The following is a 115343-nucleotide window of genomic DNA, read 5'->3' on the forward strand; positions in this document are numbered from 1 at the left end:
CGCCGAAATACTCGGTTGATCTGACACTGTCTCAGAAAATGCTCGACGACAGGCTGACGCTTGGCGGGCGCGTTTCCTATATCGGCCCGCGCGCAATCGGCCATGGCGATGTGACCGCAACCGGCGCAAGCGAGTTCATCTCGCAGACGCGCTGGAAGCCTTATACGCTGGTGGATGTATTCGCCGAGTACAAGGTCACCGACAGCCTGACGGCGACGGCGCGAATCGAAAATCTGACCGATCAATATTATGTCGATCCGCTGGGGCTGGTGAACCAGCCGGGACCGGGGCGCACCTTCTATGCGGGTCTGACAAGCACGTTTGGCGGCGATCAGAAACTGCCGCAACTGTCACCATTCTCCCGTTCGCAAGGCGGTTCGCCGGGGATCGACTGGACAGGGTTCTATGCCGGTGTCCATACCGGCATGTCATCGGGGCGGACATGGGGCACAACCACCGCTCTCGATGGCACTGTGGACCCCATATCTTCATCTGAATCGGCAGATCGCGGCTTCGGCGCTGCGCCGCTCTATGGTGTGCAGGCCGGTTACAACTACCAGCTTGGCAACCGTGTTGTGCTTGGCATTGAGGCCGATGTGAGCAAGACGCGGATGCGTGGTTCGCAGACCGCCATGATGCAGGAAGACTGGCTTCAGCCGGTCAATGACACAATGGGTATTCAGTCCGTGACCCATTACAACGTCGACTGGACAGGATCGGTCCGAGGTCGCCTCGGCTATGCGCTCGATAATCGCTGGCTGGTCTATGGCACGGCGGGCGTTGCATTCCTTCATGAGAGGCAGACGCGCGATCAGTATCGCTACTCAATGGATATTATGGGCAAGGAAAGCACGACCATGTTTGCCGTTGACCAGTCTTCGGGGATGCGCGCCGGACTGACCATCGGTGGTGGTGTGGAATATGCGATCAACGATCGCTGGTCGGTGAAGGCCGACTACAATTACAGCCGGTTCGGAAACCGTAACTTCGCGTTTGAAAACGGACGGAGTGGCACCAGCACCAACTATACCACATCAGAACAGGTTGGGACGGAGATCGTACCGCCGGAGCCGATTATCTGCGAAATTCTGGGCGGAGAGTTCTGCGAACCAAGCGAGCGCCCGATCTACGAGACTGTCGAACATCAGGGAAGCTCCAGTGTCGTGAATGGGCGCAAGGCTTCGAACTCGCTTGATACGCATACGGTGAAGCTCGGCCTCAACTTCCACTTCTAGGCTGAGGTCCAGAACGGCTCGCATCGTCGTCCAGACGGGCGCGCCGTTCCTTCATATCCACGCTCTTGTGAAGGAGATGTTCCAATGAATGCCATCGAACTATCAACCTGCAATGTGGATGCCCCATCCAGTGAAACAATCCGCTATCCCGATGAAAGGCAGCGCGCTGGTTACCTGTCGCTTGGCTTCATGCTCAGCGCGGCTTCCTTGGTTGGCCTGCAGGTCCGGCTGATGCCGTCAACGCTGTTTGCCTTCTGCGCGCTTCTCTGCCTTATCCAGCTGTCATCGCGCGCGTTGCGCTGGTTCGAGACGAACGGCGTTGCGCGCCATACGCTTTCGCTCTGGCGGCGGCTCGGCGCGTTTCCACGTCTTTTCCGGTTGGCGATTTTCGTCTTGGTAACGGTGCTTTGTACGGTCGTGCTGGTGCTCGGTCCGCGCCCTTTGTGGCATTTCGAAATGACGATCAACGCGTTGCTTTTCGCAGGCCTGCTGCTCTTTGTCGGGCCGCAGCGGCGGGCAAGACCGTGCTCCTGACGTGGCACAGGATACAGGCCAGCGCAACGTGAACCATATGGAAGACAACCGGGGACTTGAGACCAGTTTTGCAGAGTTTGTCCTATGGGCTGCGGCAGGGTTCGTGGTTCTGTCGGTTCATGTCGGGGTGGCGCTTTGGCTCCTGCGTGAGCCTGCAATGGCGGCTGCCGACAACACACCGCCTGCCGCGATCATGATCGAGCTTGCGGAAACGCCCGAAGCCCAGATGACGGAAGAAAACGAAATCTCTCCCGATCAGGAAACCGCCGATGCAAGCGCGCCTGCGGAAAAGCTGGAGGAGCCGATTGAAAAGCCGGAACAGCCAGAGGAAGTAGTGGAGCAGGAGCCTGAGCCGGTTGAAGACGAACCGGCGGAAGAACTGGTGCAGCTCGACAAGGTCGAGGTTCCGCTGCCGCTCTTAAGACCCAAGCCGCAGGAAACGGAAAAGCAGATCGTCCGGAAAGAACAGCCGAAGAAAAAACCGGTTAAACAGCGCCAACAAGAGCAGGCCGCATCGCGGCAGGCCGATCAGGCGCAGGCGCAGGTAACACAATCCAACCGCAATGCGGCCCGCCAGTCGGCATCCGGCATGTTTGCCTCTTCAGTCAGTCCGGCCCGCTGGCAGTCACGACTGATGGCACATCTGGAGCGGCGCAAGCGTTACCCGGCGGGCGCGAAGTCTCGCCACGAGGAGGGTGTCGTCTATGTTCGCTTTCGCATCGATGAAACAGGCAAGGTATTATCAGCTTCTCTGGCACGTTCGTCGGGTTTCCCGGAACTCGACGATGAAGTCCTGTCGCTGGTGCAGCGCGCTTCGCCGGTTCCCGCACCACCGCCTGACGTCAACAGGACGGTTACGGCTCCCGTAAAGTTTTCGCGGCGCTGATAGTTGCCGGACAATTCGTGGCCGAAAAGGCGGATAGTGACAGTGCGTCTGGTCGTGCTATCACTTGTCGCGTGAGGAACCTGATGCCCGGGAGGAGCAATGGCGACGAATACTGTAAAGGGCCCCGCGTCCTATTTTCCGTCTATAGAGGCCAAATATGGGCGTCCGATCGCTGAATGGAAAGAGCTGATCCGCAGCCAGGGCGGAAAGAAGCACATGGAGCTGGTCGCATGGCTCAAGCAGGAACATGGCATGGGCCATGGTCATGCCAATGCCCTTGTCGCTGACACATTGCGCGAGTCATTGCTCGCCAACCTTGGTTCAGCAGATCTTGCATTCGTGTAGATAGCGTCAATCCAACGAATTGGATTGACGCTTTTCGCGGCTATTAGAGGTGATCGCGCGGAATGGTCTGGTTCCAATCGCGGGTTGTCACCGCTTCACCATTTTCCTTTGCCGTCAGCACGCCGGAAATATAGAAATTCGTGGCGTCCGAATGCATCTTGGTGGTGCTTTCGATATCGATCATCCAGCCCTCGCGGCCCATCTGATAGGCCTGTGTCAGCACATAAGACGCGGATAACGGGTCATTGTCATTGATGCGCAGTTCACGCTTGAGGCTGTGGCTCAATTGCGTGCCGAGATCGTCAAAGCGCAAAATGCCTTCACCGAAGAGACCACCAATGCCTTCCGTCACATAGAGCGTTTCGCCGGTAACGTGATCCTGTTCGGTCCAGCGGCGCACGCTGCCCGGGTCAAGCTGGGTCATTGGCGTTGCCGGGCCATGCGCAGGCTTCTGGAAGGAAACCTTAGCATCGTCGGCAGACGGCTGACGCACAGGCAGATCGAGAACCGAGGTGGCGGTGTCGAGCGTCAGCGTCACGCGCTTAGGCGACGGCCAGACCATCGGCCAGTAGCCGGTCGCAACCGAAAGACGGATGCGGTGGCCCTTCTTGAAGCTGTAGCCGCTATCGTTGAGCTTGATCGCGATTTCATAGGTCTTGCCCGGCACAAGCATTTCCGGCTTGTCATGGCCGTTGATGTGGTTGAGGTTGAAGACCTGATAGCTGACGCGGGTGATACGGCCATCGGGCAGAATATCGCTCAGACGCAGCGAAACCTGTGCAACCGGCTGATCGACGGTGAATGTCAGGCGTGCAACCGGCGCGCCCAGAATTTCGAGGTCTTCGGCGAGAACAACGGTATCGAAGTTGAGCGAGCCGCCATCGTCAAGACGCTGATCGGTCGGGTGTTCGCCGGGGCAGCCCGTCGCCATCCATTCGCCGCCCGCCTTGCCATGGCTGTTTGGTGAGGAGATTGAGAGTACACTCTTGGCTGCATCGGCCTTGCCCAACGTGAAGTCGGCGCCAAGCGCGAAAGGCTTGGGCGTGATTTCGGTCGAAGGCCAGTTCTGTTCGCCAACCCAGCGACCATTGGTAAAGTCGCGCGAGCCGGTTGGCTCGATGGTGTCGCAGATATAGGCGCGCAGCTTTGGCTCGTCCATGATGCCGGTCTCTTTGCCCTTGAGCCACTGGTCCCACCAGCGCACCGCTTCCTGCAGGAAGCCGATTGCCGGGCCCGGCAGGCCGTCCTGCGGATAGACATGGCCCCATGGGCCGATAATGCCACGCGCAGGGACTTGCAGGTTTTCAAGAAGGCGTGGAACGGCATTGGTGTAGCTGTCGGCCCATGCGCCAATGGTGAGAACCGGGCACTGGATTGCAGACCAGTCTTCGCAGACCGAACCATGCTTCCAATATTCGTCGTAATGCTGATGTTCAAGCCATAGGGCAGGGAAGAACGGTAGACGCTCCAGACGTTCAATCCATGCATCGCGCCAGCCAGCACCCACAATCGCCGGGTCAAGCGGACGCGACTGATAGGCGAGCATGATCGTGCCCCACCACAGATTATCATTGAGCAGCAGACCGCCCATGTAGTGGATGTCGTCGCGGAAACGGTCGTCAGTCGAATAGGCGGTGATGATCGCCTTCAACGCGGGCGGACGGCAGGCTGCAACCTGGAGACCGTTGAAACCGCCCCAGCTCTTGCCCATCATGCCGACATTGCCGCTGCACCATGGCTGCTCCGCGATCCAGGCGATAACTTCCAGCGCATCATCCTGCTCCTGCTGGATATATTCATCGGCCATATGGCCATCGGACTCGCCCGTGCCGCGCATATCAACGCGGATTGCGGCATAGCCGTTCTGCGCGAAATAGCCGTGCATCGGCTCGTCGCGGCCTCGCGTGCCGTCGCGTTTGCGGTATGGAATATATTCGAGCACGGCAGGAACGGGATTTTCCTCGGCGCCTTCAGGCAGCCACAGGCGCGCACCAAGACGGGTGCCATCCTTGAGAGTGATCCACAGATGCTCGGTGACGTTTACGGTCATGATCGGTTCCAATTTCAATAAAGAGAAGCCGTTGCGGCATTAGCGCCGCATCGGTAGTTTAACTGGCGGCACGTGCTTTCAGGATATCGTCCAGCCAGTCACGGCGCAGCTCCGGAACGGATGTGATGAGCTGCTCCGTATAGGGCTCGTAAGGCGGTTCGAAAATTGCCTTCGTGGTGCCGGTTTCGACCACCTTGCCCTTCTGCATCACCATGGTGCGGTCGGCGAGCCGACGGACGACGCCAAGGTCGTGGGTGATGAAGAGATATGACACGTGCAATTCGTCCTGCAACTTGCGCAGAAGTCTGAGAATTTCCTCTGCGACAAGCGGGTCGAGTGCTGAAGTTACTTCATCGCAGATGATGAGATCAGGCTTGGCAGCCAGCGCACGGGCGATACACACACGCTGCTTCTGTCCGCCCGAAAGCGCGCCCGGCAGGCGGTCTGCAAAGTCGGCAGGCAGGCCAATGAGTTCAAGCAGACGTTTGACCTCAATCTCGCGCTGGTCCTCATTCATGCCGAAATAGAACTTCATCGGGCGACCGATGATTTCACCAACGGTCTGGCGCGGGTTCAATGCCACGTCAGGCAGCTGGTAAACGAGCTGGATGCGGCGCAGTTCTTCGCGGCTACGCTTTTTGTAGTTCGCTTCCAGCCGTTGCCCGGCAAGCGTGATGATGCCGCTCGAGTGCGGCGGCAGGCCTGCGATAATGCGCGCAAGCGTTGACTTGCCCGAGCCGGATTCACCCACCACGGCAAGCGTTTCACCGCGACGGATATAGCAACCCACATCGGTCAGAACGAGTTTCTTGCCGTAATAGGCGGTTGCATTTTTCACTTCGAGCAGGATTTCGCCGGTCTTGTGCTCGGCCTGTTCGCCCGAAATGCTGGCTTCACGTTCAGACACCAGGCGCTGGGTATAGTCCTGCTTTGGCGCTTCGAGAATGTCTTCCGCAGAGCCAAGCTCGACCATCTTGCCATGACGCAGAACCATGATGCGGTCGGCGATTTGCGCCACCACTGCAAGGTCATGCGTGATGTAAAGAGCAGCGGTGTTGTAACGCTGGATCAGGCTGCGCAAGAGTGCTAGTACCTCGATCTGGGTCGTCACATCAAGTGCGGTGGTCGGCTCGTCCAGCACCAGAATATCCGGGCGGCAGGACATGGCCATGGCGACCATGGCGCGCTGCAACTGGCCACCGGAAACCTGATGCGGATAGCGATCACCAAAAGTGTCGGCATCGGGAAGCTGCAATGTATGCAGCAGTTCCAGCATCCAAGCTTTAGCTTCTGCCTTGGTCATGAGGCCGTGATAAAGCGGGCCTTCCATGATCTGATCGCCAATGCGGTGCGCCGGATTAAACGATGCCGCCGCACTTTGCGCCACATAGGCGATGCGTGCGCCGCGCGCCTTTTCACGGGTCTCTCGGGTGCCGTCCATCAGCGAAATATCGTCAACGACAACGGTGCCCTCAGTGATTCTGCAACCACCACGGCCATAGCCCATTGCGGCCAGACCAATGGTGGATTTGCCTGCGCCGGACTCTCCAATGAGGCCCAGCACTTCACCGCGCTTTAGCGCCACATCGACATGATCGACAAGCGTTGCGCCATTGGGTGCTTTGACGACGAGGTCGGACATTGAAAGAACGATATCCTTGCTCATCGATCAGCTCCCTGCGTGGTCGTGCGCCCGGCCAGAAGCCAGTCGACGACGAGGTTGACGCCAACAGTGAGAATGGCGATTGCAGCCGCCGGGAAAAGCGGTGCGTAGAGGCCGTAGAGAATGGCCTGCTGGTTGTCCTTCACCATGCCGCCCCAGTCTGCAAACGGTGGCTGGATGCCGAGGCCAAGGAACGACAGACCGGCCACGAACAGGAAGGTGAAGCAGAAACGCAGGCCGAATTCTGCGATCAGCGGCGGCAATGTGTTCGGCAGGATTTCACGCCAGATCAGCCAGCCGAGACCTTCGCCACGCAGACGGGCGGTTTCGGCATATTCCAGCACATTGACGCCCTGCGCCACAATACGCGCCAGACGGAACACGCGGGTGGAATCGAGCAATGCGATGGTGATGATCAGCACCGGGAGAGAAGAGCCGAGCGCCTGAAGGATGACGAGCGCCGAAATGAGCACCGGAATGCACATGACGGTATCGACGATGCGCGACAGGATCGTATCGACCCAGCTGCCGAAAATGGCGGCAAGGAAACCGAGAGGCACGCCGACGCTGAACGACAACAGCGATGCAGCCAGCGAAACGCCAATCGACATTTGCGCACCAAAGAGCAGGCGCGAGAGCATGTCACGGCCATTCTGATCGAGACCGAACCAGAACTGCGCCGATGGCGGATCAAATGGCGCGCCGACAATATCTTCCTGACCATAAGGCGCGATCATTGGGCCAAACAGGAACATCAGGAGGCAGAGGGTGACGATGGCCAGACCGACCCACGCCGTCAGGGGAATAGATTTCTTCATTGTCTTCACCGTGGATGCCTCAGGCGCGGATTGAGCGCGATGGCAGCGACATCGGCGATGATGTTGAGAATGACATAGGCCGCGCCGAAGACGAGGGCCGCAGCCTGCACGAGCGGAAGGTCGCGCTTGGAAACGGCGTCAACCATGAAGCGGCCAAGGCCGTTATAGTTGAAGACGGCTTCGACAAGCACCACGCCGGTGATGAGGTAAGCGATGTTGAACGCCACCACATTGACGATCGGCGCTGCCGCATTGGGCAAAGCGTGCTTGGTCACAACGCGCTTGGTGCGCAGGCCCTTGAGGTATGCCGTTTCAACATAAGCCTGATCCATAACAGACAAAACGGCGGTGCGGGTCATGCGCATCATCTGCGCAACGGTCACCAGAACCAGCGTCAGTGCGGGCAGGGCAGTGGCCTGAATCCATTCAAGGAACGTCATGCCTTCATACGTATCGGCAAGGCTCGGCAGCAGATTGAAGCGGATCGACAGGAACAGGATCAGTAGCAGGCCGAGGAAATACTCTGGCAGTGAAACAAAGGCGAGCGCCACAATATTTACGATGCGGTCGAAAATGCCGCCGCGCTTCACCGCAGTGATAAGGCCAAGGAGAATAGCGATAGGAACGCTGATGACCGCTGCAAAGGCTGCAAGCGCCATCGTATTCCAGAAACGCGGCCACAGGAGATCGGCTACCGGCTGCTGGTTGGCAAGCGAGGTGCCGAGATCGCCAGTCACGAAACCTGCCAGCCATGCGAAATAGCGTGCGAGGACCGGTTGATTGAGGCCAAGGCTTTCGCGCAACGTCGCAAGCGCTTCCGGCGTGGCATTCTGACCGAGAATGGCGGACGCCACGTCACCCGGCAGGATCTGCGTGCCGGCGAAAATCAACGCCGACACGAGGAACAGCGTGAGGAGCCCGAGCCCCACACGCTTGATGATTAGAACGAACATTTATGCTTCCAGCCAGACTTTTTCGGCAAGGCGCGCACCCATCAGATTGAACATCGGATGCGTGGTCACGCCCTTGAGCTTCTTGGAGGTGGCGTCGAGATAGTCGCCGAACATTGGAATAAGCGCGCCGCCATCATTGCTGATCATGGCCTGCAATTCGGCGTAGATTTCCTTGCGCTTGGCCTGATCGAGCATCGCACGAGCTTCGAGCAGCTTGGCGTCGAAATCGGCGCTCTTCCAATGCGTATCGTTCTGCGATGCGTTGGATGCGTAGGCAACCGACAGGGCCTGATCGGCAGTCGGGCGACCACCACGATAAGACATGCAGAACGGCGCCTTCATCCAGACATTGTCCCAATATCCGTCTGCCGGTTCACGCTTGATGTCGATCTCGATGCCCGACTTGGCGGCGGCGGTGCGGAAAATCGCTGCGGCATCGACAGCGCCCGTGAAGGCGGCATCGGATGCGGACAGCTGGATTTTCAGCGAATCCATACCTGCCTGCTTGAGATAGAACTTGGCCTTTTCCGGATCATAGGCGCGCTGCGGCAGTGCTGCGTCGAAGAACGGGTCGGTGCTCGGGATAGGGTTGTCGTTGCCCAGACGTCCATAGCCGCGCAAGGCGGTCTTCAGCATCTGTTCGCGGTCGATGGCGTGCTTGACGGCGAGACGGACATTGTTGTCGGTGAACGGCGCCTGCGTGCAATCCATCAGGAAGGAGAAATGCTGGCCGCCGGACGACTGGACGATGTTGAGGTTCGGATTGCGCTTCAACAGATCGACGGTCTTAAAGTCGAGCTGGTTGATAGCATGTACCTGACCGGACATCATGGCGTTGGTGCGGGCAGACACATCGTTGATGACGATGACTTCAACTGCATCGACCCATGCCGTGTTCGGCTTCCAATAGCTCTCATTGCGCGTGAAACGCGAACGCACGCCCGGCTGGAAACGCTCGAAAACGAAAGGTCCGGTGCCGACCGGCTTGTTGAAATCGGTCCAGTCTTTCGGAACGACGAGGAAGTGATAATCAGACAGGATATAAGGCAGATCAGCATTGCCGCTATTCAGCGTGATCTTGACCGTGCCAGCGTCAACCTTGACGACATCAGTGAATTCAGATGCGAGCGAACGCGCGCCGGATGTAGTTTCGCCGCGATGCAGGTTGATCGAATAGATGACGTCGTCGGCGTCAAGCGTCTTGCCATTATGGAAGGTCACGCCCTGACGAACCTTGAAGGTCCATTCCTTGGCGTCGGCTGAGGGTTCCCAGCTTTCGAACAGCTCAGGCACAGCCTTGTTGTCGGCGTCGATTTCGACAAGGCCGTTCATCAGCATGTAGGCCTGATTGACCGGAACCCAATCTTTCAGAAGGCGCGGATCAAAATTATCGGTCGTGCTGCCGCCGCCGATGCCGAGCTTGAGCACTCCGCCTTTCTTTGGCGTGCCATCGCCTGCCGCAGCAGCGGGCGAGGTGATCAGGCCGCTCATGCCGGTGATGCCCACCAGACCGAGGCCGGCTGCGCCCGCCATGAAAGAACGACGTGTCAATTGAAACTGGCTTTTTTGCTCAGGCATTCTGTACCCCTGTGTTTAAGTCATAGCTTATCGGCTTTTGCGGGTGGGGTAGCTTACTGCAGCCCTTATTTTCAAGGGTTGATGTCCGATTTCTGGGTATGACTTTTAAGCATACCCCCATGCGAAATGTGTGTCTTGGCATTTGCGCGAACAGGAATAAAGGAGCGTCCAACAGTACCGGCAGGGGCGCTTTTCCGTAACGGAAGCCGCTCCTGCTTTTTCAGATTTGGATGATCCTGGAGATCGAAAATGGGTTTGCCGGATGTTATCGGCTTGGTGGGCGCTTTCTTTTACCTGCTTGGCTATGCGCTGATTCAATTGCGTATTTTTACCGTCGATGATCCGGTCATTCCGCTGCTGAATGTTCTGGGCGGCGTTGCCCTGATCTATTCGCTTGCCTGGAATTTCAACCTCGGCTCATTCATTTCGCAGGTTGCCTGGCTGGTCATCACCGTTTTCGGATATATCCGCTTCCGCATGGTGTCGCGTCGCCGCGCCGCACTCGCGCAGGAATGATGCGTTTCGCCGATCCGATCATCTTTACGTGATCGGATCGGTTCCATTGCTTGCAATCAGCCAGTCGGCCACTTCCCGCACGATTTTGCGCTGGTGACGGTCCGCTGGCCGCATCAGATAGAAATAGGCGTCCGACCGCATCATGTGGCGGTGCACGGGAACCAGTGTCCCACTCGCAAGCTGTTCCTTGATCAGCCATGTCCAGCCGAGCGTGATGCCGATGCCTTGCGTTGCCGCCGCAACGCAAAGGCCGTAATCGCCAAGCCGCCATTCCAGCGCGCCGGGCGGCGGCGACAGTCTGGCATCGTGCCACCATTCCGGCCATCCCTGCCATTCGCGCATCGTATCTTCGATAGCAAGCAGCACCGGCGCTTCCTGCTCCATGATATTGGGCACGCCCGGTGCTGATACCGGCACAACTTCCTCTCGACCCAGCACTGTGAGATTGACGCCGATGGGGCGTTCTTTGCGATAGAACAATGCAAGGTCGAACTCATCGAGGCGCAGGTGGGCGACGTCATCCGTCACGCGCAGCCGGATTTCAATGCCCGAAATTTCAGCTTTCAACTTGCCTATGCGCGAAAGAAACCACTGGTCGGCAATGCCGCGCGAACAGGCGATGGTGATCTGCCGGGGCCCGATCCAAGCCCGAAGGCCGTCTGTGACAGCGCTCAGATCGCCCAAGAGCCGACTGACTTCCGAGGCATAGCTCTCGCCGATTGCGGTCAGTTGCACGCCGACGGGCAGACGATTGAAGAGTTTGGAGCCGATGAACGCTTCCAGCTTGCCGATCTGGCGGCTGACGGCGCTTTGGGTCAGGCCCAGTTCCAGACCTGCGCGGGAGAAACTGCCAAGTCTGGCCGCGCTGTCGAAAACCACCAGCGCATTAAGCGGCGGCATGGATTGACGACCGACTGCCACAGTTGATTACTCCCGTTTGCCAGAAGGCATGAATTGCAATTTTGGTTTGGTTTCCTGTATCCGAACCTTGTTCGTCAAGTCCCTTTGAGGGAATACCCAATAGCTTGGGGGAGCGGAGATGAACCTAAGACCCAGTCGGGACGGCTATGTCTTCCAGCAGAGATGAAGCGTTTGCAGACAAAGGACAGCTTTTTCAGTGAGATATCGTGATGGCATTGGCAGGGCGGTCGTAAGCGCATCCAGCAGTAAATCTGATCGCTATTTTCCCTTCCAGACGGGATCGCGCTTTTCGGCGAAGGCTTTGGCGCCTTCCAGATTATCGTCCGATCCATAGAGAATATCGACCGTTGCCAGCTTGCGACGCATGACAAGGTTCATCATGGTCTGGAAATCTTCGCTTTCGGCGCGGCGCACGGTTTCCTTGATTGCTGCGTAAACCAGCGGTGGACCGGATGCCAGCAAACGCGCAATCTCCCATACGCGCTCTTCCAGTTTATCTTGAGGCAGGACCTCATTGACGAGGCCCCAGCGATGCGCTTCCTGAGCGTCGATCCAGCGGCCGGTCAACAACAGTTCCATCGCGATGTGATAGGGAATGCGTTTCGGAAGCCGGATGCTTGCTGCATCTGCAATGGTTCCCGAGCGGATTTCCGGCAATGAAAAAGAAGAGTGGTCCGCTGCATAGATCAGGTCGCAGGACAGGGCCAGTTCGAAGCCACCCCCTGCGGCCATGCCGCTGACACACGCGATGACAGGCTTGTTCAGGTCGCGCAGTTCCTGAATGCCGCCAAAGCCGCCAATCCCATAGTCACCGTCGATGGGAGCGCCTTCGGCCGCTGCTTTCAAATCCCAACCGGCAGAGAAGAAGCGTTCACCGGCGGTCTTGAGAATGGCGACGCGCAGTTCGGGGTCGTCGCGAAAGGCCGCGAAGGTTTGCCCCATGATCCGCGACGTTGGAAGATCAATCGCGTTGGCCTTGGGCCGGTCCAACGTAACTTCCAGAATAGCGCCTTCACGGCGGGTTGTTATGGCAGCTTCGGCCTGCGTGCTCATTTCATCTGCCTTTCCAAACGGGATCGCGTTTCTCCACAGCTGCGCGTGGGCCCTCCAGCGCGTCTTCGCTTTCGATCAGCGCTTTGAACAGTGGAAACGTACCGGCGCGCATGGCGGCATAGCTCTCGGCTAGGCTCATATGCTCCGCCATGCGTGTCGTCTGTTTTGCGGCGGCAACCGAAAGCGGCGCAGAACGCAGGATGCGTGCGGCGAGTGCCCTGGCCGCATTCATCAGCTCGGCCTGCGGCACGACATCATTGACCAGCCCCCACCGCAGACAGTCCTGTGCATTGAAACGTCGACCGCCGTAAAGAACTTCGTTTGCAATGACCTTGGGCAGAAGTTTGGGTAGAACGAACGAACCGATATCCGGCAGAACACCCAGCGACGTCTCGGGTAGCCAGAATTGTGCATGATCAGCGGCGATAATGAAGTCGGCGGTCAGGAGTATTTCGAAGCCAGCGCCAATGGCATAGCCGTTGACCGCGCAGATGACCGGCTTTTCCAGTCCGGGCAGTTCTGAAAAGCCATAGATGCCGCCTTGACCATAGTCGGCGATATAGCCATCTCCGCCAGTGGCGGCAGCTTCGTTCAGATCCCACCCAGCGGAGAAGAACTTCTCACCTCCGCCTGTGAAAATCGCAACGCGCAGGTCCGGGTCATCGCGAAAAATGGCGAAGGCGTCGCCGAGCTTTCGACTGGTCGGCTGGTCTATCGCATTGGCCTTGGGCCGGTCGAGCGTTATCTCCAATATCTGGCCGTTGCGAACAATTTTCACCTCTTCAGACATCATGCTCTCCTGTTGCGTATTAGGGCATCGACGGCGATGGCATTATCAGCGGTGACGATGAGCGGATTGATGTCGAGTTCCTCAATCAAGTCTGTCTGAGCGAGCGCATGGTTGCCAACTCGCCACGCCGCTTCCACGGCGGCTTCGATGTCCGCTTTCCGTCGGCCACGGAACCCGGTCAGAAGCGGGGCTGAGCGCAACGAGAGAAGCGCTGTTCGAATATCATTGCGACTGGCAGGTAAAAGAAGCGCGCGCGTATCATTCCAGAGTTCGACCATCACGCCGCCTGCGCCGATGGTGAGATAAAGCCCGAATTGCGGATCGCGTGCGATGCCGACGATCAGTTCGGTAACCCCTCCCTGAACCATTTTCTCGACCAGAAAATCGCATTCAAGATGGGCAAGCGAAACTGCGGCTGTGCGCACAGCCTCGGCATCCGCCAGATTGAGGTGGACCGCCGCCATTTCGGTCTTGTGGAGAAGGTTGTCTCCAACGCCCTTCAGGACGACGGGGTAGCCCAGCTTTTCAGCAAGCGCGACAGCATCATCGACGGTGGATGCAATGCCGCCCTCTGGGGTGACGATACCGATTTCATGCAGGACAGCTTTGGACGACCATTCGTCCATTGCAATCGCGTCCGATGCAAGGGCTGGCGCTTGGGCTGTCAGCATTGGAGGTTGCGGGCGTGACCAGCTTTCACCAATCCAGGCGGCATTGGCAGCAGCCGTCAGTGCTGTGGCAAGCCCCATCATTGGCGCGATACCGGCGGCGATCAGCCGTTCGGCATGGGTTTCTGTGAGGTTTTCCGGCAGACTGGCGACGAGTGCGAAGCGCCCACCGCTTGCCTTGTGCGCTTCTATCGCCGCTTCTAGCGATGTTTCGCAACCATTGTCGACGCAGCGGTCGCCGCGAGGAAAGTCGAGCACCAATATGGTCAGGCCGAAATTTCCGTCGAGCATGGCGCGATAGGTTGCCGTGAGTGCTGGTCCATTTCCCCATGTGAAGGTGTGATAGTCAAGGGGGTTCGAGATCGTGACCATTTCGGGCAAGGTGGCGCGTAGTTTCTCGGCCTCGTCAGGTGCAAGCGGTCGGAGGTCAAGACCGGCAGCGCTTGCAAGATCGCCAACGAGCGATGCTTCGCCGCCGGAACAGCTCATCGAGCCGAGACTGTTATCCGGCGAGGGACCGAGCACATGCAGCAGCTTCAGGGTTTCGACGAATTCGTCGAGCGTCCGGGCACGAATGACGCCGCATCGTGCGAAAAAGGCATCGGCCAGCGTGTCGGCTCCGGCCAGTGAAGCGGTATGTGAAAGGGTCATCGCCTGTGCCGCGGCGGAGGTCCCGACCTTGATCGCCACGACCGGCTTCCTCATTGCGCGCGCTTTGGCGAATACACGTTCCAGCCGTACAATATTGTCAAAGCCTTCAATGTGCAGGCCAAGAACGGTAACACGCGGATCGTCCAGGGCTGCTTCGGCAAGTTCAGAAAGACCCGTTTGGGCCTGATTTCCGGCGGTCAGCACATAGGCAATCGGCAGGCCGCGACGCTGCATAGTGAGATTGATGGCGATATTGGACGACTGCACGACAAGGGCGGCACCGCTTTCCACTCTCTTGCCGCCATGCTGGTCTGGCCAGAGCAGCGCGCCGTCAAGATAATTGACGAAGCCATAGCAATTGGGGCCGAGGATCGGCATATCGCCTGCTGCTTCCAGCAAAGCCCGGTTGCGCTCGGCGCCATCGGAAACCTCATTGAAGCCGGATGCAAAGCACACCGCGCCGCCACTGCCGCGGGCAGCCAGTTCTCGAACGATGTTGATCGTTCCGTCGCGATTGACGCCGATGAAGCTGACATCCGGCGCGCCGGGCAGGTCTGCGACAGATCTATAGCACTGGATATCGTCGATCGTATCGCGCGTGGGGTGGACTGGCCAAAGGTCGCCTTCAAAACCCATTTTACGGCATTGCCTCAGCACTGCCATAGACCACCCGCCGCCAAAGATCGCAATCGAACGCGGACGTAGAACACGAGACAGGTTCTTTTTGCTCACGATCAGGCTCCGAGTGGTCGGAGAAGGTCGCGGGCAATGATGTGGCGTTGGATTTCGCTGGTGCCATCCCAAATTCGCTCCACACGGGCGTCGCGCCAGAAGCGTTCCAACGGCAGGTCGTCCATCAATCCCATGCCGCCATGCACCTGAATGGCGCGGTCGGTAATGCGGGCCAACATCTCGGACGCATAGACCTTCGCGGACGCTATCTCACGGTTTGCGGGCAAGCCCTGATCGAGACGCCAGGCGGCTGCCAGCGTCAGCCAGTCGGCGGCATCGATTTCGGTAACGGAATCGGCAAGCTGGAAACCGACGCCCTGAAAGCGTCCGATGGGCTGACCAAATTGCTTACGCTGCGCGGCATAGTCCACCATCATGTCGAACACACGGCGCGCTCGCCCAACCGCCATTGTCGCCACGGTGATGCGGGTGGCATAAAGCCATTCATTCATGACGGCAAAGCCCCCATCGACATCGCCGAGAACCTGAGTATCCGGAATGCGGCAATCGTCAAATTCAAGAATCATATTCTTGTAGCCGCGATGGCTGACGGATTTATATCCCTCGCGGATCGTGAAGCCCGGCGTGCCGCGGTCCACCAGAAAGGTCGTGATTTTCTTCTTTGGTCCGGCAGAAGATTGTTCTTCACCGGTCGCCATGAAGACAATGACAAAATCGGCGTGCTCCGCGCCTGAAATGAAATGCTTGGTACCGTTCAGCACCCAGTCGCCGCCATCGCGGCGCGCATTGGCTTTCATACCGCGAATGTCGGAGCCTGCATCGGGCTCGGTCATGGCGAGCGCATCCATCCTTTCTCCGCGCACGGCAGGCAGGAGATATCGCTCGATCTGTTCACCCTGACAGGCCATCAGAATATTTTGCGGGCGTCCGAAGAAATGTGTGAGCGCCATCGATCCGCGACCGAGTTCGCGCTCAACCAGCGCGAATTCGAGATGGGAGAGACCCGGGCCGCCGGCAGATTCCGGGAAATTGCTGGCGTAGAAGCCAAGTTCGATCGTCTTGCGCTTGATTTCCTCGCCGATCTCGTGTGGCACATGGCCGAGACGCTCGACGGTCGTTTCATGCGGATAAATCTCGTTCTCGACAAAGCTTCGAACTGTCGAGACGATCATTTCCTGTTCTTCAGTCAGTCCGAAATGCATTGCGTTCCTCCCATTACGCCTTGCTAGACCCTCTGGCCTATGGCGTTGTTATTTCTATAAGTGCAGGTCCCTCAACCGCCCGGGCGTTTCGCAGCGCTGTGGCAAGCTGCGCAAGATCAAGTGCGCCCGGACGAAGTGCGTCCTGATGGTCGCCATTTGTCAGCCGGATATGTTCGCCCGCTATGCCATAGGCCTGTGCGAGCTTGACGAAATCGGGCGCTGTCGGGCGCACTCCAACCGGTTCTATCTCCCGGGACAGCATGTAATCTTCGATTTCCTGATAACCGTGATTGTTCCAGACCACGAAAATCACCGGTGCTTTCTCATCCACAGCAGTGCCGAGCGTGCCCAGACAAAACTGGAAGCCGCCATCGCCCACAAGGCAGACAACAGGCGCGCCGCTCTGCGCAAGGCTTGCGCCGACTGCGGCAGGAGGACCAAACCCGAGCGCACCATAGCCGGTTGAAGCATTGAACCAGCTTCGCGGGTCGTCGGCTTCGAAGAACAGATTGCCTGCATAGGCAAGCTGGGTGGAATCCCCGACGATAATGCTCCCGGGCAACGTGTCCCGAATGGTATCCAGAACTTCGATCAATGCCTGCATTTTGGATGAAAGAGAGCGGTAGGCTGCCTCCGTTGCGACAGAAGCGCGTTCCTTTCCGCCGTCGCGCTCTGCGTGAGACAAATCACGGAGGGACGACGCGAGCGCTTCCACTATCAGGGCTGCGTCGCCTGTGAGCGCGAGCGCGGCCGGATAGCTGGTAGCAGCTGCATCGGGATCGACATCAATGCGGATCATTCTGGCGGGCGGTTCAAAACCGCCGTCCACATACATGTCGTAATCGGTCGGCCCAAACTGGGTTCCGATGGCGATGACGAGATCGGCCTCTGCGATCAGTTGGCGGATCGGCGGCAGGCTTGGGCTTGCCTGCACCATAAGGGGATGGCGACCAAGCAAACCACGGGCGTTTGTTGTGGTGATCACCGGTGCGTCAAGCATTTGTGCAAGGGTGGAAATGGCATCACACGCGCGGTTGGCGCCCCCGCCAGCGAGGATCAAAGGACGCCGCGCTTCCGCACACAATGTTGCGGCGTCGATGATTTTATCGGTGTCGAAAGCGACGGCAGCCTTTTCCAACGGCTTCAGTGGTGCGCCTTCAAATGGAGCTTCCATGAGGTCGGTTGGAATTTCAATATGGACGGGACCGGGACGTCCCGATTTCATCCGGGCAAAGGCGCGGCCAACCAGTGATACCAGATCGCCGGGTTGTTCCAGCCGTTCCGATGACAAGGCGATTGTTCGCATCGTTGCGGACTGATCGGGCAGTTCGTGCAGATGCCCCCGGTAATGTCCGAGCGTATGGCGGGCATTGACCCCGGAGATGACCAGCATCGGGATGGAATCCGCGCGCGCCTGCGCCATGGGGGTGATGGCGTTGGTCAACCCCGGGCCGGTAATCAGCAGGCAAACGCCCGGCTTGCCGGAAACCCGCGCATAGCCATCCGCCATAAAACCTGCATCCTGCTCGTCGCGCGGGGTGACGTGCCGAATGCCCGACCCGGCCAGACCGCGATAAAGCTCTGCCGTATGCACGCCTGGAATGCCAAACACGGTATCGACGTCGTGCGCTTCCAGAAGCTCAATCAACGCCTGCCCGACCGTTGTTTTGCTGCTCATGACACCAGACTTTCCGCATTGTGGTTAAGGCCGCGGGCAAAACGGGCAATACGGTCGCAAGCCTCGATAATCCGGTCTTCGGGAACGGTGACGCTCATGCGCACCAGATCCTTCGCAACCTGGCCAAAAGACGTGCCGGGCATCATCGAGACATAGTGTTCTTCAAGCAGGCGGCTGGCGAATTCTTCGCCATTCAGTCCGGTGCCGCCAATATCCAGCAGTACGAACATGCCAGCTTCCGGCATCAACGGCTTGATGCCCGCGACACCGCGCAATTGTTTGACCACGAGTTCCGACCGGGCCTTGTATTGGGCGCGCATGACGGAAGATGTCGTCAGGTCGTGGGTCAGCGCATAAGCCACCATGTCGGCGATGAAAGGCTGTCCGCCGAAGAGCATGGATTCGGAAAACGGCAGCAATCTTTGGCAGAACTCTTCCGATCCAATAGCCCAACCCGCGCGAAAACCGGGTGCTGCATGCGACTTGGATATGGAAGAGACCACGATTGCGCGATCAGCCATTTCTGGAATGTCGAGCGGCGAAGCAAATGCTGCGCCGAAGGTAAGCTCTTCATACACCTCATCGCAGATGATCCAGAGATTGTGCTTACGGCACACTTCGGCGATGGCGGCAATTTCGGGCTTTGTCAGCACCGAGCCGGTGGGGTTGTGCGGATTGTTGAGGAGCAACGCGCGGCAGTCGGGCGTAATGGCGGCTTCCAGTATGTCCGCGCGAAGATGAAAGCCGTCTTCGGCCCGCAATGGCACTGGAACGATATCAGCTCCCGGCGCGCGCACAACGCCTTCATAGGTCGCATAATAGGGGTCTGGAACGAGAACCTTGTCACCTGCCTCGACCAGTCCGGTCAGGACTGCATAGAGTGCTGTCTGGGTGCCCGGAAAATAGAGGATGTTGTCTGTGGTGATGGTGCGGCCAGTGCGCTTTGAGTATTTTGCGGCCAGTGCCGCCAGCACTGCCGGTTCGCCGCGACCGTTCGAATAGCGGGTGCGACCGGCGCGCATGGCATTGTTGCACACCTCCAGCAGCATGGGGTCTGGCGCGACGTCGGGTTCGCCAATCGTGAACTCGATAACCGGATGGCCGAGCGCGCGCAGTTCCCTGCCACGCGCATGGACACGCCATTTGTCCGACCCCAGTCCTGATAGTCTTTCGGTGATGGAAGCGTAATGCATGTCAATGTCTCGGAAGTGGTGGCACGGCGGGAAGCTCGATGCCGAGAAGGGCGCCGATGGAGCTTAGTCCGATGCCGATTTGCATGGTGTCGTCGATTTCGTCCGCGCTGAGACAGCCTTCGATCCACAGGCCGTCGATCAGTGCGTTGACCGCGATGGCGAGGCGTCGGCACGCCTGCGGGGTTGGCTCGCGGCCTTCCGCCGACAAGACCTCCGCAATCAGGGTTTCAGTCGCCCGGCGAAAAGCGAGATAGCCTTCACGATGCTCGCGTTCCAGATCCGGATCGAGATGAACCTGACTGACGAAAGTCGCCCAGAGCGAAAGCATGCGCGGGTCTGCCACTGCTCCACCAAGGCTGGCAGCGACGAAACGCGTCAGCCGGTCATGGGGCGTGCCGCCGTCCGATTCCAGAATACTCAACGCCGGCACGGTCATCATTTCGATCATACGCCGGTAGGCGGCGGCGATGAGATTGGCCTTTGATGTGAAGTGATGCCTGATGAGGCCATTGCTGACCCCGGCACGCGCGGCGACGGCGCGCACCGTCGTCGCCTGTATCCCCAGATCGGCAATGCAATCGAGCGTAGCCTCTATCATGTCTGTGCGACGGTCGAAGTCTGGCGCACGTCGAAACGATGCGGTCATCTTCTCCTCCCTTGATGCGTGACTATGCACTTGCATAACACTTATTCAAGTGTATAGTCAGCGTCAAGGGAACCGTTGGCTGCTTGTTGAGAAGTCGAACAAGAACTTCGAAGTGGCTGATAGACAAGTAATATCCAGGTGGCTTTCGGCGAACCGATTGGGTGGCCGGGCCAAGGGAGGTTCGTGCCGCATGAGCCAGGGCGAAGAGGCGATCTCTGTCGTCGACCTTCACAAGCGTTTCGGTGATCTCGAGGTGCTTAAGGGCGTTTCACTCAAGGCGCGCGAGGGCGATGTTATCGCAATTATCGGCGGATCGGGCTCCGGCAAATCGACATTTCTTCGCTGCATCAACATGCTGGAACTGCCGACTTCGGGGGCGGTTACCATCCATGGTGAGACTATCGCCATGAAGAACGGTGGTAATGGCAGCCAGATTCCCACGGACAGAAAGCAGATCGAGCGCATTCGCACACGGCTTGGAATGGTCTTCCAGAGCTTTAATCTCTGGCAGCACATGACTGTTCTTGAGAACGTGATCGAAGCGCCCGTTCATGTGCTGGGGGTGCCGAAAGCCGAGGCGATAGATCGCGCCGAAACGCTGCTGAAGCGCGTTGGGCTCTATGAAAAGCGGGATGTGTATCCAGCTTTCATGTCCGGCGGCCAGCAGCAGCGCGCCGCGATTGCGCGTGCGCTCGCGATAGAACCGCTGGTCATGCTTTTCGATGAACCGACCTCTGCGCTGGACCCTGAGCTTGTTGGCGAGGTGCTCTCCGTTATCGGAGATCTGGCCAAGGAAAAGCGCACGATGATTCTCGTTACGCACGAGATGAAATTTGCGCGCAAGGTCGCGAACCACATTGTCTTTTTACATGATGGCAGGATCGAGGAAGAGGGGTCCCCCGAAGACGTATTCGGGAACCCCAAATCCGAACGACTGAAAAAATTCATCAGTTCAACGCACTGAAACGGGAATGGGAGAAGTACTAATGAAGCGTCTTTTTACAAGTCTGTGTATCGGTGTAACATTTGCTGTCGCGGGCGTCGCGGTTGCGAATGCCGAACAGGTAAAGGTCGGTATCGCAGCCGAACCCTATCCGCCCTTTACCTCGCCCGATGCGTCGGGAAAGTGGCAGGGATGGGAAATTGATTTTGCCGATGCCGTCTGTAAAGAGGCCAAGCTTGATTGTGTGATCACGCCTGTCGCCTGGGATGGCATCATTCCAGCGCTGACCACCAGCAAGATCGACATGATTGTCGGCTCCATGTCGATGACGCCCGAACGTCTCAAGACGATCGATTTCTCGGACAAGTATTACAATACGCCGACGATCGTCATCGGTACCAAGGATCTCAAATTCGATGCGACACCGGAGGGGCTGAAGGACAAGACCATTGGCGTTCAGGTCTCGACCATCCATCAGGCTTACGCGATGAAGCACTTCGCGCCCGCCGGTGCCACGATCAAGGAATATCAGACGCAGGACGAAGCCAATAACGACCTGACAGCCGGGCGTATCGACGCTGTACAGGCGGATTCGCTGGCGCTTCGCACCTTTCTTGCCACGGACAGCGGCAAGGCATGCTGCGAGGAAAAGGGCACGGTCGCGCAGGACGTTGAGGTTCTGGGACCAGGCGTGGGTATCGGATTGCGCAAGGGCGATACGGAACTCAAGGACAAGTTGAACGCTGCAATCAAGGCGATCCGTTCCAACGGCACCTACGACACTTTCACGAAAAAATATTTCGACTTCGACATTTACGGCCAGTGAACGTCATGGCCAGCCGGCATCCAGTCGGCTGGCCTATTCTGATTTCAGCATGAACGGGACTGGCCATGGATGCACCATTGATCAACTGGAGCCTGCTTGCTCTCAATCCACCGGGGTGGGGAGGCGTGCTTCTGCAGGGCTTCTGGCACACGCTGCAAATTGCCGTCGGCGGTTATTCGCTCGGTCTGTTGATCGGCATGTTTGGTGCGCTGGGCAAGCTCTATGGCGGCCCTATCATTCGTGATCTGCTGGAAGTCTACACGACCGTGGTGCGCGCCGTGCCGGAGCTGGTGCTGATCCTCATCCTGTATTATGCAGGCACAGATTTGCTGAACCAGATGCTCGCTGTGTTCGGCTATGGCAAAGTCGATATCAGCGGGCTCGCTGCTGGCATCTTTGTCATCGGGGTGGTGCAGGGCGCCTATTCAACGGAAGTCCTGCGCGGTGCGATCAAAGCGATTGCACCCGGCCAGATCGAGGCGGCGCGCGCGTTCGGCATGCCGCCGTCGAAGATGCTCCGACGCATTACGATACCGGCCATGCTGCCCTTTGCCATACCGGGCCTTGCCAATCTGTGGCTTATCTCGACCAAGGACACGGCTCTTCTGGCTGTCGTCGGTTTCAGCGAATTGACGCTGGTAACACGACAGGCGGCAGGCACGACCAAGCACTATCTGCTGTTCTTCTTGACCGCTGGCGTGCTTTACCTCGGGCTCACCCTGATTTCGAATGCCTTCATCGGCATGATTGAGCGGCGCTCGCGCCGTGGTTTTGCGCGGATTGACTGAGATGAGCACATCTTCAGCCATATACGAAAACCGAACCTCTGCCAGAATCTGGCTTGAACCGCACCGCGTCGTGCTGATTGTCATCGCAATCGCACTGTTTGCCTCGGCGGTGATATTTGGCCGCTGGGACTGGCTGCCGCAATATCTGCCTCGTCTGGGGTCCGGCATTCTGGTCACCCTGTTCATGTTGTTTGGGTCGGCCATTCTAGGGTTCATGCTGGCGCTCCCGCTTGGGCTGCTTCAGGTGACTGGGCCCTGGTGGTTGAGCTGGCCAGCCAAGGCGTTCTGCACCGTCATCCGGGGCACGCCTCTGCTGTTGCAGCTCTGGCTGCTCTATTACGGCCTTGGTTCTCTGTTCCCGTCCATTCCCGGCATTCGCAGTTCATTTATCTGGCCTTATCTGCGTGAAGCATGGCCCTATGGACTTGCCGCGCTGACGATCTCATTTGCGGCCTATGAGGGCGAGGTCATGCGCGGCGCTTTCGCTGGCGTGCCGTCTGGCGAATTGCAAGCCGGGCGTGCTTTTGGCATGTCGCCCTGGAAAGTGTTTCGCCGCATCTGGCTGCCACGTGCCATCCATCGCGCGTTGCCCACGCTGAACGGTGAAACGGTTCTGCAGCTGAAGTCGACACCGCTGGTCGCAACAATCACCGTGGTCGATGTTTACGGCGTCGTCTCCCGTGTGCGACAGGACACTTACCTGACCTATGAGCCGCTTCTTCTGCTGGCATTGATCTACATGATACTGACCGCAGGTCTGGTCTGGGTCTTCCGCCGTCTTGAGAACCGAATTCCGACAAGAGGTGCTTGAATGCGCGATTTTTCGACTGCTATTCGCAATAACCTGCCCGAACTGACGGCATTGCGACGTGACCTCCATGCTCATCCCGAACTTGGTCTTGAGGAAAAACGGACCTCGGAGATTGTTGCGCGGGAGCTTGAGGCTTTAGGGTACAAAGTCACACGCGGGCTTGCAAAAACCGGGGTGATTGGCACTTTGACGAACGGGTCGAGCCGGAAGTCGGTCGGCATTCGCGCTGATATCGATGCGCTGCCGATTCACGAGCAGACAGGTCTTTCCTATTCCAGCAAGTCGCCGGGGCTGATGCATGCATGCGGGCATGATGGCCATACGACCATGTTGCTTGGCGCCGCCAAGGCCCTGGCCGAGCGGCGCAATTTCGACGGCACCATTCATCTGATCTTTCAACCGGCGGAAGAGAATTTCGGCGGGGCCAAGATCATGATCGAAGAAGGATTGTTTGATCGCTTTCCCTGCGACGCTGTTTTTGCCCTTCACAATGATCCCGGCATTCCGCTTGGCAAGTTTGCCTTTCGCGATGGACCGATCATGGCTGCGGTTGATGAGGCGATGATCAAAGTGAAAGGCTATGGTGGTCATGGATCGGAGCCGGAAAAGACCGCCGATCCCATAATGGCTGGCGCTTCCATCGTGATGGCGTTGCAGACTATCAAGTCGCGCAATGTGCCGGCGCTGGACCCGGCGGTTGTGACCGTTGCAGCTTTTCATGGCGGCTCGGCAAGCAACATCATTCCATCGTCGGCGGAAATTGTCGTCGGTATCCGCACCTTTTCGCCGGTCATTCGCGATCAGATTGAAGAGCGGATCAAACGTGTTGCGGCCTATCAGGCAGAGAGCTTTGGACTGACTGCAGAAGTCGATTATCTGCGCAGTTACGACGCAACGATCAATCATACCGCTGAAACGGATTTCGCGCGCAATCTGGCGCTGCAATCGTTTGGTGCGACGAATGTGATTGAGCTGGAGCGCCCGTTCATGGGCAGCGAGGACTTCGCCTATATGCTTGTCGAGCGACCCGGCACCTATTTCTTTTTGGGTGGGGGCAAGGGAGAGAATGACTTCCAGCTCCACCATCCATCTTATGATTTCAATGATGATCTGATCCCCATCGGCGCGGCCTTCTGGACCGAGCTTGCTGAAGCCTATCTTAAACCCGAGTGAGCCCATGACCGCCGTTTATGAATTCAATTCTGCCATCGTCCGGACGCCGGGACGATCCGTCATCAATGGTTTGCGCGCCGATGACCGGGGCAACCCGACCTATGAGGGGGTCAAGGAAGAACACGAAGCCTATGTGCAGGCCCTGCGGCAGGCAGGTGTAGAAGTAACCGCGCTTCCCCCAATGGCGGAATTTCCGGATTCGATCTTTGTCGAAGACCCGGCTTTGGTGTTCCACGAAGGCGCTGTTCTGCTGCGTCCCGGTGCACCCACGCGTGTGGGTGAAACGGCGGAAATCGAGCCGGTTCTGCGCTCTCTTTTTGAGAGGGTCGTGCCGCTTGCATCGCCGGGCTTTGCGGACGGTGGGGACGTTCTTGTCACACCGTCGGCGGTGATGATTGGCCTGTCAGCGCGCACAGACAAAAGCGGCGCCGAGGGGCTTCGTGCAGCCCTTGCAACCCTCGGTCATGCTGCGGAGATTGTCGAAACACCGAAGGGCGTGTTGCATTTCAAGACCGACTGCTCGCTGCTTGATGAGGAGACCGTGCTTGCCACGCACAGGCTGGCGGGTTCGGGTTTCTTCAGAGGCTTGCGTGAAATCGTGACGCCCGAAGGTGAGGAGGCCGCCGCCAATGCGCTGAGGGTCAACGATGTCGTCTTTGTTGGGGCTGATTTTCCTCGTACGATCGATCTGCTCGATACAAAGGGCTACAAGGTTGTAGCTCTGAAGACGGGGCAGATTGGGCGGATCGATGCGGGCCTGTCGTGCATGTCGCTGCGGTGGTGGCGATAGTCAGGATGCATTCCAGACGATAGATCGGCGCTGGTATCCAGCGCCGATTTTTATCGGATGATCTATGGCCCGCCTCAATGATTGGGATCTATCGATAGACATCCATATTGTCTGCGTCTGGTGTCCCAAAACTGCGCGCATAGGAATGGCCGCTATAAACCGCAGCGGCGATGATCGATGGTGCATAACAGTCACCAATTGAGGTAACGGATTTTATGCCCGCTTCCTGCCATTCATTCCGGCGAGCTTCCAGTGCAACCGCCAGGCTTTTGTCGGGATGACGGCTGGTGACTGGCACCAGTGTGGCGCATGGAATTTCGGTTTCCCTGCCGGAATAGACACATGCGACAGACAGGCTATCGGTGGTTTGTCTGGCGAGCCTGTGCAGCGGGATTATCCTGACACCCAGCTCTATCAATCTCGTTTGAATCTTCGACTGTTCGAGCGTGTGTTCGCTCCAGGGGGCCACGATTGCAGCTGGTGTTACCAATGTCGTATCAATGCCGCGACTGACCGCAAGCTCGGCGAGAACCGAGCCGAGATAGTAACGATCATCATCGAATATCACCAAAGGTCCGCGACAATCATCAAGGGATGTTTTGTCTTTGAGAATGGTGTCGACACTCAACGTGTGACCATCCAGTGTTCCCAGAGGTTGTCTGTGGGAACGCCCGACGGCATCGGTGCGCCAGCGCGCGCCGGTTGCCAGCACCACGTTGGGAATTCCGTAAGTCAAAATCTCATCGGCATCCAGATGGCTGTCGAGATACATCTCCACATTGGTCGCACGCTGCAATTGCGTCATCCGCCAATCGCGAACACGCGCCCAGCTTGCAAGACCGGGGAGGGCCGCTTCCTCGGTCACACGCCCACCCCACTGCGTGCTTCTATCAGCAATGATGACTTCTGCGCCGCGCTCGGCCATGGCGCGGGCAGCTTCCAGACCAGCGGGGCCACCACCGACCACCAGAACTTTCTCGGTGGTCTGCAGCTTGCCGATTTTTTCCGGGTGCCAACCCTTGCGCGCTTCTTCGCCAATTGTCGGGTTTTGGGTACAGCGCAATGGTGCAACGATGTTGTCGCTGGCGGTGCATATATTGCAACCGATGCATTCGCGAATGTCATCGACGCGACCGCTCTGGATTTTCTCTGGCAGAAATGGGTCGGCAATTGACGGGCGCGCCGCGCCGATAAGATCGAGAACGCCGGATTTGATTGCCTGTACCATCGTGTCCGGCGATGTATAACGGCCGACACCAACGACTGGTTTGGTGGTGAGTGATTTTACAAAAGAAATATAAGGCTCCTGAAAGCCTTCCTGCGAAAAGCGGGATGTCTGGCTGTCGTTGGACCAGCCGGACAGGTTCACATCCCAAAGATCAGGCTCATCGGCGAGAGCGGCAATGACGTCCCGTCCTTCACCATTGTGCTGGATGCCCTGATCACCCAGAAACTCCTCAACCGCAAAGCGCACCGCAATCGCACATTTGTCACCGACAGCGTCGCGCGTATCCGCCAGCACTTCACGAAACAAACGCAGTCGGTTCTCGAACGACCCGCCATATTCGTCCGTGCGGCTATTATAACGTTGCAGCAGAAAATGCTGCAGCAAAGTCATGTCGTGGCCTGCGTAAACATAGACGATATCGAAACCGGCTCGTTTGGCGCGCAGCGCTGCATCGCGATGCCATTTGCGAAACCGTGCAATGTCGGTCTTGTCCATGGCTTTTGCCTGAACCGGATCTTCCACATCGACAATCATGTCCATGGGCCCAAGAGGCGCCAGTCTGGTCAGACGGTTGGAGACATGGATGCCGTTATGCACAAGCTGGATTGCCGCGAGACTGCCATGCTGGTGAACCGCGTCAGTCAGCTTCTGGAGACGGTCGGCGTCCCTGTCGTCCCATATGCGACCCTGATTGGAAGGCGTAATATCCGATGTGGGATGGATTTCGGTTTCCTGCGTGGAAACCACACCCCAACCGCCCTCTGCCTTCATCTCACGCAGGCGAAGATCATGCTCGGGATAGCGATGGCCCATGCCGCTACAATGTGGAACCTGATAGAAACGGTTCTTCGTCGTGACGGGGCCAATCTTGATTGGCTCGAACAGAATTTCGTGACGCTTGTCCATGGTCGCTCTGCTTATCATTTGGAAGAAGGCCACCCCTCTTTGGGGGTGACACAATCTGACGTGAATCTCTGCCGCGTTTAACGCGCCAGAGATCGTTTGAAGCGGGCTTCGAGTTTGGCCTGACCATATTCCAGAACGATGGATAGGGCCCAGTAGATCATCGATGCGGTAATGAGCATTTCGATATGCCGGAACTCGGTTTGCCCCTGTGTGCGGGCGAGATACATGAGTTCCCATACGCCAATGACCGAGACCAGTGACGAGTCCTTGAGCATTGCGATGAACTGGTTACCGGTCGGCGGAATGATGATGCGCATTGCCTGCGGAAGAATGACCAGCCACATGGTCTGTGAAGGGCCGAGGCCGAGCGCGAAAGCGCCTTCCTGCTGTCCACGCGGAATGCTCTCGATGCCTGCGCGGAAAATCTCGGTCATATAAGCGCCATAGCATAGCGACAGCGCCAGAATACCCGCTGGAATAGGCCCGATGACATAGCCCACCTGCGGTAGTCCAAGGTAGATGATATAGATCTGCATCAGCAATGGCAGGCCGCGGAAGAGCGATGTGTAGAACGTCGCCAGCCCGTAGACCAGACCGTTCTTTGATAGCTTGGCCACAGCGCCAACCAACGCCAGAATGGTGGCGAAAAAGATGGAGGCTGCGGAAATGTAAAGCGTTGTGACGACACCCTGACTGATCAGAAATCCGATCTTGCGGGCTATGAATTCAAACGAAAGATTGAATGAATAGAAGAAGACCATCAAGAGCAGGAACAGTTCCAGCCATATTCCGGATATCTGTGCCCAACGCGGAAAAAGTCTCAGAAAACTCCAATTGGCGAATATGATAACGCTAAGCAGTATAGAGGAGATCAGTGTCGCTTTGGTGAAACCCGCTTTCGCGACTTTGGGGTCGATACCAAGCCAGTTTGTTATGCCGGAGAACCGGATATTCATGAAACAGAAGAGTGCCGTCAGGATAACAAAGAACGCTATCTGAACAGTACGCTTGGCGGCCTCCGGCCGCATCAGAAAAAACCTCCCGAGCATGTTCTCTCCTCTGTTAGCTTGCCTTTCGCTCAGCAAGCCAATCCTGCATCTGCAATTTCCAATAGGTGAGCTGTGCGGCTGCGAGGCCAGCGGCTCCGCCAGCCCAGACCAATCCGAATTTTTCGAACAGCTTGTAGCGGTCACTCTGTCCGCAGATAGCTTCCGCCACGACCTTGCCGCCAATGGCGGTGGTGTTGAGTCCATGGCCACCAAAAGCGGTGCAATACCAGGTGCTGCGATCCAGTTGGCCAATCTGGGGCATCAAATGTCTGGCGTAGGACATCAAGCCCGACCACGCCAGTTCCGTCTTGAGTGACGCAAGCTGGGGATAGGTTCCCACCATCTCGTTGCGCAACTCGCGCACCACGCCGGGCGTATTGGCTGCTCTTGTGGTGATGCGTCCGCCCCACAAAAGTCTGCGACCACCATCAATCACACGATAGTAGTCACCAGCGCGGCGGTTATCACCAATCGCGGCTGTTGTGCGGATTGCCGATGCAATCAGTTCAGGCGCTTCTTCACTCACCATCACATAGGTTGCAATTGGCAGGTAGGCCCGCCTGATCTGGCCCACCAGACCGTCAGTATAACCACCAGTGGTGATCAGCACTGCGCCTGCCTTGACCTGTCCCTGAGCTGTTTTGACAAGCTTCCCGTCCTTGTGGTCGAGCAACTGCACCACACGACTATGCTCGAATATCCGCCCACCAAGCCGCTCTATCTCGCGCGCCAGCGCCCGGAGATAATTCAATGGATGGATATGGAATGCATTGGGGTCGTAGACCGATTGAAAGTAGCGCTGCGAATTCAGGATGCCGCGCGTTTCAGTGGTTGGGTGGAAGTCAATCTTGTAGCCATAATCGCGTTGCAGCGCGTCGGCGTAGTGTTTCAGGCTGTCACCATCGTCATAACGGCGGACATGCAAAATGCCGGGAATGGACTGGGCTTCATCGATCTTCAGCGTGTCGATGTTTTGTCGAACGAATTCGACACCTTCAATCGATAATTGATGCAGTGTCTTGGCAACAGACTTGCCAGCCCGGGCAGCAATTTCATCGCCACCAGAGGCAAAGCCGGGGCTGACAAAACCGCCATTGCGCCCGGAGGCGCCGAAGCCGATGCTCTCGGCTTCCAGAACAACAACTCGCTTGCCTGCGCGCGACATCTGCAAAGCGGCTGACAAACCAGCCAGCCCTCCGCCGATCACGGCAACATCTGCTGTTATCTCGCGTTCGAGTGTCGGACGCACCAATGTGTCCGCCGTCGTCTGGCTGTAATATGTGGCCGGATAAGTCATCGCAATACCAGGAAAAGCATATCGGATGAGCCACCGTCACGATGGCTCATTTCGATATTGATCTAAGGGGAATGTCAGTCGGCGCTGTAGTCTTTGCCGTACCACTTTGCAGTGAGTGTCGCCAAAGTGCCGTCAGACTTCATCTGCTTGATGATCTCGCCAATCTTGGCGGTCCATTCCGGATCGTTCTTCTCCGCGATGACCACGAGCGGCTCACGGAAGGCATATTCGCCCTCAAGAATTTTCACCGGATAACCGTTCTTGATGGCGTTCTGCGCCGTCTGTTCCGGAGCGATGATCGCATCAATGCGAACGCCGTCACCCAGTCTCAGATCGTCGAACGGCAGCATGGAATCCGCAAAGGTGCGAATTTCGCCCGGTTCCAGCTTGTATTCGATTGGGGGAAGGCCCGGTGCGTCAATTTCCAGCTGGTGACGCGCGAAATCTTCCGACGTGGTCGCCGTTTCTACGCCGATGACTTTGCCCTTGAGATCAGCAACGGATTTCGCCTCGCTGTCCTTGTGCACGACATAGACATAGGGGCTGTAATAATAAACACCGGCGAAATCGATGACATTGGCGCGCGCCTTGGTCGGTGTTACCGATCCGACACCCACGTCATAGCGCCCCTGCCAGCGTCCGCCGGTCAGCGTTGCCCAATCCGGCGTTTCGAAAGAGACGCTGACGCCAAGGCGCTTGCCGATCTCGTTGGCCACGTCCACGTCGAAGCCTACGAGTTTGTTGGAATCATCCAGAAAGCTCTGGGGTGGCCAACCCGCATTGGTTGCGACAACCATGGCCTTTTTTTCCATGACGCGATCCAGCGTCTCTCCTGCATAAGCAGAAAATCCGGTAGCCAGAATAGCGCCTGCGATACCCATTATTGTTATGATTTTTTTCATTTTATCGAACCCCTCCTCTGGTTTGATGCATCAGCATTGCATAAACCCGGAAGCAACGGCTAGGCGGCCCGGATAAGTAGGTTATGAAATTAGCGTATGATGATATGCCGTTCTTGCAGGATGTAGGGTCGGGCCTGTTTGTGTTCGGGGCCGCTCAAGCGAATGGCCCCGCCATCACAAGCGAATTCGTCTGATCGCCGGTGCTGCCGACTATTGGTTGCGCACTGCCATTGCGGTGACTTCAACCCGCATTTCCGGGGTGGCGAGACCTGAAACACCCACCGCGCAACGAACCGGAAACGGCTTCTTGAAAAAGCGCAGATACACTTCATTGAACGCCGGGCGCTCATTGATGTCGGTCAGATAAATCGTCAGGTGAATAACATTCGCCAGACTGCTGCCAGCCTTTTCAAGCGATGCTTTGAGGCTGTTCAGCGTGCATTCGCTTTGGGCCGTTATATCACCGGTTTCCATGGAGCCATCGGCCCGGATGGGAACATGGGTGGTCACCAGGAAATTGCCGATGCCTGCAACATCGGAAGAGATTTCGCTTTCGTCTGTATCCTCAAGGAAATAGGGCGTTGTGCTGTTCGTCATGGTCTTCTCCGGTCGTTGGCGAGTATCCGAAATCTGCGACGCGGTTTTGGGATAAGTTGCGCGTTAAAACAAGCAGCCAGAGCATTGTTATTGCTCAAACTGGATACGAATTGCTCTTTCTTGCCTCGAACCGGCTCTGCGTGAGGTAGCAACAATGTGTAGTCACGCGGCGGGTAAACTATTGCGATGGTCGTTAGGCGGGTCTAGAAACAGGTCAGAAGCACGAGGCTTCCCTCAACGACGGCCAATTCTGGTCTGAAAGCAATCCATGACTGAAAAACACTCTCATCGCGGGCTTGTTGTCGCCGCGATTATGGCAAGCATGGCCATGATCGCCGTCGAGGCAACAATTGTGTCGACCGCGATGCCGCAGATCGCAGCGCAACTTGGCCAGCTCAATCTTTATTCCTGGGTGTTCTCGTCATTCCTTTTGACCCAGACGGCAACGACAGTCGTGTTTGGCAAACTGGCCGATATCTATGGACGCAAGCCGGTGCTCGTCTTTGGCATAGCTCTGTTTCTGGTTGCCTCTGTGCTGGCCGGTTTTGCATGGTCTATGCCGTCGATGATTGCTTTTCGATTGTTGCAGGGCATTGGGGCAGGGGCGATCCAGCCCGCGGCCATGACCGTCGTAGCCGATCTTTTTCCTGGAGCGCAGCGCAGCAAGGTTCAGGGATATCTTGCCAGTGTCTGGGCATTGTCTGCCGTTGTCGGTCCTTTGCTTGGTAGTCTCATCATTCACAATTTGAGCTGGGCATGGGTGTTCTGGATCAACGTGCCTGTCGGTATTCTGGCCGCATCCGGCTTTCTCCTTTTCCTGCATGAAGAGAAGCGCTCCACGCGCGTATCGGTCGATGTGCTTGGCGCGGCTCTTTTCGCCGTCTCCATCTCCTCGCTGATGATTGCGCTCACGCTTATGGAGAGCGCGGTTTCGCTGGAGGGAATTCTGGCACTAGCGCTGTTCGGTCTTTCGCTGGTTGCCTTCATCTGGCAGGAGCGCCGCGCGAAAGAGCCGATGGTTGCGCCCGATTTGTGGCTAAAGCGTCCCATAGCATTTTCCAATCTGGCGGTTTTTCTGGCCAGTATGTCGATCATGGGGCTGACGACATTCCTGCCCATGTATGTGCAGACGGTCCTCAACCGGTCTCCCGTGGTCGCGGGCTTTGCGCTCACCATGTTGCTGCTGGGCTGGCCGTGCGGCGCGACGATTGCATCGCGCCAGTTCACGCGGTTTGGACTGCGCCCAATCATGATCGCGGGAAGCATCTGCATTCCGATTGGAACGTCGCTGCTCGTCATGCTCACCCCAGCTAGTTCAGCCACACTGGCTGGAGCCGGTTCTCTGATCATGGGATTTGGCATGGGGCTGCTCAACATCGGGGCGCTGATCCTGACGCAGGACAGCGTGAGCTGGTCGGAGCGCGGCAGTGCCACGGCATCAAATGTCTTCTCGCGCAATTTGGGCAGTACGCTCGGAGCGACTGTTCTGGGCGCGGTGCTGACCTACGGACTTTCGAACGCTAATCACGGTGAGGCGATTACATCGGATCAACTTCGCGACTTGCTGAATGGCGCGGAGACGCTGATGGATCAGCAGGCGCTGCGACTGGCGCTTCAAAATGCGCTGCACGCGACCTTTGTTGCGATGATGCTGATCGCGGTCTTGATTGTGCCAATTTGCCTTTTTGTCCCACGGGTCAAAAAGACTTATGAAGAACAAGTGGTGACCTGATGTCCATTCGATAATCGAGAGCCGTAGATTTAAATCGTTATTACTTTCCAACCAGCAGGCCTTGTCATTTTGCGGTGACCTCGCTGGCGATTCAATACTGGGATATAGATTGCCAATATAGGCCGGTTATCGCCAAGTTACATCATGCCGAATAACAATATTGAATAGCAGATAAACGACCTACATGGCGAGAGGGCCAATCCCAGCATGTTTCCATGCGTATCGGTTTATTTGTTGAATTTCTCAAGGATTTTGAGTTTTACTGTAACTTCCGGCTCTCCAATTTAGATATTGCAGTTACAAAATCGCACCTGCCTAAACGTCTTTGCCTTCTGCCCGGTCTCTGAGAATTTGCGCGGCTCTCGCCCGGTATTTCTCTTTCACGTCATCGGGAACGCCGCCGCTGACACTGGCGCCGCTGACGATTTTGCCAACGGCAGCATCCCAGTCCAAATCGGGATCGGGGTTCTCATGCTCGAAAAGTTGCTTGGCTAGCTCTTCGATCTCTAACTGCTTTTCAAGTTCGCCGCTCATGACTACCTCCAGCTGCAAATATCTCTGATAGTTGGTACATCCACACCGCAACAGTCACCGTTTAAGGCAGTCGCCCGCTGCCATCTTCGTGATGGCGGACCATGTATTTGCGGATCAGCAAATCGAGCGCCTCTCTGGCTTCTGCCTCAGGCAGGTGCGCCTGAACGTGACCGTCAATCACGACGACTTCGCCGCTGAATTTATCGAAAACGGACCAGGTACTGTCGGCTTCCTGCCGGACCCCAAAACCATTCTCAATCATAGCATTCCTCCATGCTACTGCCCGTGCCGCCCGATTTCTTGCCTGTTGTTTGTTCCGCGTTTGACGCGTTCGAGGGACGCAAGAGCCTTGCCCGGCACCGAAGTTCGGTTTGAGAGAAATATCGGGCAAGCCCGCGCTAGCATCATTCGCTGCAGTCTCATTGCAGATATAGTTAAACGAGATCGCGCAGATTCAGTTCCGAGCAACAAATCATATGGCGTCTGAGCAAGAGGTGAGACGGTGGCCTTCGCGTTCAATCATCCAGTCTGGGTTGAACGCCGATATGGGTATTGCCCCATGTGGGATCGATGCCGTTATAGGTGTTGTACAGGCGGATACCGAGAGCCGCCAGGAGGATAACTCCCCCGAGCACAATGATTGAGGCGAATAGTTTTTCAGAGTTCATGAGAGTTTATGTGCGATTGTCCCGATCTGAAGGGTCGTTTGACATATTAGTGGTTGCTGGACTAGCTTCTAATGCTTGAAGCGACGAATCTAAGATCGATGCCCGCCTCTGTAACTTCCTCATATATATATGGAAATAATAATGGATAGTGCGGTGCTTTTCCTGCATGCACGCGGACGGTCGGCCGATGAGATCAGAAGTCTGGATTGGAGTAAAAATCCATTAGGGGAGCCGAATCACTGGCCAGCACCGCTCGTCACCGCAGTGCAAATGATGCTCGCGTCACATTTCCCGAAAGCAATTGTCTGGGGACCTGAGTATACGACAATCTATAATGATGGCTTTCGGCAAATTCTCGGCGAGAAAGAGAATTGCATGGGGGCGTCATTCGGCGATATTTGGGCGGAAGTCTGGGATGAGCTGGTGCCGATGATTGAGAGCGCCTATGCCGGAGAAGCGACCTTTATCGAAGACTTTCCCTTGGTCATTGATCGCCATGGTTATTCTGAACAATGCTATTTTACATTCTGCTACAGCCCAATTTTTGATGAAAAGGGGCGTGTTGCCGGGATGATCGATACGGTCATCGAGACCACCTCCAAAGTAGAATCCGAAAAACACGCGAAGATCCTGAACGCTGAGCTTGCACATCGCATAAAGAATACTTTCAGCGTGGTTTCGGCGATTGCGAGCCAGACCTTCAATAACAATGCTGATGACGATGTGATCCATACGTTTACCCGGCGGTTGTTTGCGCTTGGGAATGCACATGATGTGCTTCGGCTTGGGAAAAGCTCGGAAGGGTCACTTCGGGAGATCGTGACAGGCATTACAAATGCGCTGGCTGTAAGCGATCGGGTCCAATTTGAAGGCAGGGATATTATGATCGGCCCGAAAGGGGCGTCCACGGTTTCGCTGCTTATCCACGAACTGACCACCAATGCGATCAAATATGGTGCACTGTCTAACGAGGGCGGCCATGTCCAACTGGAAGCGAAAGTCTCGAAGGGCCAGAGCGAGCCGACCCTGACCCTGTTCTGGGCTGAGATCGGTGGTCCGACTGTTATCGAACCGCAAAAGTCCGGTTTTGGCTCGAAGCTGATCAGAATGGGCCTTCTTGGCTCCGGTGAGGTCAAATCTGACTTTAGGCCTGAAGGCTTTTCAGCACAGTTTTCCGCCCCTCTCCGGCAGTTGCAGGGCGAGGGACGGCTTTTCGATTCCACTTGATAACGGTGCGGGGTGTTACGCACGGTCAGCGCACTTCGAGTACATCTCCGCTACGACGGTCAATGATGACACGCATATCGTTGTCGTCTCGATCCAGGCCTCTGACGATGTAAGCATTACGGCGTCTTGAAACGCTTTCAACCTCGTCCATGCCTTCGTTGCGTGCAATTCTTGCTGCTCGACGTTCGCTGATTTCATCGCCGTAATCACGGCGGTCACGGTGCATTCTGCGGTCATCGTCTGGATTGACCTGAATGCCGTTTGGTCCAATTTCAATGCTTTGCGCTTGTGCCGGGACAGTGGACAAAAGGGCTGCCACTATCACTGCTGCGATTGCCGAAAACCTGTACATGGCGACTATCCATTATTCGTTTAGCGCCCGCCGCAGGAATGAACGAGCTAATCAACTGCCGGTTCCAGATGTGGCGGTCAACTCTCTTAACGCCACGACACAATCAGCTGCGCTGCATATGGTTAGCAAGCCAAGCAACTCAGGTGTCATGATCAAATAAAATGAACTGTTGAAGCGGAGATAGTGTGCTAATGCACCTCACCATCGATAGCAGTATGGAAATATTCAAAAGATGGAATGGATTCCGGTATTCTTGATCGCGTTCAAGGTTCTCGTGTTGGGCGCGGCCATGTTCTTCGCCATCAAGTTTCATTACGATGAAGACAAAAAGAAGAAGAATAACGAAAAGGGCGGGGCATAAGCCCCGCTTCGGCGCGCAGTTATTACACTTACCGGCAGACGCGGCGCGCGCCAATCCCTTGCCGACGCGGGTGCGGCTGGCTACAAGCGCATCATGATTTCATTTCCTTGGTGGGTTGCCGTTCTCGTTATCATGTCGATCTATTGGCCGGTTACCGTGATGGTAGCGGCTGCGATAGTCATGACGGCGTTTCTCGGAACAAAGAACATTGGCTGGCGGATAGCCTGGATCGTGTTGGCGGCGCTGATCGTCGCGCCGGTCATTTGGTTTTACACGACACCATAAAGAAGGGCGTAGCCTGCGGGCGGTGAAAGAATTGGGAATGATTCGCGGCTAGAAGGTAAGGCGCTCGCGTCGGGTTCCTTAGCAATAACAGTGCATATTCTGGAGGCAGGTGAGGGCATCTGTAAACCATCCATCAGTCTAAGCATCTGATATGATTTATATATGTCCTAAGTGGAGGATCGAATGGTGGGCGTAACAGGGATTGAACCTGTGACCCCTACAATGTCAATGTAGTGCTCTCCCGCTGAGCTATACGCCCATTCGATGTGCCGCATACACCATATCGCGTTGCGCCCGTCAATGGCCTTTTTTGAAGTTTTTTCGTCTTTTTGTTGAAGACTTTTCAAAAGCCCGGAAAACCGCGACTTGGCCGGTGATCGCCTTAGGCGGCGATCAACATTTTTTCGATTTCGTTCACCAGGTCGCGCAGGTGGAATGGCTTGGAAAGCACTTTCGCATCGCGCGGGGCGTCAGAATCAGGGTTCAAAGCAACGGCAGCGAATCCGGTGATGAACATTATTTTCAGGTCGGGATCGATTTCCGTGGCGCGGCGCGCCAGTTCGATACCGTCCATCTCCGGCATGACGATATCAGTCAGCAGCAGTGAGAACGGCTCTTCCTGCAGGCGTTCATAGGCGCTCGCGCCATTGTCGAAGTGTGTTACGTGATAGCCCGCCTTTTCCAGTGCCTTCACGAGGAAGCGGCGCATATCGTTATCGTCTTCAGCAAGAAGAATTCTTTTCATTGGTCCGTCCGAATTTCCCATCGTTCGCTCCAGTGCTCGGGCAGCGTGAACGATTCAATTTTCCACTCTAGAAAACGCTTCTTTGGTAAATATGAAATGAATGCTCGCGCGAATGTTAATTGTTATGGCATGCATTTGGCAACAATCTGTCATTTGTGACGGGATTGCCGCAGTTTTCGGTTCATGATCGAATTCGGCGCTACGTGTTGGTATTTGCACCGGCGCAGCGGTTGACGTAATTTGTCGAGCCCGGCGGCGTGCTGTGTCCAGCCACCGCAAAGATGACATGCATAAACGGATCAAAATATGAGTTTGGAGCGTGATTTCAGCCTGATACCGCCTTTCGAGGTGAATGCTCCGGCAGAGCAGCGAATTCCGTTCGTATTCAATTCGCCGCATAGCGGTCGCTATTATCCGCAATCCTTTCTGGAGTTATCCCGTCTCGACAGTCTCAGCATCCGTCATTCGGAGGATTGCTATGTCGATGAGTTGTTTGCCTCCGCCGTCCGACTCGGTGCGCCCTTGCTCAAGGCGCATTTTCCGCGCGCTTTTCTTGATGTGAATCGCGAAGCCTACGAGCTTGATCCACGCATGTTCACCGAAACGCTGCCGCCGTTCACCAACAGTCAGTCGGCGCGGGTTGCCGGCGGGCTGGGCACGGTGCCGCGTCTGGTGGGCGAGGGGCAGATGATCTATTCGGGGCGTATCCCGCTTGCCGAAGCCTTCTATCGCATTGAAGACCTCTACAAGCCCTACCACCGCACGCTTGAAGGCTTGCTGCAATCGACTCGCGCGCGGTTTGGCTATGCGGTCCTGATCGATTGCCATTCGATGCCCGGTGGTGTGCGTCCGGGAGAAGTGGCTTCGCGTCCTGATTTCATTATCGGTGACCGGTTCGGTCGCTCGTGCAGTGAGCGCCTTACGCAGGCTGCCATCGAGCTGTTGCGGGATCTGGGCTACACGGTTGCACATAACAAGCCCTATGCGGGCGGTTTCATCACCGAACATTATGGCCGGCCCGCCGTTGCGTGCCATGCCTTGCAGATCGAGATTAACCGCAGTCTCTATGTAAATGAGCAATCGCTGCACAAGCTCACGGGTTTCGACACATTATGTGGCGATCTGCATCAGTTCCTGAGCGACCTCACATCCTTGCCGGATGATCTGTTTATCGCGCCGCCGCTTGCTGCCGAATGAGGTGTTCGGCGGCATGTCGCACAAATGCGACAAGCCCATGGTAAGTATAAGAAATTCAATTTAGCAGGCAGATAAAAAGAGCCGCGCTCGAACAATACGAACGCGGCCAAAGACTAGGGAGGAAATGCCCCGAAAGGCATCGACAGGAAGACCTGTCTGATCTTTAAGTTACGCGCGAAAGGTGCTTGCGTCAAGAAAATGCGCATCTTTTTTGGGCTGATTTTTTCTTGCTCAATAATTGAGCAAAATTAGCATGGATGCACAAGTTGCAGCCATGTCTTGGAAACAGGAGAATGGGGTTGCTCATCGACAAGGCATTTTTTTCCGAAGTGGCAGCGGCTGCAGCAGCTGAAACTTTGCCGCGCTTTCGTCAATTGAACGCGGTGGACAACAAATACAGCGTCGGATTCGACCCTGTGACCGAAGCGGACCGTGCTGCGGAACGGGCGATTCGTGCCGTCATTGGGCACCGTTATCCGGAGCACGGCATTCTGGGCGAGGAATATGGCCCGGAAAATACCGACCGCAGCCATGTCTGGGTTATCGACCCCATAGACGGCACGCGCGCCTTTATATCCGGTCTGCCTGTCTGGGGCACGCTGGTCGGCCTGACAGTGGATGGCGATGCACGCGCCGGGATGATGTCACAGCCTTTCACGGGTGAGCTGTTCTTCAGCGACGGCGAAGGCGCCTATTTGCTGCGCGAAGGTGACGGTGAGGAGCCGCGCCGTCTTTCCGTGCGCAAGGGCGCGACCTTGGCGGATGCGACGCTGTTCACGACGACGCCAGCGATGTTCAAAGGCGAGAATCGCCAGGGGTTTGACCGGCTTGAAAGCGCGGTACGCCTGTCGCGTTATGGTGTGGATTGCTACGCCTTTGCGATGCTCGCAGGCGGTTATGTCGATATCGTCGTCGAGGCTGGTTTGCAGCCTTACGATATCGTGGCGCTCATCCCGATCATCGAGCAGGCGGGTGGCGTGATCACACGTCGCGATGGTGGCCCCGCCGAACAGGCTGGCGATATTGTTGCGGCTGCCACGCCTGAATTGCACAAGGCCGCGCTCGATTTGCTGAATGGCTAAAACATTTCGGGGGATCGGCCTGTCGGGCCGGTTCCCTGTTCCTGCCTGTCAGACGCCGGAAAACTCCGGCTCGATGGTTTCCGGCATGGTTTCGACATCGGACGATCCGGGAATGAAGGCGTCGAATGCGGCCCAGAGCTGCTCGCGATAGAAATCGGCTTCCTGCAACAATTCGTGGCGTCCGCCATCGATGGTAATCAGTGAAACATTGCGCGTGCGCGCCGCAAAACGCTCAAGCACCGGCGTCGACACAACACGTTCGTCACCTGCCGCAATGATCAGCACAGGCACACTGGGGCTTTCCTCATAAAAATCCGGCTGATTGATGCGGCGCGCCGTTTCAAGCGCACCCCACACCCAGCGCACCGTCGGTCCGCCTAGCGCCAGATCGGGGAAGAGGCGCGTGATTTCCGTATTGCGCATAAAACGCGCAGGATCGCTGGTCAGCGGATTTCCGGCAAAGGGTCGTGCGGTCAGCCTTTTCCCACCAGAGGCATAGAGCGTTCCAAGCCCGATGCGTCGCAGCGTGGCAGCCAGGCGGCGCACGACATCGTCGCTCAATTTCTGTGTGGCGAGGCCCATGAAAGGCGCGCACAGCACCATGCGCGTGATGCGGGACGACAGGCTGCCCATTGAAGCCAGCGCCACCATGGCGCCGGAAGAATGGCCGAGAATATAGAAGGGCGGCGGGCAATCGGGCAGAACGATATCTGTCAAAAAATGATCCAGATCTTCCTGATAATCATCGAAACTGCGGACATAGCCGCGAAGCCTGTCGCGCAGCAGCCGGTGAGAGCCGCCCTGGCCGCGCCAGTCGAAGGTGGCGGCAACAAAGCCGCGTGCCGTCAGCTCGCTCATCGTCTCGAAATATTTTTCGATGAATTCGTTTCGACCTTGCAGCACGATGACCGTGCCGCGCACCGGGCCTGTTTCGGGCTTCAGGATGCTGTAGCGCAGGGTGCTGTCGGGATAATCGGAATGGCTGGTGAAAAAGCCCGACCGTATGCCATGCGGAATCGGATTCGCATCGGTTTCGAACAGTAGTTCCGACATCCGTTGCGCAGCCTTTCGCGAATGATAATGCCCTGATCGTTTCGAGTATTATGCGCGAAGTGATGATAAAAAGTAACCGGAAGTTCGCGGGCGAACTTCCGGCCAAAGGATCGTCAGGTGCAAGGGACGTTGCGGCCAGACGTTCCGACTTCTCAAATGTTTAGTAGCCGCCCGGACGGCGTTCGCCGACGATACGTCCGGAGAAGGCGTCGACCATAACGATGACGCGACGACCATTCGGACGTGTGGCGCGGACCATATAGGTGTCGCGATCCCGGCGCATGTCGCCGACTGCATAGCCGCGGCGTTCCAGCATACGGGTGACTTCACGCGGGCGCAGCGTATCGCGATTACCCCAGTCGGGGCGACGATCCGGGCGGCCATAGCCGGGCGGCGGAGGTGGTGCATCCGGGCGCGGCGGGCGTGGGCGATAACCATCATTGTTGTCGTAATACTGAACCTGGACGCGCAAACCCGAGCTGTCAGCGAGGGAAGGGGTCGCAAAGCCGGTAGCGACGGTGGCAAGTGCGGCAAAAGCGAGAACAGCTTTTTTCATAACCGTGATCCTTAATAAAACCTGCCGAGCGACAGGCATGACGGGACATGTATTAGCCCCAAGCAGATGAACGCTCGCGGAAGATGATGTTCATTTTGGGTTCACTGTGCGGTTGCTCCCAAAAATGTAGGCCACTACGGATCAGGAGTTGTTACGCGAAGTGACATGCCGTGTAGGCGAAGCTGGGGATATTGTTGTTTGAGAGCACTCTTGAAAAGCAAAACAGCCATTCCCAAATGAGTTTTGCGGTCGCCAAAAAGGGGCCGCCGGCACCAAGGAATTCGCCATTAAGGGAGTTTCGCCGCCATGCATGATCCCGAAGCCGCAGGTCGGTTTTTGGAAAGGATCATGCGGAACCATGCATCATGTCGCTCTGAAGGAGGGCTAACACATGCGTCACGTAGATTTTTCCCCGCTCTATCGTTCCACGGTTGGTTTCGACCGGCTTTTCACCATGCTTGATTCGCTCGCTTCGCCGGAGGGCACACAGTCCTATCCGCCGTATAATATTGAGCGCACGGGTGAGAACACCTATCGCATCACCATGGCCGTTGCGGGCTTTTCCGAAAGCGAACTCGAAATCGAGGCCCATCGCAACCAGCTGACCGTAAAAGGCCAGAAGGCTGACGAAAAGGCATCCGATATTGGTGAAGTGCTTTATCGCGGTATTGCTTCGCGTGCTTTCGAGCGCCGCTTCCAGCTTGCTGATTTTGTCGAAGTCGCTGGTGCAAGCCTCAAGAATGGCCTTCTGCACATCGACCTCAAGCGCGAGATTCCTGAACAGATGAAGCCGCGCAAGATCGAAGTCGCCAAGGCTGGTTCCGACAGCGCTCAGCAGATCGAAGCCAAAACCGCACACTAATCACTGATCAGCTTGTAGAAATAAGAAAGGCGGCGCTGCAAAGCGCCGCCTTTTCTCTTTATGGTGCGTATGGATCAGACACTCAGGCGATCATGTCGCCGAACCGGTCCACATCTTCTTCCGTGTTGGCGAAGCTGGTCACAAAGCGGGCGAAAATCTCGCCCTCACCAATGCGGTTTTCTTCCGAATGCGGCGGGTTCCAGTCGTAGAAGATCGCTCCGGCATTGCGCAGGCGGTCATAGACCGACTGTTTCATGATGGCAAAAACTTCATTGGCTTCCGGCTTCCAGGCAAGGCGCATCTGGCTGGACGCGTTGACGTGGCCTGCAAGGCGGGTTGCCAGCGCATTGGAATGACGTGCGAGTTCCAGCCACAGATCATCTTGCAGGTAGGCATCGAACTGTGCAGCCACAAAACGGGTCTTGGAAAAGAGCTGTGCTGCGCGCTTGCGAATGAACGGCAGATCCTTTGCGCGCGCCGGGTCCATGAAGACCAGCGCTTCCGCGCACCAGCAGCCATTCTTGGTGCCGCCGAAGGAGACGATATCGACGCCCTGCTTCCATGTCATTTCGGCCGGTGTCAGGCCGAGCGTAACCAGCGCATTGGCGAAACGTGCGCCATCCATGTGAAGCGGCAGACCAGAATCGCGACAGATTTTCGAAATGGTGGCGATTTGTTGCGGTTGATAGAGCGTGCCGACTTCCGTAGCCTGCGTGATGCTGACGGCCATTGGCTGTCCGGCATGGACGAAAGCCGGGTTGAAGCGCTTCAGTTCCCTCTTGAGGAGTTCAGGGTCGATGCGGCCGAGCGCACCGTCAATGGGATGAAGACGTGCGCCGCCGGTGAAGTATTCAGGCGCGCCGCATTCATCTTCGATGACATGCGCTTCGCGATGCACCAGTGAAACGCCGCCTGGACGGTTGACGCTGGCCAGTGCCAGCGAGTTCGCGGCTGTGCCGGTGCCGACGAAGAAGACGGCAACTTCGCGCTCGAAGACTTCATTGAAACGCTGCTCGACGCGCTTGTCGAGTTCGCTTGCGCCATAGGCGGCGGCAAAACCGGCTGCGTGCAGCGAAAGGCTTTCCGCAATTTTCGGATGGGCGCCCGCCCAGTTGTCTGATGCAAAATGCACGTATTCCTCCAGATGGGTTAAATGGGCTTACGCTCAGTTGATGTCTCTATAACCTGTCTGACAGAAGCGGTTAAGGCCCGGCTTACGCGAAAAATGTCATCAACCTGCCTATTTTATAGGCAGAGGCACTGTGAACAAAAGCGCGCCAAACTGACGCAATGGCGGCTAAACGCAATTAAAATCCAGTAAAATCACAGCTTTTGATATTTTATTACGGAAGTTGCTGAGAAAAATTGCGTTTCCATCTTGTGAGGCAATTTGAATTCTGTCATACGTAATTAGGACAGCAATGCTGTCCAATTAAAAGCTGATGCAGGCGGAAAACACGGATAGAACCGTGCCGTCGGTTTCAGAAATAAAAGCGCTGTGCTGGCAGGCCAATGGCTTGACGGTCACCGGCGCTCCGACTGTGACAGGGAGTTTCGAGTGCGCCATCATCTGGCGGGCTGGATATCGTCTGTCCGAGCCTGATGAGAATAAGGCGCTAAACATCGTTCCTCGCACCGGCTTTGCCCGCTTGGCCTTGCCATTTGCCCGGAACCTCGTCCAACGCCTTGTCGATAAGGCTTTCCATAGAATGAACACACCAGCGAGATGGTTGTCACCATCTCGGTATATACTGATCGCGCGCCTCATGAAGAGGGCCAAACGGAGGGAATGACGATGACGCATTTGACGCCATCTGTATCGAATGTGGTTTCTCACAACGTACAGAACGGAACGGTCAAAGCTGCGACGACCGCTTCCACCCGAACGACGCGAAAAACTAAGGCGGCGGGTGTCCCGCCTGCTCAAGGTCTCTACGATCCGCGCAACGAGCATGATGCGTGCGGCGTTGGCTTCATTGCCCATATGAAGGGCAAGAAGTCGCATGAGGTCGTGGAAAACGGCCTGAAGATGCTCGAAAACCTCACCCATCGCGGCGCCGTTGGCGCTGATCCACTGATGGGCGACGGTGCAGGCATTCTTGTACAGATTCCAGATCGCTTTTTCCGTGAGGAAATGGCGCGTCAGGGCATCGACCTGCCGCAGCCGGGCCATTATGGCGTCGGCTATCTGTTCATGCCGCGCGACTCTCAGCTGCGCGCCCATGCCGAAGAAATCGTCAAGGAAGTGATCGCTGCAGAAGGCCAGCAGTTCATCGGCTTCCGTGAAGTGCCAGTCGACAATTCATCCTTGTCGAAGGCGCCGGATATTGCCGCGACCGAACCTTTCCATGTTCAGGTCTTCATCGGTCGCAACCCGATGCTGGAAACCGACGATGAGTTCGAGCGCCGCCTGTTCGTGCTACGCAAGGTCATTTCCAACCGCATCTATCAGGAAAACGACGGCAACGATAACGGCTTCTATGTCGTCTCCATGTCGGCGCGCACGGTCGTCTATAAGGGCATGTTCCTGGCTTATCAGGTCGGCAGCTATTATAAGGACCTGAAAGACCCGCGCTTCGAAAGCGCGGTGGCGCTTGTTCACCAGCGTTTCTCGACCAACACCTTCCCGTCCTGGCGTCTGGCTCACCCTTACCGCATGGTCGCGCATAACGGCGAAATCAACACGCTGCGCGGCAATGTGAACTGGATGGCGGCGCGTCAGGCTTCGGTTGACTCGGAACTGTTCGGCAACGACATTTCCAAGCTGTGGCCTATTTCCTACGAAGGCCAGTCAGATACGGCCTGCTTCGACAATGCGCTGGAATTCCTGCATCAGGGCGGCTACAGCCTCGCTCATGCGATGATGATGCTGATCCCCGAAGCATGGTCCGGCAACAAGCTGATGTCGGATGATCGTCGCGCATTCTACGAATATCACGCAGCCCTGATGGAACCATGGGACGGCCCTGCCGCCGTGGCCTTCACGGATGGTCGCCAGATCGGCGCAACGCTGGACCGTAACGGCCTGCGTCCGGCCCGCTACATCGTGACCGACGACGATTTCGTCATTCTGGCTTCGGAAGCTGGCGTTCTGCCGGTAGAGGAAAAGAAGGTCGTCAAGAAGTGGCGTCTTCAGCCGGGCCGTATGCTGCTCATCGATATGGAAGAGGGCCGCATCGTTTCCGATGAGGAAATCAAGTCGCAGATCGCGCAGAAGCATCCCTACAAGCAGTGGCTTGGCAACACCCAGCTCATTCTGGAAGACCTTAGCCCGGTCGAACCGCGTGCGCTGCGCAAGGATGTGAGCCTGCTCGACCGTCAGCAGGCCTTCGGTTACAGCCAGGAAGACACCAAGCTTTTGATGTCCCCGATGGCGACCACCGGTCAGGAAGCCATCGGTTCGATGGGTACGGATACGCCGATTTCGGCCATGTCCGACAAGTCGAAGATGCTGTTCACCTATTTCAAGCAGAACTTCGCGCAGGTCACCAACCCGCCGATTGATCCGATCCGTGAAGAACTGGTGATGAGCCTCGTCTCCTTCATCGGTCCGCGCCCGAACATTTTCGACCTTATCGGCAACTCGCGCCGCAAGCGTCTGGAAGTGCGCCAGCCGATCCTGACCAATGGCGATCTGGAAAAGATCCGTTCCATCGGTCACACGGAAGATCGTTTCGACACCAAGACGCTCGACATCACCTATAATACGGGTGAGGGCGCAGCCGGTATGCATGGCGCAATCGAGCGTCTCTGCGACCGTGCCGAAGCGGCTGTTCATGGCGGCTACAACATCGTTATCCTGTCTGACCGTCAGGTTGGTCCGGACCGCATTCCGATCCCGGCTCTGCTGGCGACGGCTGCCGTACATCACCATCTGATCCGCAAGGGTCTGCGGACTTCGGTCGGTCTCGTGGTCGAATCGGGTGAACCGCGCGAAGTGCACCATTTTGCCTGCCTCGCAGGCTATGGCGCGGAAGCGATCAACCCGTATCTCGCCTTCGATACGCTGCTCGACATGCATCGCCGTCGCGAATTCCCGCCGGAAGTTGACGAGTATGAAGTGGTCAAGCGCTACATCAAGTCGATCGGCAAGGGCATTCTCAAGGTCATGTCCAAGATGGGCATCTCGACCTACCAGTCCTATTGCGGCGCGCAGATTTTTGACGCCGTGGGCTTGCAGTCGAGCTTCGTCGACAAGTTCTTCTTCGGTACGGCCACCAGCATCGAAGGTGTTGGTCTGGACGAAATTGCCGAAGAAACCGTGCGCCGTCACACCGATGCATTCGGTAACGACCCGGTTCTGCTGACCTCGCTCGAAGTCGGCGGCGAATATGCCTACCGCATGCGCGGCGAGGCGCATCTGTGGTCGCCGGATGCGGTTGCGAAGCTGCAGCATGCAGTGCGCACCTCGAACCCGGATACGTTCACCGAATATACGAGCATGCTCGACTCCAAGTCGGCACAGGCCAAGACCATTCGCGGCCTGTTCGATATCCGCTTTGCCGGGGATCGCGGTCTGAAGCCGGTTTCGATCGATGAAGTTGAACCGGCGGTCGATATCGTCAAGCGCTTCTCGACCGGTGCCATGTCCTTCGGCTCGATCAGCCGTGAGGCGCATACCACGCTGGCACGGGCGATGAACGCCATTGGCGGCAAGTCGAACACGGGCGAAGGTGGCGAAGAGCCGGATCGGTTCTATCCTCTGCCGGATGGCACGCCGAACCCGGAACGCTCCGCAATCAAGCAGGTTGCATCGGGCCGTTTCGGTGTCACGACGGAATATCTCGTCAACTCCGATCTGATCCAGATCAAGGTTGCGCAGGGTGCAAAGCCCGGCGAAGGCGGCCAGCTGCCGGGTCACAAGGTCGATGCGACCATCGCCAAGACCCGCCACTCGACCCCGGGCGTTGGCCTCATTTCGCCGCCGCCGCACCATGACATCTACTCGATCGAAGATCTGGCACAGCTGATCTACGACCTGAAGAACGTCAATCCGGCTGCCGATATTTCGGTCAAACTGGTGTCGGAAGTGGGCGTGGGCACGGTTGCGGCCGGTGTTGCCAAGGCACGCGCCGACCATATCACCGTCTCGGGTTATGATGGCGGCACGGGCGCTTCGCCGCTCACCTCGCTGAAGCATGCCGGTAGCCCATGGGAAATCGGCCTCGCCGAAACTCACCAGACGCTGGTGCTGAACGGGCTTCGCTCCCGCGTGGCCTTGCAGGTCGACGGTGGTCTGCGGACTGGTCGCGACGTGGTCATTGGCGCGCTGCTGGGTGCCGATGAGTTCGGTTTCTCGACAGCGCCGCTGATTGCTGCCGGCTGCATCATGATGCGCAAGTGCCATCTGAACACCTGCCCGGTGGGCGTGGCGACGCAGGACCCGGTTTTGCGCAAGCGCTTCAAGGGCACGCCGGAACACGTCATCAACTTCTTCTTCTATCTGGCGGAAGAAGTGCGTGCGCTGCTGGCTTCAATGGGCTTCACCAAGCTGGAACAGATTATCGGCGAGACCGATCTTCTGGAAAAGCAGGACATGATCGACCATTGGAAGGCCAAGGGTCTCGATTTCAGCCGTATTTTCTACAAGCCTGAGGCTGAGAAGCACGAGATTTACTGGACCGAGCGTCAGCATCATCCGATTGAGGACGTTCTGGACCGTAAGCTGATCGCGGAAGCCATGCCTGCGCTCGAAGAACGCAAGCCGGTCAAGATCGACATCGGAATCAAGAACGTTGACCGTTCTGCTGGTGCCATGCTGTCAGGCGAAGTTGCCAAGCGGTTCCGCCACAAGGGCCTGCCGGATGAAACCATCGCTGTTACGCTTCGCGGCACGGCTGGCCAGTCCTTCGGCGCATTCCTGGCGCGCGGCGTCTCGTTCGAACTGATTGGCGATGGCAACGACTATGTTGGCAAGGGTCTTTCGGGTGGTCGCATCGTTATCCGCCCGCCGGAAGATACGCGTATCGTCGCCGAGGATTCCATCATCGTCGGCAATACCGTGCTCTACGGTGCGCTTGAAGGCGAGTGCTACTTCCGCGGCGTTGCAGGCGAGCGTTTCGCCGTTCGCAACTCCGGCGCGGTCACGGTTGTCGAAGGCGTGGGCGATCACGGTTGCGAATACATGACCGGCGGTGTCGTCGTGGTTATCGGTCAGACGGGTCGCAATTTCGCGGCGGGCATGTCGGGCGGTGTCGCCTATGTGCTTGACGAGGAAGGCGATTTCGCCCAGCGCTGCAACATGGCAATGGTCGAACTGGAACCGGTTCCGGAAGAAGATGACATCCTCGAAAAGCTGCATCACCATGGCGGTGACCTCATGCATAAGGGCCGTGTGGACGTTTCGGCCAATATGACCCATCATGATGAGGAACGTCTGGTGCAGCTGATCGCCAACCACCTGCATTACACAGGCTCGACACGGGCGAAGGATATTCTCGACAATTGGGAGAGCTATCGTCCCAAATTCGTGAAGGTCATGCCGGTCGAATACCGTCGCGCTCTGGAAGAGATGGAGCGCATGCAGATCGGTGTCGCGGCTGAATGATCCTGACAAGCGGAGCCCGACCTTCGGGTCGGGCGCCCTTCGCCACATGAAGAGATAACAACGCTTTGATATGCCTGCGCGTTCAAGAATGACGCGGCGGACAGGGCAACTTCCGGCAAAGCAGACCATGCGCTGGTCTCAGGCCGAGGGGAGTAGAAGAATGGGTAAGGTAACTGGTTTTCTAGAGATCGACCGGCAGGTAGCAAAGTACCAGCCAGCGTCGGATCGTATCCGCCACTTCCGCGAGTTCACCATTCCGATGACGGATGGTGAAGTGCAGAAGCAGGCTGCGCGCTGCATGGATTGCGGTATTCCGTTCTGCCATGGACCGACGGGCTGCCCGGTGCACAACCAGATCCCGGATTGGAACGATCTGGTCTATAACAACAACTGGGATCAGGCGATCCGCAACCTGCATCTGACCAATAATTTCCCGGAATTCACGGGTCGCGTTTGCCCGGCGCCTTGCGAGGAAGCCTGCACGCTGAACCTCGAAGATACGCCGGTTGCGATCAAGACGGTCGAGCAGGCTCTGGGTGATAAGGCCTATGAGCTGGGCTACATCGTGCCGCAGCCAGCAGCCAACAAAACCGGCAAGTCGGTCGCCATCATCGGTTCCGGCCCGGCTGGCCTTGCTGCTGCGCAGCAGCTGGCGCGCGCTGGTCACATGGTCGATGTTTATGAACGCGAAAGCCGCCCCGGCGGTCTGCTGCGTTACGGCATTCCGGACTTCAAGATGGAAAAGCATCACATCGACCGCCGCGTGGCGCAGATGGAAGGTGAGGGCGTCCGCTTCCTTTGCGGCGTGAATATCGGCGTCGACAAGCCGCTGCGCGGTCTTCTCGATACCTATGATGCCGTGCTTTACAGCGGCGGCTCCGAAAGCCCGCGCCCGGCAGGCATTCCCGGCGCCGATCTGGAAGGCGTTTTCGACGCCATGCCTTATCTGGTGCAGCAGAACCGTCGCGTCGGTCGCGAGAACATCGAGTCCGTCGCCTGGGCTTCGGCTCCGATCCTCGCTGGCGGCAAGCATGTCGTGGTGGTGGGCGGTGGCGACACCGCATCGGACTGCGTGGGCACCGCCTTCCGTCAGGGTGCAGTGAACGTTACGCAGCTCGACATTCGTCCGCAGCCGCCGGAAAAGGAAGACAAGCTGAGCGTCTGGCCTTACTGGGCTACCAAGATGCGCACCTCATCCAGCCAGGCTGAAGGTGCAGCGCGCGAATTTCAGGTCGCAACGCTGGAATTCATCGGCGAAGAAGGCCGCCTGACCCATGTGAAGTGCTGTCAGGTTGATGAGAGGCGCAAGCCGATTGCGGGTTCGGAATTCTTCATCAAGGCGGACCTTGCATTCATCGCTATCGGCTTTGCCGGTCCGGGTGAAGATAGCGTGGTCAAGGAACTGGGTGACAAGCTCGACGTCGCAACCGATCGTCGCGGCTCCAAGTCGGTCCGGGCCAATGAGCAGGATTATCGCACCAATGTCGACAAGCTTTACGCCGCAGGCGATGTGCGCCGTGGTCAGTCGCTGGTCGTCTGGGCGATCCGTGAAGGCCGTCAGGCCGCCCATGCCATCGACGCCGATTTGATGGGTAGCTCTGTTTTGCCCCGTTAAGAGACAAGCGATTAAATTGAAAAAGCCCGGAGTTTCCTCCGGGCTTTTTTGTGTCTGTTGACGATCAGCTTTCGCTGCGCCGGGCCTTCATCACCAGATAGGTGATGGCGAGGAACACGAACCAGAATGGCGTGACCTTCAGGGCCGCGGCGGTGTCCGGCTCTTGTGCCAGCGCCCACAGAATGAAGGCGAAGAAGGCGAAGACCATGACAACGGCGGCACGTCCACCCGGCATTTTGAACGTGGACTTTTCATGCAGATCGGGGCGCTTGCGGCGATACTGCAGATAAGACGCCAGAATGATCGACCAGATGAAGATGAAAAGCAGGGCCGAGATCGTCGTGACAATCGTGAAGGCTTCGATGATGCTCTGCCCCGCATAAAGCAGAACCACGCCTGCCAGCAGGAAGATGCACGAGAAGAACAGCGCGTTAACGGGCACCTTGCGGTTGTTCAGCTTGCCGAGCGCCTTTGGCGCGAGCTTCGAAGTGGCAAGGCCATAGATCATGCGCGAGGTCGAGTAGATGCCGGAGTTCGCGCTCGACGTTGCCGAGGTGAGCACGACGAAATTGACCACATGCGCGGCAATGCCAAGACCGGCCAGCGAGAACATTGCGACGAACGGGCTGGAGCTTGGATCGACCTGATCCCACGGGATCACGGTGATGATCACAAACAATGCGCCGAGATAGAACAGCACCACGCGGATCGGGATCGAGTTGATTGCCTTTGGCAGATTGCGCACCGGATCCTTGGTTTCGGCAGCGGCAGTGCCGACCAGCTCAATGCCGACAAAAGCGAAGACCGCGATCTGGAAACCGGCCACAAAGCCGAGGAAGCCGTTGGGGAAGAAGCCCCCATGGTTCCATAAATGCGCGACCGATGCCTGACTGCCATTTGGCAGGGTAAAGCCGGTTGAAAGCATATAGACACCGGCAATGATCAGCCCGACGATGGCGACGATCTTGATGAGGGCGAACCAGAACTCGATTTCACCAAAATTGCGCACGGTGGGCAGATTGAGCGCCAGAAGCGTGAAGATCAGCCCGAGTGCGGGGATCCAGAGCGCCAGTTCCGGAAACCAGAACGACACATAGCCCGATACGGCCACCACATCTGCCACGCCTGTCACAATCCAGCAGAGCCAGTAAGTCCAGCCGGTGAAGAATTGCGCCCAAGGGCCAAGATAGTCGCCCGCAAAATCCGCGAAGGAACGATATTCGAGGTTGGACAGCAGAATTTCGCCCAATGCGCGCATCACGAAGAACAGCATGAAGCCGATCACCGCATAGACGAGCAGGATCGAAGGGCCAGCCAGCGAAATGGTCTTGCCCGAACCCATGAAAAGGCCGGTGCCGATGGCGCCGCCAATGGCGATCAGCTGCAGGTGTCTGTTGGATAGATTGCGCGCAAGGTGGGTATCCTCCTCCCGATCGGAATCGACAGAAGGTTTGGATGCGATGTTCATTCAAACGCCTCTTTTTATCAGGCGGATGCCGGTAAATCGCACCCGCGATTGTCCGCCCGGTCAGGCGAACGGTGTTTTCTGATAAACGATGAGAACGATGATGGGAACAGCGCGGAATATAATAATTAGGCTAATATTTGACGGGAAAACCGCTAATCAAAGCACTAATATAGAATTTATATAACTAGTAGCGGGCTATCCGTTAGGGGGTTGCGCTTGGGCGCGGCCATGAAAAATCGTCGGCGCGGCCAGGCGCGGGTTTCTTCTCGACCGGTTCCGGTCGTGGCATTTGTGGCCGAACGCCGAGATTGCCGCCGAGCAGAACGCCGCTATCATCCTTGTTGATGTCGCGCAGGCTGACGGGCGCTACCCGATCAACCGGCTTGGACGGGTCTTGTGTCCCGGCGGCTGGCAGAGGCTGGCCCTCTTCCCTGCCGCCGCCCAGATACGCGCGCAACGGCTTTTCGGCATAGAAGGCGAGCTTGCGCTTGCCTGCCGAAGTGATGTTGATGCCATCGTTTCCGCGCAGGCGCGCCGTCTGGCCGTTAATATCGAAGCCAGTCTGGGTGAAATTGCCGTCCTCGTCGATGAAACCATCCCATACATCGGCAAACTTGCCGCCTGCCTTTTCCGTGGTGTTCCGGTAGATTTCATTCAGCGCCAGCATATCCTGCGACATGCCTTTCGGGCGGAAGGAAGGTTGCCCCACCCAGACGAGCGGATAGTGGCGGTCGCTGATGACCTTAACGAACTGCGCCACGCGCTTCTGATACTCGGTTGTCCATTCCGGTGAGCGGGCGACGAGGCTGGTGCCATTGGTCGTGATCGCCTGACGGTCGTTGGAGCCGATCATCACGACAACGGCGGCGGGCTTTTCTTCGTCCAGTATCTTGCCGATATTGTCCGGCCAGTTGAAATGGTCGTCACGCACAAAGCCCGACGAACCGTTGATACGGCTCGCGACGGTCAGGTCCGGGTCGGATGCAAAGGCCACATCAAGGCCTTCAGCCAATCCGCTGCCGATGAAGTCACCGACGACCAGAACCTTCTTTGCATCCGGGCTTTTCTCGACGACAGGCACTGCGGGCACGGCTGGTTCGGGAGCAGGTTTGCGGGAAACGGGCGATGGTGTCTTCGGTGCGCGTTTCGGCTTTGGCCGGCTTTGCTGGGGCTGGGGCTGTTCATATTGGCGCTGGGGCTGCCGTGAACCGAACAGCAAGTCGAGCAGTGTTCGTGGACGATCCTGCGCCGATGCGCTGGCCAGACCGGAAAGCAGCAGCGCAAATGCCGCCAGCATGACACTGGCAGCTTTCAACATATTGCCTGCAATCCGAGGTTTGCGCATCAATTCCGCTTTCGTTGCAAAGCCACAGTAACCCGGCTCGCCGCAAAAATAAAATGGAGCGCGCTTCATGGGAAACGCGCTCCGATAAATCAGCCTGTTGTCTTAACGACGGCGCAGAACAGACAACACTTCCTTGCTCGGATGCCCATCCGGCTGCAAACCGTTGCGCTGTTGGAAAGCCTCAATGGCCTTGCGGGATGTCGAGCCGATCTTGCCGTCGATATTACCGTCATAATAGCCGAGCGCCTTGAGATGCGTCTGCAATTCCTGACGCTCATTCATGGTGATCGGCGTAAAGGGACGGTTCCAGTCTTGCCGCAGCCCCTGATAACCGCTGATGCGGTCTGCGAGGAGGCCGACAGCCAACGCATATTTGTCGGCATTGTTATAGCGCTTGATGACGAAGAAGTTCTTGGTCATCAGGAAGGCTGGCCCCTGGCGTCCATCCAGCACCTTCAGCGTTACCTTTTCGCTTGCGTCGGGGAAGGGGCGTCCATTGGCGCGTACAACACCGCGCTTCTGCCATTCGGCCACGCTCAGCGAACCGGACGGGAATTTGCCGCCAGCGGGAAGCACCACTTCATAACCCCATGTCCGGCCCGGCTGCCAGCCGTTGCGATGCAGGAGATTGGCAGCAGTGCCCAGCGCATCGGGAATGGAATTCCAGATGTCGCGCTTGCCATTGCCGTCCATATCGACCGCATAAGCCTGATAGCTGGTCGGGATGAACTGCGTATGGCCAAGGGCGCCAGCCCACGAACCGGACAGATGCCCGCGGTCGATATCGCCGGTCTGGAGAATTTTCATCGCAGCGATCAACTGGGTGCGCCCATATTTGGCGCGCTTCGGATCGGCATAAGCCAGCGTTGCGAGGGAACGAACCGCATCGCGCATCACGTCGTCACGCTTGAGAATCTCGCCGTAATTGCTTTCCATCGACCAGATGGCCAGCAGAATATTCCGATCAACCGAGAAGCGCTGTTCAATGCGTTGCAGCCACGGGCCCCATTTACGCGCCATGTTCTGGCCAACGCCGGTGGAATCCTCGTTCACACGGTTGTCGATGTAGTTCCAGACAGGCTCGGTGAATTCCGGCTGATAACGGGCCTTTTCCAGCACGACGGGATCAGGCGCGTCGACACCGCGAAACGCGCGGTCAAATGTCGACGGCGAAACACCGGCGTTGATGGCGACCGGACGGAAACTCGCCACCCACTGGCGAAATTTTGCGTCGGCAAAAGCCGAACCGGTCGAGAGGGCGGATGCCAGCACCGCAACAGCAACCGTCGCGGTTGCCTTGAGCTTCAGCGTCTGTCCCAGTGTGAATGGAAATCGCAGCATTCTGTGTTTCCCTTCTGCAATCGTCTTCATGCCGAAATGCTTATTATTCCGGCGCGCGTCTTAAGAATGTCGATGCCGCTTGGTTCAGATTGCATATGCTCACTAATACCATCCACCGTTGAAATTTGGCAGTGTAAAATTGGACATCGACCCGTTGAACGTTCAAATTAAACCCTGTCGGTTAGCATTTGGTTTACCATGGAGAGTGGGAGGGAAAAATTGCCGGAAAATTGGAAAAATTTTTGAATCAAGCAACATTAAGAATGGGTCATTTAATGTGATGGTATGACTTGTGTAATTTCGTCGTTCTTTAATGAAATAGCCTTATTTGAAATTCAGTTGCTTCAATGCTTTGATAGCAAAGTAGCGTTAGTGAAAATCGAGGAGACGAATGAGTTCGATCCGCAAAATCCGCAAAGCCGTTTTCCCTGTTGCCGGTCTCGGCACCCGGTTCCTTCCCGCCACCAAATCCATTCCAAAGGAAATGCTGACGGTCGTAGACAAGCCCGTCATCCAATATGTGGTCGATGAGGCGCGTGAGGCTGGCATCGAACATCTGATTTTCGTCACCGGGCGCAACAAAGCGGTCATCGAAGATTATTTCGATGCACAGGTGGAGTTGTATGCCACGCTTGCCGAACGCGGCAAAAAGGCCGAGCTTGATCATCTGCAGGATTTGCAGCCGCAGCCGGGCACGACGAGCTTCACCCGCCAGCAGGTTCCGCTGGGCCTCGGTCACGCCGTCTGGTGTGCCCGCGAGCTGGTTGGCGACGAGCCGTTCGCGCTTCTGCTGCCGGATATGGTAATGCAGTCGAAGAAGGGCTGCCTGGCCGAAATGGTCGAGCTTTACGAAAAGACCGGCGGCAATGTCATCGCGGTGCAGGAATGTGACCCGGAAGAGGCGCATAAATACGGCATCGTCGGTAAGGGCAATGCAATCGGCTCAGGTTTCGAGATTACCCAGATGGTCGAAAAGCCTGCCAAGGGCACCGCGCCGTCCAATCTCTACATCAATGGTCGCTATATTCTGCAGCCGGAAATCTTTGAGCTTCTCAGCAAGCAGGAAAAGGGTGCTGGCAACGAAATCCAGCTCACCGACGCCATGCTGAAACTGGCCGATGCGCAGAAGTTCTACGGCTTCGACTATCAGGGTCGCACATTCGATTGCGGTTCCAAGGCTGGCTTTATCGAGGCTAATGTCGCCTTCGCTCTGTGGCGCCAGGATATCCGCCCATCGGTAGAAGTTTCGATCAGTGAATTGCTGGAAACCATCAAGCCTGCCTGAGATCGCTAGCCCGAAAATCAAAAACCGCCTTCAGTGATGAGGGCGGTTTTTTTTTGTATGCAGAGCATTTCCAGCAAAAGCAAATAGCGTTTAGCGCTGCACTTTCACACCGAGGTAAATGCTGTTGGATTTATACTCGCGCTCCGAGATCTGGCTCGTCAGGAATTCGTGACGCAGGCGCGCATCAAGCCCCACAAAACGGTTGATCCAGTAGGTCGCGCCAATCTGTGCGCCTAGCGTATAATCTGTGCCGGTGCCATCCTTGTTGGCGCGGATAAGCGCATCGACCCGGCCATTGAGGCTAAGGTCTGACCGGACGCGATGCGTGACATCGAGGCTTGCGAATTGCAGCAGCGATCCGGCAATGCCCGGTGTGGTGGACATATCTACAGTGGTTTGCGAATAAAGCCGCACATCCGTGCCACGCAACGGCGACCAGTTGAGTGCGGCATTGATTGACGGTCCGCTGACAGCGCCAAGACGGTCGTCGTCGCTGGTGGCGCGCATATAACCGGCGGCGAATTCACCGTTCAGCTTCTCGCCCATGTCGACCATCAGGCCCCCGCGCAGCGCAAATTGCGATCCACTGCGTTCATAGCCGTTGCTATCCACGCGCTCATCGAAAATGCGCTTGCCCAGTTCGACTTCGGCAAAAGGCTTGATCGCTTGGGACACGGAGAAACCACCGCGCAGCGTGATGCTTGCATAGGTGTTATCGCGATCCTTCTGGCTGACAGTCCCGCCGGAAGGCAGTTCTGCATCGCCATACATGTCGTGTTCGACGCGGCCCGTGGCGCGCCCGAAAACAAGCCCGGTATCGTGTTCGACGCCGAGACTGCCGTTAAATGTGTGAACCAGCGGACGCTTCAAGGCGTCGACGACACCATTCGGGTTGGAGGCGCTTTCACGCCGCAGCCTGTACCCCGCACCGGTATTGACCGTGGTCTGATCCGTCAGGTCGAGGCGCAGATTGCCTTGAATGTCGATCTGCGGTTCGTTCACATCCTGACCGGAGATGGATTTGCTCATCGTGCCCGATGCATCGAGCGTCGCCTGATGCCGCGCCCAGTCGGACTGCGCATTGAGCCGCAACGTGGTTTCGGACAGGACGGAACTGGAGCCGGTCGGGCTGTTGTCACCATTCGATGTCGCGCGGATGCCTTGTTCAAGCGACGGGCGCAACACAAAAGATCCGGCACGCATGCCAACCGGCGCAAAGGGATCGGCCTCTTGTGTCGGACCGCGCCCTTGTTCCGGCGTCTGGCGCGTGTTTTCACGCTGTACGCGGCCGCTATCGCTATCCGCTTCGCTGGTAATTGCACCAACGCGCATGGTGTCGGGCTGGAGGGCCTGCTGATCCTGTGCCTGCGCAGCCGGATTTGGCTGCGGTTGGGTATCCGCTGCGGCGGTATTGTCTTGCGTCGGTGCATAGAATGCGTCGGAACCGTCATCGCCACCACCCGTGGCTCCAGCATTGTCGGAACGGCCCGGCGCGGCCAGCCCCCGCGTGGCAAGCGTATCCGGCGAAGAGGCGGAAAGCACATCTTCCGGGACACTGCCGCGAAGATAGGCGTCCTGAGCATGCGAGAGGGAAGGGAGGATAGCCATCGCCGCACCCGCCAGAAACAGGCTTCTCAGCCTGCGGGCAATGGGCGTCGAACCGCCGGATAGGGGCATGGCAAATGGCATATGTGATTTCAAACCGTTGCAACGTGGTAGATGAACGGTAAAGGCACATGGTTAATTCTTGGTTGCCGTTGCCCGCGTTGCCGAACGAAAGCTATTATTTATAGGCAATAAAAGCTTGGACAACGGACAGCGAAGAGGCTAACGCTTTCGACCATGGAAAAGCTCGATCAGACCCAGATTTCGACGGGTGCGGAAGCGGCCATCGCTTCGGCGCTCCGGACCATTAGAACTGAAAACGAAGGCCTCGCCGCGCTCGAAGAAGCGCTTGGCAACGGCTTGTCCGGTCCCTTTACTGAGGCCGTGAATGCGATCATTGCCGCCAAGGGGCGTCTGGTCGTCACGGGCGTCGGCAAGAGCGGTCATATCGGCGCGAAGCTTGCCGCCACTTTTGCCTCGACGGGGACGGCGGCGTTTTTCGTGCATTCGGCGGAAGCCAATCACGGCGATCTTGGCATGATCGACCGCGACGACGTGATTCTGGCGATTTCCTGGTCTGGTGAAACGGCAGAGCTGAAAGGCGTCGTCAATTATTCGCAGCGCTTCCGCATTCCGCTGATTGCCATCACCTCGCGTGAAGATTCGGCGCTCGGTCGTGCGGCCAATATCGCTCTTATACTGCCCAAGACGGCGGAAGCCTGCCCGCATGGTCTGGCGCCGACGACATCGACCATGTTGCAGCTGGCGATCGGCGATGCGCTGGCAATAGCGCTTCTGGAAGCCCGCGGTTTTACGCCGAGCGATTTCAAGACCTTCCATCCCGGCGGATCGCTGGGTGCGAGCCTCATCCATATCCGCGATATCATGCATCGTGGCGACCGCATCCCGCTGGTGCCGGTCGGTACCGCCATGGTGGATGCGATGAAAGTGCTGGCGCAAAAGAGTTTCGGCTGCGTCGTTGTGGTCGATGATAACGGCGAACTGGCCGGCATCGTTACAGACGGCGACATTTCGCGCAATCTGCATCGCAGTCTGGCGGAACTGGCGGTTGATGACATCATGACCCGCAAGCCAAAGACGGTCGACCAGAATATGCTGGCAACCGCCGCGCTCAATGCGATCAACGAAAACCATATTGGCGCACTGATCGTGGTCGAGGACAACCGCCCTGTCGGCCTCGTGCACTTCCACGATCTGCTGCGGATTGGGGCTGCCTGATTAAGGGAGTAGGGGAATAAGGCAGTAAGGGAGTATGTTTCAGTTTACTTGAAACGGATGCCGTGCACCCTATTCCCCTATTCCCCTATTCCCCTATTCCCCTATTCCCCTAAACCGCCACTTCTATCTCCAGCGTCACCGCATCGAAGGCCACGACACGAACTTCTGTTCCTGCGGGCAGGTCCGGTCCTTTCACACGCCATGTCGTATCGTTGATACGAATGCGTCCGCGCCCATTGATGATGGGTTCGGTCAGTGTCGTGCGCTGGCCGACGAGTTGTTCGCCGCGCCGGTTGAGCAGAGGCTCGTCCTGATTGTCGCTCTTCGAGCCGAAGAAACGGCGGCCAGCCAGTGCGAAAACGACGGACAGAACGAGAAAGACAACCAGCTGGAACTGCCAGCCGAAGCCGGTGGTCGATGACAGGAGGAAGGCAATGCCTCCGGTCACCAGTGCCGCAAGGCCGAACCAGATGAAGAAAATGCCGGGCGCCAGAATTTCCAGAATGAGCAGGACCAGTCCAAGAACCAGCCAGCTATAGATGCCAAGTCCGGACAGAAGTTCGATAATCATGGCGCTCCGTCCTTGTTTTAGCTACGGTTGGTCGGCGGAACGCTACGCGGACGCGACAGGCCCGGCGATGGCGGTGTCGGATCGACAGGCTTGCTGCCGTCGCCGAACACTTCCCGCGCGATGGCGCCAATGCCGCCGAGCGAACCGATGAGCGAGCTTGCCTCCAGCGGCATCAGCACGACCTTCTGGTTCTTGGCGCTGGCGATATTGCTCAGCGCTTCGGTATATTTTTGCGCAACGAAGTAGTTGAGCGCCTGCACATTGCCGTTGGAAACGGCGTCCGACACCAGTGTCGTGGCCTTTGCTTCGGCCTCGGCCAGACGCTCGCGGGCTTCTGCTTCGCGCTTCGCGGCTTCCAGCTTGCCTTCGGCTTCGAGAATCTGCGACTGCTTCTGGCCCTCGGCACGCAGAATCTGCGCGTTGCGGTCGCCTTCGGCTTCCAGAACCTGTGCGCGCTTGTCGCGTTCCGCCTTCATCTGGCGGGCCATCGAGGTGACGATATCTGCCGGCGGATTGATATCCTTGATTTCCACGCGGGTCATCTTGATGCCCCACGGGTGGGCTGCTTCGTCAACCACACGCAGCAGGCGATCATTGATCGCATCGCGGTTGGAGAGCAATTCGTCGAGGTCCATCGAACCCATGACCGTACGGATATTGGTCATGGTGAGGTTGAGGATCGCATATTGCAGGTTGGCGACCTGATAGGCTGCCTGCGCCGCGTTCAGCACCTGATAGAAGGCAACGCCGTCGACACCGACAATGGCGTTGTCGCGGGTGATGACTTCCTGTGTCGGAACGTCCAGCACCTGCTCCATCATATTGAGCCGTGCGCCGATGCGGTCGAAGAACGGGACGATCAGGTTCAAGCCCGGATTGAGCGTGCGCGTATAGCGGCCGAAACGTTCCACCGTATAGTTGAAACCCTGCGGCACCGTCTTGATACCCGCAAAGAGTGTCGCCAGAACCAGCGCAGCCAGAATAAGCAGCGTGATGTCGAAACCTGTCATTGTCTAACCCTCATCCGTTAGGGGAGTAGGTGAATAGGGGAATAAGGGAGCATGAAAACCTATTCCCTTACTGCCTTATTCCCCTATTCCCTTATATTACACCCAACCCAGCAATTCGCGCCGTACCATCGTTTCGATAACCTTCATGCCTTCCTCGCTATCGTTAAGGCAAGGGATGTGGCTGAAATTCTCGCCGCCGTTTTCATGGAAAAGGTGGGCGGCTTCATTACCGATCTCGTCAACCGTTTCCAGACAGTCCACGACAAATCCCGGATTGAGCACCGCGACGGATTTGACGCCCTGTTTTGCCAGATTTTCCACGGTCTCGTCCGTGTAGGGCTGGAGCCATTCCTCGGGTCCGAAACGGGACTGGAAAGTGGAGCGGAACTGGTTTTCGCCCATACCGAGCCGGATGCGCAGAAGGCGCGAGGTTTCCAGACATTGTTCGCGATAAGGATCACCCTTGTCGGAATAGCTTTTCGGAATGCCGTGATAGGAGGCCAGAATCACTTCCGGTTTGAAGGAAAGCGTTGCGAGGTGGTTTTCAATGGAACGCGCCAGCGCTTCGATATAAACCGGTTCCGTCTCGTAAGACGGAATGGTGCGGCTTGCGGGCATGAAGCGCTTTTTCATCAGCGCTTCGAAGAACTTGTCGTTCACCGTCGCGGTCGTGGTGGCCGAATATTGCGGGTAGAGCGGGAACACGACGATACGCTCGCAGCCCTGTTGCAACAGTCGGTCGGTCACGCTTTCGATGGATGGCTGGCCATAACGCATCGCCCAGTCCACGACGACATTCGGGATGTCTGCGAGTGCGGCGGCCAACTTTTCACCCTGTGCGCGGGTATAGGTGCGCAGCGGTGATTCATTCTTTTCGTGGTTCCAGATGCGGTCGTAAAGCTTGCCGGAACGCTTGGGGCGCGTGTTGAGCACGATGCCGTAGAGAATCGGATACCAGAACAGGCGCGACCACTCGATCACGCGGCGGTCAGACAGAAACTCGGCAAGATAGCGCCGCATCGGGGCGTAACTCGTGCCGTCCGGCGTCCCCAGATTGACCAGCAGAACCCCGACTTTGGGCAGTTTCGCTTGCGCGGACTGATCTGGGTTCTGGTGTACTGTATCAATCTTGCTCATGAGCCGACTCCTATCCCGCTGGAAAATAGAGCATTTCCAGCAAAAGTGTGAAACGGTTTTACGCGGGAAATGCGTAGTAAGCAAAGGCCAGAAAAAGCGACAAATTACAATCCTGACAATTGCAGACAACAAAAAAATCAAGCGGCGCGAGCATCGCCCGCGCCGCTTGAACTGGAATGGATGTTAGAGCATTTCCAGCAAAAGTGCGTAGCGGTTTTGCGTAGGACAATGCGCAGAAACAAATAGATAGAGCGGTTCCACGATTCCGTTTTAACCGGAACCGCTCTAATGTCGCGTTTAGCTGGTTGCACGGCGGCTCAGCGAGAAGCGCGAGCCTGCCGATGAGGTGCAGTTCAGCTGGTTTTGCGAAACCAGAGCGCAATTGACCTTGGATGAGGTGCCGCGCACGATCGAGCGCATGTCGATTTCAACGAGCTGTGGCGACTGATAGCGATAATTGCCTTCGGCCAGCCGTTCGTTGGTATCGGTGGTGCGGGTTTCGAAAATGCCGCCATTGAACGACGACACAATGCCGTTTGGATCGACCCAGCTGCCTTCGATACCGCTTGGTGTGCGGGAGACAGTTGGAACATTGCCACCGACCGGTCCGGTCGTTTCGCAAGCCGCCAGCACAAGCGACATGACGGCAAGTGGGGCAACGATGCGGAAGCTTTTCATGTCCAATCTCTCTCCAAATGGGGATAATGACTTGTGATGAATCGAAACTTACACGAAAACAAGTCCCGATTGTGAGGATTGGCCGCCGGACCTGTTAATTTATTGGTAATGATGCAAAATCGCCGCGCAGATCACCATGGCTGACGGCATTACGCCAGGAATATTAGTCCAAAGGATATGACCATCAGCATGATAAGCAGGCTTGCCGACCACTTGTTGGCGCGACTGATCAGGGCGTTGCGTGTCGGATTGTTCTTGACGGCTCCATAGGAGGCGAGGGACTTCGCCGTCTGATAGATGGCCAGATAGACGACCATCGAAACAAGGCCAATCGTCCATCCAATCTGTACAAGCTGGCTTGGATGTCCCGGTACACCCAGAATCCACGGCAGGATCAGCAGCCCGCAGAGCAATGCCACGAGATCAGGAAAGCGGTCTGCCGCTATGCGTCTTAATTGACCGGGCATTTTGGGGAAATCACATCAATTTCGTTTGAAAGGCTGAGACGCAAAGGCCCGGTCAATGCCGGGCCTTGCTGTGTTTCATCAGCGCACGAGCACGTTGCGGAACTGCCATGGGTCTTTGGTGTCGAGGTCTTCCTCGAACAGATGTCCGCGACCTTCAAGCGGCGTCCAGTCGGTGTAATAGCCTTTGACGGGCCCGAGATATTGCATCTGGACTTCGAGGCAGCGGCGATAGTCGATCTCGTCGGTTTCGACGATGCCGCTGTTCGGGTTTTCCAGCGCCCAGACCATGCCGGCCAGAACGGCGGAGGAAACCTGCAGGCCGGTTGCGTTCTGATAAGGCGCAAGCTTGCGTGCTTCCGCGACAGTCAGCTGGGAGCCGTACCAGTAGGCGTTCTTGTCATGACCATAGAGCAGAACGCCCAGTTCGTCCGAACCGTCGAGGATTTCGGCTTCCTCGAGCACATGCTGGACAGGTTGGGCTTTGCCGCCCGCGCCGAACATTTCGTCCAGCGAGAGAATGGCGTCATTGCTCGGATGATAGGCATAATGGCAGGTCGGGCGGTAGTCGAGCTTGCCCTTTTTGTCCCGCACGGTGAAGAAATCGGAGATGGAGATCGCTTCGTTGTGGGTGACCAGTAGGCCGAATTGCGCGCCGAGCGTTGGGCACCACGTGCGGATGCGCGTATTGCCGCCGGGCTGTTCAAGGAAAATCGCCGCCTTCGTGCCCTTCTTCTGCTTGCGCGCATTTTTCGGCTTCCACTTTTCGTGGCTGCCCCAGCCGAGTTCGGCAGGCTGCAAGCCTTCGGAAATGAAGCCTTCCACGGACCATGTATTCCAGAACGTGTTGAACGGCTTTGGTTCTTTGGCGCGCTGCGTATCGCGTTCGGCGACGTGCACACCCTTCACGCCAGCCTTTTTCATCAGCTTGGCCCAACCGTTGCGGTCATCTGCCGCCGGTTCGGTGAAGTCGAGCTTGAGTTCAGTCGCCAGATCGACAAGCGCTTTCTTGACGAACCACGACACCATGCCCGGATTGGCGCCGCAGCATGCAACGGCGGTCGGGCCGCCGGGATTCTTGCGCTTTTCGGCCAGCAGGGTTTCGCGCAGCGCATAATTGGTGCGCGCGGCATTATCCGCCTTGGCGTCGAAATAGAAGCCAAGCCACGGCTCGACTACGGTGTCGATATAAAGCGCACCGTTCTTGCGGCTATAGTGCATCAGATCGACGGAACCGGTATCAACCGACAAATTGACGACAAATGCCTGTCCTTCCGCGCCTTCCAGGAACGGGTCCAGAACTTCTGCGTAATTGTCCTTGGTGATCGCCTGCTTGACGAAACGAATGCCTTTGTCGTCAAGAATCTGGCGGTTCTTCTCGCTCGGGTCGATCACGACCATCCGCGATTTGTCGAATTTGAAATGACGCTCTATCAGCGGCAGGGTACCGCGCCCGATCGACCCAAAGCCGATCATGATTACGGGGCCGGTGATCTCGCTATAGACTTGCCATTTCGCTTTCGCCATTTTCTTCCTCTGTGTAAACCGCTCAAATTTGCGGTGTTTCGTTCTGTTACCGTTCGTCGGCAGGTTTGAAACCGCAACAATAACACAACTTCATACAAAGAAAGAAACGTCACAGCCCTATGACATGCAGACGTGTTTAACGCATTTTAGGAATTTAGCTTTCAATCAGCTTGGCGCGGATCATCCCGCGCAGTGAATTGCCGACCAGAATATTGCGCGCATTCTTGAGATCGTCGACGGAAACCACCCCTTCCGACACCACACTGTTGTTCAGAAGTTCACGCCGCAAAACGCCGTCCAGAAGCCCGCAGGATAGAGCAGGCGTCACACAGGTCGTGCCGCCAATATCGAGGAAAATCGACGTGATCGTGCCTTCGCAGACCTCGTCGCGGTCATTCAGCAGAATAACTTCGTCCACTTCCGCCGAAGAATATTCCTCGCGGGCGGCGATGTAGGCCTGACGACGCGTCGTCTTGTAACGCAGCAGGGGGTCGTCATGTTTAAGGCGGGTGCGGGCGATCGCTATGCGCCACGTCGTTTGCTGCGGCAGTGGCTCATATTTGTAGGCCACAACATTGGCAACGCCGTCAGGCGCCAGAGTGAGGCGCAATTTCAGAGCGCGGTCACCGGAGCCAGCATCTTCAATTTGCTGACGGATAGCGTCCATATTGCAGGAGAAACCAAGCGCGCGCGCGGACTGTTCCAGTCGCGCCAGATGCAATTGCAGACGCAGAACCCCGGACAGAGGCTCCCATCGCATGGTTTCTATCAACTGGTATTCTGGCAACTGATATTCTGGTTCCGTACTGACAGTGTGTGTCCCGTCGCGAACCGTGCTTTCAGAAGGCATTCCTCATACTCCGCTTGCGCCGTGGAATCGAAAACCACGCCGCCCCCGACATTGAAGATTGCACGATTTTCGTCGAGAAGCGAGATCGTGCGGATGGCGACATTGAAGCGCATTCGTCCGCTTGGCTCAATCCAACCGAGCGAACCGCAGTAAATGTCACGTGGGTTGGGTTCCAGCTTGCGCAGGATTTCCATGGCGCTGATTTTCGGCGCGCCGGTAATCGAACCGCAGGGGAAAAGGGCTGCAAAAAGCGACCGCAGGGGAATATCGCTTTTCAGCCTTGCTCGTACCCGACTAATCATTTGGTGTACCGTCGGGTAAGATTCAACCCGGAAAAGCTCAGGCACGTCGAGCGAGCCGACTTCGCTGATCAGCGAGATGTCGTTGCGCAGCAGGTCCACGATCATGCGGTTTTCCGCCTGGTTCTTGGGATCGTTCATCAGGAAGGTGCGGTTCGCTTCGTCTTCCTCGGGCGTTGCCCCGCGCGGCATGGTGCCTTTCATGGGGTGGGTCTCGATCCACCCGTCCGCATCCACCTCAAAAAACAGCTCCGGCGAGCGCGACAGGACAGTCGGGCCACCGAGATCGCAATAGGTCGCGTAGCGAACCGGCTGGCGCATAGCGAGCGCGTTGAACAGCACCAACGGATCACCGCCCCATTCTGCATGAACTGGAAAGGTCAGATTGCCCTGATAGCAATCGCCTTCGCGCAGGTGCTGATGCAGGCGGTCGAACCGCGTTTCATATTCGGCTGGCGCCCATTCGGCGATGGGATCGCGCAGATAGGTCGCATTATCATTGCCGCGATGATGCAAATCGTCGTCCGATGGGCCGTCGAAGACGCCGAAGCACAGGAGAGGGGCTTTGCGCCCCTCCGGCAGAAGGGGCTTCAGCTTCGGTTCGAGAAGATAACCGGCCTCGTAGGAAAGATAGCCCGCCAGCCATTTTCCGTCCGCATGGGCGCGCTGCATCGCTTCCCATGCATCATCGAATTCATCCGGCTCGTCGGCGCGGATGATGGTCGAAGGAGCCGCGAAAAGCACATCGCGGCCCGCCTTGTCATCCCGAAACAGGATCAGCGGTTTGTTACCCGTTCGGGTCACTTTTGCCTCAGTCTTCCATGGCTTCGAGTTCGTCGATGATGCCTTCGATCACCGACAAGCCCTTGCTCCAGAAGTTCGGGTCCGTTGCATCAAGACCGAACGGTGCCAGCAGTTCCGTGTGATGCTTGGTGCCGCCCGCTTTCAGCATGTCGAAATATTTCTGCTGAAAGCCCTTTTCGGAATTCTGGTAGACGGCATAGAGCGAGTTCACCAGGCAATCGCCAAAAGCATAGGCATAGACATAGAATGGCGAGTGGATGAAGTGCGGGATATAGGTCCAGAAGGTCTCATAGCCGGGATTGAGGTGCACCGCGTCGCCGAGGCTTTCGCGCTGCACATCCATCCAGATTTCGCCGATGCGCTCTGACGTCAATTCGCCTTCATGACGCTCGGTGTGGACGCGGCGCTCGAACTGGTAGAACGCGATCTGACGCACGACCGTATTGATCATGTCTTCGGCCTTCTGGGCCAGCATCGCCTTGCGTTCGCGCTTGTCCTTCGTCCGCTCCAGCAGCGAACGGAAGGTCAGCATTTCGCCGAAGACCGAGGCGGTTTCGGCCAGCGTCAGCGGGGTTGACGCCATCAGCGCGCCCTGACCGCCAGCGAGAACCTGATGCACGCCATGGCCAAGCTCATGGGCGAGCGTCATGACATCGCGCGGCTTGCCCATATAGTTGAGCAGCACATAAGGATGCGCCGATGGCACGGTCGGATGCGCGAAAGCGCCCGGAGCCTTACCGGGACGCACCGGTGCATCGATCCAGTTCTTGTCGAAGAAATCCTTAGCGATCGCAGCCATTTCCGGCGCAAAATTGCCATAGGCGGAAAGCACGGTATCACGCGCTTCGTCCCACGAAATCAGGGCCTGCGGCGTTTCCGGCAGCGGTGCGTTGCGATCCCAGTTTTCCAGCTTGTCGAGGCCAAGCCACTTGGCCTTCAGCGCATAATAGCGGTGCGAAAGGCGCGGATAGGCATCTTCGACTGCCTTGGCCAGCGCATCCACAACGTCGCGTTCGACGCGGTTTGCAAGGTGACGGCTGTCGGCAATGTCCTGAAAACCGCGCCAGCGATCGGAGATTTCCTTGTCCTTGGCCAGCGTGTTGGTGATCAGCGTAAACGTGCGGAGATTGGCGCCGAATGTCTTGGCCAGTGCTTGCGAAGCCTTTTTGCGGACTGCGCCATCGGCGTCCTGCAGCATGTTAAGCGTCGGCTCGATTGCCAGTTCCTGACCGTCGACCTCGAAGCGCAGGCCCGACATGGTCTCATCGAACAGGCGGTTCCATGCGCCGAAGCCGGTGATCGACTTTTCATGGAAAAGCTGTTCCAGCTTGTCGTCCAGCTGATAGGGCTTGTCCTTGCGCAGATCGGTTAGCCACGGGCGATAATGCCCGATTGCCGCATTGGCATCCATTGCCTTGTCGAGAATCGCATCCTCGATACGGTTCAGTTCGAGGCTGAAGAAAATGAGATGCGTGCTGGCGTCAGTCAGCTTCTGCTGCACGTCGCCAAAAAGCTTCATGCGCTTCGGATCGGTCGTATCGCCGTAATAATAGAGCCCTGCATAGGAGGCAATGCGCCCCAGCAACTCGTCCAGCGCTTCAAACTGCTTGATCGCATCGGCAAAATCGCCGCCGTCAGCTTTCGCTGCTTCCGCGCCGAGCTTGCCTTTCCAGCGCTCTTCAAACGAAACCGAATCCTTCATGGCCTTTTCGATATCGGCCTTGAGCTGCGGGCTGTCCGGCGCGGGATAAAGATCGGCGAGGTTCCATTCCGGCAACTTGCCAAGGTCGGTCTTTTCGGCGGCGGCGCTATCGCCGGATGGAGCCAGAACCGGTGCTTGAAGAAGTGCGTTGAACGAAGCAGAGTCTGAAAAACGGGTCATAAGCATTCTCCTATTGGCCTTCTTCTCGCATGTCTTGCCGGGATCGCCAAGGGCACAATAAAGCGGTGCAACCTGTGTTATGTAAGCAACCAATAAATTGCCAGTAACTTCCGCGATTACTTTTTGGGCGCTTCAAGCATTGAGTGTTTTTTAGCCGAAAATTTTGTGAATGTAGCATCAGATACTGTTTTAAGGTCTTGCAATTGTTAGTGCTCTGGCTCCAAATAGCGCGCCTGGAGCATAAAACTTTGTTCTGTTTTTAAACTGTTTAATGTGTTCGGGCGCGGGAACTCCACAGGTTGATTAAAGCTTTTAATGGGCACGCGCATTCTCATAGCGGATGATGATCCGATTCACCGACGCAACATTGAGGCGATGGTCCAGCGTATGGGTTATCGCACCATCCTGACCGACGGTGGCAGCGGCGCGCTCAGCTTCGCGACGCAGCGCAAGGATATTGCGCTGATCCTGCTCGACATGGCCATGCCGGATATGGACGGGCTGAGTGTTCTCGCCAAGATGCGTGATGCAGGTGTGACAACTCCAGTGATCGTGCTTGTCCAGAACGATGGGCTTAACAGGGCCTTGCAGGCCATCAAACTCGGCGCGGTCGATTTCGTGACCACACCTGTCGTGCCAGAACGCATTCAGCTTTCCATTTCCAATGTGCTGAAGCTCGATGCGCTTGCACATGAGGTACGCCGCAATCGTTCGCTGCGGACGCATTTTCCGCTCTCCGATATCATTGCTAGAAGCCCGGACATGGAACGGGCGATGGTTGCCGCAAGGCGCGCTGCCGCGCTGGATGCGCCGCTTCTTCTGGATGGCGAACCAGGTAGCGGCAAGGAAACGCTGGCCCGCGCCATTTGCAGCGGCGGCGCAAGATGGCGTGAAACCTTCATCACCGTCGATTGTCGCACGCTGACATCGGATAATGTGGACCAGATCCTGTTCGGCGCTTCAGAAGCGGCCCGTATGCCGGGCTCTGCAATAGCTGGGGCAGACGGCGTATTCGGCAAGCTGGCAAGCGCCGATGGTGGCACGCTTTATCTGGATGAGGTTGGCTTTCTGCCGCGCCATGCCCAGATGCGGCTTTATTCGGCGATGCAAACGGGACAATTTGAAGCAGCGGGCGTTCCATATCCGTTCAATGCGCGCGTCATGGCTTCCACCACGCAGCCCCTGAACGATCTCGTCCATATGGGGCGGTTTCATCCGGGGCTTGGTCAATTGCTGGGGTCGTTCATGCTGCCGGTTCCGGCACTGCGCAATCGACCTGAAGACATTGGCATTCTGCTGCATCATTTCACGATGCGCTTTGCCAGCGAGGAGCGTCGCGGCCATATCACCGGCATTGCCCCGCATGTGCTGGAGCAGCTGAAGACCTATGACTGGCCGGGCAATGTGCGTGAGCTGAAGAATGCGGTGTTCCGCGCGGTGTTGCTATGCGAAACGCGCGAGCTGACCATGACGGATTTTGCCGAACTGGTGAGCAATACGGATAGCTGGACGGGCGCATCCTACACTGGTCCGAGGACGGCAATGCCTGTCGGTGCCACATCCGGCAAGGTAACGCCGGGCGTCATCAGCGGTATGAATGCCGAGGGTGAAGTGCGCACGCTTGCTGCCGCCGAAGAGGAGATGATCCGCTTCGCACTGGCGCATTACGATGGGCAAATCAGTGAAGTCGCGCGTCGTTTGGGCATCGGAAGGACCACACTTTACCGCAAGCTCAAGGAATATGGCATTGATGTGACCTCCATCTCCGGCAGGGGATTTGATGACGGTCATGACGGGGACAGCACCCCTTTCAGGCGCACCGCAGGATAATAAAACCAGCCTAAATTATTGAATTTTATGAAGTTCTAATCCTCCTTCTTTGGAGGTTAGGCGCACTGTTGCCAATTAAAGACTGTTAATAGTTTTTTTACCATAGCGAAAATAGATGCGCTCCTGTGTCTTTTTTGCCATGGTGTTTCCGCATTTGTTGTTCACTAAGCGTCCATTAACCATTAAATCCGACAATTGGATCTATGGCGGAACGAAGCGGATTTCGTGCGACGCTCAGAAAAGGTCACTTGGAAAGAGAGCTGCGGACGAGACCATTTGCAACTGTTGTGACTGACAGTTGCCGTAAGTTTCGGACTTGTAGCCTCTGGGGGCGGACAAAACGGTAAGGCGATACGATTCGATGAACAGCATATCGACCATGAAAGCGCATTTCGCGAATGTCTGGCAAAAAGCCCGGATTGGTGCGAAGGCGCGTCTGTCTCTCTCGTTCTCCCTTGTTGCGGCGGCAATTGCCCTCGTGGGTACCCCAACGCAGGCTTCGGCTGAAACCCGCTCCCTTAAACTTTATTACGTCCATACGGGCGAGAAGGCGGAAATCGTCTTCAAGAAGAATGGCCGCTATGTGCCCGAAGGGCTGAAGCGCCTCAATGTCTTCCTGCGTGACTGGCGTCGTAATGAGCCGACCAAGATGGACCCGCGCCTGTTCGATCTTGTGTGGCAGGTCTATCAGTCCACGGGATCAAGCCAGTATATCACTGTTGTATCGGCCTATCGCTCGCCTGCGACCAACGCCATGCTGCGTTCGAACACGCGCGGCGTCGCCAAGAAAAGCCAGCACATGCTGGGCCGCGCGATGGATTACTTTATTCCGGGCGTCAATCTGGCCAAGCTGCGCGGCATCGGCATGCGCTACCAGATTGGCGGCGTCGGCTATTATCCACGCTCCGGCTCACCTTTCGTGCACATGGACGTCGGCAATGTCCGCTCCTGGCCGCGCATGAGCCGCCGTGAACTGCTGGCATTGTTCCCGGATGGCAAGACCGCTCACGTTCCAGCGGATGGCAAACCTTTGCCCGGCTATGACGAAGCTCTGGCGATGATCGAGCGGCGCAAGGCTAGCGGTGGTGGTGACATCATGGTGGCGAGCAATTCGTCATCGACGCGCAAGAGCAAGACGCTGTTTGGCGCGCTCTTCGGTGGCGGCGCTGACGAAGAAGAAGATAATGGCGATGTTGCCACCCCGGCAACGGCGCGTCCGGCCCGTGCGACAGCTCCGGCCAAGCAGGCTCCAGCCGCAGCACCGGAAGAAGAAGCCCCGGCTCAGCCGCGCGAAACGATGGTTGCTGCATTGCCGCCGCGTGAAGCGCCGGTTCCGATACAGGCACCGCGTCCTGAAACTGGTTTGAACCCGCAATCACTCGAATCTCAGGCGCAGACCGGCAATGTTGCTGATCAGGGCGCTGCTGTTGTTGCGATGAATGTGCCGATCCCGGCGCGCAAGCCCGAAATGGCGCCGCAGGATGCCGTGGCGCTTGCTGCCGCCGATCCAGATGCCGCGCAGGTGGCCGATGCATCGCCGCTCATGAACGGTTTCGTGCCAATCCCTTCAGCACGTCCGCAGCTTGAAGGTGACGATGCACAGGCGCAGCTCGTTGCCTCGGTTATTCCGTCGCAGCGTCCGGGTCGCCCGGGTGAACAGCCTGCTGCTTCCGGCCAGGATGCGATCGCTGCGCTGGTCAACAATCAAGACAATGATGCCGTGGCTGTTGCGGGTGCAGGTTCGTCGCCGACAAACCCGGGTGAAGCGGGCGCTTTGCCGCTGCCGAAGCAGGCTCCGCGCGCCGAGGCCAATACCCAGCTCGCGCTGTTGACCAAGAAGGATGAGATCGGCGAACTGATCGCGCCGCCAAGCGACGACTATGATTCCGAGCCGGTCGCCAAAGTGCAGCTGAAGCCAGCTCCGGTTCAGACCGCCTCTCTGGCACCAGTCGCAGCGCCGGTTGAACCCGCTGTCGCCCGCGCCAAGCAGCCGGTCGCAGTTGGCAAGGCCGTCGATACCGGCGTCCGTACCACTGCCAAGGGCGCGCGTCGTGTTGCCAAGGCGTCTTCGGCCAAGCCACATGTCGTGGTGCAGCCAGCAGCCGTGCATAATGCGGAAATGGCGATGTCGTCGGAGTCCATGGCGCAGAAGGCTCCGGTTACCAATCCGGTTCTGCGTAACGATGCGATGCGCACCGCTCCAGCTATGGTCTATACGGCTGGCTTCCAGCAGGGCGACCTGCAAAGCGAGCGCGCCAACAAGTTCAGCGGCAATGCTGTGACCTTCCTGACGGTCGCAAAATTCACCGCAACCAACTGATTGCTGCAACGATAGCAAAGAAAAAGGGGCCGTAAGGCCCCTTTTTCTTTGGTCAGTTTGGGGGCTCAGCCTTTCAGGCTGGCGGCATCGCTTGCGAGCTTGGTGATGGCATCCCATTCGCCTGCTTCCACCAGTTCCTTCGGTGCAACCCACGAGCCGCCAACACAAACAACGTTTGGCAGCGAGAGATAGGTTTTCGCATTGGCGAGGCTGATGCCGCCGGTGGGACAGAAGAATGTGCCGGCCAGCGGTGAGGAGAGCGCCTTCAGGAAGGAAGCGCCGCCTGCCTGTTCGGCCGGGAAGAACTTCAGATGCGTATAGCCCTCTTCGCGCAGCGCCAGCATTTCGCTCGGCGTGATGGCAGCGGGCAGAAGCGGGACGGGGCTGTCATTGGCCGCGTCGACAATCTGCTTGGTCGCGCCGGGGCTGACGATAAAGCGCGAACCGGCCTTTGCAGCCTGCTCATATTGCCTGGCGTTGAGGATGGTGCCCGCACCGACGATGGCTTCCGGCACTTCATCCGCGACAGCGTGAATGGCGTCCAGTGCCGCTGCCGTACGCAAGGTGATCTCAATGGCGGGCAGGCCGCCCTTGGCCAATGCGCGCGCCAGCGGCACGGCATGTTCTACCTTGTCGATCAACAGAACCGGGATAACCGGCTGGCCTGTCATGACGGGGACGAGAAGATCGGTTTTCTGAGGCATCGGCTCGCTCGGCTGTTGGAGTATTTCGGCGTATTTTGCGGAATGTGCAACGATTCCGCAAAAATGGACATGCACGGAATGTAATAAATCGATTTAAATGGATGAGACGAACTTGTCCACAGCCGGGACAAGCTTGTTTTCAGGCCGCAGTCTTGAGAGTGCCGATCTGCTTTTGCCAGCGCTCATAAGCGGCGGCCATGCGCGTGTCGTAACTGTTGCGGGCGAAAGCGGGGCCGTTATAGCGCTTTGCAAAGCCGCGCCAGTCGCAGGTGCGCATGGCATCCGCCAGCCCTGTCTTCTCGATGAAACGCAACATCAGCCGTACCTGACCGGAAAGTGATCCGCGCGCTTCCGCCACCAGCCCATCGACCGAAGCAAAGCCAAGCCACTCCCAATGTGCACCCATGACCTGACCTAATCCCCATGAGGTGGATTCCAGTGCGGCCTTCTTGTCCAGCCCCATAGCGCGTTCCAGCAGCAGCCAGCGGTCGCCTTGCGATTTCGGATTGGCGATCTTGCCTGCTTCGGGGGCGGACAGGCCGTTTTGGCGGGCATAATCGCGAATACGCCCGGAAAGCCTGCGGTCGAAATAATGTCCTTCAAAGCGGATCGCCGGTTCCTTGTGTCCATCCACATCGTAAAGCGCGCGACCGCCGCTTTCCACTTCCGCAACTGCCAGCAACACCGCCGGGTCGATCTGCGCCTGTTTTGCCATGGCGGTCATAGCGTCGATGGTTTGTCTGTCGAACATAGGTTTCTCCTCTTGGACAGTGGTCTTCGAGGTGATTTTCGCCGCATCCGGGGCTGTGAGGATAAAGTAGTCTTGAATTCGCCGTGTCAGGGGATTAGTTGCGGGGTAGATTTTCAAAGAAGACACAACCGATGAGCAATTTACCTTTCACTGTCGCCGCCCTTTATTGCTTTGCGCCTCTGCCGCAATATGAAAGCCTGCGTGAACCGCTGGCCCAGCTTTGCTGTGGCAATGGCATCAAGGGGACGCTGCTTCTGGCTGCCGAAGGCATCAACGGTACGGTTGCCGGTTCGCCAGCAGCGATTGAAAAGCTCGTCCAGCATATCACTGCCATTCCGGGGCTCGGCCAGCCGGAATTGAAATATTCCTATGCAAGCGAAATGCCGTTCAATCGCATGAAGGTGCGGCTGAAGCGGGAAATCGTCACCATGGGTGTCGATGGTATCGACCCTCTGAAAAGCGTCGGCACCTATATCGCCCCGCAGGACTGGAACGCCCTGATTGCTGACGAAAACACGGTCGTTGTCGATACGCGCAACGATTATGAGTATGCCATCGGCACTTTCGAGGGTGCCCTTGATCCGCAGACCAAAACATTCCGCGAGTTTCCGGATTGGGTCGAGCAGAACCGCGACAAGCTGGAAGGCAAGAAGATCGCCATGTTCTGCACCGGCGGTATCCGCTGCGAAAAGGCGACGGCCTTTGTGAAAGGCCTCGGCTTTGACGATGTCTTCCATCTCAAGGGTGGAATTCTCAAATATCTCGAAGAAGTTCCGCAGGAAAAAAGCATGTGGAATGGCGAGTGCTTTGTCTTCGACGAGCGCGTTGCCGTTGGTCATGGCTTGACGGAAAGCGATGTCGAGCTTTGCCGCGCCTGCCGTCGTCCGATTACGCCGGAGGACAAGCTCTCGAAGTTCTTCGAGGAAGGCATTTCCTGCGCTGGTTGCTACGATGAGCGCACGCCGGAAGATCGCGCCCGTTTTGCCGAACGCCAGAAGCAGATCGCGCTTGCCAAAGCACGTGGTCAGCACAAGCATATCGGCAGTTGATAGGCTTCCGGGACTAGCCAAATAAGTTGCACCGCATTAAGGTAGTTTCGATTCTGGAACGATCTGAATTCGTTACGGAATTTTGGGCGGCTTTTGCATGGACGCCCGTGCATCAAGGGTCTGACGGCATCCGGGTCGCGTTTGCCTCCATCAAGCCCATCATCGCAAAAAAGCGCGCCGGTTCGTTCCGGCGGATGATGGTGTTTGTCCGCTCAAACGGGCAATATGGAGGGTAGTCATGAAAAAACTTATAGCCGCATTTCTTATCACAGTTGCCGCTGGCGCCGCTTCGGTCGCGCATGCCGCCGAAAAGGTCACGGTATTTGCCGCTGCGAGCATGAAGGATGTGATTGAAGAAGCTGCCAAGCAGATCAAAGCCAAGGATGGCACGGAAGTGGTTGCTTCCTTTGCGTCTTCGTCGGTGCTGGCCAAGCAGATCGAACAGGGCGCTCCGGCCCAGATTTTCATTTCCGCCGATCTGGACTGGATGGATTACGTCGAGAAGGCCAATGCCATCGACAAGGCGTCGCGCAAGGTGATCGCAGGCAATGCGCTGGTTATCGCCACGCAGAAGGATACGCCGAAGGCCGATGCCAAGGAACTCTTGAGCGCTGGCCGTTTCTCCATGGGCGATCCGTCCAATGTGCCAGCCGGTAAGTATGGCAAGGCTGCGCTGGAAAAGCTCGATATCTGGAAAGACGTCGAAAAGAATGCCGTGTTCGCGGAGAATGTGCGTGTTGCCCTGCAATATGTCAGCCGCGGCGAAGTGAAGGCCGCCATCGTTTATGCATCTGACCGCGCTGCCGCGCCAGATCTGGTCGAAGCCTACCGTTTCCCGGCAACCAGCCATGCGCCGATCCTCTATCCGGCTGCTCTCATTGAAAAGAATGAAAGCGATGCCGCCAAGGCGTTCCTTGCTTTCCTTGAAAGCGATGCCGGTCAGGCTATCATCAAGGATAAAGGCTTTGTCGGCGCTGCGGAGGCAGGCAAGTGATGATGGAAGCCGGCGTCTGGCCGATTGTCCTGTTGTCACTCCGGGTAGCCGGAATTGCCATCATCTTCGCTCTGCCAGTCGCGTTCCTTGTTGCATGGATTCTTGCCCGGTTTGATTTTCCGGGCAAGTCTCTGGCGCAGGCGCTTGTGACCATGCCGCTGGTTTTGCCGCCGGTGGTCACAGGCTATCTACTGTTGATCCTGTTCGGCGCGAGAGGCGCGTTCGGCGCTCCCTTGCAGGAATGGTTGGGCCTGTCCTTTTCCTTTCGGTGGACGGGTGCTGCCCTTGCCGCTGGTGTCATGGCGTTTCCGCTGCTCGTCCGTCCGATCCGCCTGTCGATTGAAGGGCTGGATCGTGGGCTTGAAGAAGCGGCGCGCACATTGGGCGCCAGCCGGTTGGTGGCGTTCTTCACCGTAATCCTGCCGCCGCTCCTGCCGGGTGTTCTGGCGGGTGCTGTGCTTGGCTTTGCCAAGGCGCTCGGTGAATTTGGCGCGACCATCACCTTCGTTTCCAATATTCCCGGCGAGACGCAAACCCTCTCGCTTGCAATTTACGCTTTGATGCAAACGCCGTCGGGCGATGCCGAAGCATTCCGACTGATTGCCATTTCCGCCGCGATTTCCATCATCGCCGTTGTGCTGTCCGAATGGTTGCAGCGCAGGCTTGCCGGAAACGTAAAATGAGTGGGCTCGTTGTTTCCATCACGGGCCGCAATGGCAAGTTTGCCGTTGAAGCCGATTTTGCAGCGGGCGGCGGTGTGACCGCTCTGTTCGGTCATTCGGGAGCGGGCAAGACCACGCTTTTGAAGATGATTGCCGGAACTTTGCGCCCCGAAAGCGGACGTATCGCCGTTGGCGATTTTGCGCTGTTCGACGCGGATAAGGGCATCAACCTGCCGCCCGAGAAACGACGCATCGGTTATGTGTTTCAGGAGGCCCGCTTGTTTCCGCATATGAGCGTCAAGCGCAACCTGACCTATGCGCGCTGGGCAGGCCACCGACAGGCCACGCGCAACTTCGATGAGGTAGTGAAGCTTCTCGGCATTGAGCCGCTTCTCGATCGCCGCCCATCGACGCTTTCGGGCGGCGAGCGCCAGCGTGTCGCCATCGGACGGGCGCTGTTATCCGATCCGGCGTTGTTGCTTCTTGATGAGCCGCTTTCCTCGCTCGACCATGCGCGCCGACAGGAGATATTGCCCTTTATCGAGCGTCTGCGTGACGAAAGCCATGTGCCGATTGTCTATGTCAGCCACGAGATAGACGAAGTGGCGCGGCTTGCTGATGAAATTGTGCTGCTTTCCGGCGGCAAAGTGACGGCAAGCGGCGAGGCGGCGGAGATATTTCCGCGCATCGGAGCGGATCCAGCCATCGGCGGCGAGGGCAGCGGCGTGCTTCTGGAAGGCACGGTCGCGTCCTATGACGAGAGCTACAAGCTGGCCGAGATCGACCTTGACGGCGCGTCGTTCCAGTTGACGGATGCGGGTCTGAAGCAGGGCATGCATGTGCGCCTGCGTGTACGGGCGCGTGACGTTTCTTTGGCCCGCGCCGCGCCGGATGCGATCAGCATTCGCAACGTGCTGCCGGTCACCATTACGGGCATCGAGGCGGGTGAGGGCCCCAATGCGCATGTATCGCTGGACTTTCAGGGACGGCATCTGGGTGCGCGCCTGACACGCCGCTCGGTGGATGATCTTGGCTTGCGGACAGGCGACCGGGTGGTTGCGCTGGTCAAGGCTGTCTCGGTCGATAGGGCCGCCATTCGAGAAAAATGAAACGGCTACAATAATCTGGTTTGCGCGGCCCGGCTTTTATGCTCCTGTCGTTCCCGAAATGGGAGGCCCTTCGGGGATAATGACATGAGTGATTTGCAGAACTGGACCCCACGTCCAAGGCCGGAACGAAAAGTGCTGGAAGGCCGCTATGTGCGCCTGGAGCCGCTTGATCCGCAAAAGCATGGCGACGAGCTTTTCGCGGCGTCATCGGTGACCGATGCCGACCAGCGTTTCACCTGGTTGTTCGAATTTCCGCCCGCGACCCGCACGGAGTTCGAGCCATGGCTGGAGAAGGTCTCGAAAAGCGAAGATCCGCTGTTTTATGCCGTCATCGACAAGGCCAGCGGCAAGGTGGCCGGTCGCCAGACCCTGATGCGCATCGACCCGGTTCATGGTGTGATCGAGATTGGCAATATCTATTGGGGCCCGCTGATTTCGCGCAAGCCGGCGGCAACGGAAGCACAGTTTCTGTTCATGCAATATATCTTCGACGAGCTGGGCTATCGTCGCTACGAATGGAAGTGCAACAATGACAATGCGCCTTCCAAGCGTGCGGCGGAGCGTTTCGGCTTCACCTTTGAGGGGATTTTCCGCCAGCATATGGTGGCCAAGGGCAAGAACCGCGACACGGCATGGTATTCGATCATCGACAGCGAATGGCCAGCACTGAAGAAAGCCTATCAGGCATGGCTTGCACCGGAAAACTTTGATAGTGACGGCCAGCAGATAAAAAGGTTTGAGGAGTTCCGCAATCTTGGCTGAACCGCAGAAAAGCCATCCGGCCATTGCCGCCGCCGTCATCCTGATCGGCTTCGGTGTGCTCGCTTATTTCGTGCCAAGCATCATGCTGGCGCTGGGCGCGCGCTCGCATGTGGCCGCAGCGATCTTTGCCGTCGTCTTCGTGCTGGGTTTCTTCGTCATTTTCTGGCTGCGCGCGCGCAGTCAGAAAAAGGAACGATAGTCTGCACTCACAAAGTTAGTGCAGGTCTTTCGTATAGACGAATTTGGGCATACTCCAGTTGAAGCGCAGCGCCAGAAGTCGCAGAATAAGGCCTGCCGCCATCGCCACGAAGGCGGCGGGGCCTTGCGAGACATTCAGGTAAAGCCCGCCAAGATAGATGCCGCCGGTAACGACCGATACGGTCGCGTAGAGTTCCGAGCGGAAAAGCAGCGGCACATCATTGCACAGCACATCGCGCAGAACACCGCCGACGCAGCCGGTGATCATGCCCGCCGCAATGACGATGATGATCGGCATACTCATGCCAAGCGCAACACCACAGCCAATGACCGTGAACACCACCAGACCGATAGCGTCGAGAAAAAGAAACATCTGCCGCAGGCGGTGCATGTAGCGCGCTACGAGGATGGTGGCCAAAGCCGCAAATCCGGTGATCACCAGATAGCTTGGATGCTGCACCCATGACAGCGGGTGGTGATTGAGCAACACGTCGCGTACCGATCCTCCGCCAAGCGCGGTCACGCAGCCGAGCAGGAAGACGCCAATCCAGTCCATCTCGCGGCGTCCGGCGGCCAGCGCCGCAGTCATCGCTTCGGCGACGATGGCCGTAATATACAGCACGTGAATAAGTTCTTCGCTTTCCGCGCCGCTCATGCCTTGTTCCTCGTCTGGTTGCTCAGGCGCAGTATTGTCCTCTATCCGGATAAGATTTGATAAACAGAACCGATATTGCTGGAGAATAGCGTGGGAACGCGGAGCGGATGAAGCGGCTCACCGGTTGGATTTGTGAATGCTCGCAAAGATATTGGCTGCGAGATAGCTTTCATCAAAGCTGCAAATCTGCATGAGCGCAGTCCGGTTCATGAATTTCACTTCGTTGTTCCGGAATGTCAGCAGATTGTCCTCGCGCAGCTCCCTCAGCATGCGATTGGTGTGGATCGGCGTCAGGCCGAGTGCGTCGGCCAGTTCGCTCTGGGTGATCGGGCAATAAAAGCCATTCTCGTCGCCGGTGCCATTGGCCCGGGCACGATAGCCGAGTTCAAGAAGAAGGTGGGCTACACGCGAGACGGAAGCGCGCCTTCCCAGACTGATCAGATGTTCCAGCAGGATGGTGCGCTGGCGCGCTGTCATCTCCATGAAGGCCATGGCCAGTCGCGCCGATTTCAGCATGTTTTCAACCAGCGTATCGAGATTGATTTCCAGCACCGAAATATCGGTGATGGAAAACAACGTATAATAGTTGAAGCCCAATCCCGTGCGGAAACCGAGAAGGTCACCCTTCATCGGAAAGTCGAGGATCTGCCTGTCTCCATTGGGCAGATCACGATAGATGCAGCACCACCCGCTATTGATGATGAGCACCGAATTCGTCCAGTCACCTTGTCTGGATATGATTGTATGCGGTGAATAGTGTCTGGTCGAAACCGGCATCGATCGCAGAACATTAAGGTCATTTGCCTCGAAGGTCGCATCGATGGGTGGATTCTTGAGAAGATTGAGCAGCGTGTTGTCTTCGTTATTCGGCCCCATCGGCGTTACCCGGTGCGTGGTTTGGATATCAGGATGATTGCCCGGCTCATCCTGTACGAAATCGCGTCATATTCGATGACAAGCTTCCGTGAGGGGCAATGATTTGGCAAGGGGGCATTTTCTACCACTAATTGGGTAGAATAACGGATACACTCTAAACCATATTTCTATTCGCCCGTTAATCTAGGTTAATGACAGCACGGGGGAGTTCGGCAATAATTTAGGAAAATAAGATATATAAAAGAACTTAGGGCGACTGAATACAATCATAAAATAGAACACGATGTAATCCACATGTTTAATGAAGGTTAGACATGGAGAAGGATTGCGTTCTTAAAAGATTCAGAGGGCGTTAAAATGAATATATCTGCACAGTTCAAGGATAAGGAAGAGAGCCTCAACTCTCGCAACATGTATGCGAGCCGCGTTGCTGATCAACGTGACTATACCAAAGAACGTGAACAGTCTCTGGTTGTCATCATTGACAGCCGCGCATTGGATCGCGAATGTCTCGCGCATGGACTGACCAATAATTGCGCCGACATGGCGATTGCAACCTTCAGTTCTTTCGAACAATGGCAACATCAGCGTCGCAGCCGGACCGCATCTGCCGTTCTCTTCAATGTAGGCGGGCAGAAAGTATCCGACCCGGCGGTCGGCAATTATCTCAAGTCTCTCGTTACCGAATGCGCGCCTGCGCCGGTGATCATACTCGCTGACAAGGAAGAAATATCGCAGGTCGTTCGCGCGCTTGAGCATGGCGTGAAGGGCTACATTCCGACGTCGGTCAATCTCAATGTCTGTATCGAAGCCCTGCGTCTCGCCATGGCGGGCGGCACTTTCGTCCCGGCAAGCAGTGTTTTGGCTCTCCGTCATGCGACCGAAACAGGCGCACAGCGCATTCAGCCATTGGGCGGCATGTTCACGCAGCGTCAGGCCGAGGTCGTCAATGCGTTGCGCCGCGGCAAAGCCAACAAGATCATCGCATACGAGCTGAAGCTCCGCGAAAGCACTGTGAAAGTGCATATTCGGAATATCATGAAGAAGCTCAAGGTCACGAACCGCACGGAAGTCGCCTGCATCATTAACGAGCTGTTCCCTTCGGAAACCTCATTTTCCGAACTTTAAAAGCCGTTACATCCAAGCTGATCTTCCCGTGAAGGAGCACTGTTGTGATTATCTCCGACGTTTCGTCAGGAAGCGCGCGGCAGCCGGTTGCCGACCTTCTGGATACTGTTAAACGCAGAAAACTGATGCTGACCGTGCCCGTTCTGGTGGGCATAGGGGTTGGTTGTCTGGGCTATCTCAACGCCCCGGTCTCCTATGTTTCGGAGGCCGTGGTCGTTCTGGACATGCGGCGGATTCAGGCGCTTCCAAGCGAAAGCGCCATCACGCCGCTGCCGCAGGACAGTCCGGTTTTGCGCTCGGAACTCGATATCATCAATTCGCGGATGATGGCGCGCAAGGTGATTGATATTCTGCAGGCGGATGGCGTCACGGTGCCGCCTGCGGCAACGCCAAACGGCGACGCCGCAGCGCGCGAGCGCGATCAGATTGATCTTCTGCTTTCGCGGTTGCAGGTTACCAATGACGGTCGCTCCTACACGATTTTCATATCCTATCGCGCATCCGATCCGGTCTATGCGGCGAAGGTCGCCAATGCGTTCGCGAACGCTTATCTCGACCATCAGGTGGATGTCCAGCAATCGGCGGCCAAGCGCGTTAGCGAGTGGCTGGGTGAAAAGCTCGTCACGCTGCGCAACGACCTTGAAACAGCCGAACGGGCTGCTGAAGATTTCAGGCAAAAATCCGGTCTGGCTGGCGATCAGGGGCAGATGACATTTCAGGCGCAGCGTGTTGCGGCTTTGAACACAGAGATCGTCGCGGCCACCGGGGCAGTGTCCTCTGCAGAAGCTCGCTTACAGACTGCGCAGGCGCTGAAAGGTGGCAGTGACACACCGGCATTGGCCGAAGTTCTGGCATCTCCGGCGATCCAGCAATTGCGCAATGAAGAGGCGCGTGTCGAACGCCAACTCGGTGAGCTGAAAACGAACGGCGCGGTGAAGAGCGCCGAGATTCCTGTCCTGACGGCAGAGCGTGACGCATTGCGGCAGCAGATTGTCGGACAGGTCGACCAGATCGTGCAGAGCCTTGGCAATGAAATTCAGATCGCCCGGCAGCGGCGATCCAGTCTTGAACAGGCGTTGAAGGCCGCCGAAGCGGACCTTGCCAGCGCCAATCAGGCGCAGGTGACGGCAGCACAGCTCGACCGCGAAGCCAATGCCAGCCGCGTTGTCTATGAAAGTTACCTGACGCGCTACAAGCAGCTGATTGAGCAGGACGGCATCGCCTCGGCAGAAGCGCAGCTTATTTCCAGCGCCGAGCCGGCCATGGCCAAGGCAAGTCCGAAACTGATGAACTGGCTGTTGCTGGGCATTGGTTTGGGTGGGCTTTTCGCTGTTGCGGGTACGATGCTGAAGGAAACCTTCGACCGGATCAGACCGGCCCAGACCTCCTCGCTCGCCTTGCCGGGTATTCCAGCGGCGACCTTGCTGCCCAACACGCCGCGCCTGACCGTACCGCTGCTGATCAATGGCGGGCTGGACCCGGCCAGCGCTTTCGGCCGTGCGATCAAGTCGGTGCATGATCGTTTGCGGGCTTTGACACGGGGCCGCGATTCACTCGCCCTTTCCGTGATTTCGCTCTCTGATGCCGACGGCAAAAGCCTTGTGATCACGGCACTGGCCCAGCAGTTTGCCGCGAGCGGCGTATCGATTGCGGTGATCGACGCAACCAACGGCCAGTCCGGCCTTTGTGCGGCTTTCGGTCTGCCGATCGGCGATTTACAGCCATCAGCGACATCCAAAAAGCTCAGCGGCGCAGCGCTGATCCACGACCATGGCTCCGGTATCGATATTATCAGGCCGCACCGGCCAGCCCCGGATGGCGATTGGCTGAGCGGGCTCATTGCGCAGCTACGCGCGGATCACAAGATCATCCTGGTGGATTTACCGCCCTTCAAGGAAGACAAGCGGTCGGTTCTGATGTCGCGCGCTACGGATACGGCGCTTCTTGTGGTCAGCGATGACCGGCGCGATTCCAGCGCAACCAATGCGCTGGTGCAGACGCTGGCATCTTTTGGTCGCAAGCCCGCGCTGGCTGTCGTCAGTCAGGCCCCGACCATCTATGCCGGGCGGGTGACAAGCACGCTGGCCAAGGTCCGCGCCCTGCTGTCCGGGCTGTTCAAGCGCCGCAGCCGAACGCCGGATCTGGCGTCAGATCAAAACCAGAGACAGGTTTAATTGAGGAGGGGGCAATGCCGGAGTTCACATATAAGCGTCGTATCGCCCGCCATTTACAGGCATCGGTGTTTTCTGCGATGCTGTTCTTCAGCGCGGGCAGCATGGCGCTGGCCGACGGGCAGATTTATCGCATCGGTTCCAATGATGTCTTGCAGGTAACGGTCTATGGGCAGCCTTCCCTGACGGGACTTTACCCGGTCGATGTCGATGGAAACATCGGCTATCCGGTTGTCGGCAGCATTCCCGTTCGCGGTCTCACGACGACTGAAATCAGTGAGAAGATCGCGGCGTCCCTGTCGCAGCATATTCCGGGTCTGACCGTGACGGCGAGCATCAATCAATATGCGCCGGTCTTTGTCGTGGGTGATATCAAGGCGCCCGGCAAATACGAGTACCGGCCGGGCATGGTTGCACTGGAACTGATGGCGCTGGGCGGCGGTGCAGGCAAGGGCGAAGCGCCTGCAGTCACCGCCGGTATGCAGTTGATTGCCGCGCAGCAGGAATATTCCGATCTGCAATTGCAGATTTCCGCCCAGACAATCCGTCGGGCGCGCTTGGCTGCGGAACTGCAGGGAACCGATTTCGAATACACGCCTTCGCAGCAAGCAAATGTATCAAAAGACGATCAGGGTCTGGTTCAGCACATGCTGGAGGGCGAACGCACACTGTTCGATGTACGCCGCAACAATATGAAAGCCGAACGGCAGGCGCTTGAAGCGCAGGTCGCAAGCTATGGCGACGAAATCAACACCCTGCAGGAAAGCATCAAGCTGCACGATACGGAAATCCAGCTGCTGCAGGAAAATGTCGATTCCAGCCGGTCGCTGGTCGATCGCGGCCTTGCGGCCAAGTCGAACCTGCGCGATCAGGAACGCGACCTGTCGGCGACACGCCGTGATGCGCTGGAGCTGGCGTCGTTTCTGGCGCGGGCGCGGCAAAACCAGCTCGCTGTGCAGCAGCGTATCGCCAATCTGGAAGAAGTCCGGCGCAGCGATGCGGCAACCAGCTTGCAGGAGGTCGATCTCAATCTGGCGCGGATGGAACGACGCAGCGGCGCACAGATACAAACCATGGCGGAAATCGCCAAGTCATCCGGCAATATTTCGTCTGCCGATATGCGCAAGAAACTGATCTTCACGATCAGCCGCAACGTGAATGGTGCGTTTCAGGATATCAACGGTAACGAGCGGACCGAAATCAAACCGGGTGATATTTTGCGTATCGAACTCGATATGAGCAAAATCAACGCTTCGCCGTCGTAAGTCAGTTCACATCTGGAACCCTCGTGCTTCGAGACGGCGCTGCGCGCCTCCTCAGCATGAGGGGTGTTGGTGCTCCCAAAATCAGTGAAGGGGGATCGGTCGCGGTCGCTATGCCGCGACCGCCTCGGCATTTTCTTCCACCCAGGCGGAGTAGACAGCGCGCAAGCCGTCTTCGAGGCTGATGCGCGGCTTCCATCCAAGTGCCGCCATGCGGGATGTGTCGAGAAACTTGCGCGGCGTGCCGTCCGGCTTGCTCAGATCGTGCTCGAACCGGCCCTCATAGCCCACAACACGGGCTATCAGTAGCGCCAGATTCCTGATTGAGATTTCCTCGCCGGAGCCGATATTGACGGGCTCGAGCCCGTCGTGAAACTCCAAGAGATGCAGACAGGCATCGGCCAGATCATCGACGTGCAGGAACTCGCGCAGCGGCGTGCCGCTGCCCCATAATGTCACCTGCTCCGAGCCCATAATCTTGGCTTCATGGATCCTGCGCAGCAGCGCTGGCAGCACATGCGAAGTTTTCGGATCGAAATTGTCGTTCGGGCCGTAGAGATTGGTCGGCATCGCCGTCATGAAGCGGTCGCCGAACTGGCGCGCGCAAGCTTCGGCATATTTCAGCCCGGCAATCTTGGCGATGGCATAGGCCTCATTGGTCGCTTCAAGCGGCCCGGTCATCAGGGCGTCTTCGGTCAGCGGTTGCGCCGCGTCGCGTGGATAGATGCAACTGGACCCCAGCCAGAGCAGGCGTTCCACGCCGGTCTGGTGCGCCGCGTGGATGACATTCATGCCGATGGCGAGGTTGTCATAGAGAAAATCGGCGGGTGACTGCGCATTGGCGAGAATGCCGCCGACATGGGCTGCGGCGATGATGATAACGTCTGGCCTGCGACCCGTGATGAAGTTCTCGGTCGGTCCCTGACGGGTCAGGTCCAGCGCGGTGTGCGCAGCGGTGATGATGTCGCAATCCGTGCCGTGCAGACGGCGCAGGATGGCCGAACCGACCATGCCGGTGTGCCCAGCAACAAAGACCTTTTTGCCGGCCAGTGAATAGACCGGTTCTGCGGTTACGTCATTGTCCGTAGAAGTCATTGCGCCCAGCCTCCCGCATGATATTGCGCAAATCCCAATCCACCATTTCCGCAACAAGGCTGTCGAAGCCGGTCGTGTGCTGCCAGCCAAGGCGGCTATGGGCCTTCGATGCATCACCCAACAGGAAGTCCACCTCATTCGGACGGAAATAACGCGGATCAATCTCGATCAGACAATTGCCGGTCTTCCGGTCAATGCCGATTTCCTCCACGCCATCGCCCTTCCATTCGATCTCCTTGTCGACAGCCTTGAAGGCATGTTCGACGAATTCGCGCACTGTATGCGTCTCGCCGGTGGCGAGCACATAATCGTCGGGCGTTTCTTCTTGAAGGATACGCCACATGCCCTCCACGTAATCGCGGGCATGGCCCCAGTCGCGACGTGCGTTCAGATTGCCAAGGCGCAGTTTGTCCTGCAAACCGCGCTCGATGGCCGCAACCGCGCGGGTGATTTTGCGGGTGACGAAAGTTTCGCCGCGCAGCGGGCTTTCATGGTTGAACAGGATGCCATTCGAGGCATGGAAACCATAGGCTTCGCGATAATTCACCGTGGTCCAATAGGCATAGAGCTTCGCCGTCGCATAAGGGCTCTGCGGCATGAAGGGTGTATGCTCGTTCTGCGCATTCGGTGAGGAATTGCCGAAGAGTTCAGAGGTCGAAGCCTGATAAAAGCGGCTTGTCTTGCCGAGGCCCAGAATACGGATGGATTCCAGCAGCCGGAGCGTGCCGAGCGCGTCGGTATTGGCGGTGTATTCGGGCGTTTCGAAACTCACCTGTACATGGCTTTGCGCTCCGAGATTATAGATCTCGTCCGGGCGCACTTCCTGAATGACGCGGCACAGATTGGTGGCATCGGTCAGATCGCCGAAATGCAGGCGAAACCGCACGTCTTCATCGTGCGGATCCTGATAGAGATGGTCGATACGCCCGGTATTGAACGAGGACGAACGCCGCTTCAGACCGTGAACGCGATAGCCCTTCTTGAGCAGAAGCTCACTCAGATAAGCGCCATCCTGGCCGGTGACGCCGATGATGAGTGCGGTCTTCTCACGCTGATTATCATGCAAGCCATCGTTCAATCTATCGTTCAAGGGACTGCCCTCCGTCCAGAATATCCATGACAGCATGTTTACCGATTTCGTGTCGCGGCAGAACGGCTCCAAAACGGCAAGGACAGGCACGTCGGACCCTCTTCGGGTGAAGCGGCGATGGTGTCTGATATGCCCCGATGCACCCAAAGAGGTAGGCCCTTCGCCCGCTTGGCGTGCCGCCCATGCCTTTGGGTTCCTTGCGATGAACGACCCGCTGTTGCGATGCTGTTTCACGAAGGTCGAAAAGACGGGAGACGGGGCCCATGCGCGTTGTGCTTGCCAATCGCTATTTTTATCCGGACCAGTCCGCGACAAGCCGCATGGTCACCAGTCTGGCGCAGACGCTTGTTGGCGAGGGTATTGAAACGGCGGTTCTGGCCAGCCGCAGTTTTCATGACAAACGAAAAGAGACCTTGCCTGCCCGCGAGACGATAGACGGTGTCGATGTGCACCGCATCTGGACCTCTGGCTTCGGCCGCGGAAAACTGACGGGACGGGCGGTCGATTATGCCACGTTCCATCTTTCCGCCGCAGCCTGGTTCGCGACCCATGCCCGCAAGGACGATATTTGCGTTATTTGCACCGACCCGCCTTTGCTGTCGGTTTCGGCTGCACTGCCAATCCGGCTTCGGCGGGCAAAGCTCGTCAACTGGGTGATGGATCTTTTCCCGGAAACCGCCATGGAACTTGGGCTGGTCAAACCGGGCAGCGCGTCGGCAAGGCTGGCGTTGGCGCTACGCAACTGGTCCATGCGCCAGTCGGCGCTGACGATCTGCCCGATTGAGCGCATGTCGCGTTATCTGTCTTCAACGGGCATAGCGCGCGAGAATTTGAGCGTTGTGCATCATTGGGCGGATCGCAACGAGATCATGCCGGTGGCCCCATCAGAAAATCCGCTGCGTCGCGCCTGGGGATTGGGGCGCAAATTCGTCATCGGCTATTCCGGCAATTTCGGGCGGGCGCATGAATTCCAAACTGTCCTCGATGCAGCCGAGCGACTCAAACATATGAAAAGCATCGTCTTCCTGATGATCGGGGAGGGGCAGCAGCGGGGCTTTGTGGAAAGCGAAGTCAAACGGCGCGGCTTGACCAATGTGATGATGAAGCCCTTTCAGCCTGTCGAAAAACTGTCTGAAAGTCTCGGCGCCGCCAATGTTCATCTGGTTTCGCTCAAGCCGGAACTGGAACACTGCATTGTGCCGAGCAAGTTCTACGGTGTTCTGGCGGCGGGCCGTCCGACAATCTTCATTGGCGATCCCGATGGCGAGATAGGCTCAATCGTTCGCGATTTCGAATGTGGTGCAGCACTGCGTCCAGGCGAAGTGGATCGTCTCGTCGATGCGGTCCTGCACATGCGCCATTCAGCGGTTGGGCGCATGACCATGGGTAACAATGCGCGCTATCTGATGGAGACCGCCTATTCCCGCGAATATGGTGCAGCCATGTGGCAAACGGCAGTCGCTCGGCTGGAAGAGAAAAGCGTGCCCGCAGCAATGCCGGTTCTGGATCGCAAATTCCAGTCGGGAGAGCTTCGATGATGGATGGCTCAGTCGTCGTCAGCCAGCTTGGGGCGCGTATGCATTATGCCGTACCGCGCATTTTTGCCGACCGGCAGAGGCTCGCGCATTTCTATACCGATATATGCGCCCTGCAAGGCTGGCCGCGTTTGTTGAACGGGTTGCCGCGGACGATGCTTCCAACCGCCGTGCGGCGGCTGATCGGTCGTGCGCCACAAGGCATCCGGCAGGAGCAGATGACAACCTTTCCGGGCTTCGGCCTGCATTCGGCCGTGCGCAGGCTTGCCAACCAGACCGGGCCGAAATCAACGGCCAATGCCATCTGGGCGGGGCAAAGATTTGGGCAACTCGTGGCAGGCAGCGGTTTCCATGGTGCGAGCGGGGTCTATGCTTTCAGCGGTGAAGCGCTGGAACAGCTGACCGCCGCGCGACAGGCAGGATTATGGACCGCCGTGGAACAGATGATCGCGCCGCGCACGGTGGTTGATCAGTTGGCCTGCGAAGAGGAAGTGCTCAATCCCGGCTGGCATTTGTCCGTCGCAGACGATGTGCATGCCGATGACTTTGCAGCACGCGAAAGGGCTGAATGGGCCATTGCCGACGCTGTGGTCTGTCCGTCGGAATTTGTGGCGCGCCATGTGATCGAGGCCGGATGCCAGCCGGATAAGGTGGTGGTGGTGCCCTATGGAGTGGACAAACGCTTTCCGCTTGATCCGTCGCCGCGCTTGCCGGGGCCGCTGCGGGTGCTGACGGTTGGCGCGGTGGGGCTGCGCAAAGGCTCGCCCTATGTTGGCGCGGTTGCCAAGACGGTGGGGGATATCGCGCAGTTTCGCATGGTCGGGCCTATCGATGTGCAGCCAGAGGCGGTTGCGACCTTGTCGGCCAGCGTGGAGCTGACCGGCCCGATACCGCGCAGCGAAATACGAGCGCAATTTGAGTGGGCGGATGTGTTTCTCTTGCCGTCGCTCTGCGAAGGGTCGGCCACCGCCGTCTACGAAGCGCTGGCCGCAGGCCTGCCGGTTATTTGCACCAACAATACCGGCAGCGTCGTGCGGCATGGCGTCGATGGCTACATCGTGCCGATCCGCGATGTGGCTGAAACGACGGATATTCTCAAACAACTGGCCGGTGATCCGGCCATGCTGGCCCGGATGAGCGACAGCGCACGCGAGCGCGCCGCCGATTATACGGTCGCGCGCTATGGCGAGCGGCTTGTTGCAGCACTTTCGCAGCACACACGGAGATTGGCGGCATGAAGATCGTTCACGTCATCGGTTCCTACGATCCCGCCAAAGGCGGTCCGCAGGCCGTCATTGTAAGGCTTGCAGCGGCACAGGCAACACTTGGGCATTCAGTGACAATCGTCAGCTATAGCGACGAAGACGTGAACCGTCGCGCTGCCAAGGCGGCTGAAACCATACCGGATTTTGACAAGGTGCAGACCCTGCTGCTGCCCATGCCCGATTTGCGGGAAATGCTGTTGGGAAGCCGTGCGGCAAAGGCTATGGCGCGACTGATCCGCTCGGCGGATTTTGTGCATCTGCATGGCGTTTGGGAAACCAATCTGCTGCGAGCTTCCATGCTGTGTCGACGCTTCGGCGTGTCTTACTGCATCTGTTGTTGCGGCATGCTGGATGTGTGGAGCATGCAGCAGCGGTCATGGAAGAAAAAGCTGGCGCTCGCTCTGGCATTTCGCCGGATGCTCGATGGCGCGGCCTTCATTCAGGCGCTCAACCGCGATGAAATCGAGCTGATGCGACCACTGGGGTTGAAGCCGCCAAGCCTGATCATTCCAAATGGCATTTTTCTCAATGAAGTTGAGGGTGACGCCAGCGGAGCCAACAGTGCAACACTGGCCAAACTGCCGAACCGGCGCTTCGTTCTGTTTCTGTCGCGGCTGCACTACAAGAAGGGTCTCGACATTCTGGCCGATGCCTATCGACGGATTGCGCCTATCCTGCCGGATGTCGATCTCGTGGTTGCCGGGCCGGATGGCGGTGCCAAACATGATTTTCGCGAACAGATCCGGCAATATGGGCTGGAACAGCGGGTGCATCTGGTTGGCGGCCTTTATGGGCCGGACAAGATCGCAGCGCTGAAACGGGCTGCCTGCTTCTGCCTGCCCAGCCGGCAGGAGGGGTTCAGCGTTGCCATTACCGAGGCGCTTGCCTGCAGTGTGCCGGTGGTGATCACCGATGCCTGCCATTTTCCGGAAGTCGCCGAGGCGGAAGCGGGCGTGGTCTGCGCCGTGGATGCCGAAGCCGTCGCGGCAGGGCTGATGCAGATTCTGGATGATCCGACGCGGGCCGTCTGGATGGGTGAGGCGGGCCACAAGCTGGTTCGTGACAACTACACCTGGCCGCGTATCGCGGCGCAAACCATCGACGCCTATCAGGCTTATCAAAAGCGCAAGGCAGGCTCGATCATGGGCGGGAACGGCTACAGCCTCATCCGCGAGCGTCGGATGGGGCCGGTTTAACCACCATTATCAAACAGCTTTTCGTCTTTGTCGCACGGGTTTTGCCGGGTTTCCGGCATAGACCGTCCATGGTTCCATGTCGCGGAAACTGACGCCGCGCGCGCCGAGCACTGCGCCTTCACCCACAGTTACACCGGGTCCGACAAACGCTTCTGCGGCAATCCAGCCATAGGGGCCGATGTGGATTGGCGACGCCGTGAGCGGAAAATCGGTGCGGTCGATATCGTGACCCGCCGTGCAGAGATGCGCGCCTTGCGAAACGATGGCAAAGGGCGCCAGCGTGACATTGGCGACATTATAGCACTGCGCACCGGGACCAAGCGAAGAATGCGCGCCCATGATGAGGTTGCCCGGCCACCAGATGCGCGCGCTGCCGCGCACAATGGCTGTCTTGTGGATCTTGGCGCCGAACAGCCGCAGTACCCTGCCGCGCCATCGCCAGAGAAACGAGGGTGTCCAGGCTGCAAGCGCCAGCCAGGTCATTTGCCAGCCGAGACGTTGCAGCCGATGCTGCAAGGTGAATGTCGCCCCGCCTTCCATGGGACGCGAGGCGTTCTTGCGTCCGGCAATGGGCGCGGCAGACCGGGGGCGGGATGGATTGGGCATGGCGGTCATAATGGTCATCCCCTCGAAAGGTGCGGTAAGGAGCCGGACGCCGGTGTGTGGCGTGGCGGCGATACTGGCAAATGGACGGAGCGGTTTCGAATGACGCAGAGCGACAGGATCGGAATGAGAAACAGGGCCATATGGATCCAAACCGTAATCACCCAATCCGTCTGATGCGAAATGGCGTGCATGGCGGGCACAATGGAGAACATATAGATCAACTGGCCAAGCATTTCGCCCGCCATGGCCGTTTCCCAGAGACGCCGTATGATCCAGGCCAGCAGCAGGAATTTCAGCGCGCCGAAATACCAGAATGATGAAAAGGCATCGATCAGGCCGGTTTCAGTGGTGCCGGTCAGCGGGTTGTAATTGCGGTTGGGCTTGGGTGTGGACAGATAAAGGCTGTCCTTGATCTGACTACCGACCAACTGTGCTGGCACATAGGTGAAGACGACGCGGTTCCAGTGGAACTTGCCGTAATCGAATTCCAGCCGCCGGTCGATCTCATCCATGCGCAACACGGCATTGCGCATTTCGGGGCCGCCGCGTTCCAGCGTTTCCTCGAAATTTGCGGCGTAGTCGATGTCGAGAATCTGATTGAGCACGAAGCCGGACGCAGCGCGCGTCACCTGCCGGTAATCGCCCATGCTGGTCATGAGAAATGTGCCCGCAATAATGCCGATGAACATCAATGTGCGCGGCACCACCCAGCGCCGGTAAAACCAGAAGGCAAGCAGGAACATCAACAGAAGCTGGATGGCCTCAGCGCGTTTGCCGGTGACCACAATGCGGTCCAGATAGAACACCAGATCGAACAGGATGATGCCCAATGCGAACCATGAACTGCGCCGCGCAAAGCAGAGGAGCGCGATGGCGAGGCCATAGGGCATGAGCTGCGCGAAGAAGAGCCATATCACCGGCATGCCCGTCATCTGCACGCCGATGGACACTTCGCCTGGCAGGCGGCTCAAAAGAAAGTAAAAGGATGCGCCGAAAACCGACAGTCCGGCTGCGGCCCATAAGAGCCGTCTTTCGCTAAAACTCATGGTGAGGAATTTGAGAGGCCGGTTCCCCATCTGCCAGCCCATCGCCAAAGCGAGGAAGGCCAATATGCCCATCACCATCGTTTTCGCATAGGCTCCCGCTGGCAGGAACGGGTCGTTCACGAGCGCGGGCACCTGCGGCAAGATAAAGCCGAATGTCATCACACCGGCCAGAAATGGGAATTGATACATCCGTTCCGGGCGTCCGAGAAAGCCGACCGCCAGAAATGCAGCGACGAGAAGAACGAATATCCAGGTGAGGGAAAGATTCACGGCTCACCCTCCGTCGATTGGCAGATTGCGGACATGGCGAGCGCCGGGCTGTTCCCGGTCAGGTCCTGCGGGAAGATGCGGCCCGAAAGCAGATACCAACCAAGCTTGACATATTCCTTGGCGATTACCTCCGCATCGGTGCGGTTGGTGGGAAAGCCGATATGGACGTCGCTGTCATTGACAGGCGCGGACATGAAATGCATCTGCGGACAAACGGCGCGAAAGCTCGCGACCGCGCGGCGCGAATGATACCAATTGGTGACAATGAGTGCGCTCTTCGCGTTGATTTCACGCATCATCGGGGCCGAATAGAGCGCATTTTGCCAGGTGCTGCCCGAATAGCATTCCGCGAAAATGGCCGATGGCGGCACACCCTCCTGCACCATGATCTGCTTGTTGAACAGACAGTCGCCATCGCCCGTGACGAGGATATAGGGCGAGCGTCCTTCCTTCCACAAACGTGCCGCCTGTTCTGCTCGTGGTTGACCGTCGCCACCCGGCACGACAATCACGTCGGCCCGGCTGCCGTCATCCGGAAGCGCCAGCAACGGTTCGGAGAAGAACATGGCGGCCAGTCCGAAGAACACGGCGCAGGGGAGAATGGCGAGCAACATCATACCATGTGTCGCTCCGGTTCCTTGGCGTCCAGCGGTCGCTGTTGAACTGAAGGGCGGGCGGGCTGCACGCTCTGGCGGCTGCGCTGCTCTTCCATCTTTACAACGATCATGAACTCGTAGGCTGCGAGAAGACGGCAATAGAGATAGCCGGGTTTGCCGTCGAGAAAGCCGCGCCGCAGCACATACATGTAGAAAAAGCGCAGGCTTGGACGGAAAGGCATATTGTAGGACAGCGATTTCAGGGCGCGCCGCCGTCTCTCCGGTTCGGTGGAGAAAATGCCACCCCAGTCAATGCTTCGTTCAAGAAGCCGTGCCGCCGAAAGGTCCGCCTCCACCGAGGAATAGCGGTTGTGTTTCGCGTACCAGGCTTCCAGCCCCTTGTTGAAGCTGTAGTGGATGAAATGCGCCTGCAATTCGCCGCCCGGTCCGCCGCTGGCGCGTGAATGCACCGAGCGTTCAAAGCGCACGCGGTCGGGCCTGACAAGACGGGTTATCCATGTCGGATAAAGGCTCGCATGGCGAATCCAGCGCCCCATGAACATGTTCTTGTAGCGCGCTTTGAAAAACACTTCCGGCCGGTCCGGGTCGGCGGCAATTGCCAGCATCTCGTCGCGCAGATCCGGCGGCGTCACTTCATCGGCATCAGGCGTATAAACCCAGCCATGCTTGAATTTGATTTCCGTCAGCCCATACATGCGCTGGCGGTCTTCCGTATCATAAGCGTGGCTGTAAACGCGGGCGCCCGCAGCCTTGGCAATTTCCACCGTGCGGTCGGTGCTGAATGAATCGAGCACCACGATATCGTCGCACCAGGCGAGCGATTCCAGACAGGCCGGCAGGTTCATTTCCTCGTTGAATGTCATGATGAGCGCGGAAACGGTCATGTGGTGGTCTCCGGAAATGTGAGATTGGGTTTGGCCGTTTTGGCGGTCTCGGCAAACGTCGTGGCAACGACAACAGCAGGGCGCTGGCCTCTGGTCATGCGCCGTACGAAGAGCGTGTGCAGTACGGCTGGCAGCAAAAGCGAAACCAGCATGATCCATGCGGGCACACCGGTACGGATCGCGATATAGGCGACGGCTCCGGCAAGCAGGTTAAGCGCCATCACAGCCATTGCGGTCTGCCCGCAGCTCAGCCCCGCATCCATCAACAGGTGATGCAGATGCTGGCGGTCGGCGGAAAACGGGCTGCGTCGCACGGCCATCCGACGGATGATGAGGCTCAGCGTATCGATGACGGGAACGGCGACAACCCACAGCAAGACAGGGAAGGCGATGGCGGGTTCTCCACTTGCGAGGATGAGGGATGTGCCCGCAAGGGCCGCACCAAGAAGGGTGCTCCCACCATCGCCTAGGAAGAGGCTGGCCTTCATGCGCCAGCGATGGCGCATATTGAAGACGAGGAAGCCGAGACACGCTGCGGCGAGCGCCAGCGTCTGAAGGCCGAGCCGATGCTGTCCAAAGTCGAAGCCAATCACGGCAAGCCAGAAAAAGGCGGCGGCGCTGGACGCGCCCGCCAGCCCGTCAACGCCGTCGCTCATATTGACCGCGTTGATGAGGCCGACAATGAACGTCAGCGCCAGCAACAGGAAAAGTGGACCGGCCAGAAAGATGGCGCCGCTTTCGGCGGTCAGGCCGGTGGAAGGCAAGGCGATATTCATCCCGAGGCTGAGCCGCTCAATACCCGCCATCCCGATGATAAGGGCGGCGGCGAGGAACTGTGCGCTGAGACGCGGCATGACCGGCAGGTTGAAGCGGTCATCCAGAACACCAGTGACAAGAACGAGGGCCAGACCAGGCAGCAGTTGCAAAATGTTCGCCTGATCGGATGTGCCATGCACAATCGAAGCTGCGATGGCGAAGGCGAGAAAAATCGCAATGCCGCCGCACAGCGGCACTGCGCCGTCGTGCCGCTTCCGATCATCTGGAATATCGATCAGATACCATTCGCGGGCCAGTTCGCGGAAGCCGATGCAAAAGGCGACCGAGAGGACGAAGGCCAGAAGCGTGATCCAGGAAAGATTGCTCATGTCTCCTCCGAGGCGCGAAACAAAGTCTACCGCTCAATTTTCTTGCTGCTTTTCCCAACCGAACCGCGTCGCGATTCTGCTGGTCATGCTCTGGAATTTTTAACCAGTCGGATGGGGTCCCACGACTTGGCTTTAGAGCGAGCGGCATACCCCTTTCAGGTCAGGCGCTAATACCAACGGTGACATTTCCCACCGTGGGCGAAAGGCTATTCTGAAAGGCGCCGGGAAGCCGGGCGGACTTTACCGCCCTGCACGGTTGCGAGGGGGTATCGCATCTTGGAAAAATGTCTGCCGGAAATGTCGGCGCTCCCGTTGTTCTTCATTGCACGGAGCGGGTCATGAAAAATCATCGCAGAGGCTTCGTGATTGCCACGCTTGAGCAATATGCCGGGTTGCTGTGTAATTTTCTGACTGTCGTTGCGGTCTCGCGTTTTCTGGGGCCGAGCGAGACAGGCATGGGCGTCGTTGGCCTCAGCGTTGCGGCGATTGTGTTTTCGCTGCGCGAATTCGCCAGCGCCGAATTCCTGATCCGGATCGAGAAGGTCGAGGATCGCGATATCCAGACGGCATTCACATTTCTGATGAGCGTTACGGCGGTTCTCGCGGTGGCGCTCTTTCTGGCGCGCGACTATTTCGCCGTCACCTATCACGACCCCATGCTTTCACTCTTTCTCACCATCACCATCATCGCGGCAGTGATCGAAAGCGTTTCATTGCCGGTTGTCGCGCTGTTACGGCGCGATATGGCTTTCGGCGCTCTTGCGCGTATTCGCACGGCCGGTTCGGTTTGCGGCGCAGCCGTCACGATCGCGACGGCCTGGTGGGGTTTCGGGCATATGTGCTTCGCCTTCGGTTCACTGGCTGCCGCGGCGGTCACCACCGCTTTTGCGGCAGCGCTCTATCCATTGGCCCGCCTGTTGCGCCCGTCGCTTGCCAGTATCGGCACCGCCTGGCAGTTCAGCATGTATCTGGGCAGCAGCGCAGGCTTAAGTAAAATTTGCGAGACTTTTCCACAGCTTATGCTGGGACGCTTCATGCCTGCTGCATCCGTTGGCATCTATAATCGCGCCAATACGTTGAGCGGTTTGCCCGACCGGGTGTTTCTATCGGCGATCTTCACCGTCGCCTTTCCGATGTTGTCCGCGCAGGTGCGGGCCGGTGTGGATATAGCGCAGTCTTATGTGCGGGCACTGTCCTATATTTCGGTGGTTTACTGGCCAGCGCAGATGCTTCTGGCGCTGCTCGCCTATCCGGCGGTGCATATCGTGCTGGGGCCTGACTGGTATGATGCAACGCCGATTGTCGTGATCATGTGCCTCGCCAGCGTGTTCTGGATTCCCATCATCCTGACCTACCCGCTTTTGATGGCGCTGGGAGCCAATCGCGACGCCTTCGTGTCCAATCTGATTTCGCGTGTAGTGACCACAGTCATTCTCTGCGTCGCCGCCTATCATGGCCTGATGGCGGTCGCGCTCAGCCTGTTCATCAGCACGCCGTTCCAGATGGTGATTTCCGTGGTCTATGTGCGCAAGCACGTGCCGTTCTCCTACCGCATGCTGGGGGCGGAACTGTTGCGCAGTGGTTTTGTCACGCTTCTCACCATGGCCATTCCGCTCGCAATGGTCGCGGCTGCGGGTACGCTGGAAGTTCATTGGGGGATGGGCATCGCCATCGGCTTTGCAGGCATGGCCAGCTGGCTTGGCGCAGTGTTGATCACGCGTCATCCTTTCGCATCGGAAATCACGCCTGTTCTTGGATGGGCGTTGGCCAGAGTTGCAAGCCGCCTTGGCCGATTTGGCCGCGGGCGTTTTCCCACTTCCACGCCAGCTGAATAAGGAGATTGAGGATGGGGCAGCCAAGTGTCGATGTCGTCATTCCGAACTATAATTACGGACGCTATCTCGGCATCTGCGTTCGCAGCGTGCTGTCGCAGGATATCGAAAACCTGCGGGTGCTGATTATCGACAATGCCTCCACCGATGACAGTGCCGATGTGGCGCGTGCGCTGGCCGCAGAAGATGCGCGGGTGGAGCTGTTGCTCAGGCCGGTCAACAAGGGGCAACACGCCTCATTCAACGATGGTATCGATTGGGCCAGCGGCGACTATTTCGTTTTGCTCTGTTCCGATGATTTTATCGTTCCCGGTGCGCTGCGTCGGGCGCTGGCGGTCATGGAACCAGACCCGACGATTGCCTTTTCCTATGGGCGGGACGTTGCCGTGAACGGCGATGCGCCGATCCCCGCCATTCCGTCCCAGCCGGACGATGTGCCTTGCCGCGTCGAGACCGGCACCGCCTTTATCGAACGCTTTTGTCGGCTTGGCGTGTTTCAGTTGCCGGGCTCCGCGATGGTTGTCCGCACAGCAGCCCAGAAAGCTGCCGGACACTATGTCGAGGCGCTGCCGCATAGCGACGATTATCACATGTGGCTGCGGCTTGGATTGCAGGGGAGGATTGCCGAACTGGACTGCGTTCAGGGCGGTACGCGCTCGCATGGACAAAACCGCTCGCAGCAATTGCGTGACACGCATCTGCTGCATATCCAGCACACGGCAGATGCGGGCGAGTATTTCTTTGCCCGCGAAGGGCGTGTTCTGCCCGATTGCGATGCCTTGCATCGTATGGCGCGTCGGGGCATCGCCGAACGGGCCTATTGGTCGGCCATATCCCACATGATGCGTGGTGATCCGGCCTGGTGGCAGCTTTTGAAATATGCGGTTTCCCAGCGGACGCAGACGGCCTTTATCCCGCCAGTCAACTATCTGTTGCACCGGCCCGATACGAAGCGGCGATTGCGCAGCTATGTCGATACGATGTTAGCTCGCCCTCTGGCGGGGGCTGGGCGTCGCTAACAGGACGCCCTTCCGCTTTGTGAGAAGTTGGGCGCGCAGGGTCTCTTCCTGCTGTGCGAGCTTCAGCCGGTATTGCGCCACTCCGGCTTCGACTTTTTTGGCCAGTTCTTCACGCCGCTCGAACATGTCGTCGATCTGGGCCAGAATGGTTTGCGTGTCGAACCGTTCGATATGGTGGCCAAAGCCGTCCAGGCCCGTATCATGCAGCAATGCTTCGTTTTTTGCGGCATAGCCGAGCGAGATCGCCGGACGCCCCATGGCGAGGGCGCAGACGATGTTATGGTAGCGGCTGGCAACCACGATATCGGTTTGCGCGATCTGCTGCATCAGCTCATGCAGGGATGCGACAGGCTCGACGATGATCTTTGCTGCATCCGGTGATTGAATCCGTGGCATCAGATCGTTGATGGCTTGAAGATCGCCCTTGTCGCCGGTGAGCAGCCGTACGTCGCGGCCGCTGGCCAGAAGCTTGTCAGCCAGTGCGGCGATTTTGCCGAGATAGGTTTCATAAATGTCCGAGGCGTTCGCCTCACGCCTTTTCCAGCCGCGATAGGTCATGACGCCGAGGCCTACGCGTGTGGCAACGCTGTCATGTATTGCGTTGCTGGCGGGTGGCAGCGCAAAGGCAATATCTGCGCTCACCACATCGCTCCGTGAATTGACCCCGAGCGATTTCATGAAATCGTGGGAGATTTCATCGCGATAGGAGCGGAAGGCTGCTGTGAGCGCTGCCTTACGGAAGAAGAAGCGGCTGACCGGATGGTCGGCAGGTCCGGCGCCAACAGAAACGAAGGCGAGTTTGGCACGGCCAAGACGTGCAGCCAGACACCAGCGCATGATGACGAAAGGCCAGCCGAACGGACCTTCGTTGAAATCGTCGAGAATGCCGGTGCCGGGCACGATGATAAGATCGAGGCCGTGTGCAACCGAGATGGCGGTAAGAAAACCGGCCAGTCGTCGCGGCAGCTTCAGCAGCGCCTTGTCGAGCAGGCGGAAAAGATCGCTTTCGAGCGCGGGGTTTCCCACCGGCACGGTCGCAACATTGTACTTTTCTGAAATGATATCGGGGCGCGCGCAGATGCATAAGAGATCCGCATCGGGGCAGTTGCGTTTCAGTAAGTGCAGCATGGCTTCCAGAGAGCCGTCATTGCCTGCATTGCCGGAACCGAACTGTCCGAAAAGGCCAATTTTCATGCGGGTGTCTCCAGCAGCGCGTCCAAAGCGCCCCCAAAGCGCCCAGTGCACGGTACTCTTGGATTACCGCCCGGGAAAACTGGCAGAAGGGGGAAGCCCATCGTCTAATGTAGGATGGTGCATACTCCTCTTACCCCTCATGGCCAGAATGCGCCCGCCTGCAAATTCGATACACTGGCAGCGGTATATCAACTTGCCCCCTCGATATACCGGAACAAGGCTTCGAGGGACATTTTCCCTCGAAGTCTGTTTCCGGGGCTATGGGGTTTTTACGATGAAATGTGCCTACTTCGTGCGCCCGCACATAGGCGGGACATATTCGGTATTCACGCGGATGCGCGCGTCGCTTGCGCGCTCGGATATTGAGCTGCGCTGGCTTGCAACGGGCGCTGCGGGGGATACCGTCAGCGTGCCTGAAGGGCAGGGGCTGGAGGATGCCGAGCGGCAGGGCGACGCCATTGACCGGATGGGTGTTCTTGATGAAGAAACCCGCGCCAAACGCATTGTGGATTTTCTGCGCGATAATTGCTTCGATGCTGTTTTTGTCAATGTGCTGTCGCAGCGCTTTGAAACCAATCTCGTGCGCTATCTGCCCGCCGATATTTTGCGCATCATGATCGTCCACAGCATCACGCCCGGCACCTATGAGGCGGCGCGGGCAATCCGCGATCATGTTCACGCGACGGTCGGCGTGTCCAACCGCTGCCGCGACGATCTTGTGCGCGGCTATGGTTTCGACGCCGGTCGCACGCTGGTTATCCCGAACGGGTTAAGCCGCGATCCGCATGTCGGGCGTGCGCCATCGCGTAGCGCGGATGGGAAGCCAATCCGGCTTTTGCATCTTGGCCGTATCGACGACAGTTCCAAAGGTGTGTTCTGGCTGCCGGGCATTCTGCGGCGGCTGACCTGTAATTATCACCTGACGGTTGCAGGCGATGGACCGGACCTGGAGGCGCTGCGACACAAGCTTGCGCCCTTCGGTGACAAGGTCAGCTTTACCGGCTGGGTTGCGCCTTCGGATGTTTCATGGCTGGTCAGCCAGCACGATGCGCTGGTCATGCCGTCGCGTTATGAGGGGTGCCCGATGACGCTGATGGAAGCGATGAGTCAGGGTTGTCCTGCCATCGTATCGCGCATTGCGGGTGTGACAGATATGATCGTCACCGATGGCGAAGACGGGATGCTTTTTCCCATTGGTGATTGCGGGCGGGCTGCGGCGCAAATCGATCGACTAGCTGGTGATCCGCATCTTCACAACCGCATGGCGGAAGCCGCAGTCCAGAAAGTCACGTCAACTTTCGACAGCGATATTGTCGGGGGCGCTTACGTAAACCTGCTGGAACGATTGCATCGGGAACGCCCGGAAATTGCGCCGCCACTGGCGTTGTCGCAGTGGTCCATGCCGAATGCACTGCATAAGAATTTACGCAGCCGCTTGCCACAGCCGGTCAAGAACTGGCTACGTCGCGTGCGGGAGAGAGTACATGCAGGGTGGTCCGCCGCTTAATCGACGCACTTCAAAGCCCGGCAATTGAAGGATTTCGCCATGAATCTGTTCACATCGCAGTTTCGCAATTCCCAACAACTGGGCGGCAAGGCGCATGCGCTTATTCCCGGCGGTTGCCACACCTATGCCAAGGGCGATGACCAGTATCCGGTTCTGGCGCCGGGATTCATCCAGCGCGGTTGCGGCTCGCATGTCTTCGATGTCGATGGCAATGAATATATCGAATATGGCATGGGCAACCGGGCCGTGGGGCTGGGCCATGCCTATCCGCCAGTTTTGAAGGCTGTACGCGATGCGCTGGAGGATGGGTGCAACTTCACCCGCCCTAGCGCCATGGAAGTGGATTGCGCGGAACGCTTTCTTGAACTGATCGACACTGCCGAAATGGTCAAGTTCTGCAAGGACGGTTCAGATGCGACATCCGGCGCAATGCGTCTGGCGCGGGCCTATACCGGGCGTGACATGATCGCCTGCTGCGCGGGTCATCCGTTCTTTTCCTCCGATGACTGGTTCATTGGTACGACGAAGATGAATGCTGGCATTCCGGCATCGGTCTCTGCCCTGACTGCGACCTTCCGCTATAATGACCTTGCCAGCGTAAAGGCTCTGTTCGAGGACTATCCGGGGCGTATTGCAGCCATCATTCTGGAACCGGCGCGCGCCGATGATCCGAAGGACAATTTTCTGCATGAAGCGATGCGCATCGCCCATGAAAATGGCGCGCTCTTTGTGCTCGACGAGATGATTACCGGCTTCCGCTGGCACAGGCAGGGAGCCCAGAAACTTTACAATATCGTTCCGGATCTTTCCTGCTTCGGCAAGGCGCTCGGCAATGGCTTTGCCATTTCGGCGCTTGCTGGCAAGGCAGAATATATGCAGCTCGGCGGCCTTAGCCAGACCGAGTTTCCGCGTGTGTTCCTGCTATCGACCACGCACGGCGCGGAGACCCATGCCATGGCCGCCGCCATGGCGACAATGGCGGTTTATCGCGATGAACCGGTCATTGAGCACCTGTACGGACAGGGGGCCAAGCTTGCGAGCGGTATGAACGAGGCGATCACCCGCCATGGCTTAAGCAAATATGTCAGCACGGTTGGGCGTGCCAGTTGCCTCGCCTATGCGACGCTGGACGAAACCGGCGTACCATCACAGGCATTCCGTTCCCTGTTTCTTCAGGAGACCATTCGGCGCGGCGTGCTGATGCCTTCGCTGGTGGTCAGCTATACCCATAGCGATGACGATATTGCGAAGACGATCGATGCGATTGACGGCGCGCTGGGCATCTATGCGCGGGCGCTGAATGACGGTGTCGGGGCCTATCTGACCGGACGTCCATCGCAGGTGGTCTATCGCCGCTTCAATGAAAGCGCGAATGCATGTCCGCCCGCGACGCTGTGAGAGGGATGCTGGCAGGTCTATTTGGACTCCTGACGCTGGTTGGAGGGGCGCAAGCGTCCGCAGAGGCCAAGCTCCCGATCCATGTCAGCGAAAACCATCGCTATTTTGAAGATGCGTCGGGCAAGCCATTTTTGATGCAGGGCGATACCGCCTGGTCACTGATCGTCCAGCTCAAACGCGATGACGTGGACCTCTATTTGAAAGACCGTCGCAAGCGCGGCTTCAACACCCTGTTGGTCAATCTGCTGGAACATCAGTTTTCCAGCAATCCGCCAGCCAATGCCTATGGCGACAAACCGTTTAAAGACGCGGCTTTTGGCGAGATCAATCCGGCTTATTTCGATCATGCCGCATGGGTGATCGAACGGGCGCAGGCGCTTGGCTTTGTCGTCTTGCTGGCCCCGGCCTATCTCGGCGCCAACGGCGGCGGGCAGGGCTGGTATCTGGAAATCGAAGCGGCAGGGCCGGAACGGATGCGCGCCTATGGCGAGGCCGTCGCACGTCGCTTTGCCAAATATACCAATATTGTCTGGGTGTTGGGCGGCGATTTTGATGCACCGGATAAACGGCTGGTGTCCAGTCTGGCCGAAGGCATCGCTGCGGTTTTGCCGAATGCGCTGCAAACCGTGCATACGCGGCGCAACACCAACACCGCCTCAGTCTGGTCCGACGCCAGGTGGCTCTCCATAGACACTGTCTACGACTATGACGACATTCATAGCTCTGTGCTCGCGCAGACCAAAGATAGCCGGATGCCGGTCATTCTGATCGAAACGCTTTACGAGAATGAGCATGGCACGAAGGCGCAATTGATACGCCAGAACGCTTATGGGGCGCTGTTGGCCGGAGCGGTTGGGCAGTTCTTCGGCAATAGCCCGATCTGGCATTTCAGCGGGCCGGGTGTGTTCGACTCCGACCGCGACTGGCGGCAGGAGCTGGATAGTCCCGGTGCACAGTCGATGACGGTTCTGCGAAAGCTGTTTGCAGTTTTGCCATGGACCGATCTGCAGCCTGATCGCAGCGGCCAGATTACCAAGGCGCAGAACCTTTACGCCGCATCGTTTTCGGGCGGGACGGGGGCTGTGATCTATGGCGAGGGAGGCAGCTTTTCCGTCCGCAAGGCAGTGGTGAAAGCTGGTGTTGACGTCACATGGATCGACCCTTCTTCCGGGGTTGGGACTCAAGCGGCCACGCCGCAGGACGATGGCCAGATGCTGACCTTTCGCACCCCGGCAGAAAAGAATGCGGATGGGGATGGGGACTGGATATTGCTGATCGGCAAGCCGGGCCAGTTTGGCCCTGACCGAAAGGGGTAGGCGCTACGCCCTTTCGCTGCTGTGCACCCCGCTTGTCTTTAACCGGATATGCCTTCGGTCAAATCGCTACCCCCACCGGTGCGTGATTAACTTGGATTATTGGGGATGCAGAGGAAACGACTATGAAAGTGCTGGTTACCGGAAGTCAGGGTTACATCGGATCGGTCATGGTGCCGATCCTCGTTCATGCAGGCCATGAGGTGTCGGGCTACGACATCGGTCTTTATGAACACTGCCTGTTCGAAGAAGGTGGTGCGGTCGTGAATGTACCGACGCTGCGCAAGGATGTGCGTGATGTGTCGCCGCGCGATCTGGAGGGTTTCGATGCGGTCATCCATCTGGCTGCGCTTTCGAACGATCCGTTGGGCAATCTTAATGAAGAACTGACCTATGACATCAACCACCGCGCCAGCGTGGCGGTGGCAAAAGCTGCCAAACGTGCGGGCGTGGGGCGTTTTCTCTTTGCATCGTCATGCAGCAATTATGGCATCAGCGATGCCGATCTGATCGATGAGACAGGTGAGCTGAAGCCGGTAACGGCCTATGGCCGCTCGAAGGTGCGTGCCGAACAGGAAATTCGGGAACTCGCCGATGCGGATTTCTGCCCGGTCTATCTGCGGCCCGCGACGGCCTACGGCGTGTCGCCTTTCCTGCGCTTTGATATTGTGCTGAACAATCTCGTTGCCTGGGCTGTCACCAAAGGGCTGATCTATCTCAAGTCGGACGGCACGCCATGGCGACCCATCGTGCATATCCGTGATATCTCACGTGCCTTCATGGCGGCCATGGAAGCGCCGCGCGACAAGGTCTTCAATGAAGCCTTCAATGTAGGCTCCACCGAACACAATTACCGCATTCGTGACATTGCAAGCATTGTCGCCGAGACGGTACCCGATTGCCGGATCGAATTTGCGGAAGATGCCGGACCGGATACCCGCTCCTATCGCGTCAGCTTTGAGAAACTGGCGCGGGTTCTGCCCAATGCAAAACCGCAATGGGATGCTGCGGCCGGTGCGGAAGAACTGCTCGCGGCCTATAGTCGCTCGACCCTGACGCTGGAGGAGTTCGAAGGACCCAGGTTCCAGCGCATCGCGCATATTCGCAAGCTTCTGGAGGAGGGTGTTCTCGACAGCGATTTGCGGCGCGTCGAGCTTGTGCAACAGCCGCTGAGAGCAATCGCATGATGGATGCGCGGCCCGGCATCGTCGACATGCACCGGTCTCCGGACGGAAAGGCGATCTACGATCTGGCCGCGCAACTTTATCCGATCTGTCGCAGTCTCACGGGTGATGGCGTGCGGGAAACGCTCGCCATTATTGGCGGGCATCTGCCGCTGGAAATTCATGAGGTGCCGACTGGCACGCCGCTTTTTGATTGGAAAGCACCGCAGGAATGGGTGATCCGCGAAGCCTATATTGCTGACAGCAATGGCCAGCGGATTGTCGATTTCGCGCGGCACAATCTGCATGTCGTGAATTTCAGTATTCCTGTGCGAACAAGGCTTTCGCTCGAAGCCCTCAAGAGCCACATTCACACGCTGCCCGACCAGCCCAACCTCATTCCTTACCGCACCTGCTACCATGCGGAGGACTGGGGTTTCTGCATGGCACATGATGATTTTCTGGCAATGGCCGAGGGCGACTATGATGTGGTCATTGACGCCGAGCGGCGCGATGGCGCGCTTGTCTTCGGGGAATACACTCATCGCGGAACAACCGACGAGACTTTTCTCCTGTCCGCGCATCTCTGTCACCCCTCGCTTGCCAATGATAATTGCTCCGGTCTGGCATTGCTGACTCTTCTGGGGGCGGCGCTCCAGTCACGCTCCACGCGGCTGACTTATCGCTTTCTATTCGGTCCGGCGACATTTGGCGCGCTGGCGTGGCTGCGCCAGAACGAGCCTCATCTTGATCGCGTCACCCATGGCCTTGTCCTGTCCTGCGTCGGCGACGATGGCGGGCCGAATTACAAGCGCAGCCGTCGTGGTAACGCGGCGATCGACCGGATCATGGGGCAGGTGCTCGCGCAGTCCGGTCAGGCTGGCGCGACGATGCACGACTTCTGGCCCTATGGATATGACGAAAGGCAGTTCTGCTCGCCGGGATTCAACCTGCCGGTCGGCATGTTTCAACGCAGCCTTTATGGTACCTTCCCGGAATATCACACCTCTGCGGACAACCTGGATTTCATCAAGCCGGAATGTCTCGAGCAATCCTTCAATCTCATCATGCAGGCCATTGAAATAGCGGAACGAAACTGGGTTCCGCTGAACACGTCACCCAAGGGTGAACCGCAGCTCGGACGCCGTGGGCTTTATGGCAAAACAGGCGGGGACAGCCGCGCCGCGCAGGAAGCGATGGCCATGCTCTGGGTTCTCAATCTGGCGGATGGCGGCGCGTCGCTTCTCGATATGGCCGAGCGCTCGAAACTGCCTTTCGCCACGCTTGCCGGTGCTGCGGACAGATTGCGCGATGCGGGATTGCTGATCGAGGCAAGTTAGCGGCCCTAGATTAAGGGCCAGGAGCGATCCTTGTCCGAAATGACACTGGGCTGGTTCGGCCATGGTATGCCGAGCGCCGGATCGTCATAGCGCAGGCCTGTCGCATGGTCCGGCGTGTAGGGATGCGAGATCATGTAACGGATGAGGACATTATCGGTAAGCGCCTGAAATCCATGAGCGCAGCCTTCAGGGATATAAAGCTGCACGCCGTTCTCCGCCGAAAGCTCCAGACCAACCCAGCGCATATAGGTGGGGGATTTGGGGCGTATATCGACCAATACATCCCAGACCGTGCCTTGCAGGCAGGTCACCAGTTTCGTTTCTGAATGCGGGTCGTTTTGGTAGTGCAAACCGCGCAGGGTTCCTTTCTCCCGCGAGAAGGAAAGACTGTGCTGCGGATAGTACGTTTCCATCTGCCGTTCGGCAAATGCCGCTTCGGAATAAACGCGCGCAAACCAGCCGCGCTCATCCTCCATCCGTTCTGGTTCGATAGACCATGCGCCATCGATGTTTAAAGAAGTAAACCGCATCTATTTGCCCCGTTTCCGCCTGCCGTCATTCTGACAGCGCGGTCTGGGCCCGGTAGAGCCTTCTTCGAGGGACGATCTTCACCTTCCGGGGTAGATGTCTCCTCCCGATAGGTGAGCCGCCTACACCCTTGCTCGCCCTATGACGCAAGGTGGGTGAGGATTGGCAATATCCCTACGGCGATGGCTGCGCCCAATGGTATGTGCGTCGCGCTCCAGATGGCAGTCTCGGCAATCTTTAGACCGCTTAGTAGTTTGGTTCATCCGGTGCGGCGCGCGTATCTGGCCGCGACGGTGCCTGCTCAAAGCAGCCAAGTCGATATCAGTTTTGGGACCAGTGTATTCGTGGCCATTGTAAGGGCCAGAGCCGAGGGGGTGTGTATGACCATCCAGACACCGGATATTTCGCGGAGCAAAAGCATGATGCAAGAGCGGACCGGCTGTCGCCTGTGCGGTAAATTGCTCAAACACACATTTGTGGATCTGGGCATGTCGCCGCCCTGCGAAAGCTTCGTTGCCGCCGATCAGCTAGACCGCATGGAGCCTTATTATCCGCTCTATGCGCTGGTCTGCGATCATTGTTATCTCGTGCAGCTGAAAGAGTATTTTTCGCCTGCCGAGATTTTCACGGAATATGCCTATTTCTCGTCCTTCGCGACCAGCTGGGTGGATCACGCCAGAGTTTATTGCGACGCGATCACCGAACGGCTGGAGCTGGATGAAAACAGTTTCGTCGTCGAGGTCGCCAGCAATGACGGCTATCTGCTTCAGCATTTCCTGCCGAAAGGCATTCCGGTTCTGGGCATAGAACCTGCCGCCAATGTGGCGCAGACGGCAATTGCCAAGGGCGTGCCGACCCGGGTCGACTTCTTCGGCGCACAACTGGCGCTGGAAATGCTCGGTGCTGGTCAAAGCGCCGATCTCATCATCGGTAACAATGTTCTGGCGCAAGTGCCTGATCTGAACGACTTTGTGCGAGGCATGCAGCTTCTGCTCAAGCCGGAAGGCGTGATTACGCTAGAGTTCCCGCATCTTGCCAATCTGATCGAGTTCAACCAGTTCGATACGATCTATCACGAGCATTTCTCGTATTTTTCGCTGCTGACAATTCGCTTCATGGCGCACAGACACCACCTCAAGATCATTGATGTCGAGGAAGTGCCGACCCATGGCGGATCGCTGCGGGTCTATCTGGCGCGCACGGGAAGCAAGCGGAAGGCGTCGCCCCGGGTGGCGGCACTTCTCAAGAAGGAAGAGAGCTTCGGCCTCAACGATATCTCGACCTATGAGCAATTTGCGGAGAAGACGCGCCATGCCAAGCGCGACCTCCTGTCCTTCCTGATCGCAGCCAAGAATTCCGGCAAGAGCATTTGCGGTTACGGTGCACCGGGCAAGGGCAATACGCTTCTCAACTATTGCGGTATCGGCACGGATTTTCTGGATTTCACCGTAGATCGCAATCCTTACAAGCACGGGCGCTATACGCCCGGCATGCATATCCCGATCTATGACGTATCGGCGATAGACAAGTACAAGCCGGACTACATCCTTATCCTGCCATGGAATTTCAAGGATGAGATCATCCGGCAGATGCAGCACGTGGTCGAATGGGGTGCGAAATTCATCATCCCCATTCCCCATGTCCGATTGATCGATCCAGCTCTGATTACAGAGGAGCGTTAGTCATGAAAGTCGTTCTGTTTTGCGGCGGTCTTGGAACCAGAATCCGCGAATATTCGGAAAATGTACCGAAGCCGATGATCCCGCTCGGCCATCAGCCGATCCTGCATCACGTCATGGAATATTACAGTGATTACGGTCACAACGACTTTGTGCTATGCCTTGGCTACAAGGCCAATGTCGTGAAGGATTTCTTCCTGACCATCCGCCCGCAGACTTTCGCGGATTGCGTGGTCTCCAATGGCGGGCGCAATGTCGAACTACTGGAAGAGGTGGATCGCGACTGGAGCGTGACGCTGCTCGACACCGGTATCTGGCGCAATATCGGCGAACGCCTGTGGAGTGCGCGCAGCCATGTCCAGAATGAGGACATGTTTCTGGCCAATTACAGCGACGGTCTGAGTGACGTCGATCTTGACGACATGACGCGGCGTTTTGAGGCGAGCGGCAAGATAGCCTGCTTCCTCGCTGTACGCCCGCCGCTGACCTATCATCTGGCGGATATCGCCGAGGGCGGGGACGTGCGGGCTTTCCGGACGTCGAACACTTCCGATATCTGGATCAATGGCGGCTATTTCCTCTTCCGCAAGGAAATCTTTGATTACATGCGGGAGGGTGAAGAGCTGGTGCTGGAACCGTTCAGCCGTCTCATCGCCGACAATCAGCTGATGGCTTATAAGTATGAAGGCTTCTGGCGGTCGATGGATACGCTGCGCGACTGGCAGACGCTGGAAGACATGGTGGAGAAGGGCGATATGCCCTGGAAGAAGCACAAGGCGGAGCAGCGCGCTGCCAACATAGCCATAGCGCTATGATCGACCTGCGTTCTCTCGCCAATCCGGGCAGGCCGCTTCAGGTTCTGTGTCTGGGTGCGCATTCGGACGATATCGAAATCGGCTGCGGGGGAACGCTCCTCAGCCTCATCGAAGCAGGAACGCCGATGCACATCGAATGGTGTGTGCTGTCGGGTAGTGAAGAACGGCGCGCCGAGGCGGAGGCTTCGGCGCGCGATTTTCTGCGTGGCACAGAAAGCCCGGGCATCCGTCTTGCATTGTTTGAAGATAGCTATTTTCCGGCGCAGATGCGTGAGATCAAGGCATGGCTGCTCGAACAGCGCAGTCGCCAGACGCCGGATATCGTGTTTACCCATCGCCAAGGCGATGCACATCAGGATCATCGCACGCTCAACGAGCTGACTTGGAATCTCTTCCGGGACCAGCTGATCCTCGAATATGAAATACCGAAATGGGATGGCGATCTTGGTCAGCCCAATGCCTATTCGGCACTTTCAGCTGCGATCATGGAGCACAAGGTCGAGCTTCTGATGAAGCATTTCGGCACGCAGCGCTCGAAAGACTGGTTCGATCCCGAGACATTTCGTGGTCTCGCGCGATTGCGCGGGATGGAATGTCGCGCGCCGGAAACCTATGCCGAAGCCTTCCATATGCGCAAGCTACGACTGTTTTAGCTATGTCTGGAGATACGAAAAAGCCCGTCGCGCTGGGAGGAGGAGTGCGCAACGGGCTGATTGGTAAAGCGCGATTGGGAGGAGGAGTATCGCGCTTCGTGTCCGGTTTCTGGGAGGAGGAGCGAAACCGAACAATGTGAAAATAGGAGCGGAGTCAGGTGTTTACAAGGGGACATCCTGCAGGGCAGCTATGCATTTTTTAAAGGGCTAAGTGCCTGATCCAAAAGTCGCCATGCCGGTCTGCAAATAGCCATTTCTGCGCTTACCTAGGCTCACGTACCCAAATGTACGCTCCGCTCCGGTTCTCGAAATCACCATTTTCGCCGCGGCCTGCCGCTTTTTGATTCAGGCCCTAAAAAAGAAACCGCCCCGCAGCGGTCTAGCGCGCTGGGGCGGTCACTCCCTCCTCCAAGTGGAGCACACAATAATGAGGGAGTTTCTAAAAGCAAGCCCTCAACAAAACTCTATAAATTTCAGAAAATACTGAAATCTATGAAGCTAATTGAGCAGGTGGCCGATGTCTCGGGCGAGGCTCGCTTTGCTTCGACTAAGTTGCGGCAAGTTCAAGTAGAGATCGCGGCTGACAGTGCAGCGAAACTGCCGTCTAATATTTGATATAATTTATAGACTACCTAATTATTGCGAGGGCTGGCTAATCAACCGCTGCCATGTATGGCTCAACCGGTTGTGGATTTAGGTTGCGGCTACACTCTTTTCTTTAATTGCCATTTCCATTTTGGAACAGGTGTGGTTATGTGCATTCTGCTTAATCAAAGGAATCAACTTTCGGATTCCTCGCCTGAGATTTGCCTGCGCGAGCGAATTTTAGATGGGCCTTTAAAAAAGTGCCGCCGAGTCCCGGTTTCAAAAAACCCCTGTGATCTCGGATATTTAGCCAGAAAGGCACCCCAATTAATTGGGTGAATTATCTGCTTTGATCACGCAATCTTTCAAGCTGGAACCCTTTGTTGGTTTTAGAATCGGTCTTTACCCGCCATTTTTTCCCAGCGTGCACTCCTGAGAGCTCGCCCGCCTCGCGCCCCTAAGCCCCCCGCCCAAACGCGAGGCGGTTCCTTGTTTAGGAACCACTCATTCTCCCCCGAAAAAGCTACCCAGCAAAGCTACCGGAATCAGTCGACTTCGTTCAGTGACTTTGGCCTTCCGGCATGTGTCGCCGTCGTTTCGGATAAAAATCACAGTCACGTTTTAAGACTTAACGCAGCGTCAGATTTGATTGGGATTTAATCGTAAATCTGAAGCGCTTTCTTCTGTGGAAGACGCCGAATAGACCGGCTGAGGCCCTATTCTTCAGCTACGTTCGAGGCAGTTGAGTCGATTGGTGCGTAAAGCGCGTCACTGCTCTGAATGCATGCAGCATCGGGTCCGGCTTCATGCTTGCGCGTCTTCGCTTCGTTGGCGGGTGCGCATGGGCAGGACGCCAGCCAAAAATTAACCATCTGTTAACCATTCCGCATATAGATCGAGTAAACCGTTTTTTAACCAAGATGAATCAAGTGCTAACACAATCCCGTCCGATCCGTTTGAAAGGGCGCTCCTTTCTTGCGCTGGTGCTCTCGCCTGAATTGCCGCTGGATGGCTGGCTCGACAGGCTGGACGATCTTGCCGCGCGTTCGGCGGGGTTCTTTCTGAATCGCCCGGTCGTGCTTGATCTTGAGAATCTGGTTATCGAACGGATGCAGCTGGTTCAGCTACTGGAAGATCTTGCAGGTCGCGGTGTCTGGATCACGGGTTTTGAAAATGCGCGTCCTTCGCTTCTCGGGCCTGGCATGCCGCCAGCTTTGCGTGGCGGGCAGGTGGCTGCGGATTTCAATCCCGAGGTGAGCGAGCCTGCAGCGCCTTCAAAACCGGTTGCGGCAGCAGCGCCTGCCAATGTGCAGCTGGTCAAGGCCGTGCCTTCGATGGTGGTGACGGAGCCTGTGCGCTCTGGCCAGTCCATCTATTTCCCGGACGGCGATGTCACCGTGGTGGGTTCTGTGGCTTCCGGTGCTGAAGTGGTCGCGGGCGGTTCCATCCACGTCTATGGCGCGCTGCGCGGTCGTGCGATGGCCGGGACGGCGGGCAATTCCAATGCGCGCATTTTCTGCCGCAAGATGGAAGCCGAACTCGTTGCGATCGACGGCCTCTACAAGACGGCTGAAGACATGGAGGCCAGATTGCGCGGGCAGGCGGTGCAGCTCTGGCTCGATGGCGATTATATGATGGCCGAAACGCTCGGCTGATCGATTTGTTGAAAAGAAATCATGCCCGGTTGGGCGGGCAATACTCTCATAAGGCGTGCGGGAGCTACAGGAGACCAATATGGCAAAAGTAATTGTTGTAACTTCCGGCAAGGGTGGCGTTGGCAAAACGACATCCACTGCAGCCATCGGCGCCGCTCTTGCGCAGCGCGGCGAAAAGACTGTCGTTATCGACTTCGATGTCGGTTTGCGTAATCTCGATCTGGTGATGGGCGCCGAACGCCGCGTGGTGTTCGATCTGGTGAATGTAATTCAGGGCGATGCGAAGCTGCCTCAGGCGCTCATTCGCGATAAGCGTCTCGATACCCTGTATCTGCTGCCTGCCTCCCAGACCCGCGACAAGGATAATCTCACGACCGACGGCGTTGACCGCGTGATCGAAGACCTCAAGAAGGAATTCGACTGGATCATCTGCGACAGCCCGGCTGGCATCGAGCGCGGCGCGACTCTCGCCATGCGCCATGCCGATATGGCCGTTGTGGTGACCAATCCGGAAGTGTCGTCGGTGCGCGATTCCGACCGCATCATCGGCCTTCTCGACGCCAAGACTCTCAAGGCCGAACGCGGCGAACGGGTAGAAAAGCATCTTCTGCTGACCCGTTACGACCCGATCCGTGCCGAACGTGGCGACATGCTGAAAGTCGAAGACGTTCTTGAAATCCTGTCTATCCCGCTTCTGGGCATCATCCCTGAAAGCCAGGATGTGCTGCGCGCATCCAATATCGGCTCTCCAGTGACGCTTGCCGACCAGCGCAGTGCGCCGGCTCTGGCCTATCTGGATGCAGCACGCCGTCTGGCGGGCGAAGAAGTGCCGATGACTGTCCCATCCGAAAAGCGCAGCCTTCTGGGCAAAATTTTCGGAAGGAGAGCGGCATGAGCCTATTTCGATTCTTCACCAAGCAGGCTTCCGCGCCCATGGCGCGCGAACGTTTGCAAGTTCTGCTGGCGCATGAGCGAGCGTCCGAGGGACATTCCGATCTTGTGGCGGTGCTGAGGGAAGAAATTCTGGCGGTGATCGCCAAACATATCCAGATCGATCGCGACAAGGTCAGCGTGAAGATGGATCGGGGAGATCAGATGTCGACACTGGAAGTCGATATCGAACTGCCCTTGAAGAACAAGGTGCGGGCAGCCTGATCTTCAAAGCATTTCCGGCAAATCGTGTCTGGAAGTGCCTCAATACAACGTGCGGGGGCGATAATGGAGGGATATTTCCATGAACCGCGGCACACTTCTTATCCGTCTGAAAGAGCTTCAGGAACTGCCAAAGTTTCAGAAGCGCGATATCTGTACGGTAAGCGCCTTTCTACCTCTCGAAGCTCTGGCTGAGCATGTCAGGGTGTGCGAGGAGGCGGCAGGCGTTGCGCAAACGGGGCAGGATCATTGATCCTGCCTTTTCCATTTGGCTCACGTCTTCATCACGGCACGGCAAAGTGCGTCTGCAAGTAGCAGCCGAGAAGCAGAAGTACGGCCGCAGCCGCGATGAGAGCCAAGATTTTCATATAATAGCATTCGCTCAATCTTCGCTCACGTTCAATAAAACTGATGGTGATCGAAGCGCGGGTGTTTAAATGACTGATCAGGCGACGTTCTGAATGAGTTCGCGCCGCGCTGTCGCAACAACCTGTTGCGTCAAACCTGTGAGCCGATCTGCCGCGAGGCGATTGACCTGCCAATAGAGCGGTACGTCCAGCGGCGTGTCGGGAACAAGCTCGACCAGCCTGCCCGACGCGAGGTGATCCTTCACCAGCACGATGGGGTTCACGCCCCAGCCCATACCATCCAGACCCGCTTCGACAAATCCTTGGGTGGATGGCAGCCAGTGGGTCGGACAATTGACATCCGCCTTCAGCTTTTCCTTGATCCAGCGATCCTGTAGCCGATCTTTCTGGTTGAAGGTGAGGGCAGGCGCGAAGGCAAGTGCTTCGCTTGTCACGCCGTTCTTGAAATATCGTCGCATGAAATCCGGCGATGCTGTCGCGTGGTATCGCAGCGTGCCGAGCGGAACGATCCGGCACCCTTGAACCAGCTTCGCATGGGAGGTCACCGCAGCCAAAACGCGCCCGCGCTGAAGCCATTCGGCGGTGTGGTCCTGATCGTCCACGGCGACATTGAGCAGATGATCGGATCCTTTGGTGAAGGCGGAGATAGCCTTCAGAAACCAGGTGCCGAGACTGTCCGCATTGGTTGCGATGTTTAGTGTGACGCGTTGCTTGAGATCATCTGCCCCGGCAAGGGCTGGCAGTTCTTCAAGCAATTCGCGCTCCAGCATACCCACCTGTTCGATGTGACGGCAAAGCCAATCGCCTTTTTCTGTCGCAGTGCAAGGCGTGCCGCGCGAGATGAGCACTGTGCCGAGCCGCTCTTCCAGATGTTTCACTCGCTGCGATATCGCCGATGGCGTGACATTCAGGGCCCGGGCCGCTTTCTCGAAACTGCCTGTTTGTACCACCATGGCGACGGCGCGCAGCGCGGAATAATCGATCATTAGCCTGTCTTAATTTGAATTAGTATCTTTAACTATACTAATCCAGATCAGGCATATATCCAAGCGCTACCGATCATTCCATATTGCGTGGCGTTCAGCAGGCCTGAGCCATGCTTTCGTAGCGAGCCGAAATGAATTTTTCCGTTTATCTGACGGGCCTGACCATGGGCCTCAGCCTTATTGTAGCTATCGGCGCGCAGAACGCCTTCGTTTTGCGTCAAGGGCTGCGCGACGAGCATGTTTTCGCGGTCAGTCTTGTCTGCGCTGTGTCGGACGCGGTGCTGATCACGCTTGGAATAACCAGTTTCCAGAAGATTGCGGCGGCGCTGCCCGCCATCGATCCGATCATGCGTTATGGCGGCGCTGCCTTCCTGATTTGGTATGGCGCACGGAGCCTCTATTCGGCGATCACATCTTCTGCCGCGCTTTCATCCGGCAATGGAAATGCAACCGGCTTGTGGAAGACCATCGCCACCTGCCTCGCTCTCACCTGGCTCAATCCGCATGTCTATCTGGATACGGTTGTGCTGCTGGGCACGATATCCACCCAGTTTCCGGGTCTCGAAAACGCATTTGCTTTGGGAGCGATTACCGCTTCGTTCGTCTTTTTCTTTTCGCTGGGATTTGGTGCGCGCTGGTTGCGTCCGGTCTTTGCCAGACCGTCGTCCTGGCGCGTACTGGAGGGCGCTATCGCTTTTGTGATGTGGGCAATCGCATGGAAGCTTCTGACTGGCGCATAAGCGCCAGTCATTGCAGATCAATCAGGATTGCTCTTCCGGCTGACGCTGCTGAATGCGTTCGGAAACGTAAGTATGCAGCGTGAAGGATGTCGCCGGGTTGTGATCCGCCGATTTTGGGAAGCCCTTGAGGTCCTGCGGCGCGATGCCGAACCGCTCCTTGAAGAATTTGGTGAACTGGGCGCGATCGGAGAAGCCGCAGGCATAAGCGACTTCCTTCATGCTAAGCCGTCGCCCGCCGTCATTGATCAGGCGTCGATAGGCAAGATCAAGCCGCTTGTTACGAATTAGCTTGGTGACACCGCTGTCAGGTTCAAATGCGCGATAAAGATGCGAATGCGACAGCTTGAACTGCTGCATAATGCTCTTTGGCGACAGGTTCGGATCGGCCAGATTTGCGTCGATATGGTCGAGCACGCGTTGGCGCAGCGGCAGGCTGACCGCCAGATATTCTTCCAATGTGAAAGCCTGCCGGTTGATGGCTGCTTTCAGCAG

General features: G+C 57.5%; 103 protein-coding genes, 1 tRNA gene and 1 pseudogene (2 of these 105 cut by a window edge). 51 read left to right on the top strand and 54 right to left on the bottom strand.

Going from position 1 to position 115343, the window contains the following annotated elements:
* From QBD01_RS09295 to QBD01_RS09310, 4 genes are all read left to right on the top strand, one after another.
* On the top strand, positions 1 to 1235 hold the end of the coding sequence (locus QBD01_RS09295) for a TonB-dependent receptor domain-containing protein (protein ID WP_280992548.1). Its footprint begins 2362 nt before the window's first position; the window shows 1235 of its 3597 coding nt (coding positions 2363-3597); its start codon lies beyond the left edge, outside the window; the stop codon is at positions 1233 to 1235.
* A gap of 84 nt (positions 1236 to 1319) precedes the next feature.
* Positions 1320 to 1769 carry a DUF454 family protein gene (locus tag QBD01_RS09300; RefSeq protein WP_280992549.1) on the top strand — a complete coding sequence of 150 codons (450 nt, stop codon included), beginning with the start codon at positions 1320 to 1322 and terminating at the stop codon, positions 1767 to 1769.
* 1 nt (position 1770) lies between these two features.
* On the top strand, positions 1771 to 2655 hold the full coding sequence (locus QBD01_RS09305) for a TonB family protein (RefSeq protein WP_392391356.1): 885 nt from the start codon (positions 1771 to 1773) through the stop codon (positions 2653 to 2655).
* A gap of 99 nt (positions 2656 to 2754) precedes the next feature.
* Complete coding sequence (locus QBD01_RS09310; protein WP_280992550.1) at positions 2755 to 3000, top strand: DUF4287 domain-containing protein; 246 nt, start codon at positions 2755 to 2757, stop codon at positions 2998 to 3000.
* A 43-nt stretch (positions 3001 to 3043) separates the two neighbouring features.
* Here the strand turns inward: QBD01_RS09310 and QBD01_RS09315 are convergent, their stop codons facing one another.
* From QBD01_RS09315 to QBD01_RS09335, 5 genes are read right to left on the bottom strand one after another with little or no spacing between them, the layout of a single operon-like run.
* The gene (locus QBD01_RS09315) at positions 3044 to 5050 is read right to left on the bottom strand and encodes a CocE/NonD family hydrolase (RefSeq protein WP_280992551.1); all 2007 of its coding nucleotides are present in this window, start codon (positions 5048 to 5050) and stop codon (positions 3044 to 3046) included.
* A gap of 58 nt (positions 5051 to 5108) precedes the next feature.
* On the bottom strand, positions 5109 to 6716 hold the full coding sequence (locus QBD01_RS09320) for an ABC transporter ATP-binding protein (RefSeq protein WP_280992552.1): 1608 nt from the start codon (positions 6714 to 6716) through the stop codon (positions 5109 to 5111).
* Positions 6713 to 7531, bottom strand: a complete 819-nt coding sequence (locus tag QBD01_RS09325) for an ABC transporter permease (protein ID WP_280992553.1) — start codon at positions 7529 to 7531, stop codon at positions 6713 to 6715. Before QBD01_RS09325 ends, QBD01_RS09320 begins: the two co-directional genes overlap by 4 nt.
* 5 nt (positions 7532 to 7536) lie before the next feature.
* On the bottom strand, positions 7537 to 8484 hold the full coding sequence (locus QBD01_RS09330) for an ABC transporter permease (protein WP_280992554.1): 948 nt from the start codon (positions 8482 to 8484) through the stop codon (positions 7537 to 7539).
* Complete coding sequence (locus QBD01_RS09335) at positions 8485 to 10062, bottom strand: ABC transporter substrate-binding protein (protein ID WP_280992555.1); 1578 nt, start codon at positions 10060 to 10062, stop codon at positions 8485 to 8487.
* A gap of 249 nt (positions 10063 to 10311) precedes the next feature.
* On the opposite strand from QBD01_RS09335, the gene QBD01_RS09340 reads away from it, so the two are divergent.
* Positions 10312 to 10578 carry a cyclic nucleotide-binding protein gene (locus QBD01_RS09340; protein WP_182519582.1) on the top strand — a complete coding sequence of 89 codons (267 nt, stop codon included), beginning with the start codon at positions 10312 to 10314 and terminating at the stop codon, positions 10576 to 10578.
* Positions 10579 to 10602: 24 nt separating this feature from the next.
* Here QBD01_RS09340 and QBD01_RS09345 read toward each other — a convergent pair whose 3' ends face one another.
* The 8 genes from QBD01_RS09345 to QBD01_RS09380 all read right to left on the bottom strand — a co-directional run bounded on the left by QBD01_RS09345 (position 10603) and on the right by QBD01_RS09380 (position 20073).
* Positions 10603 to 11499 carry a LysR substrate-binding domain-containing protein gene (locus tag QBD01_RS09345; protein WP_280992556.1) on the bottom strand — a complete coding sequence of 299 codons (897 nt, stop codon included), beginning with the start codon at positions 11497 to 11499 and terminating at the stop codon, positions 10603 to 10605.
* Between the two features lie 258 nt (positions 11500 to 11757).
* Positions 11758 to 12552, bottom strand: a complete 795-nt coding sequence (locus tag QBD01_RS09350) for a carnitinyl-CoA dehydratase (protein ID WP_280992557.1) — start codon at positions 12550 to 12552, stop codon at positions 11758 to 11760.
* A gap of 1 nt (position 12553) precedes the next feature.
* A complete protein-coding gene (locus tag QBD01_RS09355; protein ID WP_280992558.1) occupies positions 12554 to 13345 on the bottom strand; it encodes an enoyl-CoA hydratase-related protein in 792 nt (263 codons plus the stop codon).
* A complete protein-coding gene (locus QBD01_RS09360; RefSeq protein ID WP_392391378.1) occupies positions 13342 to 15399 on the bottom strand; it encodes an acetate--CoA ligase family protein in 2058 nt (685 codons plus the stop codon). Before QBD01_RS09360 ends, QBD01_RS09355 begins: the two co-directional genes overlap by 4 nt.
* Positions 15396 to 16556: an acyl-CoA dehydrogenase family protein gene (locus QBD01_RS09365; protein ID WP_280992560.1), complete on the bottom strand. Its 1161-nt coding sequence runs from the start codon at positions 16554 to 16556 to the stop codon at positions 15396 to 15398. The genes QBD01_RS09360 and QBD01_RS09365 overlap by 4 nt, the downstream gene beginning before the upstream one ends.
* A 37-nt stretch (positions 16557 to 16593) precedes the next feature.
* The gene (locus QBD01_RS09370; RefSeq protein WP_280992561.1) at positions 16594 to 18234 is read right to left on the bottom strand and encodes a 5-guanidino-2-oxopentanoate decarboxylase; all 1641 of its coding nucleotides are present in this window, start codon (positions 18232 to 18234) and stop codon (positions 16594 to 16596) included.
* Positions 18231 to 19427 carry a pyridoxal phosphate-dependent aminotransferase gene (locus QBD01_RS09375; RefSeq protein WP_280992562.1) on the bottom strand — a complete coding sequence of 399 codons (1197 nt, stop codon included), beginning with the start codon at positions 19425 to 19427 and terminating at the stop codon, positions 18231 to 18233. Before QBD01_RS09375 ends, QBD01_RS09370 begins: the two co-directional genes overlap by 4 nt.
* Position 19428: 1 nt before the next feature.
* Entirely contained in the window at positions 19429 to 20073 is a 645-nt protein-coding gene (locus QBD01_RS09380; protein WP_280992563.1) for a TetR family transcriptional regulator C-terminal domain-containing protein, read from the bottom strand.
* A 190-nt stretch (positions 20074 to 20263) separates the two neighbouring features.
* On the opposite strand from QBD01_RS09380, the gene QBD01_RS09385 reads away from it, so the two are divergent.
* The 6 genes from QBD01_RS09385 to QBD01_RS09410 all read left to right on the top strand — a co-directional run bounded on the left by QBD01_RS09385 (position 20264) and on the right by QBD01_RS09410 (position 25404).
* Positions 20264 to 21037 (top strand): ATP-binding cassette domain-containing protein, encoded by a 774-nt coding sequence (locus tag QBD01_RS09385; RefSeq protein WP_280992564.1) that lies wholly within the window; start codon positions 20264 to 20266, stop codon positions 21035 to 21037.
* A gap of 22 nt (positions 21038 to 21059) precedes the next feature.
* Positions 21060 to 21842 (top strand): transporter substrate-binding domain-containing protein, encoded by a 783-nt coding sequence (locus tag QBD01_RS09390; protein ID WP_280992565.1) that lies wholly within the window; start codon positions 21060 to 21062, stop codon positions 21840 to 21842.
* 65 nt (positions 21843 to 21907) lie between these two features.
* A complete protein-coding gene (locus QBD01_RS09395; protein ID WP_151653305.1) occupies positions 21908 to 22630 on the top strand; it encodes an ABC transporter permease in 723 nt (240 codons plus the stop codon).
* Between the two features lies 1 nt (position 22631).
* A complete protein-coding gene (locus tag QBD01_RS09400; protein ID WP_280992566.1) occupies positions 22632 to 23441 on the top strand; it encodes an ABC transporter permease in 810 nt (269 codons plus the stop codon).
* Positions 23442 to 24614, top strand: a complete 1173-nt coding sequence (locus QBD01_RS09405; RefSeq protein WP_280992567.1) for a M20 aminoacylase family protein — start codon at positions 23442 to 23444, stop codon at positions 24612 to 24614. It begins immediately after the preceding gene.
* Positions 24615 to 24618: 4 nt separating this feature from the next.
* Positions 24619 to 25404, top strand: coding sequence for an arginine deiminase family protein (locus tag QBD01_RS09410; RefSeq protein WP_280992568.1), 786 nt, complete (start codon positions 24619 to 24621; stop codon positions 25402 to 25404).
* Between the two features lie 88 nt (positions 25405 to 25492).
* Here QBD01_RS09410 and QBD01_RS09415 read toward each other — a convergent pair whose 3' ends face one another.
* The 5 genes from QBD01_RS09415 to QBD01_RS09435 all read right to left on the bottom strand — a co-directional run bounded on the left by QBD01_RS09415 (position 25493) and on the right by QBD01_RS09435 (position 31383).
* Entirely contained in the window at positions 25493 to 27538 is a 2046-nt protein-coding gene (locus QBD01_RS09415; RefSeq protein WP_280992569.1) for an FAD-dependent oxidoreductase, read from the bottom strand.
* Positions 27539 to 27615: 77 nt separating this feature from the next.
* Positions 27616 to 28587: an amino acid ABC transporter permease gene (locus QBD01_RS09420; protein WP_280992570.1), complete on the bottom strand. Its 972-nt coding sequence runs from the start codon at positions 28585 to 28587 to the stop codon at positions 27616 to 27618.
* 13 nt (positions 28588 to 28600) lie between these two features.
* Positions 28601 to 29884: an FAD-binding oxidoreductase gene (locus QBD01_RS09425; RefSeq protein ID WP_280992571.1), complete on the bottom strand. Its 1284-nt coding sequence runs from the start codon at positions 29882 to 29884 to the stop codon at positions 28601 to 28603.
* A gap of 74 nt (positions 29885 to 29958) precedes the next feature.
* Positions 29959 to 30786, bottom strand: coding sequence for a transporter substrate-binding domain-containing protein (locus QBD01_RS09430; RefSeq protein ID WP_377514147.1), 828 nt, complete (start codon positions 30784 to 30786; stop codon positions 29959 to 29961).
* A 210-nt stretch (positions 30787 to 30996) separates the two neighbouring features.
* Positions 30997 to 31383: a RidA family protein gene (locus tag QBD01_RS09435; protein ID WP_280992572.1), complete on the bottom strand. Its 387-nt coding sequence runs from the start codon at positions 31381 to 31383 to the stop codon at positions 30997 to 30999.
* A gap of 268 nt (positions 31384 to 31651) precedes the next feature.
* On the opposite strand from QBD01_RS09435, the gene QBD01_RS09440 reads away from it, so the two are divergent.
* A complete protein-coding gene (locus QBD01_RS09440) occupies positions 31652 to 33115 on the top strand; it encodes an MDR family MFS transporter (RefSeq protein WP_280992573.1) in 1464 nt (487 codons plus the stop codon).
* A gap of 315 nt (positions 33116 to 33430) precedes the next feature.
* Here QBD01_RS09440 and QBD01_RS09445 read toward each other — a convergent pair whose 3' ends face one another.
* Both QBD01_RS09445 and QBD01_RS09450 read right to left on the bottom strand, forming a co-directional pair.
* Complete coding sequence (locus tag QBD01_RS09445) at positions 33431 to 33649, bottom strand: hypothetical protein (protein ID WP_280992574.1); 219 nt, start codon at positions 33647 to 33649, stop codon at positions 33431 to 33433.
* Between the two features lie 61 nt (positions 33650 to 33710).
* A complete protein-coding gene (locus QBD01_RS09450; protein ID WP_280992575.1) occupies positions 33711 to 33911 on the bottom strand; it encodes a hypothetical protein in 201 nt (66 codons plus the stop codon).
* Between the two features lie 547 nt (positions 33912 to 34458).
* Between QBD01_RS09450 and QBD01_RS09455 the strand changes: the two genes are divergently transcribed.
* Positions 34459 to 35544 (top strand): HWE histidine kinase domain-containing protein, encoded by a 1086-nt coding sequence (locus QBD01_RS09455; protein WP_280992576.1) that lies wholly within the window; start codon positions 34459 to 34461, stop codon positions 35542 to 35544.
* A 25-nt stretch (positions 35545 to 35569) separates the two neighbouring features.
* On the opposite strand, the gene QBD01_RS09460 is transcribed toward QBD01_RS09455, so the two are convergent.
* Positions 35570 to 35896: a PepSY domain-containing protein gene (locus QBD01_RS09460; protein ID WP_280992577.1), complete on the bottom strand. Its 327-nt coding sequence runs from the start codon at positions 35894 to 35896 to the stop codon at positions 35570 to 35572.
* Positions 35897 to 36128: 232 nt separating this feature from the next.
* On the opposite strand from QBD01_RS09460, the gene QBD01_RS09465 reads away from it, so the two are divergent.
* Both QBD01_RS09465 and QBD01_RS09470 read left to right on the top strand, forming a co-directional pair.
* A complete protein-coding gene (locus QBD01_RS09465) occupies positions 36129 to 36257 on the top strand; it encodes a hypothetical protein (protein WP_280992578.1) in 129 nt (42 codons plus the stop codon).
* A 93-nt stretch (positions 36258 to 36350) separates the two neighbouring features.
* Complete coding sequence (locus QBD01_RS09470) at positions 36351 to 36542, top strand: hypothetical protein (RefSeq protein ID WP_182519618.1); 192 nt, start codon at positions 36351 to 36353, stop codon at positions 36540 to 36542.
* A 184-nt stretch (positions 36543 to 36726) separates the two neighbouring features.
* Here QBD01_RS09470 and QBD01_RS09475 read toward each other — a convergent pair.
* Positions 36727 to 36801: transfer RNA gene (locus tag QBD01_RS09475), tRNA-Val, on the bottom strand.
* Between the two features lie 123 nt (positions 36802 to 36924).
* Complete coding sequence (cpdR, locus tag QBD01_RS09480; protein WP_002966536.1) at positions 36925 to 37287, bottom strand: cell cycle two-component system response regulator CpdR; 363 nt, start codon at positions 37285 to 37287, stop codon at positions 36925 to 36927.
* A 306-nt stretch (positions 37288 to 37593) separates the two neighbouring features.
* On the opposite strand from cpdR, the gene QBD01_RS09485 reads away from it, so the two are divergent.
* Both QBD01_RS09485 and hisN read left to right on the top strand, forming a co-directional pair.
* Positions 37594 to 38484: an N-formylglutamate amidohydrolase gene (locus QBD01_RS09485; protein WP_280992579.1), complete on the top strand. Its 891-nt coding sequence runs from the start codon at positions 37594 to 37596 to the stop codon at positions 38482 to 38484.
* 299 nt (positions 38485 to 38783) lie between these two features.
* On the top strand, positions 38784 to 39566 hold the full coding sequence (hisN, locus tag QBD01_RS09490; RefSeq protein WP_280992859.1) for a histidinol-phosphatase: 783 nt from the start codon (positions 38784 to 38786) through the stop codon (positions 39564 to 39566).
* 48 nt (positions 39567 to 39614) lie between these two features.
* On the opposite strand, the gene QBD01_RS09495 is transcribed toward hisN, so the two are convergent.
* Together QBD01_RS09495 and QBD01_RS09500 are read right to left on the bottom strand one after the other, a co-directional pair.
* Positions 39615 to 40619 (bottom strand): alpha/beta hydrolase, encoded by a 1005-nt coding sequence (locus tag QBD01_RS09495; RefSeq protein WP_280992580.1) that lies wholly within the window; start codon positions 40617 to 40619, stop codon positions 39615 to 39617.
* A 160-nt stretch (positions 40620 to 40779) separates the two neighbouring features.
* The gene (locus QBD01_RS09500) at positions 40780 to 41175 is read right to left on the bottom strand and encodes a PepSY domain-containing protein (RefSeq protein ID WP_078339241.1); all 396 of its coding nucleotides are present in this window, start codon (positions 41173 to 41175) and stop codon (positions 40780 to 40782) included.
* 391 nt (positions 41176 to 41566) lie between these two features.
* Here QBD01_RS09500 and QBD01_RS09505 point away from each other — a divergent pair, with 391 nt between their 5' ends.
* Positions 41567 to 42037, top strand: coding sequence for an Hsp20 family protein (locus QBD01_RS09505; protein ID WP_182519621.1), 471 nt, complete (start codon positions 41567 to 41569; stop codon positions 42035 to 42037).
* A gap of 82 nt (positions 42038 to 42119) precedes the next feature.
* Here the strand turns inward: QBD01_RS09505 and QBD01_RS09510 are convergent, their stop codons facing one another.
* Positions 42120 to 43169, bottom strand: a complete 1050-nt coding sequence (locus QBD01_RS09510) for a low specificity L-threonine aldolase (RefSeq protein WP_280992581.1) — start codon at positions 43167 to 43169, stop codon at positions 42120 to 42122.
* A 663-nt stretch (positions 43170 to 43832) separates the two neighbouring features.
* On the opposite strand from QBD01_RS09510, the gene gltB reads away from it, so the two are divergent.
* A complete protein-coding gene (gene gltB / locus QBD01_RS09515) occupies positions 43833 to 48584 on the top strand; it encodes a glutamate synthase large subunit (protein WP_280992860.1) in 4752 nt (1583 codons plus the stop codon).
* Positions 48585 to 48744: 160 nt separating this feature from the next.
* Positions 48745 to 50199: a glutamate synthase subunit beta gene (locus QBD01_RS09520; protein WP_280992582.1), complete on the top strand. Its 1455-nt coding sequence runs from the start codon at positions 48745 to 48747 to the stop codon at positions 50197 to 50199.
* 64 nt (positions 50200 to 50263) lie between these two features.
* On the opposite strand, the gene QBD01_RS09525 is transcribed toward QBD01_RS09520, so the two are convergent.
* From QBD01_RS09525 to QBD01_RS09535, 3 genes are all read right to left on the bottom strand, one after another.
* Positions 50264 to 51667, bottom strand: a complete 1404-nt coding sequence (locus tag QBD01_RS09525) for an amino acid permease (protein WP_280992583.1) — start codon at positions 51665 to 51667, stop codon at positions 50264 to 50266.
* Between the two features lie 202 nt (positions 51668 to 51869).
* Complete coding sequence (locus QBD01_RS09530) at positions 51870 to 53012, bottom strand: DUF459 domain-containing protein (protein ID WP_280992861.1); 1143 nt, start codon at positions 53010 to 53012, stop codon at positions 51870 to 51872.
* Positions 53013 to 53114: 102 nt separating this feature from the next.
* The gene (locus tag QBD01_RS09535; RefSeq protein WP_280992584.1) at positions 53115 to 54353 is read right to left on the bottom strand and encodes a lytic murein transglycosylase; all 1239 of its coding nucleotides are present in this window, start codon (positions 54351 to 54353) and stop codon (positions 53115 to 53117) included.
* A 391-nt stretch (positions 54354 to 54744) separates the two neighbouring features.
* Between QBD01_RS09535 and galU the strand changes: the two genes are divergently transcribed.
* Positions 54745 to 55638, top strand: a complete 894-nt coding sequence (galU, locus tag QBD01_RS09540) for a UTP--glucose-1-phosphate uridylyltransferase GalU (protein WP_182519628.1) — start codon at positions 54745 to 54747, stop codon at positions 55636 to 55638.
* Between the two features lie 90 nt (positions 55639 to 55728).
* Here the strand turns inward: galU and QBD01_RS09545 are convergent, their stop codons facing one another.
* Positions 55729 to 57327, bottom strand: coding sequence for an outer membrane beta-barrel protein (locus QBD01_RS09545; protein ID WP_280992585.1), 1599 nt, complete (start codon positions 57325 to 57327; stop codon positions 55729 to 55731).
* A gap of 153 nt (positions 57328 to 57480) precedes the next feature.
* Here QBD01_RS09545 and QBD01_RS09550 point away from each other — a divergent pair, with 153 nt between their 5' ends.
* Positions 57481 to 58482 (top strand): KpsF/GutQ family sugar-phosphate isomerase, encoded by a 1002-nt coding sequence (locus QBD01_RS09550; protein ID WP_280992586.1) that lies wholly within the window; start codon positions 57481 to 57483, stop codon positions 58480 to 58482.
* A gap of 101 nt (positions 58483 to 58583) precedes the next feature.
* Here QBD01_RS09550 and QBD01_RS09555 read toward each other — a convergent pair.
* The 9 genes and pseudogenes from QBD01_RS09555 to QBD01_RS09595 all read right to left on the bottom strand — a co-directional run bounded on the left by QBD01_RS09555 (position 58584) and on the right by QBD01_RS09595 (position 67704).
* Positions 58584 to 59053 (bottom strand): annotated as a pseudogene (locus QBD01_RS09555) (NfeD family protein).
* A gap of 17 nt (positions 59054 to 59070) precedes the next feature.
* The gene (locus QBD01_RS09560) at positions 59071 to 60063 is read right to left on the bottom strand and encodes an SPFH domain-containing protein (protein WP_151588954.1); all 993 of its coding nucleotides are present in this window, start codon (positions 60061 to 60063) and stop codon (positions 59071 to 59073) included.
* A 96-nt stretch (positions 60064 to 60159) separates the two neighbouring features.
* Positions 60160 to 61200 carry a ferrochelatase gene (gene hemH, locus QBD01_RS09565; RefSeq protein WP_280992588.1) on the bottom strand — a complete coding sequence of 347 codons (1041 nt, stop codon included), beginning with the start codon at positions 61198 to 61200 and terminating at the stop codon, positions 60160 to 60162.
* A 297-nt stretch (positions 61201 to 61497) separates the two neighbouring features.
* The gene (gene omp10 / locus QBD01_RS09570) at positions 61498 to 61878 is read right to left on the bottom strand and encodes an outer membrane lipoprotein Omp10 (RefSeq protein ID WP_280992589.1); all 381 of its coding nucleotides are present in this window, start codon (positions 61876 to 61878) and stop codon (positions 61498 to 61500) included.
* Positions 61879 to 62027: 149 nt separating this feature from the next.
* On the bottom strand, positions 62028 to 62345 hold the full coding sequence (locus tag QBD01_RS09575; RefSeq protein ID WP_280992590.1) for a hypothetical protein: 318 nt from the start codon (positions 62343 to 62345) through the stop codon (positions 62028 to 62030).
* 78 nt (positions 62346 to 62423) lie between these two features.
* Positions 62424 to 63869 (bottom strand): homospermidine synthase, encoded by a 1446-nt coding sequence (locus tag QBD01_RS09580; protein WP_280992591.1) that lies wholly within the window; start codon positions 63867 to 63869, stop codon positions 62424 to 62426.
* Between the two features lie 154 nt (positions 63870 to 64023).
* Positions 64024 to 64719 carry an aminotransferase class IV family protein gene (locus tag QBD01_RS09585; RefSeq protein ID WP_280992592.1) on the bottom strand — a complete coding sequence of 232 codons (696 nt, stop codon included), beginning with the start codon at positions 64717 to 64719 and terminating at the stop codon, positions 64024 to 64026.
* The gene (locus tag QBD01_RS09590) at positions 64638 to 65822 is read right to left on the bottom strand and encodes an aminodeoxychorismate synthase component I (protein ID WP_280992593.1); all 1185 of its coding nucleotides are present in this window, start codon (positions 65820 to 65822) and stop codon (positions 64638 to 64640) included. The genes QBD01_RS09585 and QBD01_RS09590 overlap by 82 nt, the downstream gene beginning before the upstream one ends.
* 7 nt (positions 65823 to 65829) lie before the next feature.
* Positions 65830 to 67704: a M3 family oligoendopeptidase gene (locus tag QBD01_RS09595; RefSeq protein ID WP_280992594.1), complete on the bottom strand. Its 1875-nt coding sequence runs from the start codon at positions 67702 to 67704 to the stop codon at positions 65830 to 65832.
* A 315-nt stretch (positions 67705 to 68019) separates the two neighbouring features.
* On the opposite strand from QBD01_RS09595, the gene QBD01_RS09600 reads away from it, so the two are divergent.
* The gene (locus QBD01_RS09600; protein WP_280992595.1) at positions 68020 to 69534 is read left to right on the top strand and encodes a sigma-54 dependent transcriptional regulator; all 1515 of its coding nucleotides are present in this window, start codon (positions 68020 to 68022) and stop codon (positions 69532 to 69534) included.
* Between the two features lie 379 nt (positions 69535 to 69913).
* Entirely contained in the window at positions 69914 to 71854 is a 1941-nt protein-coding gene (locus tag QBD01_RS09605) for a DUF882 domain-containing protein (protein WP_280992862.1), read from the top strand.
* Positions 71855 to 71919: 65 nt separating this feature from the next.
* Here QBD01_RS09605 and QBD01_RS09610 read toward each other — a convergent pair whose 3' ends face one another.
* On the bottom strand, positions 71920 to 72558 hold the full coding sequence (locus QBD01_RS09610) for a 2-dehydro-3-deoxy-phosphogluconate aldolase (protein WP_280992596.1): 639 nt from the start codon (positions 72556 to 72558) through the stop codon (positions 71920 to 71922).
* A 139-nt stretch (positions 72559 to 72697) separates the two neighbouring features.
* Positions 72698 to 73309, bottom strand: a complete 612-nt coding sequence (locus QBD01_RS09615; protein ID WP_280992597.1) for an N-acetylmuramidase family protein — start codon at positions 73307 to 73309, stop codon at positions 72698 to 72700.
* A gap of 131 nt (positions 73310 to 73440) precedes the next feature.
* Between QBD01_RS09615 and QBD01_RS09620 the strand changes: the two genes are divergently transcribed.
* The 6 genes from QBD01_RS09620 (at position 73441) to QBD01_RS09645 (ending at position 78084) form a co-directional block, all read left to right on the top strand.
* Positions 73441 to 74358 (top strand): rhodanese-related sulfurtransferase, encoded by a 918-nt coding sequence (locus QBD01_RS09620; protein ID WP_280992598.1) that lies wholly within the window; start codon positions 73441 to 73443, stop codon positions 74356 to 74358.
* Between the two features lie 238 nt (positions 74359 to 74596).
* Positions 74597 to 75352, top strand: coding sequence for a molybdate ABC transporter substrate-binding protein (modA, locus tag QBD01_RS09625; RefSeq protein WP_280992599.1), 756 nt, complete (start codon positions 74597 to 74599; stop codon positions 75350 to 75352).
* Positions 75352 to 76035 (top strand): molybdate ABC transporter permease subunit, encoded by a 684-nt coding sequence (gene modB, locus QBD01_RS09630; protein ID WP_392391379.1) that lies wholly within the window; start codon positions 75352 to 75354, stop codon positions 76033 to 76035. The genes modA and modB overlap by 1 nt, the downstream gene beginning before the upstream one ends.
* The gene (modC, locus tag QBD01_RS09635) at positions 76032 to 77123 is read left to right on the top strand and encodes a molybdenum ABC transporter ATP-binding protein (RefSeq protein ID WP_280992601.1); all 1092 of its coding nucleotides are present in this window, start codon (positions 76032 to 76034) and stop codon (positions 77121 to 77123) included. Before modB ends, modC begins: the two co-directional genes overlap by 4 nt.
* 84 nt (positions 77124 to 77207) lie before the next feature.
* Entirely contained in the window at positions 77208 to 77885 is a 678-nt protein-coding gene (locus QBD01_RS09640; protein ID WP_280992602.1) for a GNAT family protein, read from the top strand.
* Positions 77878 to 78084, top strand: coding sequence for a hypothetical protein (locus tag QBD01_RS09645; RefSeq protein WP_078339220.1), 207 nt, complete (start codon positions 77878 to 77880; stop codon positions 78082 to 78084). The genes QBD01_RS09640 and QBD01_RS09645 overlap by 8 nt, the downstream gene beginning before the upstream one ends.
* Positions 78085 to 78099: 15 nt before the next feature.
* On the opposite strand, the gene QBD01_RS09650 is transcribed toward QBD01_RS09645, so the two are convergent.
* Positions 78100 to 78738, bottom strand: a complete 639-nt coding sequence (locus QBD01_RS09650) for a trimeric intracellular cation channel family protein (RefSeq protein ID WP_280992603.1) — start codon at positions 78736 to 78738, stop codon at positions 78100 to 78102.
* A gap of 117 nt (positions 78739 to 78855) precedes the next feature.
* Positions 78856 to 79614, bottom strand: a complete 759-nt coding sequence (locus QBD01_RS09655; RefSeq protein ID WP_280992604.1) for a Crp/Fnr family transcriptional regulator — start codon at positions 79612 to 79614, stop codon at positions 78856 to 78858.
* A 357-nt stretch (positions 79615 to 79971) separates the two neighbouring features.
* On the opposite strand from QBD01_RS09655, the gene QBD01_RS09660 reads away from it, so the two are divergent.
* Genes QBD01_RS09660 through QBD01_RS09670 form a run of 3 tightly spaced genes read left to right on the top strand, consistent with a single transcriptional unit; the run spans position 79972 to position 84178 of the window.
* Positions 79972 to 80742, top strand: a complete 771-nt coding sequence (locus QBD01_RS09660) for a response regulator transcription factor (protein WP_280992605.1) — start codon at positions 79972 to 79974, stop codon at positions 80740 to 80742.
* Between the two features lie 44 nt (positions 80743 to 80786).
* Positions 80787 to 82916, top strand: coding sequence for a GumC family protein (locus QBD01_RS09665; protein ID WP_392391361.1), 2130 nt, complete (start codon positions 80787 to 80789; stop codon positions 82914 to 82916).
* 14 nt (positions 82917 to 82930) lie between these two features.
* The gene (locus QBD01_RS09670; RefSeq protein WP_280992606.1) at positions 82931 to 84178 is read left to right on the top strand and encodes a polysaccharide biosynthesis/export family protein; all 1248 of its coding nucleotides are present in this window, start codon (positions 82931 to 82933) and stop codon (positions 84176 to 84178) included.
* A 108-nt stretch (positions 84179 to 84286) separates the two neighbouring features.
* Here QBD01_RS09670 and QBD01_RS09675 read toward each other — a convergent pair whose 3' ends face one another.
* Together QBD01_RS09675 and gmd are read right to left on the bottom strand one after the other, a co-directional pair.
* Positions 84287 to 85270 (bottom strand): GDP-L-fucose synthase, encoded by a 984-nt coding sequence (locus QBD01_RS09675; protein WP_280992607.1) that lies wholly within the window; start codon positions 85268 to 85270, stop codon positions 84287 to 84289.
* Complete coding sequence (gene gmd, locus QBD01_RS09680; RefSeq protein WP_392391380.1) at positions 85251 to 86336, bottom strand: GDP-mannose 4,6-dehydratase; 1086 nt, start codon at positions 86334 to 86336, stop codon at positions 85251 to 85253. The genes QBD01_RS09675 and gmd overlap by 20 nt, the downstream gene beginning before the upstream one ends.
* 287 nt (positions 86337 to 86623) lie before the next feature.
* Between gmd and QBD01_RS09685 the strand changes: the two genes are divergently transcribed.
* From QBD01_RS09685 to QBD01_RS09695, 3 genes are read left to right on the top strand one after another with little or no spacing between them, the layout of a single operon-like run.
* Positions 86624 to 87898 carry a glycosyltransferase family 4 protein gene (locus QBD01_RS09685; RefSeq protein ID WP_280992608.1) on the top strand — a complete coding sequence of 425 codons (1275 nt, stop codon included), beginning with the start codon at positions 86624 to 86626 and terminating at the stop codon, positions 87896 to 87898.
* A complete protein-coding gene (locus tag QBD01_RS09690) occupies positions 87898 to 89133 on the top strand; it encodes a glycosyltransferase family 4 protein (protein WP_280992864.1) in 1236 nt (411 codons plus the stop codon). The genes QBD01_RS09685 and QBD01_RS09690 overlap by 1 nt, the downstream gene beginning before the upstream one ends.
* Positions 89130 to 90356, top strand: coding sequence for a glycosyltransferase (locus tag QBD01_RS09695; RefSeq protein ID WP_280992609.1), 1227 nt, complete (start codon positions 89130 to 89132; stop codon positions 90354 to 90356). The genes QBD01_RS09690 and QBD01_RS09695 overlap by 4 nt, the downstream gene beginning before the upstream one ends.
* A 9-nt stretch (positions 90357 to 90365) precedes the next feature.
* Here QBD01_RS09695 and QBD01_RS09700 read toward each other — a convergent pair whose 3' ends face one another.
* The 5 genes from QBD01_RS09700 to QBD01_RS09720 are packed head-to-tail and all read right to left on the bottom strand — an operon-like array spanning position 90366 to position 94924.
* Positions 90366 to 90962 carry a putative colanic acid biosynthesis acetyltransferase gene (locus QBD01_RS09700; RefSeq protein WP_280992865.1) on the bottom strand — a complete coding sequence of 199 codons (597 nt, stop codon included), beginning with the start codon at positions 90960 to 90962 and terminating at the stop codon, positions 90366 to 90368.
* Between the two features lie 14 nt (positions 90963 to 90976).
* Positions 90977 to 92278, bottom strand: coding sequence for a hypothetical protein (locus tag QBD01_RS09705; protein WP_280992610.1), 1302 nt, complete (start codon positions 92276 to 92278; stop codon positions 90977 to 90979).
* Positions 92275 to 92892 (bottom strand): YdcF family protein, encoded by a 618-nt coding sequence (locus QBD01_RS09710; RefSeq protein ID WP_392391381.1) that lies wholly within the window; start codon positions 92890 to 92892, stop codon positions 92275 to 92277. Before QBD01_RS09710 ends, QBD01_RS09705 begins: the two co-directional genes overlap by 4 nt.
* Entirely contained in the window at positions 92892 to 93779 is an 888-nt protein-coding gene (locus QBD01_RS09715; RefSeq protein ID WP_280992612.1) for a glycosyltransferase family 2 protein, read from the bottom strand. Before QBD01_RS09715 ends, QBD01_RS09710 begins: the two co-directional genes overlap by 1 nt.
* The gene (locus tag QBD01_RS09720) at positions 93776 to 94924 is read right to left on the bottom strand and encodes an MraY family glycosyltransferase (RefSeq protein WP_280992613.1); all 1149 of its coding nucleotides are present in this window, start codon (positions 94922 to 94924) and stop codon (positions 93776 to 93778) included. The genes QBD01_RS09715 and QBD01_RS09720 overlap by 4 nt, the downstream gene beginning before the upstream one ends.
* A 338-nt stretch (positions 94925 to 95262) precedes the next feature.
* Between QBD01_RS09720 and QBD01_RS09725 the strand changes: the two genes are divergently transcribed.
* Both QBD01_RS09725 and QBD01_RS09730 read left to right on the top strand, forming a co-directional pair.
* Entirely contained in the window at positions 95263 to 96759 is a 1497-nt protein-coding gene (locus QBD01_RS09725; protein WP_280992614.1) for an oligosaccharide flippase family protein, read from the top strand.
* Between the two features lie 11 nt (positions 96760 to 96770).
* Positions 96771 to 97775: a glycosyltransferase family A protein gene (locus QBD01_RS09730; protein WP_280992615.1), complete on the top strand. Its 1005-nt coding sequence runs from the start codon at positions 96771 to 96773 to the stop codon at positions 97773 to 97775.
* On the opposite strand, the gene QBD01_RS09735 is transcribed toward QBD01_RS09730, so the two are convergent.
* On the bottom strand, positions 97740 to 98969 hold the full coding sequence (locus QBD01_RS09735; RefSeq protein ID WP_280992616.1) for a polysaccharide pyruvyl transferase family protein: 1230 nt from the start codon (positions 98967 to 98969) through the stop codon (positions 97740 to 97742). The two genes, QBD01_RS09730 and QBD01_RS09735, sit on opposite strands and share 36 nt — an antisense overlap.
* Positions 98970 to 99243: 274 nt before the next feature.
* Here QBD01_RS09735 and QBD01_RS09740 point away from each other — a divergent pair, with 274 nt between their 5' ends.
* The 5 genes from QBD01_RS09740 (at position 99244) to QBD01_RS09760 (ending at position 105690) form a co-directional block, all read left to right on the top strand.
* Positions 99244 to 100476 carry a glycosyltransferase family 4 protein gene (locus QBD01_RS09740; RefSeq protein ID WP_280992617.1) on the top strand — a complete coding sequence of 411 codons (1233 nt, stop codon included), beginning with the start codon at positions 99244 to 99246 and terminating at the stop codon, positions 100474 to 100476.
* A gap of 39 nt (positions 100477 to 100515) precedes the next feature.
* Positions 100516 to 101874, top strand: a complete 1359-nt coding sequence (locus tag QBD01_RS09745) for a glutamate-1-semialdehyde 2,1-aminomutase (protein WP_280992618.1) — start codon at positions 100516 to 100518, stop codon at positions 101872 to 101874.
* A complete protein-coding gene (locus tag QBD01_RS09750; protein WP_392391363.1) occupies positions 101853 to 103190 on the top strand; it encodes a DUF4038 domain-containing protein in 1338 nt (445 codons plus the stop codon). The genes QBD01_RS09745 and QBD01_RS09750 overlap by 22 nt, the downstream gene beginning before the upstream one ends.
* Before the next feature lie 122 nt (positions 103191 to 103312).
* Positions 103313 to 104374 carry an NAD(P)-dependent oxidoreductase gene (locus tag QBD01_RS09755; RefSeq protein WP_280992620.1) on the top strand — a complete coding sequence of 354 codons (1062 nt, stop codon included), beginning with the start codon at positions 103313 to 103315 and terminating at the stop codon, positions 104372 to 104374.
* Entirely contained in the window at positions 104371 to 105690 is a 1320-nt protein-coding gene (locus QBD01_RS09760; RefSeq protein ID WP_280992621.1) for a DUF4910 domain-containing protein, read from the top strand. Before QBD01_RS09755 ends, QBD01_RS09760 begins: the two co-directional genes overlap by 4 nt.
* A 5-nt stretch (positions 105691 to 105695) precedes the next feature.
* On the opposite strand, the gene rfbC is transcribed toward QBD01_RS09760, so the two are convergent.
* Entirely contained in the window at positions 105696 to 106220 is a 525-nt protein-coding gene (gene rfbC, locus QBD01_RS09765) for a dTDP-4-dehydrorhamnose 3,5-epimerase (RefSeq protein WP_280992622.1), read from the bottom strand.
* 378 nt (positions 106221 to 106598) lie between these two features.
* Between rfbC and QBD01_RS09770 the strand changes: the two genes are divergently transcribed.
* The 7 genes from QBD01_RS09770 (at position 106599) to QBD01_RS09800 (ending at position 113010) form a co-directional block, all read left to right on the top strand.
* Positions 106599 to 107900, top strand: a complete 1302-nt coding sequence (locus QBD01_RS09770; protein ID WP_280992623.1) for a class I SAM-dependent methyltransferase — start codon at positions 106599 to 106601, stop codon at positions 107898 to 107900.
* A gap of 2 nt (positions 107901 to 107902) precedes the next feature.
* Complete coding sequence (locus tag QBD01_RS09775) at positions 107903 to 108712, top strand: sugar phosphate nucleotidyltransferase (RefSeq protein ID WP_280992624.1); 810 nt, start codon at positions 107903 to 107905, stop codon at positions 108710 to 108712.
* The gene (locus tag QBD01_RS09780) at positions 108709 to 109365 is read left to right on the top strand and encodes a PIG-L family deacetylase (RefSeq protein ID WP_280992625.1); all 657 of its coding nucleotides are present in this window, start codon (positions 108709 to 108711) and stop codon (positions 109363 to 109365) included. The genes QBD01_RS09775 and QBD01_RS09780 overlap by 4 nt, the downstream gene beginning before the upstream one ends.
* Positions 109366 to 110870: 1505 nt before the next feature.
* The gene (gene minC / locus QBD01_RS09785; RefSeq protein WP_182519663.1) at positions 110871 to 111605 is read left to right on the top strand and encodes a septum site-determining protein MinC; all 735 of its coding nucleotides are present in this window, start codon (positions 110871 to 110873) and stop codon (positions 111603 to 111605) included.
* 79 nt (positions 111606 to 111684) lie between these two features.
* Positions 111685 to 112500 carry a septum site-determining protein MinD gene (gene minD / locus QBD01_RS09790; RefSeq protein WP_078339194.1) on the top strand — a complete coding sequence of 272 codons (816 nt, stop codon included), beginning with the start codon at positions 111685 to 111687 and terminating at the stop codon, positions 112498 to 112500.
* The gene (gene minE / locus QBD01_RS09795) at positions 112497 to 112760 is read left to right on the top strand and encodes a cell division topological specificity factor MinE (protein WP_280992626.1); all 264 of its coding nucleotides are present in this window, start codon (positions 112497 to 112499) and stop codon (positions 112758 to 112760) included. Before minD ends, minE begins: the two co-directional genes overlap by 4 nt.
* A gap of 79 nt (positions 112761 to 112839) precedes the next feature.
* Positions 112840 to 113010, top strand: coding sequence for a hypothetical protein (locus tag QBD01_RS09800; protein ID WP_171058666.1), 171 nt, complete (start codon positions 112840 to 112842; stop codon positions 113008 to 113010).
* Between the two features lie 192 nt (positions 113011 to 113202).
* Here QBD01_RS09800 and QBD01_RS09805 read toward each other — a convergent pair whose 3' ends face one another.
* Positions 113203 to 114111, bottom strand: a complete 909-nt coding sequence (locus tag QBD01_RS09805; protein ID WP_280992627.1) for a LysR family transcriptional regulator ArgP — start codon at positions 114109 to 114111, stop codon at positions 113203 to 113205.
* Between the two features lie 131 nt (positions 114112 to 114242).
* Here QBD01_RS09805 and QBD01_RS09810 point away from each other — a divergent pair, with 131 nt between their 5' ends.
* Entirely contained in the window at positions 114243 to 114851 is a 609-nt protein-coding gene (locus QBD01_RS09810; RefSeq protein WP_280992628.1) for a LysE/ArgO family amino acid transporter, read from the top strand.
* Between the two features lie 21 nt (positions 114852 to 114872).
* Here QBD01_RS09810 and QBD01_RS09815 read toward each other — a convergent pair whose 3' ends face one another.
* Positions 114873 to 115343, bottom strand: the final stretch of a protein-coding gene (locus QBD01_RS09815) for a helix-turn-helix domain-containing protein (RefSeq protein ID WP_280992629.1). Its footprint extends 561 nt past the window's final position; only the last 471 of its 1032 coding nucleotides appear in the window; its start codon lies off the right edge, out of view; its stop codon occupies positions 114873 to 114875.

Source organism: Ochrobactrum sp. 19YEA23 (assembly GCF_029909865.1).
Lineage (GTDB): Bacteria > Pseudomonadota > Alphaproteobacteria > Rhizobiales > Rhizobiaceae > Brucella > Brucella gambitense.

Excerpts from the sequence above, each read along its gene's own strand:
- QBD01_RS09300 (WP_280992549.1), top strand. The coding sequence starts at position 1,320 with ATGAATGCCATCGAACTATCAACCTGCAATGTGGATGCCCCATCCAGT.
- QBD01_RS09310 (WP_280992550.1), top strand. The coding sequence starts at position 2,755 with ATGGCGACGAATACTGTAAAGGGCCCCGCGTCCTATTTTCCGTCTATA.
- QBD01_RS09315 (WP_280992551.1), bottom strand. The coding sequence starts at position 5,050 with ATGACCGTAAACGTCACCGAGCATCTGTGGATCACTCTCAAGGATGGC.
- QBD01_RS09320 (WP_280992552.1), bottom strand. The coding sequence starts at position 6,716 with ATGAGCAAGGATATCGTTCTTTCAATGTCCGACCTCGTCGTCAAAGCA.
- QBD01_RS09325 (WP_280992553.1), bottom strand. The coding sequence starts at position 7,531 with ATGAAGAAATCTATTCCCCTGACGGCGTGGGTCGGTCTGGCCATCGTC.
- QBD01_RS09330 (WP_280992554.1), bottom strand. The coding sequence starts at position 8,484 with ATGTTCGTTCTAATCATCAAGCGTGTGGGGCTCGGGCTCCTCACGCTG.
- QBD01_RS09335 (WP_280992555.1), bottom strand. The coding sequence starts at position 10,062 with ATGCCTGAGCAAAAAAGCCAGTTTCAATTGACACGTCGTTCTTTCATG.
- QBD01_RS09340 (WP_182519582.1), top strand. The coding sequence starts at position 10,312 with ATGGGTTTGCCGGATGTTATCGGCTTGGTGGGCGCTTTCTTTTACCTG.
- QBD01_RS09350 (WP_280992557.1), bottom strand. The coding sequence starts at position 12,552 with ATGAGCACGCAGGCCGAAGCTGCCATAACAACCCGCCGTGAAGGCGCT.
- QBD01_RS09355 (WP_280992558.1), bottom strand. The coding sequence starts at position 13,345 with ATGATGTCTGAAGAGGTGAAAATTGTTCGCAACGGCCAGATATTGGAG.
- QBD01_RS09365 (WP_280992560.1), bottom strand. The coding sequence starts at position 16,556 with ATGCATTTCGGACTGACTGAAGAACAGGAAATGATCGTCTCGACAGTT.
- QBD01_RS09370 (WP_280992561.1), bottom strand. The coding sequence starts at position 18,234 with ATGAGCAGCAAAACAACGGTCGGGCAGGCGTTGATTGAGCTTCTGGAA.
- QBD01_RS09375 (WP_280992562.1), bottom strand. The coding sequence starts at position 19,427 with ATGCATTACGCTTCCATCACCGAAAGACTATCAGGACTGGGGTCGGAC.
- QBD01_RS09380 (WP_280992563.1), bottom strand. The coding sequence starts at position 20,073 with ATGACCGCATCGTTTCGACGTGCGCCAGACTTCGACCGTCGCACAGAC.
- QBD01_RS09385 (WP_280992564.1), top strand. The coding sequence starts at position 20,264 with ATGAGCCAGGGCGAAGAGGCGATCTCTGTCGTCGACCTTCACAAGCGT.
- QBD01_RS09390 (WP_280992565.1), top strand. The coding sequence starts at position 21,060 with ATGAAGCGTCTTTTTACAAGTCTGTGTATCGGTGTAACATTTGCTGTC.
- QBD01_RS09395 (WP_151653305.1), top strand. The coding sequence starts at position 21,908 with ATGGATGCACCATTGATCAACTGGAGCCTGCTTGCTCTCAATCCACCG.
- QBD01_RS09400 (WP_280992566.1), top strand. The coding sequence starts at position 22,632 with ATGAGCACATCTTCAGCCATATACGAAAACCGAACCTCTGCCAGAATC.
- QBD01_RS09405 (WP_280992567.1), top strand. The coding sequence starts at position 23,442 with ATGCGCGATTTTTCGACTGCTATTCGCAATAACCTGCCCGAACTGACG.
- QBD01_RS09410 (WP_280992568.1), top strand. The coding sequence starts at position 24,619 with ATGACCGCCGTTTATGAATTCAATTCTGCCATCGTCCGGACGCCGGGA.
- QBD01_RS09415 (WP_280992569.1), bottom strand. The coding sequence starts at position 27,538 with ATGGACAAGCGTCACGAAATTCTGTTCGAGCCAATCAAGATTGGCCCC.
- QBD01_RS09420 (WP_280992570.1), bottom strand. The coding sequence starts at position 28,587 with ATGCTCGGGAGGTTTTTTCTGATGCGGCCGGAGGCCGCCAAGCGTACT.
- QBD01_RS09425 (WP_280992571.1), bottom strand. The coding sequence starts at position 29,884 with ATGACTTATCCGGCCACATATTACAGCCAGACGACGGCGGACACATTG.
- QBD01_RS09430 (WP_377514147.1), bottom strand. The coding sequence starts at position 30,786 with ATGAAAAAAATCATAACAATAATGGGTATCGCAGGCGCTATTCTGGCT.
- QBD01_RS09435 (WP_280992572.1), bottom strand. The coding sequence starts at position 31,383 with ATGACGAACAGCACAACGCCCTATTTCCTTGAGGATACAGACGAAAGC.
- QBD01_RS09440 (WP_280992573.1), top strand. The coding sequence starts at position 31,652 with ATGACTGAAAAACACTCTCATCGCGGGCTTGTTGTCGCCGCGATTATG.
- QBD01_RS09445 (WP_280992574.1), bottom strand. The coding sequence starts at position 33,649 with ATGAGCGGCGAACTTGAAAAGCAGTTAGAGATCGAAGAGCTAGCCAAG.
- QBD01_RS09450 (WP_280992575.1), bottom strand. The coding sequence starts at position 33,911 with ATGATTGAGAATGGTTTTGGGGTCCGGCAGGAAGCCGACAGTACCTGG.
- QBD01_RS09455 (WP_280992576.1), top strand. The coding sequence starts at position 34,459 with ATGGATAGTGCGGTGCTTTTCCTGCATGCACGCGGACGGTCGGCCGAT.
- QBD01_RS09460 (WP_280992577.1), bottom strand. The coding sequence starts at position 35,896 with ATGTACAGGTTTTCGGCAATCGCAGCAGTGATAGTGGCAGCCCTTTTG.
- QBD01_RS09465 (WP_280992578.1), top strand. The coding sequence starts at position 36,129 with ATGGAATGGATTCCGGTATTCTTGATCGCGTTCAAGGTTCTCGTGTTG.
- QBD01_RS09470 (WP_182519618.1), top strand. The coding sequence starts at position 36,351 with ATGATTTCATTTCCTTGGTGGGTTGCCGTTCTCGTTATCATGTCGATC.
- cpdR (WP_002966536.1), bottom strand. The coding sequence starts at position 37,287 with ATGAAAAGAATTCTTCTTGCTGAAGACGATAACGATATGCGCCGCTTC.
- QBD01_RS09485 (WP_280992579.1), top strand. The coding sequence starts at position 37,594 with ATGAGTTTGGAGCGTGATTTCAGCCTGATACCGCCTTTCGAGGTGAAT.
- QBD01_RS09495 (WP_280992580.1), bottom strand. The coding sequence starts at position 40,619 with ATGTCGGAACTACTGTTCGAAACCGATGCGAATCCGATTCCGCATGGC.
- QBD01_RS09500 (WP_078339241.1), bottom strand. The coding sequence starts at position 41,175 with ATGAAAAAAGCTGTTCTCGCTTTTGCCGCACTTGCCACCGTCGCTACC.
- QBD01_RS09505 (WP_182519621.1), top strand. The coding sequence starts at position 41,567 with ATGCGTCACGTAGATTTTTCCCCGCTCTATCGTTCCACGGTTGGTTTC.
- gltB (WP_280992860.1), top strand. The coding sequence starts at position 43,833 with ATGACGCATTTGACGCCATCTGTATCGAATGTGGTTTCTCACAACGTA.
- QBD01_RS09520 (WP_280992582.1), top strand. The coding sequence starts at position 48,745 with ATGGGTAAGGTAACTGGTTTTCTAGAGATCGACCGGCAGGTAGCAAAG.
- QBD01_RS09525 (WP_280992583.1), bottom strand. The coding sequence starts at position 51,667 with ATGAACATCGCATCCAAACCTTCTGTCGATTCCGATCGGGAGGAGGAT.
- QBD01_RS09530 (WP_280992861.1), bottom strand. The coding sequence starts at position 53,012 with ATGCGCAAACCTCGGATTGCAGGCAATATGTTGAAAGCTGCCAGTGTC.
- QBD01_RS09535 (WP_280992584.1), bottom strand. The coding sequence starts at position 54,353 with ATGCTGCGATTTCCATTCACACTGGGACAGACGCTGAAGCTCAAGGCA.
- galU (WP_182519628.1), top strand. The coding sequence starts at position 54,745 with ATGAGTTCGATCCGCAAAATCCGCAAAGCCGTTTTCCCTGTTGCCGGT.
- QBD01_RS09545 (WP_280992585.1), bottom strand. The coding sequence starts at position 57,327 with ATGCCATTTGCCATGCCCCTATCCGGCGGTTCGACGCCCATTGCCCGC.
- QBD01_RS09550 (WP_280992586.1), top strand. The coding sequence starts at position 57,481 with ATGGAAAAGCTCGATCAGACCCAGATTTCGACGGGTGCGGAAGCGGCC.
- QBD01_RS09560 (WP_151588954.1), bottom strand. The coding sequence starts at position 60,063 with ATGACAGGTTTCGACATCACGCTGCTTATTCTGGCTGCGCTGGTTCTG.
- hemH (WP_280992588.1), bottom strand. The coding sequence starts at position 61,200 with ATGAGCAAGATTGATACAGTACACCAGAACCCAGATCAGTCCGCGCAA.
- omp10 (WP_280992589.1), bottom strand. The coding sequence starts at position 61,878 with ATGAAAAGCTTCCGCATCGTTGCCCCACTTGCCGTCATGTCGCTTGTG.
- QBD01_RS09575 (WP_280992590.1), bottom strand. The coding sequence starts at position 62,345 with ATGCCCGGTCAATTAAGACGCATAGCGGCAGACCGCTTTCCTGATCTC.
- QBD01_RS09580 (WP_280992591.1), bottom strand. The coding sequence starts at position 63,869 with ATGGCGAAAGCGAAATGGCAAGTCTATAGCGAGATCACCGGCCCCGTA.
- QBD01_RS09585 (WP_280992592.1), bottom strand. The coding sequence starts at position 64,719 with ATGCCTTCTGAAAGCACGGTTCGCGACGGGACACACACTGTCAGTACG.
- QBD01_RS09595 (WP_280992594.1), bottom strand. The coding sequence starts at position 67,704 with ATGACCCGTTTTTCAGACTCTGCTTCGTTCAACGCACTTCTTCAAGCA.
- QBD01_RS09600 (WP_280992595.1), top strand. The coding sequence starts at position 68,020 with ATGGGCACGCGCATTCTCATAGCGGATGATGATCCGATTCACCGACGC.
- QBD01_RS09605 (WP_280992862.1), top strand. The coding sequence starts at position 69,914 with ATGAAAGCGCATTTCGCGAATGTCTGGCAAAAAGCCCGGATTGGTGCG.
- QBD01_RS09610 (WP_280992596.1), bottom strand. The coding sequence starts at position 72,558 with ATGCCTCAGAAAACCGATCTTCTCGTCCCCGTCATGACAGGCCAGCCG.
- QBD01_RS09615 (WP_280992597.1), bottom strand. The coding sequence starts at position 73,309 with ATGTTCGACAGACAAACCATCGACGCTATGACCGCCATGGCAAAACAG.
- QBD01_RS09620 (WP_280992598.1), top strand. The coding sequence starts at position 73,441 with ATGAGCAATTTACCTTTCACTGTCGCCGCCCTTTATTGCTTTGCGCCT.
- modA (WP_280992599.1), top strand. The coding sequence starts at position 74,597 with ATGAAAAAACTTATAGCCGCATTTCTTATCACAGTTGCCGCTGGCGCC.
- modB (WP_392391379.1), top strand. The coding sequence starts at position 75,352 with ATGATGGAAGCCGGCGTCTGGCCGATTGTCCTGTTGTCACTCCGGGTA.
- modC (WP_280992601.1), top strand. The coding sequence starts at position 76,032 with ATGAGTGGGCTCGTTGTTTCCATCACGGGCCGCAATGGCAAGTTTGCC.
- QBD01_RS09640 (WP_280992602.1), top strand. The coding sequence starts at position 77,208 with ATGAGTGATTTGCAGAACTGGACCCCACGTCCAAGGCCGGAACGAAAA.
- QBD01_RS09650 (WP_280992603.1), bottom strand. The coding sequence starts at position 78,738 with ATGAGCGGCGCGGAAAGCGAAGAACTTATTCACGTGCTGTATATTACG.
- QBD01_RS09655 (WP_280992604.1), bottom strand. The coding sequence starts at position 79,614 with ATGGGGCCGAATAACGAAGACAACACGCTGCTCAATCTTCTCAAGAAT.
- QBD01_RS09660 (WP_280992605.1), top strand. The coding sequence starts at position 79,972 with ATGAATATATCTGCACAGTTCAAGGATAAGGAAGAGAGCCTCAACTCT.
- QBD01_RS09670 (WP_280992606.1), top strand. The coding sequence starts at position 82,931 with ATGCCGGAGTTCACATATAAGCGTCGTATCGCCCGCCATTTACAGGCA.
- QBD01_RS09675 (WP_280992607.1), bottom strand. The coding sequence starts at position 85,270 with ATGACTTCTACGGACAATGACGTAACCGCAGAACCGGTCTATTCACTG.
- QBD01_RS09685 (WP_280992608.1), top strand. The coding sequence starts at position 86,624 with ATGCGCGTTGTGCTTGCCAATCGCTATTTTTATCCGGACCAGTCCGCG.
- QBD01_RS09690 (WP_280992864.1), top strand. The coding sequence starts at position 87,898 with ATGGATGGCTCAGTCGTCGTCAGCCAGCTTGGGGCGCGTATGCATTAT.
- QBD01_RS09695 (WP_280992609.1), top strand. The coding sequence starts at position 89,130 with ATGAAGATCGTTCACGTCATCGGTTCCTACGATCCCGCCAAAGGCGGT.
- QBD01_RS09700 (WP_280992865.1), bottom strand. The coding sequence starts at position 90,962 with ATGCCCAATCCATCCCGCCCCCGGTCTGCCGCGCCCATTGCCGGACGC.
- QBD01_RS09710 (WP_392391381.1), bottom strand. The coding sequence starts at position 92,892 with ATGTTGCTCGCCATTCTCCCCTGCGCCGTGTTCTTCGGACTGGCCGCC.
- QBD01_RS09715 (WP_280992612.1), bottom strand. The coding sequence starts at position 93,779 with ATGACCGTTTCCGCGCTCATCATGACATTCAACGAGGAAATGAACCTG.
- QBD01_RS09720 (WP_280992613.1), bottom strand. The coding sequence starts at position 94,924 with ATGAGCAATCTTTCCTGGATCACGCTTCTGGCCTTCGTCCTCTCGGTC.
- QBD01_RS09725 (WP_280992614.1), top strand. The coding sequence starts at position 95,263 with ATGAAAAATCATCGCAGAGGCTTCGTGATTGCCACGCTTGAGCAATAT.
- QBD01_RS09730 (WP_280992615.1), top strand. The coding sequence starts at position 96,771 with ATGGGGCAGCCAAGTGTCGATGTCGTCATTCCGAACTATAATTACGGA.
- QBD01_RS09735 (WP_280992616.1), bottom strand. The coding sequence starts at position 98,969 with ATGAAAATTGGCCTTTTCGGACAGTTCGGTTCCGGCAATGCAGGCAAT.
- QBD01_RS09740 (WP_280992617.1), top strand. The coding sequence starts at position 99,244 with ATGAAATGTGCCTACTTCGTGCGCCCGCACATAGGCGGGACATATTCG.
- QBD01_RS09745 (WP_280992618.1), top strand. The coding sequence starts at position 100,516 with ATGAATCTGTTCACATCGCAGTTTCGCAATTCCCAACAACTGGGCGGC.
- QBD01_RS09750 (WP_392391363.1), top strand. The coding sequence starts at position 101,853 with ATGTCCGCCCGCGACGCTGTGAGAGGGATGCTGGCAGGTCTATTTGGA.
- QBD01_RS09755 (WP_280992620.1), top strand. The coding sequence starts at position 103,313 with ATGAAAGTGCTGGTTACCGGAAGTCAGGGTTACATCGGATCGGTCATG.
- QBD01_RS09760 (WP_280992621.1), top strand. The coding sequence starts at position 104,371 with ATGATGGATGCGCGGCCCGGCATCGTCGACATGCACCGGTCTCCGGAC.
- rfbC (WP_280992622.1), bottom strand. The coding sequence starts at position 106,220 with ATGCGGTTTACTTCTTTAAACATCGATGGCGCATGGTCTATCGAACCA.
- QBD01_RS09770 (WP_280992623.1), top strand. The coding sequence starts at position 106,599 with ATGACCATCCAGACACCGGATATTTCGCGGAGCAAAAGCATGATGCAA.
- QBD01_RS09775 (WP_280992624.1), top strand. The coding sequence starts at position 107,903 with ATGAAAGTCGTTCTGTTTTGCGGCGGTCTTGGAACCAGAATCCGCGAA.
- QBD01_RS09780 (WP_280992625.1), top strand. The coding sequence starts at position 108,709 with ATGATCGACCTGCGTTCTCTCGCCAATCCGGGCAGGCCGCTTCAGGTT.
- minC (WP_182519663.1), top strand. The coding sequence starts at position 110,871 with ATGAATCAAGTGCTAACACAATCCCGTCCGATCCGTTTGAAAGGGCGC.
- minD (WP_078339194.1), top strand. The coding sequence starts at position 111,685 with ATGGCAAAAGTAATTGTTGTAACTTCCGGCAAGGGTGGCGTTGGCAAA.
- minE (WP_280992626.1), top strand. The coding sequence starts at position 112,497 with ATGAGCCTATTTCGATTCTTCACCAAGCAGGCTTCCGCGCCCATGGCG.
- QBD01_RS09800 (WP_171058666.1), top strand. The coding sequence starts at position 112,840 with ATGAACCGCGGCACACTTCTTATCCGTCTGAAAGAGCTTCAGGAACTG.
- QBD01_RS09805 (WP_280992627.1), bottom strand. The coding sequence starts at position 114,111 with ATGATCGATTATTCCGCGCTGCGCGCCGTCGCCATGGTGGTACAAACA.
- QBD01_RS09810 (WP_280992628.1), top strand. The coding sequence starts at position 114,243 with ATGAATTTTTCCGTTTATCTGACGGGCCTGACCATGGGCCTCAGCCTT.